The organism is Methylomonas sp. PHL2-19, assembly GCF_059331595.1.
The window spans coordinates 4,554,903-4,670,245 of sequence record NZ_CP196839.1 but is presented as its reverse complement, the minus strand read 5'-3'; the positions used below and the strand labels follow the sequence as shown (position 1 = coordinate 4,670,245).

Genomic DNA, 115,343 nt, shown 5'->3' with positions numbered 1-115,343 from the left:
GCCGAATGGTGGACCTTATGGCGGCGCGTTGCCGGCGGCTTGAGTGCGGATGCCCAGCAACGCATCTTTAACGACATCGCTAAATACATCAACCCGGCTGCCGCGCGCCAGCCCGGCGTCTCTAAGCAACTGGCGACACGCGGTTACGAAGATATGGTGCGTTTGGCGGCGGCGCTGGAAAGACTGACAATTACCGATAAAATTCAACTGGGCGAATGGCTGCTAAAGCGTCTGGAAAAAGCCGGGGAACCCGAGCAAAGTTGGTGGGCGGTCGGCCGTATCGGCGGACGGATTTTATTTCACGGCAGCAATCATCAGGTTATTCCAGCCGCCACGGTAGAGAGTTGGCTGCAACAGCTACTGAAAGCTGACTGGAAAAAGCTAACCCAGGCCGGCTTTGCCGCCACCTTGCTGGCCAGGCGCTGCGACGATCGGGCCAGGGACATCGACGATCAGCTGCGCACGCAGGTGATCGACAAGCTCAAACAAACTAAATCCCCATCTTCCTGGATAGACATGGTCGCCGAATTCAAACAACTGGACGAACAACAGGAAAAACAAGTCTTCGGTGAGGCGTTGCCGCCGGGTTTGAAGCTGATATTTTAGTGTACTTGTATTCATAATAGCTAGCGTAGACGGGCTTGAAAATAGCTTACAGAGCTATTAACGAACAACGAGATAGCTGTTGACCTATACAATACCGCGATTGATCAAGGGTGCCTCGCTACAAACATTTGTCGAATGCTTTGATTTTCTGGCTCGTCTTTTGCTTTGTTAGAAGTTTTAGATCCGTAAGATGATCAGATGTCAAAAATTTGGCTACCCTATTTAGATTCAGAGGGAGTGTGAAGCATGAAAGCGATTGTTTTGGCGGGTGGTATGGGTGCGCGCTTATGCGAAAACCTTTATTAAACCCAAACCGATGGTTGAGATTGGCGGGCGACCTATGCTGTGGCATAGCATGAAAATTTATTCCTACCACGGTATAAACGAATTCATTATCTGCTGTGGTTATAAGGGATACCTGATTAAGGAATATTTCGCCAACTATTTTTTGCACATGTCCAATATTACCTTCGATATGGCCAACAATCGGATGCATGTTCACGAAAACAATGCCGAGCCATGGCGCGCCACCTTTGTAGACACCGGTGACTATACCGCCACGGGCGGGTGTTTGACACGGGTCAGGGGATATATCAAGGATGAAGAGTATTTTTGTTTTACTGATGGTGACGGTGTCAGCAACGTGAATATTGGCGCAATGATCGAGTTTCACAAATGCCAAAAAACCCTGGCAACAGTGACTAAAACTGTTCCGCCGGCCAAGTTCGGGGATTTGGATATTGACAGTGAGCGGGTTAATTCCTTTCAAGAAGAACCGGAGGGTGACAACAATATGGTGAATGCGGGTTCTTTGTACTATTGCCGAAAGTCATTGATTGCATTGACAACGACAAAACTAGCTGGGAAGGGCGGTCGCTGGAAAGCTTGGCTGAACAGAGACAGCTGGCGGTATATCGACATGACGATTTCTGGCAACCGATGGACGCCTTACGTGCGTGACAAGTTGCAGCTGGAAAAACTGTAGGACAGTGGATTGGCACTGTGGAAAGTCTGGTAGTCGATTCCGCGTTCTCGTGGGGTAAATCGGTATTTTTGACCGGACATACCGGCTTTAAAGGCGTGTGGCTGGCGTTATGGTTGCAACGATTGAGTGACAAGGTGTCGGGTTTGGCACTAACGCCGGAACCCCGACCCTACCTATACGGAATAGCACAGGTGGCGGACGGTATGCATGCGCAAATCGGAGATGTCAACGATTTGCCGGCGGTACTCCAGGTCGTTCAACAAGCTCAGCTGGAGATTATGATGCATCTGGCAGCACAGCCCTTGGTCAGGCGATCTTACGCCGATCCGCTTGCTACTTACCAAGCGAATGTCATGGGTACCTTACGCGTGTTGGAGGCTATCCGTTCCTGCTCCAGTGTGAAACCGACGGTGATGGTAACGACCGATAAATGTCACGACAATCGCGAGTGGCTGTGGTCGTATCGGGAAAGTGACGGATTGGGTGGTTATGATCCTTACAGTAGCAGAAAGGCGTGCATGGAGATTTTGGTGGCTGCTTATCGCAATAGTTATTTCTACCAAGGCGTTGTTGCAATTGTTACCGCCCGAGCAGGTAAACTGATTGGCGGTGGTGATTGGGCTCAGGATAGGTTAGTGCCGGATTTGGTGCGAGCTTTGGACGGCAACCGGGCTATTGTACTCAGAAATCCGCTGGCGAGCAGGTCTTGGCCGCATGTGCTGGAGCCGCTGGCTGGTCATCTATTATTGGCTGAATGCCTGTACCGGGAAAGAAAAGGCTATGCCGAGGCGTGGAGTTTTGGCCCAGGGCACTATGCACATCAGAGCGTGGGCTGGATTGTTGATTGCGTAGTGGAGCGTTGGCCGAAGTTGAGCAAGCAAATCGATGCCAATGAGCAACAGCATGAGGCGTATCTGTTGACCCCGGATTCCAGCAAAGCTAGAGCCAGGTTGGGCTGGCATGGTTACTGGAATTTGTATCGGGCCTTGGAAAAAAAACCTGGACAGGTACGAAAATCATCAAGCGGGACGCGATATGAAAAGCCGGTGTTGGACCCAAATCGACTGTTACAACCAATCGGGCGGGTCCGTATGAGCCAGTCGACCGAATTGGATGCTCTACGCGCGGAAATTCCCGGCTTGGTCGGGCGCTATGCCGAACTGGCGTTTGCCGCCCGGGAGTTTTTGCCGGGTGTCACGCCGATAGCGCCGTCGGGTAAGGTGGTTGGCGTGCCAGAGTTGCAACATCTGGTTGAATCATCGTTGGACGGTTGGTTGACAACCGGGCGTTTCAATTGCGACTTCGAATCACAATTGGCCGCCTTTATCGGCGCCAAGCATCTGCTAACCGTCAATTCTGGCTCATCCGCCAACTTGTTGGCGGTAGCCGCACTTACCTCACCGCAATTGGGCGGACGAGCCTTGCAGGCCGGCGACGAAGTGATTACCGTAGCCGCCGGATTTCCGACCGCGGTCAATCCGTTGCTTCACTATGGCTTGGTGCCGGTGTTTGTCGATATTGTGCTTCCGACCTATAACATCGACGTCGATCAAATCGAAGCCGCGATTTCGCCAAAAACCAAGGCCATCATGTTGGCTCATACCTTGGGTAATCCGTTCGATTTGACGGCGATCATAAAATTGGCGCGGCGATATGGCCTGTGGCTGATCGAGGGTTGTTGCGACGCCTTGGGCTCGACTTACACGCCCTTCGAACCGATTGTCGATGCCCAGGGCAAAACCATCCAAGCCGGTGAAACTCACCATGTCGGCACGTTTGGCGACATCGGTACCCTGAGTTTTTATCCGGCCCACCAAATCACCATGGGCGAGGGCGGTGCGGTGTTTACCAGCAACGGCGTGTTGAAGCGAATTCTGGAGTTGTTTCGCGATTGGGGCCGGGATTGCTTTTGCGAGCCGGGGCGCGACAATACTTGCCGCAAACGTTTTGAATATCAGTTAGGCGAACTGCCTTTCGGGTTCGACCATAAATATACGTATTCTCACGCAGGCTATAACATGAAGATTACTGATATGCAGGCGGCGTGCGGTTTGGCCCAATTAAGCGGATTGCCTGGCTTTGTGGCGAGTCGTCAGGAAAACTTCACATTTTTGAAAGCCGGGCTCGCTAACTGCGAAGCGTATTTGCTGTTGCCTGAGCCAGCGTTTTTTGCTTCGCCGGCTTGGTTTGGATTCCCCATTACCATCAAAGACCCATCAGCTGTGCAACGTGCCAACCTAATACGCTATCTGGAACAACACAAAATCGGAACGCGTTTGTTATTCGGCGGCAATTTGACTTGCCAACCTTACATGATGGGACGTCACTTTCGTGTTGTTGGTGAGCTGTTGAACACCAACAAGGTAATGAGAAATACATTTTGGGTGGGGGTGCAACCTTCCTTGAACCGGGAGGTGCTTGCTTATATAGCGGCGACTATCCTGTGCTTCTTGCGGGTGAATCCACAATGACTCAAAAAAATCAACGTGTAGCTGACTATATCGCGTCTCGATGTGTGGAGGCTGGGGCAAAGCATGTATTCCTGGTAACCGGCGGGGGAGCCATGCATTTGAATGACGCATTTGCCAGAAACAAGTTGCTCACACCAATTTGCTTTCACCACGAGCAGGGCGCGGCCATCGCGGCGGAAAGCTACTACCGGGTCAGCAACCGGCTAGCCGTCGTCAACGTTACAACCGGGCCGGGCGGCATCAACGCTTTGAACGGGGTGTTTGGCGCCTATGTTGATTCAATCGGTATGTTAGTAGTATCCGGCCAAGTTAAGCGTGAAACCCTGGCCATGAATTATCCATTGCCATTGCGCCAACTTGGCGACCAGGAAGTCGACATCGTTACCATGGCTAGAACTGTCGTCAAATATGCGACGGTTTTACAAGATCCGCAAAAAACCAAAGAGGTATTGGATAAGGCGATTTTCCTTGCAACCCATGGTAGGCCTGGGCCGGTTTGGATCGATGTGCCGGTTGATGTGCAAAGTACGCTGATTGCTCCAGATGAGCTGGCAGGATGGGACATCAGGGATACCCAAACTTTGCTGGCCGACAATGACGTAAGCGAAAACACCAAAGCGGAATTAGCAGAACTCGGTAAACAAGATATTGGGTCAATAATGAAGCAAATTCTGGGGCAGCTGAAAAATGCACAAAGACCGGTGATTCTGGCGGGTACAGGCGTTCGTTGTGCAGCTATGTCCGATGAATTTTTGGAATTGTTAGAAAAGTTGAAAATACCTGTAGTCACAGGCTGGAATGCCCATGACCTGGTGCCTAACGATAATCCTTTTTTTGCGGGTAGGCCGGGAACTGTCGGTGATCGGGCTGGCAATTTTACAGTACAAAATGCAGATTTTTTATTGGTTTTGGGCTGCCGATTGAATATCAGGCAAATCAGTTATAACTGGTGTAGTTTTGCCTCAAGGGCATGGAAGGCTATGGTTGACGTCGACAGTGCGGAACTGAACAAACCAACCCTGGATATTGATCTGAAAGTGCATGCCGATCTGAAAGACTTTATTCCTGCCTTCAAGGCGGCCTTGGCGGGGCACGGCCCCTCAAGCCAACACACGGCCTATTTGCATTGGTGTTTGGAACGGGTGAAAAAATACCCGACCGTACTGCCCGATTACCGGCAGCAACAAAAAACGCCCATCAATCCCTACTTTTTCATAGAAACCCTATTTGCCGGACTGGCTGCCGACGAGGTGGTGGTGGCCGGTAACGGCTCTGCCTGTGTCATTGGTTTCCAGGCCGCAAATTTGAAGCCGGGCCAACGGCTGTATACCAATTCCGGCGATGCATCGATGGGTTACGATTTGCCGGCCGCACTCGGTGCTAGCATTGCTCTCGACGGCAAGCGTATCGTGTGTTTGGCCGGCGATGGCAGCCTGATGATGAATCTGCAAGAGTTGCAAACCGCGGTGGGGTACGGTTATCCGGTTAAAGTGATTGTGCTTAACAACCGCGGCTACCACTCGATACGGCAAACCCAACAGGCTTACTTTGCCGACAATCTGTTCGGCATCGATGCCGACAATGGCGTTAGCCTGCCTGATTTCGTTGCCGTGGCTAAAGCCTTCAATATCCGAGCCGCTAAAGTCTCATCCATTGGCGATTGGTCTCGGGCAGAGGTGAAAGAATTGATGCAGAGCAATGAGCCGGCATTGATCGAAGTCATGCTGGACCCGGAACAGCCTTTTTCACCCAAGCTTGCGTCCCGAAAGCGGGAAGACGGCAGCATGGTGTCGCCGGCTCTGGAAGACATGGCGCCCTTTCTGGATCGGGACGAGCTGGCCCGGAATATTGTCGGTTAATGCCATGAAGATAAAAACTATCGTCTTCGACCTGGACGGCACGTTGGTGGACAGCGGCAGAATGGTCGCCGCCATTCTGAATGTCATGCGAGCAGAGCTGGGCAAGCCGGCACTGTCCATGGCTGACTTCTTGCCTTGGCTTAGCCAGGGTGGCGAGCAACTGATAATGCATGGGTTGGCAATTGATGGCGCGGATGTGCAAACCAATCTGAACTATTTTCGTCGGCAATATTTCGACCGGCCAACGCCTGTCGATTCGCTGTACCCTGGCGTCGCCGACATGTTGGCGGCACTATCCGGCCGAGATCATCGGCTGAGCATTTGTACCAATAAACCGCGGCGGCTTGCGGAAAAGGTCTTAACTGAAACGGGCATCAGGGATCATTTTTCTTACATCTGTGCCGGCGACGATTTGCCGACTCGTAAACCCCACGCAGATAATTTGAGAGCCTGCCTGGAATGTTTCGGATTGACGCCTGAGAACGGTATCGTGGTGGGCGACAGCACGGTAGATCAAACCATGGCGGCACGTTTGAATATGCCGTTTTATTTTTATCGAAACGGCTACGACGATGGCGTGAGAGCCGGCGACGCTCATTATGCCTTCGATCATTACCACGAGTTATTGACGGAAATAGTGAGCTATGAATAACCGCGAACGACAAATGCTCGACATATTGAAACAGCTGAAAGCAATTGGTTGTGTTGCCGTTAAAGCGGAATTTGAAGCGGAAGGCACCCGTGTCGACGAATTGTTGCGGTTGTTGGAAATTGCCAGGAAGGCAGATCTGGGCGTAGCCCTCAAAATTGGTGGCTGCGAGGCTATCCGCGATCTGATAGAAGCCAAACAGTTCGGGGTGGAATATATCATCGCCCCTATGGTGGAAACGCCCTATGCCCTTGCCAAATTCATCGCCGCCAAAAACAAGGTCTTCAGTCAGGATGAGCAGGAAGACACCAAGTTCTTGTTCAATGTGGAAACCCTGACCACCTATCAGCATCTTGAGCAAATGATCGCGGTGGCCGCTTCTGAGCACGGTGTGGATGGCATCGTCGTCGGCAGAGTCGACTTCGTCGAATCGCACGGCTGGTCCCGAGAGGATGTGAACTCGGCGGCTATGACCAATTACTGCCTGGACGTTGCTGCTGAGTGCAGGCAAAAAAGCTTGGACATCGTAGTTGGCGGCGGCGTATCACTGGATGCGTTGCCTGCTTTGCGGGAAATTAAGCAATTGAAGCTCGACCGATTTGAAACTAGAAAGATTATTTTCAGTTCCCTGGCCTTGGATAATGCTGAGATTGACAAAGCTTTGTTGAGCGCTGTGCACTTTGAGTTATTGTGGCTGCTGAATAAACGGGATTACCACGGATTTATTCAGTCGGAAGACGCTAAAAGAATCGATATGTTAAACAGCAGATGGAACATACTATAACGGACCCGAATTATGAAAGCTAAAATACAACCGAGAATCCATTCTGCGCCCAAATCCAAGCTAGAAGATAAAATTCCGTTAGCGACCCCGTTCTCGGTACATATAGACGTTTCCAGCGTCTGCAATTACAAATGCAGTTTCTGTTTTCAGGCCGATAACAAGGCAATGAAAGAGGCCAGCCTAAAACGCGGCATGATGCCTTATGAGTTATTTGCCAAAATCATCAACGACCTACAGGAGTTTCCGGAGCGTATCAAAAAAATAAAAATCGGCAATCACGGCGAACCCACGCTGCATCCCGATTTGCCGAAAATGATCGATTACGCCAGAAAATCGAACAAGGCGGAAATCGTCGAATTATTTACCAACGGCTCCAAGCTGGAACCGGCACTCAACCGGCAACTCGTAGACGCCGGCTTGCAACGTATCAATATCTCTCTGGAGGGCTTGTCGGATGATCGCTATAAACAGGTGACGGGGGTTAAGCAGGATTTTAATGCCATCATCGAAGGCCTGCGCCACCTCTATTCGATACGGGGCGAATGCCGCATATATGTCAAAGTGGCTGACCAAACCAGCGCGCTTGATGAAAATAGCGACCAAGTATTTGTACTAAGCCAGGAAGAGCGAGACTATTTTTATCGAACCTTCGGCGATATCTGTGACGAAATTTATATAGAAAAAATCGTGCCGCAGTGGGCCGAAGTGCAGCTCGGCAAGCAAAATACCGTGTCCGACACCGGCATGTACAACCAAAACACCAAATTCGACAAAGACGTCTGCCCGTTTATATTCATGTATTTGCACTTTAACTGGGACGGTACCACCAGCCCTTGCACGCTGGACTGGCCAAAAAAAGTCGTCATAGGCAATGTGCAACAGGAATCGGCCTTGGAGATTTGGAACGGCATGCAGTTAAAGTATCTGCGAAATGCCATGCTCTATGGCAAAAGATCCTGCATAAACTTTTGTAACCATTGCTCCGCTCCGGTGGTGTGCGTCGAGGAAGACCTGGATCCTTACAAAGAAAAAATTCTCAAAGCCATAGCCTCCGACGCAAACGATCTTTTGCATAACCCCTGGCTGGTATCCTAAAAAATGAAAGTATTGATATTGGGCTCAACCGGATTTATCGGCAGAAACCTGTCCGAGCAACTGGATGCCGGCAAATACCAGTTGTTAACGCCCAAGCGCCAGCAGCTGAACTTATTGGACTTCGAGAACGTGCAAAACTATCTGAGCGAAACCAAGCCGGATGTGGTCATCAATTGCACGGTTAATATCAATTCGGTTCATGAAAACATGCAGGTTTTCTGTAATTTAGAAGCCAACAACCAATATTACGGAAAAATGCTGCACATCGGTTCCGGTGCAGAATATGACGGCAAGCATTATATTCCCTATATGGCCGAAGATTATTTCGGAAAATACGTGCCATCCGATATCTACGGCTTATCCAAATACTGCATAGGAAAAATAATCGAAACATCGGACAAACCGATTTACAACCTAAGGGTGTTCGCTATATTCGGCAAATACGAAGACCATAGCAGGCGATTTATTTCAAATAATTTGGTCAATGTCATCCGCGGACAGAAAATTACCGTCAATCAAAACTCGGTTTTCGATTATTTGTATGTCAACGATTTCGTAAAAATCATCGATGCCGTTATTGGTCGCGAGTTGAAATTCAAATCGTATAATCTGTGCACCTCGCGACCCGTCGAATTGACTCAACTGGCTGAATACATCAAGAACGTTACGCAAACGTCGGGTGACATCAATGTTGTCAATCCGGCGATCAAGGCTACTTATCTAGGAGATAACGGTCGCCTTGTAAGTGAGCTCGGCGCCATTACGTTCACGGATTTCCCTGCATCGATTGCCAGCCTTTACCACTGGTACCTGGACCAATTCAAAAACGGCCTTATCGATGCTTGAAGCCAAACAGAAATTGCTGACAACCATTGGCCAAAGACGCGTTTACATCTGGGGAGCGCGCATGACGGGCTTGGGATTCAAGCGGTTTTGCGATGGTCATGGCATCTCTGTAGCCGGTTTTGTCGATTCCGATCCGGCATTTGTCGGCAGTACAATTTCAGGCGTGGATGTGCTTACGCTAGAGAATATCGCAACTATCGACAAATCCGGTTGCTGTATTGTCATCGCCGTTTCGATCAAGGAAGCCGAAATCGTCCAATGTGCCAAAGGCATGGGCTTCAGCGACGAAAATCTGCTGTGTTATTCAGACTATTGTTCGGTTTTTTACACGATAGATGTGGTCGGCACCTGCAATTTAAAATGTCCCTCCTGCGCGCACAGCATGGAAGACATTGCGATATCGCGCGGGACCATGCCGTTTGCCGACTTCAAAGCGGTTACCGACAAAATACTGGCCGAAAACGCCATAACGACCCACGTCAGTTTATACAGCTGGGGCGAGCCTTTTCTGCATCCGCAGCTACCGGACATCGTAGAGTACCTTCACGGCAAAAATATAGCCGTTGCCCTTTCCAGCAATCTTTCGCTGCCGGATTCGAACCGGATCAGGGACGTCATCCGGAAGTCGCCGGACTATTTAAAAGTATCGACTTCCGGTTATTACCCCGACGCCTATAACAGTACCCATACCGGCGGCGATACCAATTTGGTTAAATCCAATTTATACAAGCTGCGCTACTACCTGGATAAATACAATGCATCCACCGTGGTGGATGTGAACTACCATCTCTACAACAATAACAACGGCAACAATCTGCAAAAGTACCGTGAGTTGTGCGACGAACTCGGCTTCATTCTGTCGACTACCTACGCTTTGGTGATGCCGCTGGAACGGGTTATAAAGTACTGCCAAGGCAGGCCGGAAAAAGACACGCTGGCCTTGCACGACTATTTATTGGTTGGCATAGATGAAGGCATCCGGGCTTCCAATCAAATCCAATTAATCGGCTGCCCTTTTCGCGATAATCAAACCAACATTTCATGGGACTTATCGGTTCCGGTTTGCTGCACGGTATTTGAACGCGACAACCAATTACTAACAAGCAATTTTCTGGAAACGCCTCGGCAGCAAATCGAAGAGAACAAAAAAAACATAGCGTTGTGCTCGCAATGCATGTCATACGGCTTGCCGGCTTACAATATGGGCTTTAACCGGAAAGGATGGGACGTGATCGCCCAAGGTAAAGAGAGCGATGATAACCGCTGATCAACAATCCGGTCGTAATGCAATAAAGCAACCAAGGCTCAGGCAATGCGATTAAGCAAAGGGTTTAAAAGAGATTAACACTGCTCATGACAGACGACCGTATTTATACCATCATGCCAGTAGCCGAGTTTTTCTGCCGATTGTGCAAATCGGATTTGCTTACCCATCTGGACGATATTGGGCCGTTTCCCAAAGCCGCCCAATATTACCCAGAGCCGGACGAATTCACCGGCGACCATGGTGTGGTATTGCACCTTTACAGATGCCAGGAATGTGGGTTGGTGCAGTTAGCCAATGCGCCTGTAGATTATTACAAAACTGTTATCACAGCCGCCACGTTATCGCCAAACTTGAAACAAAACAGGCTTAGTTATTTCGGAGACATCTTCACCAAATTGTCGTCACCCAAACCCACAGCTATTGAAATTGGCTGCGCCAGCGGTGAAAACCTCGAATTGTTAACCGAAACCGGTTTTGACGGCATCGGCATAGAATACAGGCCGCACCATTTGTTAAAAAACCAGATTAGCCGCCGCAACATTATCGATTGTTATATTGAAGAATTGGATGGCTCGCATGCTAGTAAATATGACTTTGTAGTGAGTTTTAATTATCTAGAGCATCAACCTAACCAACATGAGTTCTTGAAAAAACTTTGGGCAATTACCAAGCCCGACGGTTACGTTTTGATTACCGTGCCTAATTTAGATTACTTACTACAGACTCATTGCCTGTACGAATTCGTTGCCGACCATTTGGTTTATTACACCGCCAATACATTGGTCGGAGCATTTGCCAAATTCGGTTTCTCGATCATCGAATGTCGTTTAATAAACAATGAAAACGATATTTTCCTGCTGGTAAAAAAAGTAGCCCGAACTGATTTAGACATCTCCCGCTTGAAGCTGGCTAAACTGGTCAATGTTTTTAACGACTTACTGACTGATCTGACGAACAAAGGCCATAAAATTGCGGTTTGGGGTGCTGGCCACCGTACTCTGGCACTGCTTTCCTTGGTTAGCTCGGATTTGTTGACCTGCATACTGGACTCGGCTGAATTCAAACAAGGTAAATATGCCCCGGTCACCCACCTGCCAATTTTGTCGCCGAATATTCTAAACTGTCCGGAAAACATAATAGATGTGGTTATCGTGATGCTACCGGGTGTTTTTCCTGCGGAAGCTGTTAAATCGCTTAAGCTGTTAAATAACGGCGTTATCGTATATCAATTTGTCAACAACTGTTTTATGTTGATGAATCATGATTAATACCATATTTATGGCAGGCCAAAGCGCTTAGCGCACATGTATTTGGAGATTAGGTTGTGAGAATTTTGGTTACAGGTGGCGAAGGTTTTGTAGGCAGAAACCTAGTTGAGTATTTTAAGGGTGATAATATCGACGTATTACATCCATCTGTTGCGGAGCTCGATTTGACTTGTGCGGAATCTGTGTCAGCGTATTTAAACGCCAACCCAGTGGAGACCATTATCCATTCTGCTACCACTTTACGGGAAAAAACCGATTATCCCGTTGACGTCTGTGAAAACAATCTGCGTATGTTTTTCAATTTGGCGCGGCGGATGACCCCGCAAATGAAACTTATAAACCTTGGGAGTGGATCAGAATACTGTAGGGAATATTGGCACAAAAAAATGCCGGAAACCTTTTTCGATAGTTATGTTCCGACAGACAGTCACAGCTATTCAAAATACATTATTTCCAAATATATCGAAGATTGCCGTGAGCTGAACATGATAACCCTGAGAATATTCGGGATCTTTGGAAAGTACGAGGACTACCGATATAAGTTTATATCGAATGCAATCGTCAAGAATATTTTAAATATGCCTATTACTATAAACCAGAACGTCAACTACGACTACATTTATATAGGCGATTTTTATACGGTCATAAAACACTTTGTCTTCAATAATGGTAAATACAGGTCCTATAACGTAACGCCGGTTGAACCAATAGATCTGGTGTCTTTGGTGAAGGTAATAAATAAAATAAGCGATTACCAAAGTGATATTCTGGTGCTGAATGATGGTATTGGTGTAGATTATTCCGGCAATAATGATCGCCTGTTAGAAGAAATAAATAATCTGCAAATGCTTGGTTACCCGGACGCTGTCAATGAGCTTTATGTTTACTATAAAGAAAACTTGGATTCTTTAGATGTACAAGCTGTCCGCGACGACGACTATTTGAATTACGCCAAGCAGTTAAAAGCCAAATATTTTGAGTCGGCATGAGAAATAAGATCATCGAATCCGATCTGGAATTTATCGCAAAGGCAAACTTGCCCTGGCATGTGTTACAAGACAAGACCGTTTTGATTTCCGGCGCCGCTGGGTTTTTGCCTTCATATATGGTCGACGCTTTGATGTTTTTGAACGAAACGCTGAACCTCAACATCAAAACGATCGGTTTAGTCAGGGATTTACCGCGGGCTCAAAAACGCTTCGCCCATATTGGCTCGGAATTTTTGCAGTTGGTCGAACAGAATATATGCGAACACTTCGCCATTAACGAAAAAATTGATTTGATCATTCATGCGGCCAGCCAGGCCACGCCGAAAGTATTCGAAAGCGACCCTGTGGGCACACTGTTGCCTAACGTCATCGGTACCAAAAACTTGTTAGAAATTGCGGTACAAAACCATGTTGAGAACTTTCTGTTTTTCAGCACCAGCGGCGTATACGGTCATGTCGATGATGACGAATATCCGATTACGGAAGACTGTTTTGGTCGTCTGGATCCAACTCAATTGTCGGCGTGCTATTTGGAGAGCAAACGCATGGGTGAAAACATGTGTATTGCTTGGCATAGTCAACACGGTGTGCCGGTAAAAATAGTGCGGCCAGCGATTACTTATGGTCCCGGAGTCGGATTAGATGACGGCCGCTCTTTTGCAGACTTTATCGCCTGCATCGTTAAAGGCGAAGACATCAAACTCTATAGCGACGGTAAAGTACTGCGGAATTACTGCTACATAGCGGATGCGGTGCTAGGCTTTTTTACGGTGTGGCTAAAGGGCGAGAACGGCCAAGCTTACAACGTCGCCTCCGATATTGATATTGGGGTGCGGGAATTAGCTGAATATTTGGTTACCGAGGTTTTCTCGGAAAGGAAGCTAAACGTCACCGTAAGTGTCGATCATTCCAAAAATTTTTTAAGAACAAATTTCGCTAGAACTACGGTGGATATCAGCAAGGCAAAATCGCTGGGTTGGCGCCTGTCATTTTCTATAGCGGAAGGGTTTAAGCGGACTGTCCAAAGCTTCGAGGAATAAAAATGGAACCGACAATCGATATGACATTGAGCGAACTGCGCATTCTGTACCGCGCCGGACAGATAGATAAACACAGTTATATTCGCCTTATGCACACCAAACACAAGGCGTTGTTCGATTATGCGGACTACATAAAAGATGCAGATGTGCAATCGATACTAATCGAAAGTGAAAAAATCTATTTAACTACTAAGCAAGCCGGTATCAAATTATATTTGGATAAAACCGATAGTCGCTTTATTCCTATCGAAATATTAAACTTCGGTTTTTTCGATCCGATCGAGAGCAACCTGATTTATTTTCTGGCTAGCAGAAGTCGAGTTATTTTTGATATTGGTGCCAATGTGGGTTGGTATTCACTGAATTTCGACAGACTAGATGCTGTAGAGCGAATTTACGCCTTTGAACCAGTACCTTATACCTACGACTATTTAATCAAAAATATTGATTTCAATAGTTGTTCAAAAATTGCGCCCAATAATTTAGCGTTGACCGATACTGAAGGAGATGTGATTTTTTATTGGTCGGAAACGGAAACAGGTAGTTCGTCGATGAGAAATATACAGGACAGGGAATTGGTACATGAAACCAAGTGTCTAGCAACCACCCTGGATATTTACGCCAAACGAAACGGCATAAAACTGGATATGATTAAGTGTGATGTAGAAGGCTCCGAGTTATTCGTATTCAAAGGCGGTATGGAGGTTATAAGTAGGGATAAACCGTTTATATTTACCGAAATGCTTAGAAAATGGTCGGCCAAATTTGGTTACCATCCCAACGACATTATCGAGTTATTATCATCGGTCGGTTATCGCTGCTTTGCCTACGTGGAAACTGATTTTGTCGAAATCGATACTATTACCGATGCAACCCAGCCCACCAATTATTTCTTTTTACACGGGCAAAAACACCTGGACATGATTGAAGATATTTTGCATGGACGTTTGGTTATGTAAATGCTTATCAGTGATTGTTAACATTATTTTCCTGTAAATTCTGGACTCATTGCCGAGGATATAAGTTATGAACGATCGTATTTTGTTTGTTGTTCCACCTCCTATACGGTATGTTGATTATATAAACCCGGCGTACAATACAAAATCTCATCAAAAAAATGACGGCATATTTGGCAACGTCGTGACCGACATGCCTCTCGGTTGTTTGGCATTAAGCGCCTATGTCAAAGCGCATGTCCCTGTCATTTGTAAATTAATCGATTTTTCCATTGAGCTAAATAAGCTTAATAGTTTCGATTTTGATAGTTTTGACAGTTTTTTTTATCATTTTCTTTCGCAACCCCCGGTATCGAATTTCAATCCTACGGTAATCGCTATCTCGGCTTTGTTTACTCCTTCGTATCAAAACTTGATCGATATCGCCAGGTCATGCCGAAGAATTTTTCCGGATGCCTATTTATTGGCTGGCGGAGGCGTCCCGCAAAATACCTATAAGGAAATATATGCGACTTTTCAGGGTATTGACGGGATCTGTTATGGTGAAGGCGAAAGACCTTTCCTTAATTTTTTACAGGCTGCTTGCAGAAAAACCTACCTTGAACAAAGCAGTTCGTGGATTACTCTCCGCAAAACCCAGGGCGTAGTATTTTCGCATGACTTTATCGAAAATCTCGATGAGATACCCTTTTATGATTACGACCTTTGCGACGTCAAGGAATACTCTAAAAATCCAGCCATTACCTCGTATGCCTCCCTCGGCATCCCTACAGCGAACTTTCATGTAATGACTTCCCGCGGCTGTCCTTTTAAGTGCACATTCTGCGCTTCACATACCGTGCATGGCCGCAAAATGCGCTATTACAGTGTCGAGCGCATTCGTGAGGATTTTTGGCATTTGCGAAATCAATACGGAGCCAAACAGTTCATTTTCCAAGACGACCATCTGATGGGCGATACCGACCGAGTTTTCGAAATATTACAAATACTCGAAGAAATGGGCGACGCCACACCGGTCTTTCAAAATGGTTTGGCGCTTTATGCGCTGGATAAAAAGATGCTTGAGGCTTTGAAACGTTCTGGCGTGGTACAGCTAACTCTGCCCGTAGAATCCGGCAGCCACCACGTGCTGAAAAAGTTAATGAAAAAGCCGCTAAATCTCGACATTGCGGTTAGAGTAGTCAACGACTGCCGTGAACTCAATATCTATACCAACGTCAACATCCTGGTTGGCATGCCTGGAGAAACCCGTGAAGATATCGACGAAGCTAGGAAATTTCTGACAAAACTGAATTGCAACTGGTTTGTCATCGTTTTCGCGACGCCCCTTGTGGGCAGCGAGATGCTGGAAGTTTGCATTGAAAACGATTACCTCCAAGGCAGCTATATCGATACCGACTACAAAAAAGCGATTGTCGCTACCCCGGAATTCTCGACCTCCGAAATATATAAAACTGCTTACTTTATGAATCTGGAGCTAAACTTTATTAATAATCCAGACTATCGTTTAGGCAATTATCAACAAGCGATTATAGGGCTTCACGGAGCAATTAAAGCCAAGAATGATCACGTATTCGCCCACTACTTTTCCGGATTATGTTACGAACAAATGGGCCAAAACGCGATGGCTCGGAATCATTTCGACAAAGCAAAATCCTATCTCGAGGAATCATCAGTATGGCAGGAATATGCTGATATCTTTGGGATAAAAGAGCAGGTTTTTCTTTCTTGAGCAACCACAAATCATCGAAACATATATTTAATCTATGCAAGAATCTATTACTTTTGAAAATAGCTCATTGAAAAGTTCAGCCAACTTAGTATTTACTATTGCGGTCATGTCCTACAACAGAGGGCGGCGAGTGCTAGAAATGGCAAAAATGTTATTGCCTCAATTAGATGAAAACTGGGAGCTAATGATCTTGGATAATGCCTCAGTTGAAGAAACTGATAGTTACGCTGAGCTAAATACACTCGCCAAAGCCGATCATCGATTGAACTATATTCGCCACAAAACTAATACATTTGCTCAGGGTAATTTTCTGAAGGCTCTAGAGTTGTGTAAAACCGATTTTGTGATGATACTAAGCGACGAGGATTACGCGAATCCAGAAATGATTCGGCAAATTCTACCCGCGTTATCTTTACCTAATTTGGGGATTATTCGAGGAAGCATTGAGCCGGTTACAGGGATGAATCCACGAAACTCCCACACAAGACCGGACAAATCATTTTTCTCCGGAGAGGAGGCGTTGACTGGATTTTCATTTGCAAATAACTATTTTTCTGGAACCATCTACAACGTTGGGCTTATCAAAAAATATGGAATATTGGATATTTTCAAAATTGGATTGGAGCGGAACCGAGTATATCCGCATTTGTTTTTGGAGCTATTGGTGTGTGCAAAGTGCGACGTGATTTCTACATCAGAGGTTTCCTGTTTTGAAGGGCATGAGCAACCGATTGAAGATAGTGGCGATCCGATGTTTGGTAAAACAAAAGGACCAAGGGAATATGCTGCGCCATACTCATTTGGCAGTCGGGTTGATCAATTTATTGTGCTAAGAGATGCTGTTCGACAAGCGGTTTTTTTGGTTAATGACTGCTTTGATGATAAGTTGTTTGTAAAAATATATCTGAGACTATGTGAAAAATATTTTTATTTGATAACGAAAGTTAATGCTCCAATGTATATTAACAATTCTATTCATGCCGGTTTATTGGCTCAAGGATTTTTGTATATTGCGGGAGCTGGAATTTCGATGTTTCCAGAGATTCAGGAATATGACACGGAAGTGTACGCACGCATTCAGGAAATTTGTTCTCGCTATAGTTCTGTATAGTTTGGTTTTTTATGGTTTGATTTTTTATATTTCCATTGGAATAAATTGTGAAGTTTATTGTTGGTTAAGGTGCGTTTTTATGCTGGGTGAGATTTAATTAGTGCCCATAGTTCAACTTTTGTTTATCCACCAATAGTCGTGTTTAGTAAGTTTCGGATCTTATCCTACGATGAAGAAGTATTCGGTTGTATATTATTTAGACGGGGCAGCAGCATTATCAGATTCTAAGTTACATGATAGTGGGTTGATAATGAATTACTATGACGGTCCGGTAATATATGATGCGCCTAATAATTGTATAAACGTTAAAGCGGATTGTTTTGTTGATTATTTTTTATCAAATATTGATTTATTGCCGATAAGGGTTGATTTTACAAACAAAGACTTAAGCGAGGTAGTAAAAAACCAGATATCTGGTTCGATAATGAATGTGATTCAACACTTGGAGGCAGAGTTTTTAAAGGTTATACATGAGACCGAATTGAGTGCGGAAACCGTAAATTTCATTTTACGGTTGACATTGACGGTATTGATGAGAAAGTTGTCTGATAACCAAGCAAATGGTTATAGTGAAATCGAAAAACTGATTAATTTGATGCATGGTTTTCTACAAAACAATATGTTTCTGCTTGACGCAAAGTCGAAACAAGTTGCGGCTAATTGTTTGCGTTGCTTTGAGGGAGAAGAGCTTCGAAATGATACGAAGAGTTTGCAAATTTGGTATGCGCTGTCAGTTATCGTTAACCCATTAATAATTGCTGAATTGCAGGATAAATATTTCAATATCTTGGCGGATTCAGATGATTTGATGGATATTTATAATAATTACGGGCTTATTTGCTTGGTTTTCCCAAGCCAATATTTGGGTGTTTATATAAGTCTATACTCAAAGAATTTATTTAGAGAGAATTTTTTCGTTTTGAGTATAGAGGCTCAAAAGAAGTTAATATGTAAGCTGGTTTATTTTACAATATTGTTTTATGAAAGAAGCGTTGTTTTTTTAGATATATATAAAGCTATTTATCCGATATACTTGAAAGCCATTTCGAGCGGGCTAACAGAGTTGGTTCTTTGGTTATATCCTCCCCTGCTTTACTGTCACAACGGGGTGTTACTATCTCAGGATGATTTTAGGCGATTCAACGATGAGGTTGATAAGCCTTTGGAGGCTTATCTTCGAAATGAGGTTATTCCCACTCTAAACATCTTGCCTAACCCTCGGCGGTTGGGAGAGGATGGTGCTATTAGAAAAGTTGTTTTTTTACTCGACAGGCTGGTTGACTATTCTATTTTTAATGTTCTCTATTCATTGTTGATTAACTTAAAAAAAGGCGATGCAAGCTCTTATTATTATTTTTTGATTTATGATCTAAATTCTAGTGAGTTAGGTGGTTCCGATTCAAGTCTAGTTAAAAAAATAACTGGTTTGGGATTTGAGTATATCGATCTTCATGGCGAGTATGTTGGAAGTAATGAACACTTTTATTCTATATTTAAGAAGGTAACTCTTGTTAGAGAGAGGCTGGTTCAAGACAATGTCGATATTCTAATTGCTGTCAATGGTCGTCCGGAAATAAACTTTTTGTTTGCCTCTAGAGTCGCGCCGATTCAGATATTTTGGAGTCATGGAAATTATGTTTTTGACGTGCAGGGTATCGATAAAAGAATACTTCATTATTCTACCGATGACTATAAGCTCTATGGTTATGAGTTTTCAGAATTTAATATATTGACTGACTATTCTGTAACTGATAAACACGATTGCCAGCAGAAAGCCAACTTCATTAGACAAAGATGGTCTGGCAATACAATCGTACTCGGTGCGATTGGTAGACTTGCAAAAATGGAAGATAGAGAATATCTAAATGTGATTGCTAGGTTATTGTTGTCTGGTAAGGATTTAGTTTTCTTGGTTTGTGGAAATGGCGACAATAGCCGAATTCTGGCAGTTATAGAAAGTTTTGGTGTCTCGGATAAAGTTTTCTTTGAAGGGTACATTGATCCTAAAGTTTATGCATTTGTGATAGATATTTATCTTGATCCTTTCCCGAGTGGAGGCGGGGAAAGTCTTGAGGAATTCAGATCGAGGAGTGAGAATAACTTTATTGTATCTATTGGTGGCAATCAAATGATTGAAGGCAAGGAAGGTGCTGATAGATATTTTATGCAGGCTTTGACTTATATCGAATATATTGATTACATGAGAAGTTCTTATAAATCAGTAAATGTATTGCGGTACAATAAGTTTGTTATTTGCTCAGATATGCCATCTAACGTAATAGAAGTAGATTTTATTGTTGGGTTGCTAAGAGAGTATGCGAACGTACTCTATGCTATACCAAAAAACGATAAGGATTTTGAAAGTTTGTTTTTGGATAAACGGGTTGATGAACAGATTTTATGGGTTGATGTGGAGAATATTTTTGAGTACTCTATATTATCGGATTTGTATTTGTTATTTTATAATAATGCTCTCAGAGATGTTTTTCTGATTAAAAATGAAATTCCTTTTGTTAATGTTTGTTCGTATTCACAGGTTGATGTGTGCATAAGAGATCTGTGGGCCGGGTGCGACGAGAATAGTGTTGTTGCCTACGTTGTGGCTGATATATCTGGCTGCGACAAAAGCTTTTTTAATACATCCGATGGGCGATATAAAGCTTTTTCCTTGATGTATGAAAGTCTAGGTTTGAAAAAAGAACAATTTGATGGTTTATGGGGGATTCCAATGAAAAATATTGATATGGCAAAAATTATCTGTGATTTTTCGTTGGAATGCGGTGGTTATATTGAATTATTGAAAAAATCTAACTCCTTATACTACAAGTACAATAAGGAGTTGCAGTTGGGTTTCGGAAAATCAGTGTCGAGGTCGTTTTTTGAATTAATAGATGCTTGGTGTTATAAATAAGCGTTTACGTAGTGTTTTTTAAATTAATTGATAAAGCGGTTTTGAGTCGATATTTTAAGTTTATGCATTTTAGGCTGATATGAATTCATTGAATTTTTGCTCTAGGATGTTCTTGTTTCCTAGAGAAAATATCCGGTTTGATAAGGGGCATGCATTTGTAATCAAAATGCCAAACGAGTCGCCTATTGGTGATACCGAGAGCAGTCCTTATTCATCGAAAATAATTCTGTTTGAAGATGGTGTGGAGTTATGGCCGCCGCATGCCATCCATGATGATATTCGTGCCATAGGATGCGGACTATATTCTCATTACGGAAATTATATTTGGTTTTCATCTAGCGATAACAGTTCGCCGATTGATAATGGTCGTCGATATGAAGCTGTGCTGCCGAGTAGCATGTATGCTGTAAATAGTCCCGACCAGATAATTGGAAACGAAACAGGAGGCTATTCGAATTTGCCACCGTTCTATCGTTTTCGTCTTGCCCGTGAAGCATACAGGCAGATATGGCCGTACAGCAGGCTTCCGGATATTGGGCGGCGTGTTGATATTGATCAGGAGTTTGCGGCTGATTTTGCGCATGTAAGTCCCGATGCCGATTACAGCTATGAAAGGAAATTCAATCTTGAACAACTTTTCAAGCTGGTGGTAAATGTTGAAGGAGATGTTGCGGAATGCGGTACTTACCAAGGAGGGTCCGCGTTTTTCTTGGCTCGTCATATTGTTCGCGGCAATTTGAAAAAGCAGCTTTTTCTTTTCGATTCGTTCGAGGGCTTGTCGTCCCCTGTCGCGATTGACGGTGACTGGTGGAAGGCTGGTGATTTGCATGGCTCCGTAAGTGATGTCTGGGACACTTTGGCCCCTTTCGATGATCCATCCGTAGTAACAATTTATCAGGGCTGGATCCCGCAACGGTTCACGGAAGTTGCAAATCGTCGTTTTTGTTTTTTGCATATTGATGTCGATCTTGCGCAGCCTACATTGGATTCATTAATGTTTTTTTATCCCAGATTAAACAGCGGGGCACTCATTTTGTTTGATGATTATGGTCACGAATCTTGTCCCGGTGTCACCCAGGTGGTGGATGCCTTCATGAATGACAAACCGGAGCCATTGGTCAATTTGGCTTCCGGTGGTGCATTTATAATTAAGCTGTAATGAAGTTTTAGATTGGGCAAAGAGAAATGTTGGATTCAGTATTGAATGCTCCGGTCGTTGGTCGTAATCCTGATTTTGATGACGGTTTGGTGATTTGGGATGATAGCTATTCGGGGCGTTATCAACCTGTGACTTATTCGGAGCAGTTTGACGATCAGTGGCGTTTATTTCTTGAGCGGCAACGCGGGTTTTGCGACCACACTGGCGTCGAAACATCAGATCAGTACATTGATGACCGAATTTATGAGTTGACTGGTGTTTCAGATGTAATTAAGCGGCGGCGTTTTGGCAGAATTTATCCGCTGGTATCGAAGATTCTAAGGCCTAGCGGCAATGACGAACGCCGCGCAGTAGGCGGAAAGCTGTATCTCGAGCCCAAATTCCCTTTGGATTTTTTTCGTGGACAGAGGTGCTTGGATATTGGATGTGGCGCCGGTCGATGGACTAGAACGCTGTTGGCGCTGGAAGGGGATGTTAAGTCGGTCGATGTGTCGGAGCATGCTTTGAATTCGACGAGAAGGTTTAATCCGAATACAGAGCGACTCGATATTTTTGATATTCCTAGTCGACCCGATTTGCATGAAGCCTTCGACTTTGTGCTGTGTTGGGGAGTCGTCATGTGCACACATGATCCTCAAAAAGCTTTTCAGAACGTAGCATCCACAGTGAAACCAGGCGGGAGTTTATACATAATGGTTTATGCGCCAACCTATCATGCATCGGATGGGGTGCGTGAGTTAAGGAAACAGTTTCACCGTGAATGCCAAACCATGCAAGAAAAGCAGGACTTTGTTTTTCGAATTGCCGAAGACCCCGACAATGCCATCAATTACATGGATATGCTGAATACCTTCTATAACTGGACTATTCCGGAAGACATTGTTTACAACTGGTATGGAGACGCGGGATTTGAAGATATTGTCACCTTAAATAGGGGGGAGCCCCATAACTGCGCATGGCATATATTAGGTCGAAAATCGGGATGATATTTTCGTGGCGATGAATAGTAATTTTCTGGCTTATTTGTTAAGACTAAATTCTAAATAATCTCTTAATTATACGGTCTGTAATTATTAAAAGTTACCTAAAGTTGATAATCAAGCTAAAACAAACGTTGCCGCTATGTCTAATTGAAGTCGGCTTTATCGCGCAGACGACTGCGGAATTTTAGGTGTCTTTACCATTCGATGCGCAACGAATCATCGTATGCGAAAAAAAAATGGCGACTAATTGCAAAAGGCCAAGAGCTAACGTAACTAACGGTTTATGTGTGGAATAGCAGGTTTAATCGATTGGGGGGCTGGATTCGGTAAGGAACGGATTGCTTCAATCACTCGCTCGATAAGAGATTCAATGACGCATCGTGGGCCTGATGATGCGGGGATTTGGGTAAATGAATCGGGTAATTGCGCATTGGCTCACAGGCGTTTATCGGTCATCGATCTTAGTGCCGACGGGCGACAACCCATGGGAAACGGTGACGGTTCGGTATGGGTAACTTTTAACGGAGAAATTTACAATTTTCAGCAGTTGCGTAGCCGACTCATCGAAAAAGGGTATTGCTTTCGCTCAAACACTGATAGCGAGGTGTTGCCCTTTCTGTTCGAAAACTTGGAAGTGGAGTCACTGAAGAAATTGGACGGTATGTTTGCATTTGCCGTTTGGAACGAAAGAACAAAACGTCTTCTGCTTGCGAGGGATCCGTTCGGAAAAAAACCACTTTATTACAGTCAAGGTTCAAATTATTTCGCTTTTGCTTCAGAGTTGAAGTCGCTACGTGCTATACCATTGTTTGATGCGTCGATAGATAAGGATGCTTTGTCGCTCTATTTAATGACGCAATACGTTCCCGCTCCCCACACTATTTTCTCCGGAGCTAGAAAATTGCCTCCGGGACACTATCTTGAAGCAGACTTTTCTCGAGGCGGTGTACCAATAATCCGGATAAATCAATATGCGGATTTTTGCCCGACAGAACCAAAGACCGAGCCAGATCAAACAAGTGAAATTGACCAATTAGGCGAGGCTGTCATTCAGGCTGTAGAAAAGCGGCTGGTTTCAGATGTCCCCCTGGGGGCGTTTTTATCGGGTGGGGTCGATTCATCTTTGGTTGCTGCGATTGCAACCAAGGAGCTGGGGCGAAAGCTCAAAACGTTTACGATTGGTTTTGAAGGTTCTGCTGAGAGTGAGCATGGTGCGGCGCGTGAAATTGCCGAGTATTTAGGTACCGACCACTACGAGAGACTTCTTAAGCCCGATGCCATTGCGCTGGTGCACGAGATAGCATCTCGCCTTGATGAGCCGAATGGGGATACCAGCTGCTTACCCACTTTACTGTTGTGCCATCATGCCCGTGAACATGTCACTGTGGCGCTCTCGGGTGATGGTGGTGACGAGATGTTTGGCGGATATGGTCGTTACCGGGACACTCTGAATGAAGAAGAAAACTGGGCCGGGCAATCGTTGAAAGGAACGGTATCTGAAAGTAGCTGGAGTGCGTCATCAGCCTACCTCTCGCCGCGCTGGTTAATATTTCAGCCAGTCCAGGTCAGCAAGCTAATGGGAGGAATTTCGGAGTCGGTAAATAAATTGTTATTAGAATGGGCGGAGATGCTTGATTCTACAAAAATGCCCTTGATGCATCGTATGCGTCATCTGGATGCGCAAACCTATTTACCGGGTGCGGTGCTGGCAAAAGTCGACCGCATGAGTATGCAAGTATCTCTTGAGGTTCGTTGTCCCTTGCTTGATTTGAGTGTGGCACAATTTGCCAGGAAAGTTCGCTCTGATTCGTGCTGGAAGGCGCCGGATGAGACGAAGCGGATATTAAAGCAGTTGGCCTCAAGATACTTGCCGGAAGATTGGATGAATAGGCGTAAACAGGGTTTTGGCTTGCCTGCAAATGCTTGGTCTAAGGATGAGGTATTGTTGTTAGCCAGGGAAATGTTGTTATGTGAAAGTAGCAAATTGAAGGAACATCTCGATCCTAAAGAGATTGAGATGTTGGTGGCAAAACAAGAAAGCGGATATTTTTCTATCTATCAAGTCTGGCCGTTACTTATTCTTGAATCATGGTTAAGAAAAAATTCATGACAATATTCGTTTGCCATCTTGAGAGTTGTGGTTTAACGGCATTCGAAAATTAATGGCGTTAGGGGTGAAACTATATGGATTTTAGAGAAATTAAATAAATATGGTCGATTTTAATGAACTTCCGGATACTCCTGTCGAGATGAGCTATCTGCTGCCATATTATCGCAGTTCGATGCTTTATTCTGAATTTGTGGGGCTGAATAGAAAAATCTCAATGCTCCATTCCGATGCGTTATCGATTCTTTATCATCTTGCAAAATACTCAACGGGCGCCATTATCGAGATTGGTCCATATATTGGTGGTTCGACGATAGCCATCGGTATGGGTATCAAAGACAGCGGGATACCATTAGTGTGGAAATGGGAGGTGCTTATATTGATCATCCCCATTGTCCGACAAAAGATATTATTTCGGACTTGAAGCATAATCTACAAGAATGGCGTTTGGACGGATATGTGCAACTAATTACTGGAATCAGCAGAGATCCTAAGGTAGCCAATATAATCAAAAATGAAATTGGAGAAGGCGAAGCTGGCTTGATTTGTATTGATGCCGATGGACAGATTGATCAGGATTTTGAGGTTTTTGGAAGCCTGCTTAGCAGGCTGGTGAAAAACTCGAAAAGCCAAGTAAGCTAAGGCATAGATGAGCGGCTAACTGTTAAAATAGGCTACCTAAATTTGGAGCCTTTCAATGCGCGGACACGATGCCATTCAAAACAGCTGGTTCAGCTATGTTAGCCTGGAAGACCGTATTCCCAAACAGCATCCGTTGCGTCGTTTACGGCTACTGGTTGATGGCGTATTGGCCTCAATGGATGCCGTCTTTGCCGAGCGTTACTCGCACACAGGCCGTCCCTCGATTGCCCCTGAAAAACTGCTGCGCGCCTTGCTGTTGCAAGTGCTGTACACCGTTCGCAGTGAGCGTCAGTTGATGGAACAACTGGACTACAACCTGTTGTTTCGCTGGTTTGTCGGTCTGGGCATCGACGACGCCGTGTGGGAACGCACAGTGTTCAGTGCCAACCGCGAACGCCTGCTGTCCGAAGCCCTGAGTCGCGAATTTTTTGAGCGGGTACTGGCCATAGCCGAATGGCAAAATCTGGTGTCCGACGAACACTTCAGTGTCGACGGTAGCCTCATTGAAGCCTGGGCCTCGCACAAAAGCTTCGTCAAAAAAGATGGTAGTGGTCCCGATAAACCCGCCGGCCGCAATCCCGAGATCGACTTCAGTGGCGAAAAGCGCAGCAACGCCACCCATCAAAGTACAACCGATCCCGAAGCCCGGCTTTACAAGAAAGGCGAATACACCGAGGCCAAACTGCGTTACATCACCCATGCCTTGTCCGAGAATCGCAACGGCCTGATTGTCGATGTCGAAACCACTCAAGCCACCGGCACCGCCGAAATCGAAGCCGCGCAAAAAATGATCAAACGCCGCGTGCCCCAAGGTGGCAGCGTCAGTGCCGACAAAGGCTATGACCAAGCGGCGTTCGTCAACGGACTCGAGTCCCGTGATATCAAAGCCCATGTGGCCCGCAAAAAGATTGGCAGTGCCGTCGACGGCCGCACCGCGCGCGGCAAAGGTTACGCCCAAAGTCTCAAGCGCCGCAAAATCGTCGAAGAAGCCTTTGGCTGGGTCAAAACGGTCGGCGGCCTGCGCAAAACCCGTCACATCGGCTTAGCCAAAGTCGCGGGTCAGGCCTTGTTTTGCTTTGCCGCCTACAACCTGACGCGCATGCTCAACCTATTGGTGTTCACGCCGAAACCGGCGTGGAGTGCACCCGCCTAGGGTGAAGTTCGCCTGAAAACCGTCCACAGACGGCTTCAGGCGAATAAAAAGCCCTTGAAACCGGGGCAAAACGCTTGAAACTCGATGTCATGACCGATTTCAACTCGAAAAAATCACGAACATCGTGGGTAAGGGGAAATATCGGCGGGTTTTTCACCAGCCTGTTAGGTCGGGTACATATTTGGTTGTGGATGATTACTTCAGTATAGGCAATGAAAAAGCCTTGCCCACAAAGATCGCGCTGGACAGGATGGAGAAGAACCATGAAGTGGAATGTCTAGGCGTATACGGCTGGGGGACATGGGTTGGAATAGTTAGGTAATCAACCTAGTAATTTTTGAAATGTGTTTTTAAATTTTAATAAGGTTGTATCTTAAGAAATGGGACAGTACTCGTCATGGTTTTTTGAAAGGAGACGGAAAAAATCGCCTATTAAATACCAGTTTCGTAAAATCCTGCGCAAATTAAATTTGCTACGTAGCGGTGAGGTTCGGGTGAAATTAACAGCCGAAGAAGAAAATAGGGAATGGCATGCTCGTTCGCTTTTCTTGGAAAACTGGCTTCAATCTGAAGCGTCGAAGCCAGTTGCGTCGATACCCCGCACGCCTAAAGTGACTCATATGATTGGAAGTCTCCAGTCCGGAGGGGCTGAACGACAACTGTGCAATTGCGTTATTGGTATGCGCAGATTGGGTTTTAATGTGTCGGTTATGCTGATATATAAACCAACTGATGAACACGGTCACTATATTGATTTGCTGCATAAAGAGGGGATTTCGGTACGTGTCGCCGGTGAATGCTTTGATCCTAAATTCGAGTCGGCAATAAAATCTCTCCCTGAGGGTGAAGATTATTTAATAAATATCCCGGAAAAGTTCCGCTCTTTTACTATCGATATACTGGGTGAACTGATTTGTGAGCCCCCGGATATCTTTCATTCTTGGCTGGATCATCCAAACATATGGGGAGGTGTCGCAGCGCTGCTCGCAAAAATCCCGCTCATTGTGTTGAGTACCAGAAACGTAAACCCAACACATTTCCCCTATTTGGCAGACCCTTATTTGTATGCGATGTATTCTCAGTTGGCACGTAGTCCCAATATTCGCTTCATTAATAATTCTTATGCCGGCGCCGAAGATTATGCAAAATGGCTTGATATACCAAAAGAACGATTTGCGGTCATCCTTAACGGCGTTGAGCTTGATGGAATATGTCGTGCTTCCAATCAACAAGTATCCCATTTTCGGGACGAATTAGGCATTTCCTCCGATAAGGAAATTATTGCCGGTGTATTTCGTTTGTCGGAAGAGAAACAGCCGCTTATTTTTTTGGAGGTGGTGCGGCGGATTATCAGGCGACGTTCGACTGTGGTTGCCGTGATAGCAGGTATTGGGCCTCTGGAACAGAAAATCCGTGAATATATTTCGGCAAATCAACTGGACAAGCAAGTGTTTCTTTTAGGACGCCGAAATGATGTGGCGACAATTTTTTCGGCGGCAAAAGTAGCGTTATTGTGTTCTCGCCAAGAAGGTACTCCGAATGTTTTGCTTGAAGCTCAGTGGCTTGGCTGCCCCGTGGTGTCTACAAAAGCGGGCGGGGCTGTTGATGCTGTAATCGATGGCGAGACCGGGTTTCTCGTCAATGTTGGTGATGTTGACGGACTTGAGGATGCGGTAATTGATTTGCTTGAAAATGTGAGTCTGAGAAATAATATGGTGGAAGCTGGCGCCAATTTTATAAAACAACATTTCAGGATGGATAGGATGGTCAAGGAGACGATAGCGATTTATAACAACTGAGGCGACTAATAGAAAAACGAAACAAGCCGCTCGTAGTTTGGAAGTGCCCCGAAAATTTGAATAGGCCGCTTAATAATCAGTTGGAGACTTTCAATTAAAACCTTCCAACGCTGGCCAGAAGCTGTGACTTAATATTCGCCACTCAACTCAAACTGACATTTTGCACATTACTAAATGTTGGCTGGAAATTCGTAACCAATCATGAATGGGTATTGAGCGGGACAAGAGATTTGATGATGCATCGACTAATTATTTCATTAGGTTCGGTTGGCACCATGGCCGCCTACAACTTAATATCGAAGAACGACGATATTTTTTTGCCACCATATCCGGAGACGCCTTATTGGCTGAGAAACTATGACAATTTATGGCACATGGCCGCCAACCGCCTTGTGCTCCAGGTACATTCCATTAACGACTTGGATCTTGTCGATAGGATTCTCTCAGAGAAGGAAAATACCGCATGCATCACATTGATTAGAGAGCCGCATGACGGTCTTGTTTCGTGGATAAACGCGAGCCTTTTTCATGAGATGGTCAGGTCCAATTCTCCCCCGGCTGACCTTTGTGCGTTCATTCAAAAATTGATGGATATCGGTCCATATAGACATCTGATAAGGTCTGCACGGATTGCAGACAAGGCCAGCGGGCAATTGGTGTTGGATGTATCAGCCTTCAATATGCCACAGATCGAAAAAACGCAAGCCCTGATCTGCGATTTGTTCGGCATAAGGAATATATATGGCTCAATCATGGAGAAGGAAAATTCCTATTTTTCAAGGTTCTTGTATGAGCAGGTGATACCCGTTGATGTCTTGCACGGAAAATTGGAAGTAAAGTTCTCAGGCTATGGTGATATCGTCGACAATCCGTATATGGTCAGGCTTTTTGAATTTCCGTCGCCAGACTTGTGGGCTGAATTTATGCCTCAAGACAGGCAGATTACTGCCTATCTCCAGTTGACCAGTGACTTCAACAATTATTCCACTCCGATGGGTAAGTTTGGCTTCGTTGTTGATTTGGTCAAGACTTGGATAAAAGAGAGACTGTATGACGAGTGCAGGAAGATATCCGATGACTTCAAGGCGTGTATGACCAGTTACGAAACGGTGAAGATAAATACTCTTGATGACATCCCCGATTTTGGGCACAGGCAACTCCTGGCTGAAATCAGAGCCTTTTATGATGAAAGGTATCCGGAAATCGTCAGTACCTGGGATTCCCTGTGCTCGGGTTAACAGAGCAGGGGCCGGTTTCGGATGTTGAAGCGGAAGATGATGCGAGTGACAAGACGTTGCCGATATTTGCCGGCGAGCCAGCCTCCGGCATCGTTATTGTCCTGGGACGGTGGATACGGCGTGTCAGGTGAACTGAAGCAACTACCATCGGTGTTTTGGGTTACCGGTCTATCCGGCGCTGGAAAGTCTTCGTTTGCGCGCGCGTTGGTCGAGCGGTTGCGAAATCAAGGTGAGTCTGTCGTTCTGCTTGATGGCGATGACCTGCGGGAGGTATTTGGTGCGGTAGACGATAATGAGCTCAACTTCGGTAGGCAAAGACGTTTGGCTCTGGGGATGAAGTATGCCCATCTCTGTCGCATAATTTCTGCTCAGGGTTTAATCGTTGTCATTGCCACTATTTCCTTGTTCCGTGAGTTGCACTCGTGGAATCGGGCAAACCTGCCAGGCTATTTCGAAGTGTACTTGAATGTGCCTTTGGAGGAATTGCGTCGTAGGGACTCAAAGGGCATCTACAAGCGATTCGATGCCGGGATACTGAAAAATGTAGTGGGGCTGGATCTGGAGTTTGATGAACCGGAAGCCGCGGATTGGACGGCAGCTTTTGAAGAAGGAAAGGGTGTCCAAATTTTGGTTGATGATATGTTGAAATACATGTGTGAGAGGGGGCTGTGGTAGAGGTTGGGGAATCGGCCAGCAACTTTACGGGTACGGCTGGTGATTTTACTGGGTTGGCCGAGGATTATTCGAGGTACCGCCCCGGTTACAGCCCGGCTGTCCTGAAAGCGCTACTCGGTCTTTTAGACAAACCCATTGGGGTGGTCGATTTTGTGGATGTTGGCGCGGGTACTGGGATCTGGACTCGCATGGTCACGGAGACGGGGGTCAAATCGGCAATAGCCGTGGAGCCTAATGACAGCATGCGGGCAAACGGTATTTCTGATAGCAAAGGGATGGGCATACGCTGGTTACCTGGCAGCGCTGAACAAACCGGCCTGCAACCATCGTCAGCGGACTGGCTGACGATGGCGTCGAGTTTCCATTGGGCGGACTATGAAGTGGCGACGAGGGAGTTTTGCCGTGTTCTGCGCCCGGGTGGGTATTTCACTGCGCTCTGGAATCCGAGGCTGATCGAAGTCAATCCACTTCTGGTCGAGATTGAAGCCCATATCGAGTCACTATCGCCCAACCTTAAACGAATCTCTTCGGGGCGTTCGGGAATAACCGAAACGCTTGCCGAGAGATTGAACTCCTCTTCGTTCTTTGAGGATGTAGTTTACGTTGAGGGGCAACACGTCATTGCGATGACTCCTGAGCGCTATCTTGGCGCGTGGCGTTCGGTGAGCGATCTGCGTGTTCAGCTGGGTCCGGACAAGTTCGATGCCTTCCTGAGCTTTGTTGAACAGCAAATCGCAGGGGTCGAGTTGATCGAAGCCACCTATCTGACGCGAGCCTGGACGGCGCGACGCAAGAACTAGATGTCGATGCCGCTCAGTTTTTCGACAAAGGCCGGCACTCTCAGGGCATTGCAGGCTGTACTGACGACGGCAAGGATTGCGCCGTTGGTTTCGTTCACTATCGAGACCTGGCGGGCTGAGCAACTCGCATGTCTGAACGGTGTCCAGTCCGCGTTAGGGCAAGGCCCCTGGATTGTGCGTTCAAGCTGCGTCGCCGAAGATGGCGCGGCGATTTCGAACGCAGGAGCTTTCCTCTCCGTATCCGATGTGGAGCAGGAATCCCTGGCGGTGGCGATCGAACAGGTCATCGCCGCCTACGGTGCATGGAACCCAGGTGACGAGGTGCTGATTCAACCGATGCTGAGTAACGTCGTGCGATCTGGCGTGGCCTTCTCGCACGACCCCAACACGTCAAGTCCTTATCGGACAATCAACTGGGCGGATGGCAGCGATACCGCAGCGGTAACAGGTGGTTTGGGCGGGCGCACCTGGCAGTGCGCAGCCCGCGCCGCCGAGGCTTCTGAACCGTTCTTGGCAAGTCTGGTCTCTCTGCTGGAAGAGCTGCTGGCTTTGTTCGGCAATTTGCCTGTGGACTGCGAATTCGCAGTCACTCGCGAACCGGAAGGTGATGTGCTTTGGCTGTTACAGGCGCGTCCGCTGATATTGCCGGCTGCGGCGGAGTCTCCGGAAAAGCAGACCGACCGCTTGATGCGCATTCAGCAGAAGATTTTTCGGGGGATGCAGCCCCACCCTTTCCTGATAGGGAGCCGTACCGTCTATGGCGTCATGCCGGATTGGAACCCGGCTGAAATTGTGGGTATCCGGCCCAAGCCGCTGGCGCTCTCGCTCTACCGTGAACTTATTACCGACTCGATATGGGCCTATCAACGTCACAACTACGGATATCGCAATCTGCGCAGTTTTCCGTTAATGCCGCACTTCTTCGGCTTGCCCTATATCGATGTGCGGGTGTCCTTCAATTCTTTCATCCCCGCCGATTTGGATGAGGGCTTGGCGGGGCGCCTGGTTGATCATTACATTGACCGCTTGTTGCGTGAACCCACCTTGCACGACAAAGTGGAGTTCGAAATCGTGTTTTCCTGTTACACGCTCGACTTGCCACAGCGTTTGGAAAGACTCGCCGAGGCAGGGTTTTCGAAGCATGAACGTGACGTCATCGCACAGAGTCTGCGCAAACTCACCAATCGTATCGTGCATCCCAAAGAAGGGCTATGGAGGGGGGACGCGGCGAGGCTCGACGTGCTGAAGAACCGGCGGGATGCATTGCTGGCTTCTAATGCCGATCCCCTGGAACGAATTTACTGGCTTCTGGAGGATGCGAAGCGCTATGGAACGCTTCCCTTTGCGGGTCTGGCACGCGCGGGTTTCATCGCTGTTCAGATGCTCAAGTCTCTCATGTCGGTGGGGGTGTTGTCGCAAGCGGACTACGATGCCTTTTTGGGATCGGTTTCAACCGTCGGTAGAAACATGGCTCGAGATCGTGCGACTCTCGACAAAACGACGTTTCTATCACGCTACGGTCATCTGCGTCCGGGGACGTACGATATTCTGTCACCGCGCTACGATGAAGCCCCGGAACTCTATTCTGACTGGAGCAAGTGGTCTCCCGACATAGAGCCGGTCAAACCTTTCTCTCTAACTTTGCCGCAGATGCGGGAAATTGTGAAGTTGCTGGAGGCACATGGTCTACAGCCTGATCCGGTTGGATTGTTCGACTTCATTCAGGCCGGGATTGAATTGCGAGAACTGTCGAAATTCCACTTTACTCGCAATCTTTCGGATATCCTGGCTCTAATCGGAGAAATGGGGGAGCGGCTGGGTATTGCCCGGGAGGATATTTCTTACAGCGACATTAACCTATTCAAGGAACTGTATGTGGCCGCAGCCGATCCCAAAGAGGAACTCCTATGCAATATCGAACAGGGCAAGGCTCGGCATGCGGCGGGGCTCCGCATTTCGCTGCCCCCGCTGATTGCCAAGCCTGAGGATGTATGGTCGTTTGAATGGCCCGAGACTCAGCCCAACTTCATCACGCAAAAGCAGGTTACGGCACCTGTCGCCGGTTGCGGACATCTGGAAGAGTTGACTGGAACCATTATCTGCATTCCCAACGCAGATCCAGGTTATGACTGGCTGTTCGCTTACCCCATTGCCGGCTTGATTACAGCTTGGGGAGGCGCGAATTCCCACATGGCCATCCGAGCGGGCGAACTCGGCCTCCCTGCCGTCATCGGCGCAGGCGAGGTGTTGTACCGGCGTTGGTCAACTTCGCAGCGCCTGTTTTTGGATTGCGCCGGTCGTCGGGTAGAGGTATTGGTGTGAAGCGAATTGCGGTAAGTCAGCGGGTTGAGATCTTTCCTGAGCGGGAAGAGGTTCGTGACGCCCTCGATCAACGCCTAGTCAAGTTTATTGAGGCAGCCGGTGGGCTTGCTTTTCCCGTTCCCAATGTCTTGTCGGTATCTGATGGACTGATCATCTGGCTCAATCAGATTCGGCCGGACGCAGTCGTGCTTGGTGGTGGTAACGATATTGGCGAATCGGGGGATCGGGATTTGACGGAACTCGCGCTCCTGACCTACGCGGAGTCGTGGAAGCTTCCGGTATTGGGCATTTGCCGTGGCATGCAGATGATTGGACATTGGTCTGGCGCACTACTCAAACCCGTCAGTGGTCATGTGCGCTGTAGACATCGCTTGAAAGGGGAAATATCGGGCGTGGTCAACAGCTATCACAAATTTGCATTGGCCGAATGTCCCAACGAATTCAAGGTTTTGGCTGAAAGCGAGGATGGCGAACTTGAGGCGATTCGCCACGTTTATTTGCCCTGGGAAGGATGGATGTGGCACCCAGAACGTGAGGATGATTTTGTTACTCGTGACGTGGAACGGTTGAGGAGTCTAGTATATTGAAAGCAATCATACTCGCCGCAGGCCGCGGTCGCCGGATGAATAATCTGACCGATGATCGACCGAAATGCTTGATTCAGTTGAATGGTCGGACATTGTTGGAATGGCAGCTCGAAGCTCTGCGCAGGGCGGGCATTAGCGAAATTGCCATTGTGACGGGCTATAAGCGGGAAATGTTGGCCGACATAGGGCTTACCGAGTTCCACAACCCTCGCTGGTCTGAAACGCAGATGGTCGAATCGCTTTGTTACGCGGGAGAGTGGCTGCTACAGGAGCCATGCATCGTGAGTTATTCGGATATATTTTATGACTACCTGGCTGTGAAGTCGCTAATGGAAAGCAGCGAGGCTCTGGCAGTCTTATACGATCCGAATTGGTTGTTTCAATGGTCGAAGCGCTTCAGTGATCCTCTGATTGATGCTGAATCATTTCGCTTGAATCCGGATGGGTCATTGGCGGAAATTGGCAATAAGCCGAGGTGCGTCGAAGAGATCGAGGGCCAATATATGGGTTTGCTGCGTTTTACTCCGGTAGCATGGAGGCAGGTGTTGCTTGTTATGAATAATTTGCCGGAGCAAATTCGGGATAGTATTCATATGACGACCATGCTGCAGAGGGTTATTGAGTGTGGACAGCTGGCCGTAGCTGCGATTCCATACCAGCAGAATTGGGGCGAAGTGGATACTTCGGAGGATCTCATGCTATACGAGAACAATCTATTCAGGAATTCACAATGATATGATGGAAGAAAGACTTCTTCGCCTGCTAATAATGTCTGTCAGTGCTTGCGCCCCCTATTCATTTGATATTCTCATGGTGTCGTCCGCTTCGCTCAATATCCCGTAGGGGGCTTTTAATGCAGGCCAATCGATGCTAACTAATCCAAATCAGCTTGGATCTTATCGTTGAGCAATTGATTTTTTCAAAGTGTTGAAAGCGGATGCGAAGAATGCAAGCTCGAACCGTATTACGGATGAAAGCGGCTCCCATTTAATAGCTACATACTTTGGCATGGATTGGATACTACAGTAAACGACAGGAATCTGTTAAATATTGAGCGACTATTAGGAACGAAATAAAACTACTCATTGGTATGAATAAAAATTTGAATAAAGAAAACATACGATTTGAATTTGGCGAAAACTGGGCAGATTACATCGAGAAAAACTTTTCAGATGAAAGGGTTGATATTTCTCAGAAACACCTTTTGAAGTTTTTAAAAATAGAGAACCTGCTCGGGAAGATATTTCTTGATATCGGCTGCGGTAGTGGTCTGCATTCGCTAGCGGCCTGGCGCGCGGGTGCCGAACATGTCATAAGTTTTGATATTGATGAAGCTTCGGTTCTGACAACACGAAGATTACATGAATTCTCAGGAAGTCCGGCGAATTGGCAGATACTTTCTGGTTCAGTGCTGGATAAAACCTTCTTGGAAACATTGCCAAAAGTTGATGTTTTATACAGTTGGGGTGTTTTGCATCATACTGGCGATATGTGGCTAGCAATTGCAAATGCTGCGAGTCGTTTAAAGCAAGATGGTGTGTTTTACATTGCTTTGTATTCGAAGGATGTCTATGTTGACCCGCCGGCAGAATATTGGCTGGCTGTAAAGCGCGAATATAACCTCGCGGGTCCGATTAAAAAAAAATGGATGGTCTGGTGCTACGCATGGAGCGAAACAATTAAGCGTTCATTGCGAAAGGGCAAAAATCCATTCAAGTATATCGCCGAATACAAGAAGTCGCGTGGTATGTCTTATTGGCATGATGTGCGCGATTGGTTAGGCGGTTATCCTATGGATTTCGCGGCAAATAAAGAAGTCGAGTCATTCGCACGTGAAATATTAGGCCTTGAATTAATAAATATTAAAGCTGGAGATGGAAATACTGAGTATCTATTGAGGTTCATAAATACGAAAAATTATTGGGACGATGTGTTGAGCGAGCAAGCCTTGTTTGAATTAAATAAGCCTTTCGAAGCGCTTGGGGGAAATTCCTGGCGTGCAAATTTGGAGTCCGATATTGCGTTGGGAGAGCCTGAAAAATTTATGCTTTATGAAAATGGCAGTCCGGTAGGATGGCCGAATGCACCGGATTACGCGATAACCCGCTGGGGCAAAGGTCGTTATAAAGTCGACGGAAATATGTTGATATTTTCTGCAACAGATAACTCTGATCCCAATTCCACTGAAAAAGCATACAGCTTTAGAGTGAACTTTGTTTAAACGCTTGATGTAATTTTGGTGACGCGATGCTAAGCGTGTTGTTTGTTATCGATGCGTTGCCAAAAGGCGGGGCAGAAAATGTACTGCTTCAATTTGCTGATAGCTTGGTAGATCGGTACGATGTTACCGTTATCGCGTTAAAAAAAATAAATGAACATGTATTACCGAATAGTTTTAAGATCCATTTTCTATTGGAAGCCGAACAGAAACTAATAGATAATTTTTTTCTTATTCTGCACTTTTTGTCAGAGCGTGCGAAACAAGTGGATTTGGTGATAGGCTTTAGCGATTTTTTTGTAAATTATGTTGCTATCTTGGCGGCAAAATTAGTAGATAAACCGGTAATTGTCTGCGTTCGTAACCTCCTAAGCCAGGAGCTAAGTCGATTCGAGTTCAAAGAAATAAATCGAGACTTGGTTAGCCTCTCGTACAATCAGGCCGACAAGATTTTGTGTGTTTCGGAAGCCTGTAAAAATGATTTTATTGATACATTTGCTGTTGGTGAAGAGAAAGTCAAAGTATTAAGAAATCCAGTCAATATTCAACGTTTTTCGCTCAAGGTGGCAAAGCCGCGGGGACTAGAAAGTATCTTTTCGGATTCACCAATAATTCTAGCCATCGGCAGATTGGTAGAGCAAAAAAACTATCCTTTCATTTTTAGGGTCTTTGCAAAAATACAGCCGGTAGCAAAATTGTGCATAGTTGGCACCGGGCAGGAATATGAAAAATTACTTGAGTACGCCAGTAATTTAGCTATAGAAAAAAAAGTATTTTTCTTAGGTCAGCGGGATGACATTCCGGCATTGCTTCAGCATTCGTCAATGTTGTTAACGGGCTCTCTTTATGAGGGGCAGCCGAACGTCGTATTAGAAGCCATGGCGGCCGGAACCATCGTTGTGGCGCCGCAGCTGCCGGCGTTTAGCGAGTTGATTACGTCTGGTTATAACGGAGTTCTTTATCAAGCCGATGATGAAAAAGACGCAGCCGAACAAATAGAGTTGATATTTTCGAACAAGGATAAAGTAATGAACATGGTAAATAATGCAAGATATACAGTTCGAGCACATGATATAAGTATTGCGAGTAATGTGCTTGTTGAATGTATTAATAGCACAATTTGTAATTATTTATGAATTTTTGGGAACGAAATAATATTCTTGTAGATGTTATTGGTGCTCGCATAAATGAAGCTGTCGAACTTAGATATAAGTCTTACCTAAAAACCAAGCAATATGGGTATGAAAAAATAAATAAGTTTTTCGATGGGCGTAACGTACTTGAATTGGGCAGTGACGAATCCTCTACCTCGTCTATTTTAGTAAGATGGTCGGAAAAACTGACTATTGTCGATGTACAAAATAAGTTTTCCAGGCAAGTTGAAAAGGATAGGGCGCTGAAATCCGCGTGTTTTATTCAAGCAAAATGGGAGGAATTTGTTCCTAACGAACTATATTCGGATATCTTGTTAACCGACAGTCTCGAGCACGTTGAGGAGCCGCGTCTCCTGCTAAATATTGTATCGCGTTGGTTAGCGGATGATGGGCGACTACATGTTATCGTACCGAATGCACGAAGCGTGCACCGATTATTAGGCGTTGAAATGGGGCTGATCTCTACGCCTTTTGAACTGAATTCCAATGATATAGATTCTGGACACCAACGTGTATACGACACAAACGCTCTTAAACATGATATTAAGCTGGCTGGCCTAGAGCTTCTCACGTTGGAGGGTGTTCAGTTTAAACCAATGACGGATGTGCAATTAAGCACATTTTCCGAGCAGTTCCAAGACGCGCTGAATAAATTGTCGGTTCATTTCAATGAATATTGTGCAGAAATATATGCTTGCTGTTATAGGAAAAATTGAATCAGACGTATATGTCAAATGCAATAGCAAACGCTAACTCTCTTGTCGTAATCACGCATAACCTAGATATCGGTGGTGTGCAAAAGAATGTTGCCATTTTAGCAAATCATCAAGCAAATCATAGAAAAGTCATTGTTGTGCTGCTCGAGGATAATAAAGAAATACGATATGTTATCGATCCAAGAATAGAGATAGTTTTTATATCGACTTTAGTAGTCAATAAATATGATAAGCTTGCCGGAGAAGACATTTTTTATTACAGACTGTCGAAATTGAATGATTTCTTTAGTCGATATCAGGCAGATATAGCTATCGGTTTTGAGGATTACAGCAATATCTTGCTGATGAAGTCAGATTTTAAAGGAAGGCGAGTTCTCTCATGTCGTGTTTCTTTTGATCATTATCGCTTTTTTCCTCGAACTCATCTGCTGCCGCCGGATTTTTATTTTAGGAATATTTCAGAGTTATATAAAAATGCTGATGCAATTGTATGTGTAAGTAATTGGGTCTTAACTGAAGCCCGTAAAATAGTGGATGCAAGCCGAATAAGAGTTATTTACAGTGGGCTGGATTTTTCCATGATAAACTCCTATCAATCTCATGGTATCAATTTCCCTCGATCGTTCATCTTGAATGTAAGTCGGCTGCATGATCAAAAAGGTTTAAAAGTTCTTATACAAGCCTACGCTTTGATCGCAAAGTCGGTAACACAGGATTTGGTTCTTATTGGTGATGGGCCGATCCGAAGCGAATTGGAAAAATTGTCATCTGATTTAACGATAGATAACAGAGTGCATATTCTTGGATTTATCAGAGAGCCTTATGCCTATATGTTCAACGCAGATTTGTTTGTTTTTCCATCTATTAACGAAGGTTTTTCTAATTCCGTTCTTGAAGCTATGTATTGTGGAGCGGGCGTGATAGCTAGCGCTTATTCTGGGTACGATGAGATTCTTAAAGACTACGGAAATATCTGTGATGTCGGTGACAGTGAGCAGCTCGCTAAGTTAATGATGATTTTTTTGCAAAATAAATGCTTATTAAAAAAATTGAAAGATTCTCAAAAATTAGACGCATCGAATTTTGATGTTGATATGACTTGTATGTGGTATCAAAAAGTTTTTGATGAACTATGATATTTAAGGTGATTATTCGGGTAAGCCGGTTAAAACGGCAATTTCAGGAGATTGGTTGTGCATTTCCGGTATTTGGTCAGCGCTCGGGAGGCTTTTGATGTGCGGCATAATCGGCGCCAATTGTCTGCCAACTAAGCGTGTTGAGGACTTACTGAATTTGATTAAGCATCGAGGGCCGGACCATCAAGGCTATTTTATGCAAGAAAATGTTTTTTTAGGACATGCCCGGCTTGCTATTATTGATTCGCGTGATGTTTCCAATCAGCCTATGCGATTAGATGATGTTACTATTGTTTTCAATGGTGAGATTTACAATTATAAACAATTAATCGCGCAAGAAAATTTAGTCACTCAGACCGAGGGTGATACCGAAGTAATACTATTACTCTATTTGAAGTACGGGATTAAGTTTCTGAATTCTTTGAATGGGATGTTTTCATTTTGTATTTATGACGCTCGAAAAAATCTGTTTTTCTGTGCGCGGGACCGCTTCGGAAAAAAGCCGTTTTATTATTATAGAAACTCAGGGAATTTTATTTTTGGTAGTGAGCTAAAAGCGGTTTTGGCTCAGTTGAACTTTTTACCTGATCTTAACGTCATGGCTTTACATCAGTATTTGGCGTTTCAAGCTCCTATTGCTAATCAAACCTTTTTTCAGGGTATCTATAAATTACCACCTGGGCATTCACTAGTCGTCGTCGCCGATTCATTTGAAGTAGCCTGTTATTATGACATTGCCTCAATCCCCTATCTCAGCGATAGTGAGGGTGAAGTGGTAACAAATATTGATAAGTTGCTCAATCAAGCTGTACAGGATCGTCTAGTGGGTGATGAAGAAGTGGCGGTTCTTCTTTCCGGTGGCCTGGATTCGGCAATGGTAGCTAAACTTTACGCATTACATAGCGAACGCAGGATCAACAGTTTTAGTATCGGATATGAAAACTTCGATCGCTATTGCGAACTTTCACCGGCTAGACAAACCGCAATAGAAATATCTACGGATCATCATGAATTACGTGTCGATGTAAATGAGTACATCGGTAGCTTTGAAGAAATTCTCGATTATCTTGATGAGCCTATGGCGGATTCGGCATGTATACCTTTATTTCTGCTTTCCAAATATATTCACCAGAACAATATAAAAGTAGCCATTGGCGGCGAAGGAAGCGATGAAATATTTTTAGGTTATGACAATTATTTTACTATGCTCAATGCCTACTCCGGTATTGGATGCGATCCGGGTGATTTTAATTTAACAAGGGAGTGGGAGATAAAAAATAGAAGAATTCGTGGAAAGGAAGTATTTTTTTCAAGCGGAGAAACATTTACCGCTGATCAGCAAAGGATGCTTTTTAATGGAATTTCTGTTCCTCAAGTATCGAGTTTTAAGTCGCCCTACGATTCAAAGGCGCGCTGGTTGACGTACGTCGATTTTAAGATCTGGATAGCAGAAGTCCTGATGACGAAGCTTGACAGGATGTCTATGGCGCACTCTCTGGAAATAAGGACGCCATTTTTGGATTATCGGTTAGTAGAGTATTTAATGGGAGTCTCTGATGATATTAAGCTGGGAAACACTAACAAATATTTACTGAAAAAAGTTGCTCAAAAATATTTGTCACCCGGTATAGTAAATAGGCGAAAAAAAGGTTTTAGCTCTCCATTCATAGAATGGTTGTATCTTCATTACAAAGATAACATTTTGATGACGATGCTTCGCGTGAATGCGGACTTGGGTATATTTTCAGATGACTTTATTAGGTTTCTCTATGAAGAGGGAAAAGCGCAGGGTTTTAAGCAGCATATTTACTCTCTCTATTTGTTTTGTAGATGGTATCAAAGCTTATACATGTAACGACAATAGTTATTTTTAGTATATTGTCATGATCTGGTTTGATATTGTGACGCCCAAGTCCGTGCTTTTCTTCAGGCCGATGATAGAGGCGATTAAAATGCGAGGACTAGATGTTTTAGTTACGGCACGTTCAAGTGAGGGTTACGAGGAAGTTACAGATCTTTTAGAATTATACGATATTGACTATGTAAATCGCGGATCTTTTGGCGGGAGTCAGTTAAGGGATAAATTAAAAGCGTCTATTGATCGCCAATTGTCATTAATTGAATTTGTCTCTGCTTATAACATCAATCGTCTTGTCTGTTTGTGCAGTGTCGACGCAAATAGGGTTGCGTTTGGTCTTGGAATTCCTATAATTAATTTTTACGATATTCCCTTGTCGGATTTCAGTACCGATTTCATGAAGGCTCTTCCTCAGGCTAGATTGACATTGCCGTTGTCTACTAAGGCTTTTAAGCCATTCGTAGTTCCTGATGAAATATTTACCCGTTTTTCACTTGAGTCGCACCAGGTTAGACAGTATGAGTTTATTGATCCCTATATCTGGTTGAAGGATTTTGTGGCAGATCGTAACTATATTGCATCTGTTTTTGATAAATATGGGTTAGATGTGGATCAGCCTTTTATCGTTGTTAGGGAGGAGGAGTATAAGGCCAGTTATGTCAACGATAGACATCCACTGCTCTATGAGGCGATGCGTGATATATTCGATATTACCGGTGCAAATATTGTAATTGTGCCTCGTTACGAATCGGAATACTTGGAATCCGAATTTCCGTTTGCAACAGTTTTGAAAGAAAAAGTAGTAATTCAACATTTATTAGCTTTTGCGGGATTGTTTATAGGTGGTGGGGGAACGTTGAATACTGAAGCGTGTTTTCTAGGTACCCCAACCATATCTACTAGGAGCTTTATTTGTCACTATGATAAATTTCAAATTGATTCCGATCTGATGGTATGGGTCAGCAATAAAGCGGATCTTCTGTATGCCGTGAAAACCATGTTTTCAAAAAGAATAGACGGCAAATCCGGTCGGATTCTTGCAAATATGAGCCTGGATATAAAAGGCTTGGTTGATGAGATTCTAAGCTAATTTGATGTTTATATTAAAATTGTCAGGTATTAATAGGGAGGCCTGTTGTATGCCACTTAATGCATGTAACATGGTAGTTGGGGTTATCGTTAATCTGGAGAGCTCAGTAGGACAAAAAATTGTCAAGCCATGCCTAGCAAATCCGATCAAGTGGAAAACAATAACGACGTTAAGATACTGGTAATCATCCCGGCGCGTTCCGGTTCCAAGGGTGTCGTCGATAAAAATATCAGGTCTCTTCTTGGTAAACCACTCATTCAGTGGACTGTTGATGCGGTAAATGACGCTAAACTCGTCGATTCGGTAATTCTTCTTTCCACTGATAGCTCGGTTTATGCTGAACTGGGGCGGGATATGGGGCTGGTGGTGCCGTTTTTGCGCCCGGCGGATTGCGCAAGCGATAACGCGTCTGCTTTACAGGTAATCGAACATGCGCTTGGTTGGTTTAAACAACAATACCGCTATTTGCCCGCATTTGTGATGTGGTTGCAGCCGACATCGCCATTTCGACCTGCGTCTACAATTCAAAAAGCTGTATCGCTTGTAAACGATCAGCGCGCGGATGCAGTAATTGGATGTAAGGAAATTTATCGTGATTTAACCACGCTATTTCGATGCGAGGACGGGCTTTTGAGAGCATTGGACAGCGAACGGGTGACGCAAACCAGTCGACAGCAGCAGCCATTGTTGACACCTAACGGTGCAATGTATTTGTGTAAGGCGGATTATTTGTTAGAACACAAGTCTTTTTATCCTCCTAAAACTGTGCCGTTGGTTATGAATGCGATTCAGAGCTTGGACATCGATTCTGAAGAAGATTGGGCTATGGCGGAGGCATTTATCCTGCACGGCTTGGTTTCGTGATCGATTTAATAGCGGCCGGGCGAGTTGGTAATCTTGGCGCCGCATTCAATTTACAGAACATTAATTATGAATAACGTATTGATCACCGGCGCTGACGGTTTCATCGGCTCGCATCTAACCGAAATGGCGGTGGCGCGCGGTTTACAGGTGCGAGCCTTGGCGCAATACAATTCGTTTAACTCGTGGGGCTGGCTGGATGATGTCGCCTGTAAATACGACATTGAAGTGGTCTGCGGCGACTTACGCGATCCGGCTTTTTGCCGCAGTATTTGTAGCGGCGTCGACACCGTATTTCATCTGGCTGCGTTGATAGCGATTCCCTATTCCTATGTCGCGCCGGATAGCTATGTCGATACCAATATCCGCGGCACCTTGAACATCTGCCAGGCGGCCCGCGATGCAGGCGTTAGCCGGGTGATTCATACTTCGACCAGCGAAGTCTACGGCACCGCGCAATATGTGCCGATCGACGAGAAACATCCGTTGCAACCGCAATCGCCCTACAGCGCTTCCAAGATCGCCGCCGATGCGATGGCGATGAGTTTTTTCAATGCCTTTAATCTGCCTGTTACCATCGCCAGGCCGTTTAACACTTACGGCCCCAGGCAATCGGCGCGGGCGGTGATTCCGACCATCATTACCCAGATTGCCGCCGGTAAAAAACAGATCCAACTCGGCGATGTCTCACCGACCCGTGATTTTAATTATGTGGAAGATACCTGCCGGGGCTTTATCGCCTTGGCCGAGTCAGCGCAAACCATAGGCGAAACGGTGAATATCGGCTCCAATTTCGAAATTTCTGTCGGCGAAACGCTGAATCTGATCAAAAGCATCATGGCCAGCGATGTCGAATTTTTGGTGGACGAGCAAAGGTTGCGGCCGGAGAAGTCCGAAGTGAACCGCTTGTGGTGCGACAACAGCAAGATCAAACAACTGACCGGTTTTGCCCCGCAAGTGACTTTGGAGGAGGGTTTGCGCCGCACCGTAGCCTGGTTTACCGAGCCGGATAATCTGAAACGATACAAAGCGGATATTTACAATGTTTGACAGCTTTATCCGCTTGGTCCGGGAGATTTATCAAACCGAACAATTCATCCCTTTGCACGAACCGCGCTTCGCCGGTAACGAAAAACAGTATCTGCTGGATGTGATCGACAGTACCTTCGTGTCTAGTGTCGGCCCGTATGTCACCGAGTTCGAAAGCAAAATCGCTGCATACACCGGTGCCAAGCACGCGATAGCCACCGTCAACGGCACCGCCGCGCTGCACGTTGCCCTGTTGCTGGCCGGCGTTCAGCCCGGCGAAGAAGTGATTACTCAAGCGGTGACTTTTGTCGCCACCTGCAATGCGATTCATTACTGCGGTGCCGAGCCGGTGTTTATTGATATTGATGCGGCGACGCTAGGTTTGTCGCCGCTGGCCTTGGCGGAGTTTTTGGATCGATTCGGCGAACGCTGCGATGATGGCGTTTACAACAAAACCAGCGGCAAGCGCATCGCCGCCTGTTTGCCGATGCATACCTTCGGCCATCCTTGCGATCTGGCTGGGTTGATTCGAGTATGCGACGACTTCGGCATGCCGTTGGTGGAAGATGCCGCGGAAGCGTTGGGTAGCCGACTCAATGGCCAGCATTGCGGCACTTTCGGCAAACTTGGGGTGCTTAGCTTCAACGGTAACAAGATCATCACCACGGGCGGCGGCGGGATGATTTTGACCGACAACGAGGAACTGGCGCGTCGGGCCAAACACCTGACGACCACGGCTAAATTACCGCATGCATGGAAATTCGAACACGACCAAATCGGTTACAACTACCGCATGCCGAATTTGAATGCCGCCCTGGGGTTGGCGCAGCTCGAACAATTGCCTGATTTTGTTCGGCGTAAACGTGCATTGGCGCAACGTTATCTGGATTGGGCGCAAGCCAAAGGTGCGCAAATCGTCGAAGAACCGGCCGGAACTGATGCCAATTACTGGCTCAACGCCTTGTTGCTTGATGACATTACGCAGCGCGACGCCTTTCTGGAATTTAGTAATGCTCGCGGGGTGATGACTCGGCCGCTGTGGGAGCTGATGCCTGATTTGCCGATGTACCAACATTGCCAACGCGATAACCTGCTGCAATCGCGCCGGTTGGCCGAACGGCTGGTCAACGTGCCCAGTAGCGTGGTCGTATGACGACTGGCGCGCCACGTAAAATCTGTGTCGTGACCGGTTCCCGAGCGGAATACGGTTTGCTGTATTGGCTACTGCAGGAAATTCAAGCGGACCCGGACCTAGACTTACAGTTAGTCGTGACCGGCATGCATTTGTCGCCGGAGTTCGGTTTGACCTGGCAGCAAATTGCTGCCGATGGTTTTACGATCAACCGCAAGGTGGAAATGTTGTTGTCGTCGGATACGCCGGTCGGCATCAGCAAGGCCATGGGCTTGGGTTTGATCGGTTTCGCCGATGCCTTGCACGAATTACGACCGGATATCGTTGTGGTGCTCGGCGATCGATTCGAGATATTCGCGGCGGCGCAAGCGGCAATGAATTTACGCATCCCAATTGCCCATATTCATGGCGGTGAACTCACCGAAGGCGCGGTCGACGATGCGATTCGCCATGCGATCAGCAAGATGGCTCATCTGCATTTCACGTCAACCGAGGTCTACCGGCGGCGGGTGATGCAGCTCGGTGAGCAGCCTGATCGCGTGTTCAACGTTGGCGCACCGGGGTTGGATAGCGTTTATAAGTTGCCATTGCTGGACAAAGCTGAGCTGGAACAAGCGCTGGATTTCAAGTTTGGGACACGCAACCTGTTGGTCACCTTTCACCCGGTGACTTTGGAAGCGGCGACGGCGGCCGAGCAGTTTGCCCAGCTGCTGCAGGCTTTGGATGAGTTTGACGATGTGCATATCATATTTACTCATGCCAATGCCGATGCCGACGGCCGGGTGATCGCCAGCATGATAGAGGAGTATCGACGACGCCATTCCCGCCGAGTAAGTAGCTATGTTTCCCTGGGTTCTCTGCGTTATTTGTCGACCCTGAAGTTGGTCGATGCGGTAGTCGGCAATTCGTCCAGCGGTATCATAGAAGCGCCGGCTTTTCGTATCGCTACTGTCAATATCGGTGATCGCCAGCGGGGACGAATTTGTGCGGATAGCGTATTGCATTGCCAGCCGCAGGCTGATGCGATCCGGGCTGCTTTGCACACGGTATTTTCCGGGGCATTTACCGACACCTTGGCGCAGGTTGAAAATCCTTACGGGCGAGGCGGCGCATCGTTGAAGATCAAAGAATTACTGAAGCAGACGCCGGTGAATGGGCTGCTGAAGAAGCGTTTTTTCGATTTAGAGGTGCTTGAATGAGTGTGTTCATTATTGCCGAAGCGGGCGTCAACCATAACGGTAGTTTGCAAACCGCTATGCAACTGGTCGATGCCGCTGTGGCGGCGGGTGCCGATGCCGTGAAGTTCCAGACCTTTAAAGCCGAAAAACTGGTCACCCAGTCCGCGAGCAAGGCGGAATATCAAAAACACACGACAGGCGCGGCCGAGAGCCAGTTGGATATGCTGCGCAAGCTGGAGTTGAAATATGAATTTCATTTTCAGTTGCGTGATTATTGCCAAAGCCAAGGTATTGAGTTTTTGTCGACCGCATTCGATTTCGATAGTTTGGCGTTTTTGGTGGACGAGCTTGGTCTATGCAAACTGAAAATCCCGTCGGGTGAGATTACCAATGGTCCGTTTTTGCTGGCCCACGCCCAAACCGGCAAGGACATCATTGTCTCCACCGGCATGGCTACGCTAGGTGAGGTGGAAACCGCGCTGGGGGTTTTGGCGTTTGGCTTGTTGGGTGGGAAGCAACCGTCTTTGGCGGCATTTCAACAAGCCTACAGTTCGGAAGCTGGGCAAGCGGTTTTACATGAAAAAATCACCTTGCTGCATTGCACCAGCGAATATCCGACACCGATGAAGGATGTAAATTTGCGGGCGATGGACGTGTTGCAGCAGGCTTTTTGTCTGCCGGTCGGCTATTCGGATCACACCGAAGGACTGGTCGTGCCGATTGCCGCCGTGGCGCGGGGCGCGGTATTGATAGAAAAACATTTCACCTTGGACCGAAGTCAAAAAGGCCCTGATCACCAAGTGTCACTGGAACCCGCTGAATTAAAGCAAATGGTGCGCGATATTCGCGCCGTCGAACAGGCACTTGGCCGTCCCGGCAAGATGCCGCAAGCGGTGGAATTGCAAAATCGCACGGTCGCCCGCAAAAGTTTGGTGGCGAATAGTTTGATAGCAGTGGGTGAAACTTTTAGCGCCGAAAATTTGACGACCAAGCGGCCTGGAACCGGCCTGAGTCCGATGGAATATTGGCGATTGCTTGGTCAAACCAGTCATCGTTGTTATGACGTGGATGACTTGATCGAATGAGTAAGCCGGTCATTTTGCTGGGAAGCGGCGGACATGCGCGGGTGCTGCTCGACATGTTACGGCGGTTGGAGATTGAGATACTGGGCATAGCCGATCCTCACCGACTGCCCGGCAGCGAGCACTTCGGAGTCAGGGTATTGGGCGACGACTCGGCAATACGGGCTTATGCAGCGGATGGTATCGCGTTAGTCAACGGCATTGGTTCTCTGCCGGGCGATGGCGGCTTGCGCGCGAACTTGTACCAGCGCTTTCTGGCGCAAGGTTACAGGTTTAAAGCCGTGGTCGACCCTCGCGCGTTTACAGCAAGCGACGTACAACTGGCCAACGGCGTGCAGGTCATGGCGGGCGCCATTATTCAGACAGGCACGCAAATTGCTGAAAACTGCATAATTAATAGCGGAGCGATTGTCGAGCACGATTGCCGTATTGGTCGCGATGCGCATATTGCACCCGGTGCGGTGCTGAGTGGCGGGGTGGAATTGGGCGACAAGGTGCACATCGGCACCGGCGCTACCATCATTCAAGGCCTACGTATCGGTTCCGGCAGCGTAGTGGGCGCGGGCAGCGTGGTGACGCGCGATGTCGGTTGCAAGCAGATCGTCTATCCGCCGCGTTCGCACATACAGAATTTGCAACAGGATTGATAAATGAAACAGCATTGGCAGCAGGTATTGATTCGCCCGGAAGCGACGTTGCGAGCAACCATCGAGGTGATTGATCGCGCGGCCTTGCAGATTGCGTTGGTCGTGGATGAGCAAGAAAAATTGCTGGGTGTGGTCACAGATGGCGATATTCGTCGGGCCTTGATTCGCGGCTTATCTCTGGAACATCCGGTTTTCGAGGTGATGAATAAGCGGCCGAAAGTTGCCGCTTTAAATGACAGCAAGACCCAGTTGATTGCCATGATGGAGGGTCATCATCTCTACCAATTACCGGTTGTCGATGAACAAGGCAGAGTAGTGCGGCTGGAGTCGTTGCAGGCGCTATATAAGCAGCCGGCATTCCCCAATCCGGTGTTTTTGATGGCGGGTGGATTTGGTACCCGTTTGCGGCCCTATACGGACGAATGCCCCAAGCCGCTGTTAGAAATCGGCGGCAAGCCCATTTTGGAAACCATCATCGAGAATTTCGTTAAGTCAGGGTTTAGACAGTTTTATATAGCCGTGCATTACCGAGCGCAGCAAATCAAAGACTACTTTGGTGATGGTGGGCGTTGGGGAATTAAGATCGACTATATCGATGAGACCGAACCCATGGGTACGGCTGGCGCTATCGGCTTGATGCCGGATAATTTGCCGGACGTGCCATTGATTGTGATGAATGGGGATATTCTGACCCAGATCGATTTTTCCAGGTTACTGGCTTATCACAACGAACAGCAAGCGATTGCCACCTTGTGCGTACGCCAATACGAGTACCAAATTCCCTACGGGGTAGTGAGATTGGAGCAGCAAAGAGTGGTGGGGATTGAAGAAAAACCCTTGCAAAGCTGCTTGGCCAACGCGGGAATTTATGTGCTGGATCACAGTTTGATCAACAGCATCGCAGCCCAGCAAAAGCTGGATATGCCGACCTTATTAAACCAGCAAGTGGCTGCAGGCGAGATAGTCTCTATGTTTCCGGTCAATGACTACTGGTTGGATATTGGTCGTGAAGCCGATTTTCTAAGAGCACAGGGCGAATTCGCCCAATATTTCTGAATTAGAGGGTTAAAGTTCTCCAAGCCCGGGCCGATACAACATTCGAGTTTGAAACAAATCCTTTTAATTCAACACAACACAAAATCTTCGAAGCGTTGAATGTTTTCGAAATTTGGAGGGTAACATCATGGCAATGGTAATCAACACAAACGTCGGATCGTTGAATAGTCAACGTTTCCTTAATAAAACTAATGACTCGCTAGCTACCTCAATGGAGCGGTTGTCTTCTGGTTTGCGGATTAATTCTGCAAAAGACGACGCGGCAGGTTTAGCCATCAGCGATAAAATGACATCGCAAATTCGCGGTATGACCGTAGCAGTGAGAAACGCCAACGACGGTATTTCGATGGCGCAAACAGCTGAATCTGGTATGGGGGCAATCACTGATACTTTACAACGGATGCGTGATTTAGCTGTTCAAGCTGCCAACCGGGCGGCAGTGAGTGGCACAGATAGAGACAAACTGCAAACTGAATTTAAACAACTGGGTGCAGAGATCAAAAGGATCATTCAAAACACAGAATTCAACGGTAAGAAGATCCTCAATGGCTCTTTGGCAGGTGCTAACTTTCAGGTCGGCGCGAATACCACAGTCGACAACCAAGTTTCGGTTACTGTATCCAATCTAGAAAAAGTAACCAGTTTGAGTGCGCTGTTCGGTGCGGCTGGCTATTCAATTGGATCTGGTGCAGCATCAACCAAAGTTCGGTCAGCAATATCCGCTATTGATAGTGCCATCAAGAAGATCGATACTTTCAGATCTACTTTGGGTGCGATTCAAAACCGGTTTACGACCACAATTGCTAATCTGCAATCTTCAATTGAAAATCAAAGCGCCGCAAGATCGCGTATCCTTGATACCGATTTTGCAACTGAGACATCCAATTTGAGTAAAACGCAAATTTTGCAACAGGCGGGTACAGCGATGCTGGCGCAGGCTAATCAGTCCGGTCAATCCGTGTTGAGTTTGCTAAGGTAGCTTTGATAGGGAGGTTGCTTATCGTAACCTCCCGTTTAATACGAAAAGCATAAGGTGAATGTCATGAACAGTGAGATTTCAAATGTATTAAAGCTATCTCCCGTGACTGTTGCTAAAGCCGATAAGCAAACGGATGAAAAATCATTTGCGGGCCCCAAGGCCGATGCCGAAAAGCGTAGCCCTGGTATTTCCGCGTTGCAAAATGACTCGACTGTGTCCTCTTTAGTCTCGAATCAGGAACAGGACAAACAGAACGAAGCCAAGCCTTCTTTCGATTCGGTAAAAAAAGCGGCAGATAAAGGAAATTCGCTGCTTCAATCGGTTAACCGTAATCTCCAATTCAAAGTAGATGATTCAACCAAGGAATTAGTGGTGAAAGTCGTTGATAGTGAAACGGGTGATGTCGTGCGGCAAATTCCGTCCGAAGAAATGCTGGCGTTTATCAGAAGAATGCAGGAGTTAGATGGCCAACAAGGCTCTATGATTCAGGATCGTGCTTAGTAAGTTAGTCGGATGAGGAGAGTGTCATGAGCATAGTTTCGTCGACGGGTATTGGTAGCGGTATCGATATTGGCACCCTCGTGTCGCAATTGGTGACAGCTGAAGGTCAGCCGGCACTGAATGCGATACAGCGGCAACAAGACACAACGAATACGCGCTTGAGTGGGTTGGGGACCTTGAAAAGCGCGTTGTCCGATTTCCAGACGGTCGTAAGCAAACTTAAAGATGGGAATCTGTTTAAAACGCATAAAGCCGCGTCTGCCGACGAATCTATCCTAAAAGTCGCGGCGGGTGCAGGATCCGTGGCCGGGTCTTATGCCGTCGAAGTTACTCAGTTGGCGAAGGCGCAAAAATCTATTTCGGGGGAGTTTGCCAACTCGGCTGCCACCGTTGGGACTGGATCTTTGACTATCGCAACCACCGCCGGAGCTTCGTTCAATGTGACGGTTGCTTCGGGCAATAACACGTTGTTGGGAATCAGGGACGCTATCAACAACGCTTCCGGCAATACCTCCGTTACCGCAAGTATCGTTAACGTCGACAACTCGACCGGCACCGGCACGATTTCCAAGTTAGTCCTCACAGCCAAAAATTCAGGACTCGCCAACTCATTTACTGTGACGGGTACCGATGACGATGGTAACAACGCCGATACGTCAGGATTGTCACAAATTTTTTCTTCTAACTTGAGCGCTCAGACAACGGCTACCGACGCTATTATCAAAGTCGATGGTCAAACCGCGACACGAAGCACCAATTCCATAACCGATGTCATCCAAGGTCTGACCTTAGATTTGAAATCTGCTCAAGTGGGTACCAAAGTAAACGTCGATGTTAGTTTGGACAATGAGGCTGTCAATAAAACGCTGACAAGTTTCGTCACTGCGTACAACAAGTTACATACCACTTCCAAAGATTTGGGCAAATATGGTGGAGGTACTGGCGGTAGCAGTTCCGGAAATGGTGCGTTAATCGGCGATGCTACCCTGCGTTACGTGACTTCTCAAGTCAGGCAGGATTCGGCAAATCCGGTTTCTTCAGCAACGGGCAGCTATAACTCGCTAGCCATGATCGGCATAAAAATAGATAAAGATGGCGTGATGTCATTGGATAGCACGCAGCTTAACACCGCATTGAGTGCCAGTTTACAATCTGTAAGTGACGTGTTTTCGTCGTCTGATGGCGTAGCGACCCGGCTTTATTCAAAATTGGATAACGTATTGCAATCGGGTGGGCCGTTGGATAGTCAGCAAACATCGCTGAAAAAACAATTGTCAGCCTTGGATAGTCGTAAAGCCGACGTGCAGGTTAGGCTGGATAATTTGCAAAAGACTTTGCAAAAACAATTCACAGCCATGGACGTCAATGTAGGTAAATTTAAATCAACCGGTTCTTTTCTAAGTAACTGGATCAGCAAATTGTAATGAAGAGGTTTTCCCATGTACGTTGATGCTCATAGAAAAGGCGCTAGACAATACGCAGAGGTCCATACCTCCAGCAATTTTGGCGAGGAATCTCCCCATCGGCTGATTCAAATGTTGATGGAAGGGTTCTTGGCTCGAATCAATTCTGCTAAAGGTGCAATTACTCACGGGGATATGGAAGCGAAAAGTATCTATATATCCAAGGCAATTGGCATAGTTGGTGGTCTGAATGAGGTGCTTGACCTAGAGCAGGGTGGCGAAATTGCCGTCAATCTTCGCCAATTGTACGATTACATCAACTTTCGGCTGTTACAGGCAAGCAGTGAAAACAGCGAGGACATATTAAACGAGGTAACTGTATTGATGAAAGACGTCAAAGAAGCCTGGGATGCGATTGCCTGATGTCTCTTGATTTCCCGGATCCTAATTTCTTGGAGTGGCAGCAACAATTACAAGGTTTTGCTGACAATATCCAAGAGTGCATACTAAAAGCGGAATGGGAGGGGCTGGCTGATATTTTGGATAAAAGGCAAGTTTGTTTAGAACAGTTTTTTGCGGGCGTAGCGTGCTTGCCAGAGCATAAAAAACTACTTGTCAAGCAAGTAGCTCAGTCGATGCTTGAGCAGGATGCGGTTTTTATTTCTTATATCGAAGAGCAAAAGTCGCTCTCGGCTGCTCAGCAATCAGTCTTGGATCGCGGCCGCAAGGCAATGCAGGCTTATAACAGTTACTAAGTTATCTGATTCAGACTTATCCCCGTTTTTCCCCGGGTCATCCCGTTCCAACACGCTGTTCAGCGTATCGATATACCCCTTAATTTCTTGATTGTTGTTCTGGCGGCAATGAAATGCCGCTCCTCTGTGTGTTCTTCTAAGGTTCTCAATTGTTTGCCTGATTTCAGCTTGCAGCACTCTTCGACGTTTTTGTAATCCTTTCGTATATTGAAATAGCGATCCTCAAGTTATGTGATTCTTGTGTATATTGTTGATTTAATTTAATTTTTTTGTTTTTATTGGAGGTATTTGGTATGTGGTTCTTCTAGGTAAGGTATTTCGGAGGGGCGAGTCAAAAAAATGTCGTTCTAATTGGCTTAAGGCTGTTTAATTGGCGAAACCGCCTTTGATCGGGTGTGTTTTAGCCGTTCTTGATGATGCTAATAGCGTATTATTTTTTAATTATTGAATTTAAAAGGGATTTTTATACATTGGCATGAAAAGTGATTGATGTTTAGTGGCGGCAATAATGCCTATTCCATTTAGTATCAACCGGGAGAACGATCATGCCATCATCAATGGTCATCAATACAAACATCGCGTCATTGAATAGTCAGAAGTTTCTGACGCGGACTAACGATAGCCTGCAAATGTCTATGGAGCGCTTATCATCAGGTCTCAGAGTCAACAGTGCTAAAGACGATGCCGCCGGTTTGGCGATTGCCGACCGGATGACATCGCAAATTCGCGGTATGACTGTTGCTATGCGCAATGCCAACGACGGTATCTCCATGGCGCAAACTGCGGAAGCTGGGATGGGCACAATAACTGAGACATTGCAACGGATGCGTGACTTGGCTGTGCAAGCCGCTAACAGGGCTGCTGTAAGTGGTAGTGACAGAGATAAACTACAGACTGAATTCAGGCAATTGGGGTCTGAAGTGAAAAGGATTATTCAAAATACCGAATTCAACGGAAAAAAAATCTTAAACGGCTCGTTAATAGGTGCGAATTTTCAAGTGGGTGCGAATACTGCAGCAGACAACCAAGTTTCTGTTACGGTTTCAGACTTGATAAAAGTCACGAGTCTAAGCGCACTTTTTGGTGCGGCTGGTTACTCTATTGGATCTGGAGCAGCTTCTGCTAAAGTACGGTCAGCAATATCTGCTATTGATACCGCTATAAAGCGCATAGATACGTTCCGCTCGAATTTAGGTGCGATACAAAATCGATTTATGACCACTATCTCTAACTTGCAATCTTCTATTGAAAATCAAAGCTCTGCACGTTCGCGGATCATGGACGCCGATTTCGCTGCCGAAACTGCGAATTTAAGCCGCAGTCAAATTCTGCAGCAGGCCGGTACGGCAATGTTGGCTCAGGCTAATCAAGTAACCCAGGGTGTATTACAGCTATTGAAATAAAAGCACCAGCATTATTTAACCTGAATTCACGGTGCATTTGAATATAGGAATGCTAAGCTGATGCGTAGCTAGTGAGATTCCGTAAACTTTAATCAAGAAGTAGCAAATGGATGATGAACTTGATCAGGTGAGACAATATGACTTAGGGCCAATAGGCGTAAATGATTTTGGTGAAAAATATTTTTTCAACCTGAATAGAAACAGCTTCGATAGAGTGAGTGCTGGAGTGTTGTTTGACGCGAAGTTTGGTAAGGATCTGTTTGCCGAAGATACGCTTAATGTGGTTATCGGCACGGATTCAGGGTTATTGCCAAAATACCTGCAAAGCAAGTTTTTACCAAAGGGTACGCGCTACCTCTTCATTGAGCCGGAAGGTGTTTTGCAGGCTTTAAAACAAAACCAATTGCTTGATGGCTTGGATGAGAAGATTCTGTGTGTTGGTTTGGAGCAATGGCCGGAGGCTATTAAAAATTTCAAAATAAACGACTATTTGTATATCAACGCAGTACGCTCCTACAATGCAATTTGTGCGCAAGACGATTATATAGAGGAGTATGCAGAGCTAAGTTGGCATATCACGGAAGTTCTATCGCAACTGCATTGGCAAATTAGCGTCGAGCTGGGTAGCGAGGCGTTTATTGCTAGACAGATTATTAACCTAGCCGATAACCAACGGCCGGCAAAAGTGCTGGAAAAGGCCTTTGTCGATAAGACGGTATTAATTTTGGCGGGTGGTCCCTCGCTTGATGAGGTTTTACCATGGCTCAGATCGCATCGGAACGACGTTGTGGTTTTTGCGGTTTCCAGAATTTCTCGCCAGTTATTACAAGCCAATATCGAGCCGGATTTTGTGTTTTCGGTGGATCCGACTGATCTGAGCTTTGATATCAGCAAGGAAATGCTCGAGTTCAGCAGCAAACCGATTTTTGTCTATTCCTACCACACTGTCCCCACTTTAGTTAACCAATGGCACGGTCTTGGGTTCTATCTTGGTCCGCGACTACCTTGGCCGTCGCCACTGAATGTAGCGAATATTGGCAGTGCGGGTCCGACGGTGACCAATACTGCGCTGAGCGTGGCGTATCATTTTGGCTTCAAAAGAATAGTGCTCGCCGGCGTAGACTTATGCTTCACCAAAGAAGGCTTCACGCATGCCAGCGGTAGCGACGAGCAACTGGCCGGGCCACGCTTTAATTTGACATCGTTGCAAGTAGAGACAAATGCCGGATTTATGGCACCTACTAGTTGCGACTTTTCACAGGCTATTCTCTCGCTGGGTTTTCAGGCGAAACAGTTGTCTGGCATGGGATGTCGGATTTTCAATATTTCCGGCGGTTCTGCCAAAGTCGAAAATATCGAGTATTTACCCATATCCGAAATTGAATTTGGGGATGGCTCCATTAATGTGGCTGAAATCGTAGCCGAGCGCGTTAGCGAAGCCGCTGAGCATAGTAAATATTACAAACAAGTTCTTGATGAGTTGGGGCGTGCCCAATTTCAGATCAAAGGAATTGCCCGTCTGGCGGAGAATGCGCGCCGTGTCAACGATGAGATGTATAGTGCCGATGGGGTCATTGGAAACTATAAGGATAAAAAAAGACTGGATCAGATCGAGAAGAAGTTTAAGCGAGAACATAGGCATTACAGCAAGTTGGTAAAAAGCTTTGGTATCAGAAGTTTTATCAAGTTGACTAAGGCATTTAACGATGAGGCGTGGAGTGCTGAAGAAGCCAAGCAACTTGGCAATGTTTTCTATGACGCCTATCGGGAAGGTGCAGCGAAATTGATGTGTTTGTTGGATGATGCTGTTGAAAGAGTTAAGGCCAGGCAACAGGAATATGCGGATGTGCCGGATTTTGGTTTGATAATGGAGCAATATCGAAAAGACAGAAGTTTTGGGCGCGCAAGATTGTGGAAAGCTACTGCCGCTGAGGTGCCGGTAGATGTTCGGGCTCAATTTGCCGATTTTGAAAAACGCTTCTTAGATATTGTTCATGATAAACATACTCGGCATTTTGCCAAGGCCAAAAGCCAGGGAAATCTTTCAAGTCTGAAGCAAAGGGCTGGCTTGTTATTCAAGCATAAAAAAATCGAAGAATTGAGTGATTTGCTGATTAGTCTGAGTAAGCATCAGGATCGGCAGGCGGTTGAGCCGTATCGCCATTTGATTACTGGTTACTTGGCCGAATTGCAACACGCATCGGCCCAGGCGCTGGATGCATATCGACAAATTGTTGACGGTGGTGGTGTGTTGGTAGAGCAGGCTCTGATAAGAATTGCGGATATCGGTATCGATGGCGATGACGCTCATACCGCCAATTTAGCGTTACAGTGTTTGTCGCAATTGAATCCCGTCTACTTACCCTTATATGCGGAAATGCAAAGGCTGCATGGCGATGTGATGGTCGCTATAGACGCCTACAATAATTACATCGGCCAATTCCCCAGCGATACGTTGGCGCAAATAAAATTGGCTAACTTGTATACGGAGCAAGGAATCTATGATGCGGCTATCATGATGCTGGATTATATTTTGGCTCAAAAACCTGATCTGGAAGTTGCTCTCACCATGAAGGCTGCGTTGGTTTCCGCTGGATTTTAACTGCGGATGTGGTGCTGCGTGGCCTCGGGCTATTTTTAAAGGGTCAAACTTTTTTCAATATCAATTCCAAAACCAATTTACTGCCGAAATAGGCTAATAGTAATGAAGTAAAGCCTATGAGGGTCCACTGAATTGCGCTTTGCCCACGCCAGCCATAGCGAATCCTGCCGAACAGTAGTGCGGAAAAAATTATCCAGGCCAGTATCGATAGTACGGTTTTATGAACCAAATGCTGCGCAAATAAATCCTCTACGAAAAAGAAGCCGGTGACTAAGGATGCGGTCAAAAACAGTAATCCCGTTGCAATCATTTGAAACAACAGTGATTCCATGGCTTGCAAGGGTGGTAAAGCCAACATAAAGCGTTTGGGGTGGCGATGGCGCAATTGTTGATCCTGAACGGCCAATAAAATGGCTTGTAAGGCGGCGATATTTAATAGGCTGAATGCCAATATCGATGTCAGTATGTGAGTGCTCATCTGCCAATTGTGGTTCACAATTAGGCGTGGCGTAGCTGGGTAATGAATATCTAAAGCCAGCATGGCAGCAGCGACTGGAAAAATCAACACGCCCAGTTTTGCCACAGGTTTGTCCAGCGAGGCAATTAGCAGCAGAAGGCAAATAACCAGGCCTGCCAGCGATGCGGTACTGAAAAAACTGAAGTTGAATCCATCATGGTTTTGTACGTTCAGGACGGTGTAGGCGCTATGTGAGCCTGCGCCAAGCCAAGCCAGTTGCATGGATAGCCGGTGCGGTTTGGCGCCAAAGATTTCTTTAACGATCAATGTTGCGGCAATCGCGTAGCTTAATATCGAAAATAGGCCGACGGGTGTGGTGTACATGGCGATGGCTAGGGAATAATCAAAAGGTGTTGCGATTCGGTTATGTTAAACTAAGCAGACCAATTGTTGTAATCCGTTTGTGTTGGCAGACATCCGCCGGAACCCTAGAAAAATAAAGACGCAGCTATGTTTGATAATTTATCTGATCGCCTCAGTGGCACACTAAAAAAAATTAAAGGCCAAGGTCGTCTGACCGAGAGCAATATCCAGGACACCATGCGCGAAGTAAGAATGGCTTTGCTGGAAGCCGATGTTGCTTTGCCGGTAGTGACCGATTTTATCGATCAAGTTACTCAGCGCGCGTTGGGTCAGGAAGTGCAAACCAGTTTGACGCCAGGACAGGCAATGATCAAAGTGGTGCAGTCCGAGCTGGTCAAGGTGATGGGTTCGGCTAACGAAGAGCTGAATCTACGGATCAACCCGCCGGCAATCGTATTGATGGCAGGTCTTCAGGGTGCGGGTAAAACGACTACAGTGGCGAAGTTGGGTCGTCACCTTAAAGAAAAGAAAAAGAAAAAGGTAGGCGTGGTGAGTGTTGACGTTTATCGTCCTGCCGCGATTAAGCAATTGGAGACGTTGGCCGCCGATGTTGGATTAAAATTTTTCGAAAGCGATGTCAGCGAAAATCCTGTTGATATTGTCAACAGGGCTATAGATGCAGCAAAGCGCCAATTTTTAGATGTGGTAATTGTCGACACCGCCGGACGTTTGCATGTCGATGACGAGATGATGGCAGAGATCAAAGCTTTGCACGCCGCAATCAAGCCGATTGAGACCTTATTTGTGGTTGATAGTATGACCGGTCAAGATGCTGCAAACACTGCCAAGGCTTTTCATGATGCCTTGCCATTGACCGGTGTCATTCTGACCAAGGCCGACGGCGACGCGCGTGGCGGAGCGGCGCTTTCCATTCGGCATATAACAGGCAAGCCGATTAAGTTTATCGGTGTCGGCGAAAAAACCGATGCCTTAGAGCCTTTCTATCCTGATCGGTTGGCTTCGCGTATTCTCGGTATGGGCGATATGTTGTCGCTGATTGAGAATATCGAGCAAAATGTCGACAAAAAAAAGGCCGAGCAATTAGCCAAAAAGCTGCAAAAAGGCAAAAGCTTCGATTTGAACGATCTGAAGGAGCAGCTTGAACAAATGCAGAATATGGGCGGGCTTGGCGCGATGATGGATAAGCTGCCGGGTATGGGTGGAGTGCCCAAAGATATTAAGGATAAAGTCAACGACAAAGATCTGGCGCATCAGATTGCCGTAATCAACTCAATGACCAAACAAGAGCGGCGTTTTCCCGATCTGATTAAAGGCGGTCGGAAACAGCGTATCGCCGATGGTTGCGGCTTGGATTTGCAAGCTGTAAATCGTGTGTTGAAGCAGCATCAAATGATGGAAAAGATGATGAAAAAATTCAGCAAAGGGAATATCGCTAACATGATGCGCGGTTTGAAGAGCAATATGCGCGGCATGAGAATGTGATTGTCGTAATTTGTCCTTCACTTATTGTAAAAATCGCGTAGAATAGTTTGATTAAGTTTTTTGATTCAATGTTATTTAAGGTATCCAAATGGTAAGCATTCGTTTGTCCAGAGGCGGCGCTAAGAATCGTCCTTTCTATCATGTTGTTGTTACCGACAGCAGAAGCAGTCGCGATGGTCGTTATATCGAGCGCGTAGGTTTCTTTAATCCGTTGGCTCGCGGTGGTGAGCAAAGATTGGTTTTGGATAGCGAACGCGTCCAATATTGGAAAGCCAATGGCGCCCAACCAACTGACCGCGTCGCTAGATTGATTAAAGACGCCGATAAAGCAGCCGCTTAATTTTAGCTTTGTCAGAAGGGGATTTTTTGAACGTCGGCCAAGTGTCCGGCGTTTTTGGTGTAAAAGGATGGGTAAAAGTCTATTCCTTCACCGATCCCCGTGAAAACATATTGCAGTATTCCCCATGGATTCTGCGAAAAAATAGCCACTTCCACGAAGTTAAATTGCTTGGAGGTCGGCGGCAAGGCAGTTTGGTCGTCGCAGAGTTGCAAGATATTACTGACAGAGATGTCGCAGCAGGGTTGATGGGCGCGGATATTTTGATTCGCAAGCAACAATTACCCAAAGCGAGCGATGGCGAATATTATTGGGCGGATCTGATTGGGCTGGAAGTACGCAATCTAGAGGGTTGCCAATTAGGCAAAGTTGATCATTTATTGGAAACCGGCGCTAACGATGTTCTGGTCGTAGTTGACGGGGAGTTAGAGCGTCTGATTCCGTTTTTGCAGCAGAGTACTGTTTTAAAAATTGATCTTGACGAAGGCTTGATTCTCGTCGATTGGGATCCGGACTTTTAACTAAAGGCATGCGTTTTGACGTTATCAGTCTCTTCCCTGAGATGGTATCCGATGCTGCTAGTTACGGAGTAACCGGTAGGGCGATTGAACGAGGCTTGGTCGGTTTGTCGGTTTGGAATCCCCGCGATTACACGCTCGATAAACACCGGACCGTCGATGATAGACCTTATGGTGGCGGGCCGGGAATGGTCATGAAATGCCAACCTTTGCTCGACGCAGTGAATGCAGCCAAGCAGCATAATGTCTTGGTTAACCGCAAAGTAATTTGCTTGAGTCCGCAGGGGCGTTTGCTTAGTCAAGAGTTGTTGCTGGATGCGAGTTGCTATGATCAATTGATCCTCGTATCCGGACGCTATGAAGGTATAGACGAGCGTTTTATCCAGCATGCTTGTGACGAAGAATGGTCGCTGGGCGATTATGTCATCAGCGGTGGCGAGCTGGCAGCCTTGATAGTAATCGACGCGGTTACCAGGTTAATTCCTGGCGTACTTGGTGACGATGAATCTGCTAAACAAGATTCGCATTTTGATGGACTGTTGGATTGCCCGCATTACACGCGACCCGAGCATAGCGATATTGGCGACGTCCCTGATGTGTTGCTCGGCGGAAATCACGCCGACATCAAGCGGTGGAGGATGAAACAAGCGTTGGGACGGACTTGGTCGAGGCGGCCGGATATGCTTGAAAAAGTAACATTAAGCGCAGAGCAGGATGCTTTGTTGAAAGAATTTAGAACTGAAGTTGTTTAATAGGGTGTGGTTATGAGTAAAATTATTGAAGAATTGGAAGCTGAACAGCTGAAAAAAGATGTACCGGAATTCGGACCTGGCGACACTGTCGTGGTGCAAGTTAGAGTAACTGAAGGCACGCGGGAAAGGTTACAGGCTTTTGAAGGTATTGTGATTGCAAAACGTAATCGCGGTTTGAATTCAGCATTTACTGTCAGAAAAATTTCGCATGGCGTGGGTGTTGAGCGTGTTTTCCAAACTCACAGTCCATCAGTTGGCAGTATCGAAGTAAAACGTCGCGGTGACGTTCGTCGCGCTAAACTTTATTATCTGCGCGATTTGGCTGGTAAAGCCGCACGTATCAAAGAGAAACTTTCTTAATACGCTGCAATCTGGTTCGTTTGTAGCGAATCAGGTAATGAGAAAAGGCGGCCTGCTCAGCTGCCTTTTTTTTTGCCGATAGCAAAAGAGAGATGTGATGCCTTTACATATCGTTTGGCAAAATGTTGCGGATGGTGAAGAGTCCCTGCTCGCCGTGCCACTACTCAATGCGGAATTGATATTAACCATGGCCGGTGAAATCATTACGGACGCATCTTGGCACGTTGGCGGAGAGTTAACTAAGACTTTGTCGCCCCAGGCTGTTAGTGTGCAAAATTATCTGTTAAACCCGATGCAAACCGAACTGCATGTTACCTTGCTAAGCCAGGGTAGCGTGTATGCTAATACGGTTTGGAGTGCGTTATTGGCTATTCCCGTCGGGCAAGTGGAAACATATTCGGGGTTGGCGGAAACGCTGGGTTCAGGACCTAGAGCAATAGCGGGGGCTTGCCGAAATAACCCTTATGCCGGGATTATCCCGTGTCATCGGGTGGTGGCAAAGCGTGGCATCGGCGGTTTTATGGGGCAGGCCGATGGCGAGTTTGTGGCGCTTAAACACCGTTTACTCGAGTACGAGCGTGGTTTGGGATTGGACAGGGAATGAATTCGGCGCAGACCATAGAGGCATTCTTAAACGCATTGTGGCTGGAATTCGGATTAAGCGACAATACGCTATCGGCTTACGGCAGCGATCTTAAATTGTTTGCGAAGTGGCTGAAGGATAAGGATATAACCGCTGTTGACGACACGACGATCAAAAGTTTTTTGGCTAACCGACAGCAACAAGGTATAACCAGCCGTTCGTCGGCCAGAATTGTCTCTTGTTTGCGGCGCTTTTACGGTTATTTGCTGCGCGAAGGTAAGATTAATATCGATCCTACCCAATTAATAGACTCGCCACAGCTTGGCCGCACGTTGCCGGATTCATTGTCAGAAACCGACGTCGAATTATTGTTAAATGCTCCGGAAGTTGCCGACAAGTTGGGTTTTAGGGATAGAACGATGCTCGAAATGCTTTACGCCACAGGGCTGCGGGTGTCCGAGTTAGTCGAACTCAAGTTTAGCCAAATTAATTTTCGGCAAGGTTGTCTGCGCATCGTCGGCAAAGGCGACAAGGAACGCCTGGTGCCTGTTGGTGAAGAAGCCATGGATTGGGCCGAACGTTATCTGAATACTGCCAGACAAGCAATCCTGGGGAATAGGCAAAGCGACTATTTGTTTGTTACCACCCGGGGCACTTCTATGACCAGACAGGCTTTTTGGCACATTATCAAACGCTATGCTGTGCGGGCAGGTATCGATAAACATTTGTCGCCGCATACGCTGCGTCATGCGTTTGCCACGCATTTATTGAATCATGGCGCTGACCTTAGAGTGGTTCAGCTACTGCTCGGCCACTCGGATTTATCCACTACCCAAATTTATACGCATATTGCCCAACAGCGTTTGAAAGTATTACATACCCAACATCATCCAAGAGGCTAACCATGACTGCATCGATTCATCCCACCGCTTTTATCGAAACCGGCGCCATGCTTGGAGAAAACGTCAGCGTTGGGCCGTTTGCGGTGATAGAGGCGGGTGCGGTAATTGGCGCGAATAGTCGAATAGGTGCGCATGCCGTAGTGCATGCGCATGTCAAAATGGGCGACGGTAATGTGTTACACCCGCACGCTGTGCTAGGCGGCTTACCTCAAGATTTGGGGTTTGATGCGCAAACCGAGTCGTGGCTAGAGATTGGGGACAATAACGTGTTTCGAGAAGGATTTACCGCCCATAGGGCTACAGTAGCTGGCAGCGCTACCAGGATCGGTTCAGGTTGCTATTTCATGAACAACAGCCACGTTGCCCATGATTGCGCGGTTGGTGACAAAACGATTTTTGCCAATAATGTGGCGATTGGTGGTCATGTAGAGGTGGGGCATAACGTGTTTATGGGCGGGGCGGTAGTTGTGCATCAATTTTGCCGGATCGGCGCTTATGCCATTGTGCAAGGCACTACGGGGATTAACATGGACGTGATCCCGTTTATGCTGATAGGTGGCCGGCCCGCGAAACATTATCGGCTCAACATAGTGGGCTTACGGCGAGCCGGTATAGTGGGTGAGAATTACAAAGTGCTTTCCGCCGCGTTCAGATTGTTGAAAAATAAAAAAAGCCTCGAAGAATTGCAATCTACCGAAGAGCTGCAATACTTAAGGCGTTGGCTGGCGGTCGATTCCAAGCGTGGATTACACGGATTTATCGATGTTACCAACTGAATTCAATAGTCAGGGGCAATGCCGTAGGAATTTAACAAATTAGTTCCGGAGGTCAAAGTGGCAAGCCAGTCAGCTAACAGACAGCAAGATTTATCATGAAAATACAAGTAATCGATAACATCGACCAAATCCAGCCACTGATGTTGATGGCGGAAGCGGATGTTGCGTTTTATTCGGATGAGATCCAAGCTCTTAATGCTGCTGAACAGCTCCAACCCAACATCATTTTGCTGAATTTTGCGTTGCGCGGTAGCCAAACGCCCGACTATACCAACTTGTTATTGGCGGCCAGTCCGACCAGTAATATCGTGATCATCGGCGATGACTTGCATGAAGAGCAAATTCTGCACTGCGTGTTGGCCGGCGCCAAGGGCTATCAGAATAGTCAGTCGCTGGCGGCCTATATCAACAGAATGATCCACGCAGTCGCTACCGGCGAGGCTTGGTTGAGCCGTAAGATCGTTGCTTACCTTTTGGATGCCATCCACCGGAATTATTCGCTGCAAGCAAGCAGCTAAAAGTGTAAACCAGCCTCGAAATAAAAAGTTTGTCCGGCGATGGGCAAATTATAAGGATAACTGGATGTAGCCGGTTCTTTGCCGTGGCTATCGAACAGGTTCCTAGCCGATGCCGTCAGATCCAGATATCCCATCAGTTTTTTAGCATTTAAAGTTAGGTCGACCGTTTCATAATCTTTTAAAACTCGCGTATCTTCCGGGCTGCTAAGGCGGTGACCTATCCAGTTAATTTGGGTTTGAATCTGCCATTTCGGCATAAAATTCCAGGCGAGTGCGGTGTAAACATGATGCTCGGGGACATTGCTAACCCGGGTGTGTGTCGCTTCGTTGCGGGCAAATTGCCAAGCGTAGTTACCGCGTAGATTCCAATCTGCGTGAAACTTCCAATCCCATTCAAACTCGCTGCCATAGCCGTCTTGACCTGACGTGTTACGCTCGGTTAGCGTGCCGGCTCCGGAAATCGGGCCGCTAATCAAATCGCGGATCTCATAATGGTACAAATTCAACGCGGTTCTCAGATTTTTCGTTGGACGATAATCGAATGCCAGCTCGGTAGTTGAGATGGTTTCCGGGCTCAAAGACGGGTTGCCAAGGAAAAGCGGACTGTTTTGCTGATATTGTTCTACGAAGCTTGGCGCTCTGTAAGCTTGTCCATAGAGCAATTTAGCAGTCAATTCAGAATTGATGTTCCAGACCAACGCAGCGCGGGGGTTCAATGTGCCGCCAAAGTCGGAATAGTGGTCAAAGCGCAAACCGGTGGTCAGGTGCCAGTCCTTGGCAAATTGCCATTCGTCTTGTATCGCCGCGGACCAGATGTCGCGATGATGGTCGTCAATGAATGTGAGAGGGGTTCCAGTTAAGTCTTGTAAACCGCCAGCAACATTGATGGCGGGAAATGCCGATAGCCCGGACCCGTTAATAACACCTACGCCGTAATTGCGCGCTTCCTGGGTGTTCATCTCCTCATACCGGAAGCCGGCGATCATGCGGATTAAATGATCGGAAAAGCCTTTGTAAATACTGGTTAACTCAAAACTGGGTACAGTATTTTTAAAACCGGCGACAAAGCGCAGCCCCTCCGGAAATAGCACCAAGCCTCGGGTCGCCGCCAGTTGATCGGTGACGTTGCTGTCCGCGCCAATCGGTAAAATTGAGCCGGCCGGAAATCCGTAAATATTGGCGGATACATCGCTATGTAAAAAGCTGGCGTGTGCTTGTAGTTCCCAGTTCTCCAGATCATCCTCAGTGGAATAACGCACATCCGCCAAGTAATTGCTGCCATTGCCCTTGCCCTTGTTATCCAGCGCGCCATAAGCGCCGGAACGAAACCCGTAGTCGCTTTCGTTAAAAGCCCAAAATCCCAAGTCCCAATGTTTGCGCTGTAAACTCAGATGACTGTTCCAGCGTTCGTTTTGGGTTTGCATGGGGCCGGGAGCGAGGGATATATTCGTTCCCAACGCTTGGTCGACTTGGGTTTGCGCGTCGGCAGCGATGATTCGCTCGGGATCGACCCCGTTATGGCTATATTGCAGGCTACCCGCTACATCCCAGCCTTGCCATTTACCGCCGTATTGGCCCCAAGCGCTTTTAGTATCGGCATTGCCGCCGCGTGCGCCGACCGTGACGCCATCAATATCCGCGGCCTTTTTGGTGACAATATTAATCACCCCCGCGAAGGCGTCGGCACCGTAAAGCGCGGAGCCCGGCCCGCGAATCACCTCGACACGTTGAATATTTTCGACGGGAATAATCATTCCCGCCATATGCGTACCCTGATAGGGCACGGAGAAACGTGTGCCGTTGAGCATGAGCAAGACTTCGGCATTGGTTTCATTGCGCATGCCGCGCATCGTGTAACTATAGTCGTTAGTCACCGGTTGGATCGTAACATGCATGCCAGGTACGGTTTCCAGCACCTCGTGCAGATCGGTAGCGCCCATCGTGGCAATTTGCTCAGCGGTGATAACGGTGGTCACTGCTGCCGATTGCGATACCGATTTGGCGGTACCCGAGGCAATACTCACTGAAATATTAGCTAATTCCGCTGGCGATAAATCCAGAAAATCGTTGACGGTTTGGTCGGCATAGGCCTGCTGACCGATGAGGCTGAGGACTAGAGAGTGTTTGAAAAGCCGTTTCTTCACTGTTTTCAGCATAGGATTTCTCATAATTCCCGCAGTGGTGCCGGTTTGGCAATGCCGTAGCCTTGTGCGTAATTCACTCCCAAGGTTTGTAGTAGATCGAAAATACTCTGGTTTTCCACAAATTCGGCGATGGTTTTTTTGCCCATTACATGGGCGACCTCATTGATCGCTTTAACCATAGTCAAATCCACCCGATCATCCAGTATGTCTTTTACAAACAGCCCGTCTATCTTTAAATAATCGACCGGTAGGTTCTTTAGGTAAGCGAAAGACGATAGGCCACTGCCAAAATCATCCAGGGAGAACGAGCAGCCTTTTTGGCGCAGCGAATCGATAAATTGCCGGGCATAGGAAAGATTGCTAATGGCGGCCGTTTCGGTGATTTCGAAACAAATCTTGTGGGTGGGTATCTGCCATTTGCGGAATTGCTCGTCGATAAAGCCCAGCATGGCTTGGTCCGACAGCGACAAACCGGACAGATTGACCGAACACATTTCCAGACGGTCCAGAAAGCCTGGCGTCGTTGCCAAGTGCTCGAACAATCGGGAGATCACCCAACGATCTAAAGGCGAAGCCATATTGTAGCGTTCCGCAGCAGGTAGAAAGGCGCCGGGCGGAATCACCTTATCTTGATCGTCTCGGTAGCGGATTAAGGTCTCGAAATGCAGACCACCACGATTAGCGGCTATGGGTACGATCAATTGACCGAACAACTGGAAGCGGTCTCGCTCGATTCCCAGGCGGATTTTTTCCACCCATTGCATTTCGCCTTGGCGCAGCGTGAGTTCTTCATCGTCCGGGCTGAATATATGCACTCGGTTGCGGCCTTTTTCCTTGGCGGCATAACAGGCGGCATCGGCTTCTTTCAATACATCAACAGCATTGCCGCAAGCGCGATTGATGGGGGCGATACCAATGCTTACGCCGATATTGAAACTGCGATTTTCCCAGGCAAATTGGAAGTCGCATACCGCATTACGTAACTTTTCTCCGGTGATGATGGCTTGTTCCAGAGAACAATACGACATCAGGATGCCAAACTCGTCGCCGCCCAGTCTAGCCAATATGTCCATTCTGCGTACTTGTTGACGCAGTACTTCGCCGAGTTGCCGTAGTAGCTCGTCGCCCGCCAGATGGCCGCAGGTATCGTTGACGATTTTGAATTGATCTAGATCCAAATAACACAAAACGTGATGGCTGTCGTTGGCTTGCGCCTCCAACACCAAGTTTTGAATATGGATGTCGAATTGGCGGCGGTTGACTAGGCCGGTCAATTCGTCGTGGCTGGCCTGATAAGCGATTTTTTCCGAGAGGCGTCGGGTTTCGGTAATGTCTTCGCAAACCAGCAACAGGTGCGAACGATTGTTTTCGTCTTTCACCAGACGCGCGGTTTCCCTGGCCCAGATGATGTTGCCGTTGCGGCAGATGATGCGGCTTTCCAGCTTATGTACTTGTTCGGGATGATTACGGCAGATTTGGAAGAACTGGTTGCAGTTGCCTATATCTTCGGGATGGGCGAAGTTGAAAATAGAGCAGCCTTGCAGTTCTTCAACGCTCAAACCCAGCTGGCGGGCGCCGAAGCGGTTTACCGAGATGATTTGCCCTTGCATATCCAGGTTAAACACCATGGTCGGGTTGTTGTCGTACAAGGCCTGGAAGTTATTTTTGACACTAATCAAGGCTTTGTTTTGAATCTCCACGGTATCCAGCATACCGTTGAACGCATCGACCAAAATGCCCATTTCATCATTGCTGTGCTTGGCTGCGCGCAAGGAATAGTCGTGTTCCTGGCTGACTTTCTGCGCGGTTTTAGCCAGTTGTGCGATGGGTTTCGCCACCCGGTTTAATAAGGGGGCAGTCAGCAAAAAGGTAATCGATAACGCCACAAACAATACAATCAGCACCACACCGATAAATTGCAGTTCTCGCCAGAAGGCCGCACTGAGGTCCGACGACAGAAAGATTCCGCCGACAATTTCGTCGTCCAGGCGCATGGGCTGATAAACATAAAGGTTGAGTTTATCGAAATAATTACGCAAGCCATGCGATACGATCGGGCAGGTGGCGGATTGCTTGTCCAGCGAGGTGAATAACTGACCTCTTTTGGTGTAGACGCAAGCGCTGCGCAAATCGGGGAGATTATTCAAGGACACCAAGTTTTCCTTGGCCAAATTGGCGTCGTCGAACATCACTGCGGCCACACTTCGGTTGGCGATCAGGCTGGCTACGGCTATTAAATCGCTTTGGGCCTTGCGCTTTACTTCGGTGACGTTCACCGTTACCAAAATCACCAAGGCCAACAGCATGGAAAATAGGCTGGAGGTGATGGCGATGCTGAACAATTTGCCTTTGATGGATAGCCGCGAGAAGAATCTACTCATGCTCACCCCCCTCCACCAGCGTGGCAACTTCGATGAGTTTGGCGCTGACGTTAAAACCGCTTTGCTTCAATGCTTTGAGGTTGAGGTGCAGTTTGACTTTGCCGTCGTCGAGTGCAAAGCCGATCATGCCGCCGGATTCGGCAAAAAACGGCTCACTACTGACCGTCAGTGATTTTTTCAGCGATCCGACCAGTAATACACCGGGTAAAGCAAGGTCCGCCCGCTGTTCGGGATTGTCGAAATAGACGATGTCGCAATCTTTCGCCTGTTTGGGCGTATCGAATTTGAACAAGCGAATGGGTTTTTCCTGAACGGTCTTGCTCTCCAGCGGGCTCAGCAGACTGCCGAAAGGGTCGTGGCCGATGATACAGATATTAAAGGTGGGGCTGGCTTTTTCCGGCCAAGTGATGAATTTGGTGAAGTTATAGAGATAGGCAGCCTTGACCTTATATTCCAGGTTCAGTTCGTCTGCCGACGACGGTTGACTGACAACGCAACATAGGATTACCCACTTTACGAGCTCAAAAGCGCGCCGCAACAACAATGCGTCATCAGTGGAAAAGACGGAAACCAAGGTTATTCCCTACCGGATAAAATCATCAGGCAAGGATAGTTGAAAAATTATCGGTTGCTGAAAAATCCCCGCAAGGCCCGAATCATATAGGCATGGTCGAGTACGCCGGCACTCTCGCGAATGCTGTGCATGGCCCACATAGGGGAGCCGACATCGACACTGCGGATGCCTAATTTCGCCGACGCTATCGGGCCTATCGTACTGCCGCAAGGTAGGTCGCCGTGATGTGCGTATTTTTGATAAGGCACGCCGGCTTGCTGGCAAATGCGGATGAAAGTAGCCTCTGAAATGCATTCGGAGGCATAACGATGGTTAACATTTACCTTGATGACCGGCCCGTGGTTGACGATAACTTTGTGGCCGGGTTCGTAGGCGCCGGGAAAGTTGGGTTGATAGGCATGCGCCATATCCGCGCTAACCATAAAACTATTAGCTAGCGAACGCCGGTAGTCGTCCGGGGTACTGCCTACCGCATTGGCGATACGCTCAAGCACATCCGGCAGGAAACTGCCGGCCGCGCCTTTGCAGCTTTCGCTGCCTATTTCCTCGTGATCGAAAAACGCACAGACCAACGTGCTGTCGGTATCTAGTGTCGGCGCATCCAGCAAAGCGGTCAGTCCTGCATGGCAAGACGCCAAATTATCCAATTGGCTATCGGCATAAAACAGTTGCCCGTCACCCCACAGATTGCCTTTCTGGGTGTCGTAGGTATTGAGCTCCCAACTTAAAATTCGCTCGGCGGCAATGTTGCCGGCTTGTTCCAGCAATTGCCGAAACCGGTCGGCAGGTAATTGTTGCTCGACACTGGCCGAGAAAATGAGTGGCAACTCACTTTGTTTTTTTAGCTTCAGGCCGTCTTCGTTGACGCCGCGGTTCATATGAATCGCCAGATTCGGCAGACGCAGCAACGGTTCTTCAAATCGCAGTAGCCGGCTGGCGATGTTGCCGTTTTTATCCAGGTAGGCAATACGGCCTGCCAGACTCAGATCACGGTCAGTAAACGTAGCGAGAATTGGCCCGCCGTATACTTCCACGGCCAGCCGCAACAATTTGTCCGAGTCGATCAGCGGCTGCGGTTTGACGCGCAGCCCCGGCGAATCGGTATGGGCGCCGAGTATTTTGAAGCCGGTTTCTGCCAAGGCTTGTTTGCCGATGACGAATGCGGCGATGGAAGAATCGTCTCTGATCACATAATAGCGACCACCGCTAACCAATGACCATGTGTTGCTTTCTTGGATGCGTTGGAACTGATGCGCCTGCAAGCGTTCTTCTATGCTGGCAACCGCATGCCAAGGGCTGGGGCTGGCGTCGATGAAGTCCAGCAAATCTTGCACTTGTTGCTGAGCGGAGATCATGATTTTTCCAGTGTCAGCGCCACGGAATTAATGCAATAGCGCAGGCCTGTTGGTTGCGGTCCGTCTTCGAATACGTGACCAAGGTGAGCGCCACAGGACTGGCAGGTCACTTCAGTCCGCCGCATGCCGTGGCTGTTATCGGGGTGCTGATCCAGGCTTTCCGAGCTCAGCGGATTCCAAAAACTGGGCCAGCCGCAGCCGGAATGGAATTTATGTTCAGAAGTAAACAGGGCGTGACCGCAGCAGACACAGCGGTACACGCCGGCTTCGTCGCAATCGGTATATTTGCCGGTAAAGGGCGGCTCGGTACCTTTTTCCCGGCAGACATGATATTGCTCGGGAGTTAGCTTCTCGCGCCAGGCTTGTTCAGTATCGTGTTTCTCGGTCATGGTAGTGTTCCGCATGCTGTAATTAGTGGGCATTGTACCCAGTCTACCTCGGCATCAAAAGCAATCAAAAGCTGGGAATATTTCAGTTCATTGCATCAGGAGGTCCTAATGTTCTTGAGCCGTAAGGTTTTGAAGCATATAACACCACTATAAAAATAATTAATACGCAGAGTGTGTTCATCTAAACAGCAGCGAGGAGAAGGTCATGGCAAGAATTGTAGTGTTGGGTGCGGGGATCGGCGGCGTGCCGATGGCTTACGAAATGAAGGAAACAGTGGGGAATGCGCATGAAGTCGTGGTGATTTCCGATTCGCCGACTTTCCACTTTGTGCCGTCCAATCCCTGGGTGCCGCCGAAATGGCGCAAACCGGAGGATTTGAAAATCGAGCTGGCGCCGGTGATGGCGAAAAAAGGCATCAACTTCATTCAAAAGGCCGCGACCAAAGTCGATCCGGCCAACAACAAAATTGATCTGGCGGATGGCTCTTCGGTTGAATACGACTATTTGATTATCGCCACTGGTCCACGCCTGGCCTTCGATGAAGTACCGGGTTTGGGGCCGCACGGTGGGCATACCTCATCGGTCTGCCATGTCGATCATGCTGCATTGGCTGCCGAGGATTGGGACAAATTTATGGCCGATCCCGGTCCAATTGTGGTTGGCGCGGTGCAAGGAGCGTCCTGTTTCGGCCCGGCTTACGAATATCTGATGATTCTGGAAACCGAACTGCGTAAACGCAAAATCCGCGACAAAGTGCCGATGACTTTTGTCACCTCCGAGCCATATATCGGCCACCTGGGCCTCGGCGGGGTCGGCGACACCAAAGGCTTGCTGGAAAGCGCGCTGCGCGACAAGACCATCAAATGGATTACCAACGCCAAAGTGGATCGCATCGAAGCCGGCATGATGTACGTCACCGAAGTGGATGAAGACGGTAACGACAAGAAAAAATATGAAGTGCCGTTCAAGCATTCGATGATGCTGCCGGCGTTTACCGGCGTAGATGCGGTGCGCCATTGCGGCGCGGAAGGTTTGACCAATCCCCGCGGTTTCGTGATTGTCGATCAATATCAACGTAATCCCACCTACAAAAACATTTACTCGGTCGGGGTCTGCATCGCCTTGCCGCCGGTGGAGAAAACCCCAGTGCCGACCGGTACCCCTAAAACCGGTTACATGATCGAATCCATGGTGACGGCTACCGCCCACAACATCCGCGACGAACTGGCCGGCAAACAGCCGTCGGACATGCCGAGTTTAAGCGCTTTGTGTCTCGCGGACTTGGGCGACACCGGCGTGGCGTTCTTGGCCGTGCCGCAAATCCCGCCCCGAAATACCACTTGGTCCAACCATGGCAAATGGGTGCATCTGGCCAAAATCGGTTTTGAGAAATACTTCATGCGCAAGATTAAAAACGGCATCAGCGAACCATTTTATGAACGCATGATATTGAAATTCCTCGGCGTGGTGCGTTTGAAATAGCAGGCTATATGTCTATTTATCGTCTGGTAATGGCGTTTGCCGGCTCGTTCGTTCTGATCAGTCTGGCGCTGGCGCACTGGCATTCGCCGAATGGGCTGTGGTTTACCGCGTTTGTGGGGGCTAATTTAGTGCAAGTGTCGTTCGGCGGTTTTTGTCCGCTGGCGATTATTCTGAAAAAGCTTGGGGTTAAATCGGGTTGCGCGTTTTGATGGATTAAGTCAAAGTGCCGGATCGTTGCCAGACGGCGATTCGGCTGTTTTCTGTTCGGCCTAATCAAGCTTAGTTCTCGCACAGGGCATAGCGGTCTACTTTAAATAGGCCGCCACTGTTCTCGACTCCCAACCCCCTTCCGGCAATTCGCCGGGTGGATTGACCAGCCAATCCCAACAGGCCAATTGATCGGCATTTTGAAGATAGTCACTCAAAACGGGCCGGTAATCCGTTCGATCAAGGAAGCCGGCGCGGCCATGGCGTTGATCCGCAATTTCCGTGATCAGACAAACCGGCGTTTGCCAGCTATCCAACCCATTTAGATGGGCTAGCATCACGGCCCGACCGAAAGCTTCCAATTGTCGTGGCTCGGCGGCGGTATTTGCCAACCAGTCCAGCGGAAGCAGAGGCAATTGTGTCAGGCAATTGACCGACGCGACCCAACGCGGTTTAACCGCTAACTCGGGCGCTATAGGATTCCGCACCAACGCTGCTGGCGGGATTTGCCGATGCTGAGCCAGCCAGTTCACGATGCCGGTGGCGTCATGCGGACGACAAAACACTCGGTTTGGCCAACATTTGGTAAGGCGTCGGCTTGGGTAACTAAAGGCGATGTCCAACAACACTAACTGATCGAAATGCTGCAATAACTCGGCGATGGGTAGATCGTGTGCGCTGCCACCGCCGATAATCAGGGCGGCGCCACCCGTATCGCCTAGCAATTGTGCGGCACTCAGCAAAGCCTGCTGAGTGGCTTGGATATGCGGTCGCCAAGCCTGGCGACAGCGGCGGTGCCTGACTTGCAACGCAGCCATTTCCCGAGCGTAACCCAATAAGCGCGCTTGGCGGCTGGCGGTGCGCACGCCCAAATAATGCCAAAACTCTTCCAGCATTAGCTGTGTTGCGTTACGGGTAGTTTAACGGTTTGCGCAGCCACTATTCGTCCAAGCGATGCCCGCAATACTTGCAATGCGCTGCGTCGAAATCGTGGCTGGCGGCGCCGCAATTTCGGCAAGCGCGGTTATCCAGATTTTGGTTTTTGCGGGTGTTGAGCAATTCGGCGCTATAGATGCCGGTCGGCACGGCGATAATGCCGTAGCCCATGATCATAATGGTAGAAGCGATCATCTGCCCGAACGGTGTTTTCGGCGCGATGTCACCATACCCGACCGTGGTGATGGTGACAATGGCCCAGTACACGGCTTTGGGAATACTGGTAAAGCCAGCGGTCGGACCTTCGACGACATACATCAAGGTGCCGAACACCACGACCAGGGTCAGCACCGCGTATAAGAACACGGTGATTTTTCGTACGCTATTAACCAAAGCCACCACCAGAATGTCGGCTTCTTCCAGATATTCGGAAAGTTTTAGCACCCGGAAAATCCGTAATAGCCGCAAAATCCGCAAAGTCAGCATGTATTCCGCGCCGGGTAGCAGCAAACCCAGATAAGCCGGCAGTATCGACAACAAATCAACAATCCCGAAAAAGCTGCGGGCATACAGCCAAGGGCGACGTACGCATATCAAACGCAGCGCGTATTCCAACGTAAACAAACCGGTAAACAGCCATTCCGCCCAGAACAGCGCCGTCGCGTAACGTTGTTGAAAATCGGCCACGCTGTCCAGCATCACTACCACGATGCTCAGCAAAATCGCCACGATCAAGGCGATATCGAAGCGCCGCCCGGCGGCGGTTTCCGAACCAAACACAATTTGGTTCAGCGCCTCGCGCCACGCGGAAAGTGTCGTGCCTTGATTGTAGCGGTGCTGGCGTTTGGGCTTAGCGGTCATGGTTCTCGATGGTGAACGGTAGGGGAGTGCTGCTTGGCGGGCAAAGTATAAATCCGGTCCCGGCGGTCGGGCTAACTCAGACAATATTTTGTTTGGCGCCAGCGGTCGATTGTCGGGTTTGCTACAAATGAGCTTGGCTCAAAGCATAGAAAATTCAAGCGTTTATAAGTTGGCACAACCGTTGCAAAAGCATTATTAAAAACGTGAGGTTGTGTTATGAAATCGACCAAAGATATTGCGGAACTGCTGGACGAACCGGCTTGCGAGCATAACAAGAAGGAAAAGTCCGGCTGCGCCAAACCCAAACCCGGTTCGGCGGCGGGCGGTTGTGCCTTCGATGGTGCACAGATTGCACTATTACCGATCGCCGACGTCGCCCATATTGTTCACGGTCCTATCGCCTGTGCCGGCAGCTCCTGGGACAACCGCGGTACCCGTTCTTCCGGTTCGGAACTCTACCGAATCGGTATGACTACCGATCTGACCGAGCAAGACGTGGTGATGGGGCGTAGCGAAAAACGCCTGTTTCATGCGATTAAACAAGCCATCGAAACCTACAATCCGCCGGCGGTGTTTATCTACAACACTTGCGTACCGGCTCTGGTGGGCGACGATATCAATGCCACCTGCAAATCCGCCGCCGAACGCTGGGGCGTGCCGGTCGTACCTATTGATTGCGCCGGCTTCTACGGCACCAAAAACCTGGGTAACCGCATCGCCGGCGACGCAATGGTCAATCACGTGATCGGCACCCGCGATCCTGATCCGTTGCCGCCCGGCACCGAGCGCCCCGGTATCAAGGTACATGACGTGAATCTGGTGGGCGAATACAACATCGCCGGCGAGTTTTGGCACGTGCTACCGCTGCTGGACGAAATGGGCTTGCGGGTATTGTGTACCTTGTCCGGCGACGCGCGTTTCCGGGAAGTGCAAACCATGCATAAAGCCGAAGTCAACATGATGGTGTGCTCTAAGGCCATGGTCAACGTCGCTCGCAAGTTGCAACAAAGCTACGGCACGCCCTGGTTCGAAGGCAGCTTTTACGGCATCACCGATACCAGCCAAGCCTTGCGCGATTTCGCCCGAGTCATCAACGATCCTGATTTAATTGAACGTACCGAAGCCATCATTGCCCGCGAGGAAAACCGTATCCGCGAAGCGCTAGCGCCCTGGCGAGAACGGCTAAAAGGCAAACGGGTATTGTTGTTTACCGGCGGCGTGAAAAGCTGGTCGGTGATCTCGGCACTGCAGGATTTGGGTATGGTGGTGGTGGCCACCGGTACCAAGAAATCTACCGAAGAAGACAAAGCGCGGATTCGCGAACTGATGGGCGAAGACACGCTGATGATCGAAGACGGCAGCCCGAAAGCCTTGTTAAAAGTCGTTGCCGACTACAAAGCCGACATTCTGATCGCCGGCGGCCGGAACATGTACACCGCTTTGAAAGCGCGCATTCCATTCTTGGACATCAATCAAGAGCGCGAGTTCGGTTACGAAGGTTATCAAGGCATGCTGGAACTGGTCCGGCAATTGGCTTTGACTTTGGAAAGCCCGGTTTGGGAAGCTGTGCGGGCGACACCGCCCTGGCGCACCGGAGGCCTGAAAAAATCGGCCACTATCGAGGCGCCAGCAGAGCCTTTAGCGGCTCAGGCGGCATAGCATGGCCGACATCGTCAAACGCAATAAAGCCCTGTCGGTCAATCCGCTAAAGGCCAGTCAACCTACCGGCGGTTCCTTGGCCTGCCTGGGTTTTGACCGGGCGATTCCGATGCTGCACGGCTCGCAAGGTTGCACGGCGTTTGCCAAGGTGTTTTTCGTGCGGCATTTCCGAGAGCCGATTCCGCTGCAAACCACTGCCATGGATCAAGCCAGCTCCGTGTTGGGTGCCGACGAAAATGTCATCGAAGGCATCAAAGCGATTGCCGAAAAATCCAACCCGGCTCTGATTGCGGTACTGACCACCGGTTTGGCGGAAACTCAAGGCTGTGACGTGCACCGTAATGTCCGCGAGTTTCGCGACCGTTATCCGGAATATGCCCACGTGGCGGTGGTCGCGGTGAACACGCCCGATTTCACCGGTTGTGTGGAAACCGGCTATGCGACGACGATTTACGAAATTATCAAAGCTCTGGTGCCGGACGCGGAAACCGCAGGGACCAAGCCGGGCAATCGTCAGCGCCAGGTCAATTGTCTGGTCAGCCCCATGTTGACGCCCGGCGATCTGGAAGCTTTGCGCGATTTGATCGAACAATTCAATTTACGCCCGGTGCTGGTGCCGGACTTGTCCGATTCGCTGGACGGCAGCTTGACAGACGACGATTTTTCGCCAGTCACCATCGGCGGTACGCCAGTTTCGGAGTTGGCGACTTTGGGTGAAGCTAAAGCAAGCTTAATTATCGGCGCCTCTCTGCGTAAATCCGGCGAACTGTTGCAGGAAAAAACCGGTGTCCCCAGTTTCTATTTTGACCATCTTTATGGCTTGCAGGCTAACGACGCTTTGATCACGACGCTGGCCGACATCAGCGAAATGCCGGTGCCGCAAAAGATCGAACGGCAGCGCGCGCAATTGCAAGACGCCATGCTCGATACTCACTTCATGCTCGGCCAACTGCGGGTGGCTATCGCTGCTGATCCAGATCAACTCAACGCCTTGATTCATCTGGTACAAGGCATGGGTGCGGAAGTGGTGACCGCGATTTGTGCCGGAAATACACCAGTGCTGGCGACGGCACCGGTGGACAGCATCAAGATCGGCGACCTGGAAGATTTGGAAGTTATGGCTAAAGAACGCAAGGCGCAATTGCTGATCGGTAACTCGCACGCTGTGGCTAGTGCCGAACGGCTGGGCATACCGATTCTGCGTATCGGTTTTCCGTTGTACGACATCATCGGCGGTTATCAGAAAACCTGGATAGGCTATCGCGGCACTCGGCAAACCTTGTTTGATTTAGCCAATTTGGTGATCAACTTTGCCCACGAGGAGATCGAGCCTTACTACTCGCCGTATGCGCAAAAACCCGAATCCGAACGTCAAGCGTGCTCGCCGTCATGTCATTAGCCCGCCGCATGCACGTTTTGCATACCCACGAACAGAGGATGCCTATAGAAACCGCTATTAAAGTCGCATTTGCCACTACCGACATGGTGCATGTGGATCAGCATTTTGGCTCAGCCAAATCGTTTGCTGTCTACGCAGTGGATCCGGAGCAGTCCGAATTCATGGAAGCCGCGCAATTTGGTGAACTCGCACAGGATGGTAACGAAGACAAGTTGTCGGTGAAGATTCAGTTGCTGGAAGGCTGCGCGGCCGTGTATTGCCTGGCCATTGGTGCCTCGGCAGTGAAACAAATCGTCGCGCAAGGCATTCAGCCGGTCAAAGTCCACGAAGGCAGCACCGTCAAGGATCTGATCGCGGATTTGCAAGCCGAAATGAAAGCTGGGCCATCCAGCTGGTTGGCCAAAGCCATCAACCTACACAAAGGCCCCAATCCGGAGCGGTTTAACGCGATGGAAGAGGAGGGGTGGGAGGAGTAGTTTTTTAGTGCCAGCAAGTTGTGTCGCTGGCGCGACGGCTGTTTTGTATGTCGGTTCGCGGACCGACAACCGCGATACTTTTCTTTGCTTGTCCAAAGAAAAGTATCCAAAAGAAACGACACCCGAAATGCCGCTTTGGCCCTGCGCGCCGAAGCGTTTATCGAGGGTCGGCAGAAGGGGCTTCCCAGCCCCTCCGCCGACGTTCGGCATCCTTGCCGCACCCCTTCGGGCAATTCTCGATAAACGCTTCGGTGCTCGGCGCGGCATACGGGGTTTAGCGCCTAGCGCGATTAAAAGTATTCAAATTGATTAAACACTAAATTAGGAGAACCACCATGGCCCAACCCGCATTAGTCGTCGAAGCTGGCGACCCCTATATGACCTCGGAAATCGTCGTCGAAATGGTCAAACAACTGCGCGCTCTCGATACCTACGATACCTATGAGGGCTGGTCGGAGGAAAAGATTATTGATCCCTTGGTAATGACCAAAGAACGCAAGCGCGAGATACCGATTATCGGCGACCCGGATGAAATTACCTTGGCGCGCGTCAAAGCCTATTACAACTCCATTGCGTCGTTGATCGAAAAGAAAGGCGGCTTGATGGCCGTGCCGGTGATCAACATCACCCACGAAGGTTTCGGCCGGGCTTTGGTATTGGTCGGTAAATTGATCGTGGTGGATAAAGTCTTGCGCGATGTGCACCGTTTCGGTTTCCCCAGCCTGGAAGATTTGGCGGCCAAAACCGATGCAACCATTGAGAAAGCGCTGGGTTTGATCACAACCTATAGAGAAGTAGCCGAAGCTTGAGGTGTGCGATGAGCGACGAAGAACTGAAAGTATTGGAAAAAGACGTGAAGAAAGCCAAGCGTATTGCTAGCGAGGCGGCCTCGGTATTGCACGATTTGATCGAAGACAGATTGCCGGATGCCTATGGTGAGCTGATGGGTATTGCGCAAGCCACTTACGACGCCTGCAAAGCCTGGGATGATGCCAACAAGAAGTTCTTGGCTGCCAGCAAAGAAACGGCCTAGGAGACGATCATGAGCGAATTTGTAACCGGCGTGACCTTTGGCGGCACCGTCTGGACACCGTCCTATGTTACCGACATTAATCAGCGTACTTGTATCGGGTGCGGCCGTTGTTTCAAGGTTTGTCCGCGCGACGTATTTGATTTGGTCGAAAAAGACGAAGCCTTATCAGCCGAAGATTTTGGCGACGATTACGGCGACTTTGAGGACGATGACGATAACAGCATGGTGATGAGCCTGAAAAATGCTGCCGACTGCATTGGTTGCGAGGCGTGCTCCAAGGTTTGTCCTAAGGATTGTTTTACGCATCAGCATAAGGCGGCGGCTTAGTTTGTGTCGCTGGCGCGACGGCCTTTTTAATGTCGGTTCTCGGACCGACAACCGAGTGACTTTTCTTTGCTAGGCCAAAGAAAAGTCACCAAAAGAAAGGCCACCCCGATGCCGCTTTGATCCTGCGCGCCGCAGCGTTTATCGAGGGTCGGCAGAAGGGGCTTCCCAGCCCCTCCGCCGACGCACCGCATCCCTGCGGTGCCCCTTCGGGCAATTCTCGATAAACGCTCCGGTGCTCGGCGCGGCATAGGGGGGGAACACCGTCTCTGTGTAGCTGGATTGGATTGCTGTTCTCGAATTGAAAGATTGTTTTCCAGGGGAAGGGTGTGGTCCCGTATTTCGACCCCGAGCATCGCAGTTTTTTGCGGGATTAGCCCGGAGGGGAGCGGCAGGGATGCCGCTCGTTGGCGAAGGGGCAGGAAGCCCCTTTCGCCAACCCCCGTAAAAAAACGAGAAGCACAGGATCAGGGCGAAATCCGGGTGTCTTTTCTTTTGGATACTTTTCTTTGGACAAGCAAAGAAAAGTATCCCGCTTGTCGGTGCGGGAACCGACATTAAATACTTCGTCGCGATAGCGACACCTCTAAAGCGAACTAAATAAGGATACTCATTATGCCTCGTCCCGATAAACACGTATTCGTCTGCACTCAAGCCCGTCCGCAAGGCCATCCGCGCGGCTCCTGTACCGCCAGTGGTTGTGCCGAGGTGATGAACGAGTTCATGAATCAAATTCAGGCTCGCAACCTGTTCGAGAAAATCGGCCTGACCAACACCGGTTGCATGGGCCCTTGCATGCTGGGACCCAGCGTGTTGGTCTATCCGGAAGGTGTGATGTACGGCAAAGTTACCAAAGATGATGTCAAAACCATCATCGATCAGCATCTGTTGGGTGGCGAGCCGGTCGCCGCGTTGGTTGCGCCCGCCGAGGTCTGGTAATCCATGAGTCAGCTCGGCTTTTTTGAAGAACGGGTGTTATTCAGTCCGGATGTGCCGGAAGAGGTGAATAAACTGTTGCAGATGGCGGTAGCGGCCAGTCATGCGGACAAGCCCTTGGCGGAAAAGTATTTCAGACAGGCGCAAGCCTTGGATGCTACTTGTCTGCAAACTTATTTTGCTTTGTATAAATTCTATTTTTATCAAGGCCGTCTGCTGGAAGCCGAGCTTGAAGTGATGGCGGCACTAAACGAAGCGGCTCGGCAGGGCGGTTTTCCAGCCGACTATCGGCAACTGGGCCGGGAATTGGCGCAGTGGGATATGTACGCCAGCGAAGTCGCGCTGTTTTATCTCTACAGTTTAAAAGCGCTAGCCTTTATCAAACTGCGGCGGCAATTGGATGCGGAAGCCCAGTCCATACTGGTGTTGATGCGCGCGCTTGATCCGGAAGACCGTTCCGGCGCCTCGGTGATTATGGATTTGGCCGACGCCGTGCTGGAGGATGCCGCATGACCAGCGAACGGGTTGCCGAGCAGGTCTCGGCGCGGCGGGCTTTCGGCGAGACAGTCTGTCAACGCATTATAGAAAATATCGTCAAGTTGGGCTTTCCGTTACAAACCGAACTCAGTTTGCCGAAATTCGATAGTGCCGAGTTCAGTTTAGTCACCGACCCGTTTACCCAAACCCAGGATCTGGTGGGTTATTGGTACAATGCCGGTAAGCAGCGCATCGGTCAGATTAAATTTCATGGCGACGGCAGTTTTTATGCCGAATACGATGTTGTGCAGCCGCACCCGACCAAAAAACAATGGTTCGTCGAGGCCATTAATGCTTGGGGCCAGCAAGACAACATCAAAACCGAAGCAAAATTGCTAGACATCCCGCAATAAGGGGGGGCAATGGCTAACCCAAAACGTTTGTACGAACTGCTGCTGGACTATTGCAGTAGCGATGCCGTGGTGGACAATCTGATGATCGGTTTGGTCTGGACTGTGTGCCAAAGTCAGGGCCGGGCCACTGCCGGCTTGGCGATGAGTCCGGGGCAGAACACGCGCACCTTGCCGTGGTCGGGCACCTTGGTGGGCAAACCGGTGACGGATTTGGCCGCCTGGATTACCGAATGGGAACCGTATAAAGCCACGGTTGCCATGGCAGCTATCAACAGTTGCATCAACGCTCGGCCTTTACCGGATTCGCTGGTGTTGGACAGTCACGACGAACACGCCAATCTGGCGGTGTTCGAACATTTCTTGCCGCAGCTGAATGGCAAAAACGTGGTGGTGATCGGTCGTTATCCGGGCATCGAACGCTATCAAGACAAAATGCATTTAACCATTTTGGAGCGACAACCGTCTGCCGCCGATCTGCCGGATTCCGCGTGCGAGTTTTTATTGCCGCAAGCCGACTGGGTGTTTTTGACCGCCAGCAGTATTCCGAATAAAACCTTTCCGCGCTTGGTGGAGCTATCCTGTCATGCCAAAACCGTGTTGATGGGCCCCACCGTACCGTGGCTGCCGCAGTTGCATGAGTTTGGTATCGATTATCTGGCCGGGGTGGAAATTGTCGATCAAGCGGCCTTGTATCACACCGCCGCGCAGGGCGGCGGCGTGCGGATCTTTAATAACGGCTTACGCTACCGCGTGGCGGAACTGGCCCCGCAAAGCAGTATCAGCTGGTTGAAGCAGCAAATCGCCGATTGTTTTAACGAAAGAACCCAACTGACCGAAGCGATGGAGCAATGGTATCGCGACGGCAATAAGGCGCGCTTCCCGCATTACTCATTGTTGAACCAAATCAACAGCCGGCTGTCGCGCTTGGATAGCAGCTTTAAATCGCTGTGGGACAATTGTGCGCCTGGCTAAGCAATGAACAACGCAGTGCCGGAGGCGTTCGATAGCCACCGATTGTTATTGATGTACAAAGGCGATATTAGCGCCTTGACCTTGTTTGCCCAGCAGGCCGGCGGCAGCGTGTGCTTTCCGCAATCCTTGCCGCCGCTGTCGGTCGCTTTTGATGAAGATGCGACGGTAAACGACGGAAAAATCACCGTGCACCCGGCAACGCTGGTTAATGCCATCAATCGTCTGCTGGGGTTTGATAACGATTTACTCTATGCCGAAGCGGGTTTTAAAGAGCATGTCGATACCCCAAAAGGTACCGTCACCGTATACATGGCGCGTTTCAAACTGCTGGATCCGCCGCACCGCTTGATGCAGTCCTTGGGTTGCCACATGCGCACCTTGCCGGAGTTGCGCGGTCGGCCGCCAGCTGAAATGGAGTTGTTGCGTCGGGCTTACACCAAAATGATGGAGGGCTAACATGTTCGATATGATGGATTTTGGCATGGGCGAATTTACGGGCGATGACGGCTCGGGGTCGCCTGCGCCCAACGGTCCGTATATCCCGGAAGCCAGCGAATGTATGCGCTGCGGCATGTGTGTCAGCAGCTGCCCGACTTTTCGTTTGTTCGAAGTTGACGCCGAAACGCCCCGGCAACGTATCCGCACCATCAGCAAAATCTTGGTGGAGGATGTACCCATCAGCGCTGAAGAGCGCGCCCATTTGGATAATTGCCTGCAATGCCGCGCTTGCGAAACTGCCTGTCCCAGCCGGATGAGTTACGGCGCCTTGTTCGATCAAGCCCGAGCGAAATTGCAGAAAGCGGCGGTCCGCCCTTGGTTAGCCAAGTTGGCGATGTACTTTATTGAACACAAACGCCGGCGGCGGATGTTATTACCCTTGCTGTCTTTGTATTTACGTTCCGGCCTGCGAAAACCCCTGAGAGCCAGCGGCTTGCTGCGCAAATTAAAATTAGATACCGCCGAAAGTTTGCTGAACGAGCCGGCCTTGGGCAGTTTGGCCGGGATTTATCCGGTCGGCAGGCGGCAGCGGCAGCGCGGGCGGGTGGCCTTGTTTACCGGCTGTCTGGCCGAGCATTTCGACCGCGCCACCCAACGGGCCGCGATCAAATTGCTCAATGCCATAGGCTATGAAGTGGTGGTGCCGGAAGGCCAGGGCTGCTGCGGCGCCATTCATCAGCACAACGGCTGTTCCGCGCAAGCCTTGAAAGAGAAAAATATCGAAGCGTTTTACCAATTGGAAGTGGACGCGGTGATCTACGTGGCCAGTGGCTGCGGCGCGATGTTGAGCGAGTACGAAGGCGATAATAGCGAAACTGCCGGTTGGTTTGCCAAGCGCCTGCAGGACATCAACGAATTTTTATTGGAACATTGGTCGAAGAACTTGGAGCCTGCCGCGTCCAATATGAATGTGGCGGTGCACGAGCCGTGCAGCCAGCGTAATGTGTTGAAAAACGGCCGTGCCGTTCACGATCTGCTGCGGAAAATCCCCGGTTTGAACATCGAAGCCTTGCCGGACAATCAACTCTGTTGCGGTGCCGGCGGCAGTTACATGCTCAGCCACCCGGAAAACGCCCAGCAACTGCGCAACGCCAAGCGCCAGGCCATCGAAGGCTCCGGTGCGGATGTGGTGGTTAGCAGTAATTTCAGCTGCGCGTTTTACCTGAATGCCGAACGCGCCGAGACCGCGCGCAAGCTAGTGCATCCGATACGCTTGTTGGCGGACAGGGTGTAGGTTTACCACTTCATACCTTGGCTTCATAGCCAATCTTGGCACCGTAGAGTAGCCAAGCGCTTAGCCGAGACTACTCAGGTTGCAGTTTGCTAGGCGGGCTGGATCACTGGTAAAGTGGTTGCGCTACCTCTTCAGCGCTCCCTATGACCTGTTTCGATGACCCAAGATGACCGGTAACTATCGATTCCACTTGTACGCGGTGGTTTTGGTCAGCCTTTTTCAGACGTTAGAGGCCTCCGCCGATGTCCTGATTCAGGGCATAGACGGTGAGTTATTAAGGAATGTTGAAATCAGCTTGTCTTTGCGTGAACAGGACTGCAAGGCGCCTGATTGGAAAGTCAATAGTCTGTTCCTCAAGGCCGATCAGGAGATCGACGATGCGTTACGCGCGTTAGGTCACTACCACGTCAGCCTAGAAAAAAATCTGGATATTAAACCCGACTGTTGGCAAGCGCGCTTTGTCATTAAACCTGGCGAGCCGATGCGCGTGACTGCGATTGACCTGCAATTTCTCGGTGAAGCAGTCGATGATCCGGCATTCGCAAGCTTACGGGAAAAGTTATCCGCCAAAGTAGGCAGCCCGCTGCATCACGGGCATTATGAAGCCTTAAAAAAACAAATCGAGGCATTGGCCTTAGAGCGTGGTTACTTGCAAGGGCGCTTTGCCACGAGTCAATTGCGCGTCGATCCTTCTCAAGATCGGGCCGATATTGTGCTGCATTACGATGCGGGACCGCGTCTTTATTTTGGCGAAGTCAAGATTGACAAGGCTGTTCTTGATCCCGCGTTTGTTGCCAAGTTGGTCAAGGTCAAAACCGGCGAGCATTACGATAGTCATAAGCTAGCCGATACGCACAATGCGCTGTCCAACAGCGGCTATTTCAAATCGGTGGATATTCATCCGGATTTAGCCGGCATAGCCGATAGGCAGGTACCCGTCATGCTGAGTCTGTATCCGAACAAGCGCCATCATTACGGGATGGGTTTGGGCTACGACACCGATAAGGGTCCTTTGGTCAGTGGGACCTATCTCAATCGTCTAATCAATCCGCAGGGCCATTATTTCAACGCCGAACTGGATCTATCGCCGGTCTTGGCTACAGCCGGTGCTGAATACACCGTACCGCTGGATGATCCGTTCAACGACTCCTTGAGCTTTGGTGCGGGTGTGAAACGCGAAGACACGACCAGTTATACCTCGTGGGCAGGGAAATTATCGGCGCGCTTGAAGCACGCATTCACCAGTGGCTGGAAGCAGACATTGTTTATCGACTACAGTTACGAGAAGTATACGGCGGCGAATACGACCGACACGACGCTATTGCTGTTACCCGGCGGCAGTTGGTTGCGTTCGGTATCGGACAATCCGCTTCGACCGACACGCGGTTATCGGTTGGAGTTCTCAGTGGATGGCAGCTACAAAAGCCCGCTGTCCAATATCAGTATGCTGCAAGGGTCAGTGGCGGGCGTGTGGATGCACCCCGTTGGCGACGTGGGACGCATTGTGCTGCGTGGCGAGCAAGGCGCCACGTTGGTGGATAATTTCGACAAGCTACCCACTACTTATCGTTATTTTGCCGGCGGTATGAACAGCATACGTGGTTACAGTTACAAAGAACTGGGACCTAAGGACGCTACGGGCGCGGTGGTGGGCGGGCGCTTTTTGAGTGTGGTCAGCGTTGAATATGAACATTCGGTACTCGACAATTGGGGGGCGGCCGCCTTTATCGATGCCGGCAATGCCTATAATTTGGACGGCATTCAAGTGAAGACAGGCGTGGGATTAGGGGTGCGTTGGTACTCGCCGATTGGTTTGGTACGCCTGGATTTTGCGGTGCCCCTGCAACCCGCCGACTCCTCGTTTCAAATCCATTTTGCCGCAGGGACACGTTTGTGAGCCTGTGGCGCTGGTCGATGAGGTGTCTGCGGGGGCTACTCCTGGTACTGCCGTTGCCGTTGCTGCTGTTGGCGGTCGTGCTGGCTATGGCCAACAGCCAGTCGGGAAGTCGCTGGCTGATTCAGCAAGTACTGCCGACCGAGGCCAGCATTACCGACATCGACGGCACCCTGCTGCATCGTTTGCAGTTGGCAGGGGTGCAGTATCATGCCGATGGCACCCAGCTCAAACTCCGCTACCTCTCGCTGGCTTGGTCCCCGCTCGATTTACTGAAAGGCGCGCTGCAGATCGATGAAATCGCCATCCAGGGTCTGGAATTGACCCTGGAATCGGACACTCAGCAGGCGGATGCCAGCAGCCATTTTGACCCGGAAGCCTCGCTACCCGTGCCGCTGGCGCTGCGCTTGGATCGTTTGACGGTTAACGATGCTACATTCATCCAGTCCGGGCAACGTCACGATCTCCCAAATCTCACTTTGTCTGCCAACACCGAAGGCGGCCGCTTGCATTTAACCCATATGGTCGCTGAGGCTGCGGACTATCAGCTTGATCTAAATGGATGGTTGGGCTTAGGTGGCGGCTATCCACTGGCGCTGAACGCGAAGTGTCAGTTGCGTTCGGCCGAATATGGCGACTGGCAGACAGCCAGCAAATTCAGCGGCGATCTGAAGCGCTTGATACTGGACATCAGTGCCTCAGGCCCGTTCGCTGCAACCTTGCACGGCCAGATTGATGAGCTGTTACAAACCCCGGGTTTTGCATTGCAAGGCGATTGGGTCGATGCGCGCTGGCCCTTGGTCGGCAATCTTCCGCAATTGACAAGTCCGCAGGGTTCGCTGACGGTGCAGGGTAGTGCCTCAGCCTTTCAGGCCAAGCTGACCGCCGATGTGCGGCGAGCCGAGTTGCCGGATGCTCACGTGGATCTGGCAATGGAGGGCACGCCGACGTCTGCCAAACTCCAGCGATTCCTGGTGGCATCCAAGGCGGGCAGCTTGGCTGTCGACGGTACGATTGCCTGGCAGGACGCTGTCCAATTTGCTTTGCATGCGCAAGCCAGAGATTTTAACCCGGCGGTATTGCTGCCGGATTTGCCGGGGCGCTTGTCGCTTGATGGGGATGTCGAGGGACGTTTGAACACGGGCGCACCGCAGCTTAAGGCGCAACTGCATAGGCTGGATGGGCAATTGCTCGGCCAGCCGTTGAGCGGTGGGGGAAAATTTGCGCTGGACGGGCAGGTCGTGGCGGTCGATCAGTTACAACTGTCATCAGGTAGCAATCGGTTACACGCTGATGGTCGTTTGGGTCCGGCTGAATCCGCGCTTCGCTTTGATTTGCATACGCCGGCTTTAGCCGGTTTGTGGCCCGGTCTGCGTGGTAAAGCGCATGTTAACGGTCTTCTGCGCGGTGATTGGCATTTGCCGGATATTGAGTTGACGGCGCAGGCGGCGGGGCTTGGCTATGCGCAACAGCAAGTCGGCGCATTTGATCTGACCTTGGATTTTCAGCCAAACGCCCATAGCCGGCTACAAATGCATGCCCAACATGTGCTTAGCGGTCACGACACCATCGACAGCGTGGCGATAGCTGCCAGCGGTACTACAGCAAAACACAGCGTTAGCCTGGATGTCCGGGCGCCGCAGGGGCAATTGGCGCTGGCGCTGGCCGGCCGCCGGCAAGCGCCGCGCTGGCAAGGGGCGTTGCAGGCTTTATCCTTGCAAGTCCCTCAACTAGGTGCCTGGGAATTGCGGCAAGCGGCCGCCTTGACGATAGACCAGCGGCCTGCCGGTGCCGATGTGCGCTTGGCCGATACCTGTCTGACGCAAGCGAATGCGTTAATCTGTTTGCAGGGCGATTATCTGGCAAATGGCGATCTGAGCGGTCAGGGGCGGGTCAGCGACTATCCGTTGGATTTGCTAAGCGCTTATCTGCCGGCGCATTGGCAACTTTTTGGCAGCTTGGCCGCGACTGCCGAGGTTCGCAAACGCGGGAGCGGTTTGCAGGGTGATTATCGATTGGCGCTGGCAGAAGCCGGCGTGTCGCTGCCGGTCGGCCGGAATGGGTTGGTGGTGCCGTTTCGCAAGGCCATTCTGTTCGGCAATCTCGCTGGCGAGCGCTTGACTGCCGATCTTGATTTGGCGACTGACGGTAGCGACTTTATCCGCGCTCAGTTGCAACTGGATCAAGGTGCCGGACAGGGCTTGGCCGGAAACCTGGCGGCAAAAATCAACGATCTTGGTTTGTTTCAGGGGCTGGTGCCTAATATGTCCGGGCTTAAGGGGCGATTCGGCGCCGATCTAAAACTGGGGGGCTCGTTGCCTCAGCCAGTTGCACAGGGGCGTCTGAGTTTGGAGGATGGTCGCTTACAAATTGATGAGCTGGGTATTGTTTTGTCCGATATTCAGCTGCATGCCGATGCTGTGAATGATGATCAGCCGCTTCAAGTACACGGCAGCCTTCGTTCCGGCGGCGGTCGGCTTGCCATTGATGGTTTGTTGGGCCTGGATGGCACTGCCGATCTTGATGTGCTGGGTAATGACTTTGAGGTAGCTAAGTTGCCAGAAGCCGAAGTGACCATCGCGCCGCATCTTAAGCTGGGCCGCTCGGCCCGTGGTGATGCCAAAGTGACCGGGGCGTTGGGAATTGACAAAGCCATGGTTAAAATCAAAGAACTGCCGGCCAGCGCGGTGGCGGTCAGTCGCGATGAGGTGATCGTCGGCAAAACGGACTCGGATCAGGCTATCGAAGCGCCACCGGGTATCGACGCTGACGTGGCGATTCAGTTGGGGCAGCAAGCCAGTTTTTCCGGGCTTGGCTTGGATACAAAACTGACCGGGCAACTGCAATTTCTGAAACTTGATAGACGTCTTGCCTTGCATGGTGCCATCGATATGGCTGACGGCCGTTACCGAAGTTACGGACAAGATCTGAAGTTGCGTAAGGGCCGGTTTTTATTCAACGGCCCGATTGATCGCCCGTGGCTGGACGTCGAAGCCTATCGGGTTTCCAAGGATCAGAAGGTGACGGCCGTGTTGCAGGTGAGCGGTTCGGCCACTGCGCCGCAGACCAAGATTTATACCGAGCCCAGCCTGCCCGAGTCCGATGCGCTGGCGTATTTGATTACCGGGGCTTCGCTGAACCAAGCCGGTAAGGATGAAGGCAATATGATCGCGAGCGCCGCTTTATCCTATGGCGCAGGGCGGCTGTCGTGGCTGACCGAGAAACTGGGTATAGACGAGTTTGAAGTGCAGCAAGGCAAGTCGTTTGCCGATACGCTGGTCACTGCAGGACAGTATCTGACGGCTAATACCTATGTGGGCACCAAACTAGGCCTGTTCAGTAAGCAGGCACTGCTGGTTTTGAAATACAAACTCACCGATAGCATCAATCTGGAAACCCAAACCGGCACATCGCAGCGTGTCAAAGTCAATTATGAGTTTGACACGGATTAAAGCCCGCTACCCAAATGGCCATCATTCATGGTCTAAAAAACGCTCTCATCCAAAGTTAAGCCTTTCCTAATACATTCTTAATTAAACCCTCAGGTTTTCTCTCATCTTGGCTCGGTAATCTAATACTCAAGCGAATAGGGGTTATCAACCCGTTCGCATTAGGTTGGGTTTCCAGGGACGGTGACCCTTAGTCATTGGATCAAGACGATATAGGGGTTAAACCATCATGCCACTCGGTTTGGGAAATATTTTCAACGGGCTTTTTAAACAGTACGGTCACACGGTGATTTTGTTGCTGCGCGTCATCGACGTCGCCATGTTGTTTGCTGCCGCTTGGGTGACTCACTATTTTTGGTTGCGCGAGTACGTTGTCGATCAGGATTACCGGATCGTCATCGCGCTGGGCATCCTGGGTGCCATCATCTTCTTCGAAATCGGCCAGGTCTATCGGCCTTGGCGTAACGATGCGATGCGCGGCGAAATTGCCCGTATCGTCAGAGCTTGGATTTCAGCGTTGGTGGCGGTGGTGTCCATCGTCGCCTTAATCAGATTGCATTTTTGGTTTGGTTCCAGTTATCGCTGGATTGCCTCCTGGGGTGTGCTGGGTTTGGCTTTTGTGTTGGTAGCGCGCGGGGTGTTGTCGCAAGTGCTGCGTTTCTTACGGGCTCGCGGTTGGTCACAGGGCCGCATTGTGATGGTGGGTTTGAATCAAATGGCGGTAGCGGTAGCGCGGCAGTTGAATCATTCGTCCTGGGCCGGGCTGCAAGTGGTCGGTTATGTAGACGATAGAGGCGATGATAGAAATTCGATCAACGATTTTGCACTGCCGCGTCTCGGTAAACTGGAAGACCTGCCGGGCATCATCTCAGCTCAAGCGATTGATGAAGTATGGGTGGCTTATCAGGGTGAATCCTTGACTGAGCGCGCCCAATACCAACTCCGCCATTTGCCGGTCAGCATTCGGTTAGTGATCGACTGTTTTGCCTTCAAACAAAGCAAATTTCTGAGCTTGAACACTGTGGCTGGTATTCCGACCCTGGATTTCTCAGTATCGCCGTTGCATGGCATCAATCGTTATATCAAAGAAATCGAAGATCGACTTTTGGCTTTGATTTTGTTGCTGCTGATTAGCCCGCTGATGTTGGTTTTAGCGGTGGGTGTGAAGCTGAGTTCGCGCGGCCCGGTGTTTTATCGTCAGGAGCGGGTGGGTTGGAATAACCGCTCATTTACGATGTTGAAATTTCGCTCGATGCCGGTGGATGCCGAAGCCAAAACCGGCGCGGTCTGGGCCAAGCCCGGCGAAAATCGCGCCACCCCGTTCGGCGCTTTCCTGCGCAAAATCAGCCTGGACGAACTGCCGCAATTGATCAATGTGTTGCGTGGCGATATGTCGCTGGTCGGTCCACGCCCCGAGCGTCCGGATTTCGTCGAAGTGTTCAAGGACCAAGTCCCCAACTACATGAAAAAACACATGGTCAAGGCCGGCATCACCGGTTGGGCGCAAGTCAACGGCTGGCGCGGCGACACCGACCTCAACCGCCGCATCGAACACGATTTGTATTACATCCAGCATTGGTCGCTGTGGTTTGATCTGGAGATCGCCTTCCGCACCGTGCTGACCGGTTTTATCAATAAAAACGCCTATTAAGGACACGCTTACATGTTTAGATTGATTCCCATCATGCTGATCTTAACCTTGCCCGGTTGTTTCCTGGCGCCGGGCATGGATATGAACACCGATAATGGTTTGACCGAAATCGAGATGCCGATGAAAAAAGACGGGCAATTGGTCAAGGAGAAAGTCCGCATCGTGCCGATTACCGCCGATTTGATTATCGAACGGGAGGCTAACCGTCGCCAGGCTATTAACAATTTGCCGCCGGTGGACCCCAACAAAACCAGCTATCGCATTGGCCCGCAAGATAGATTACAAATCACCGTCTGGGAACATCCGGAACTGAACGATCCCGGCGGCGAGAAAATCATGCCGGAGCTGGCCGGTAAAGTGGTGGATGAGAACGGCGACTTGTATTACCCCTACGTCGGCAGTATCCACGTGGCCGGTAAAACCGTCAGCGAAGCCCGCGCGGATTTGACGCGCGAGCTGTCCAAATATTTCAAAAAGGTCAAACTCGACATTCGCGTGCTGTCCTTCCAGGCGCACCGAGTCGCGGTGGTCGGTGAAGTCGTGCGTCCCGGCGTGCAAACCATGAACGAAACGCCATTGACGGTCGCTGAAGCGATCACCCGCGCCGGCGGCTCGACCAAAGATTCTGATTTTGCCAATGTGGCGTTGGCCCGCGACGGCAAACTCTACAAACTGGATGTGCAATCGATGTACGAAAAAGGCCTGACCACCCAGAACCTGCTGTTGAAAGACGGCGATGTGTTGAATGTCGGCGATCAAAAAGACAGCAAGGTCTTTGTGATGGGCGAGGCCAATCGCCAGCAAGCCATCCAAATCAACAAAGGCCGGATGAGTTTGTCGCAAGCCTTGGCCGAAGCGTCCGGAGTTGATTTCAATACCTCGCGGCCCGGCGACATCTATGTGATTCGTGCCGGTGACATGCAGCCGGAAATATTCCAACTCGATGCCGAATCGCCCGATGCGATGATTCTGGCCGATCAGTTTCCGCTGCAAGCTCACGACACGCTGTTCATCGGTACCGCCGGGGTCACGCAATGGTCTAGGGTGCTGAACCAAATTTTACCCGGCTCATTTACCGCAATCATGTCGCAAGCCGCGATGATGGGGATGTAAGCAATGATTTATTCACAAAACGAAGCCACGCCGGTATTGCAACCGTTGCATCCGTCGCGGATGGTCGAATCCAGTGTCAGCATTCGCGATTACGTCGATCTGCTGATCGAAGGCCGCAAAACCATTTTCATCGCGCTGTGCTCGGTGTTGCTGATTACCAGCGTTTATTTGGTTTTGGCGCCGCGTACTTACAAGGCCGATGCCTTGTTGCGCATCGATAAAAACAAGGCATTGCTGTCCGCGACGCTACGCAGCGAAAACAACCAAGCGCCGGCGGAAGCGGAAAGTCCGCGCGCGCAACGGGAAGTGGAGATTTTGCGCTCGCGTTCGGTGCTGGGCAAAGTCGTGGATAACCTGAATTTGACCATCGAAACCGAGCCGTACTTTTTTCCGTTGATCGGCGAAACGCTGGCGCGCCGGCACGATGCGCACGACGGCATATCAGATGCCTGGTGGGGCTTTAGCCGTTGGGCTTGGGGCGGCGAGAAATTGAAAATCGCCGCCTTTAGCGTACCCGACCGTTATCTGGAAAAAGAATTTACGTTGATCGCGTTGGAAGACGGGCGTTTTCAACTGCTCGACCCGCGCGGCGACGAATTGTTGGCCGGTCAGGTGGGCGAAGTGTTGACTGCCGAGATTGGCGAGAAAACCCCGGTGACGATTAAAGTCGAAACCCTGGAAGCGCATCCGGGTACGCATTTTGAATTAACCCGCCGCACCGCGCTGTCGGCCATCGAAACCCTGCAAAAAGCCTTTGCGGTCAAAGAAGTGTCGAAGGACACCGATATTCTGAGCGTGGAATTGAAAGGCCGCGATCCGGAACAATTGGCCAAGTCGGTGAATGACATCGCCGCTATTTACGTGAATGCCACGGTGAATTGGGAATCGGCGGAAGCCTCGCAAAAACTGGGTTTCCTGGAAAGCCAGTTGCCTATCGTCAAGGAACGGCTGGAAAAAGCCGAGCAAGGTTTGAGCGCCTATCGCCAGCAACACGGCGCGGTGGATATTTCCGCCGAAGCCGAGATTCTGTTGAAACAGGCGTCCGATATGGAAACCCTGGGGATTCAGCTCAAGCAAAAATACGACGAACAAAGCCAGCGTTTGGAAGCCGAGCATCCGGACATGATCTCCACCAATGCCCAGATCAAGCGCGTGAATAACAAATTGGCGGCGCTGGAAAAACGCATCAAGGATTTACCGAAAACCCAGCAAAACATGGTGAGTTTGTCGCGCGACGTGCAGGTTAATACCGAGCTGTATACCTCGCTGTTGAACAGCGCCCAGGAACAACGCATCGCTGCCGCCGGCTCCTTGGGTAATTCGCGCATCGTCGACTTCGCGGTCACGCCGGAAAAACCTTACTGGCCTAAGCCTGGTTTGTTGTTGGCGATAGCCAGCTTGCTGGGTTTGAGCTTGGGCTCGGCCTTGATTTTCCTGAGACATTCCTTGCAACGCCATGACAACTATCCGGCCTTGCTGGAATATCAAGTGGGCTTACCCTTGTTTGCCGCGATTCCGCACAGCAAAAAGCAGCATAAATTAGGACGCTTGCTGGGCAAGGATAAAGACAACGGTATTCTGGTCTCTCAGGATCCGTTGGATATTTCCGTCGAGTCGCTGCGCGGTCTGCGCACGACGCTGGAAGCCACTCTAGCGCAGCACGAAAGCAAGGTGATCATGGTCAGCAGTCCCGCTCCAGGCATGGGCAAGTCTTTTGTTAGCTCTAACTTGGCCGCTTTGCTGGCCAGCATCAAGAAACGGGTGCTGGTGATCGACGCCGACATGCGCAACGGCCGCTTGCACGATACCTTTTCGATCGGCAAGCAACCGGGTTTGTCCGATTTATTGTCAGGCCGCGCTACGCTGGGCGAAGTGATCGTCAGCTTGCCGGATGTGGGTATCGATTTGATCCCGCGCGGTAATATGGTGCTGAATCCGGCGGAATTGTTGGTGCTGGGCGAATTGTCGGAAACCCTGGAACAACTGAAAAGCTTTTACAACCACATCGTCATTGATTCGCCACCAATTCTGGGCGCCACCGACGCGGCGATTCTGGGTAAGCATGCCGATGCTACTTTCCTGGTGGTGAAAGAAGGTCGCTATACCGCGCAGGAATTGGAGGTCAGCGCCCGCCGCTTCCAGCAAGTGGGTATCAAGCCTAACGGTTTCATCATCAACGATATGAAGGAAGGCTCGTCTTACTATCCGTATTACGGCTACGCCTACCAACGTGCCGATCAGGAGCCGAAGGACGAGTCCAGCTGGAGCGATAAGTATCAGGCAGTGGGCGATTGGTTGGGTAAGCAGTTGGATAGGGAGCTGTTGCCGGTTCCCGCCGAAACCGACGAGCGAGTTTAACCAGCAACGATGAGAGTCCGCCTGGAAAAAGATCTGCCCGTATTGTTGATTGCGTTGGTCGGCGCGTCAACGGTGGCCTCGCTGCCGCAAGTCGAATCGGCTTGGGCCGGTATCAAGGAAGTCTACGGCGAACAGGAAATGGGTTTGCGGATTCTGCGCGAGGCTTTGTTGGGTGTGCTAATCGTTTACGCCTGGCTGGAACCGCGTTTGCGCAACGGGATTTTCACCAGCTCGGTGTTGGCGTTTCTGGGGGTGATTTGTAGCTATGTCCTGTTTGAAGTGGGCTACGCCCTTTATCTGGATTTGCCGCTGGTCGTGCCGCTGACCGGCTTGCGGGTGTTCGAATATCTGCCGGTAGCTTTGATCGGTTTCGTCACCAGTCGTTTGGGTGCCGGCGATTACGTGCTTTACAAGTTCGCCAACTATTTGCGCTATTACCTGGTGTTGCAAACCGGTTTGGCTCTAGCCCAGGCTTTGTGGGCGCCGCCGCTGTTTGGTGTATCGATGTTGGGTGGCGGTCGGCCGTTCGGCACCTTCGTCAGTCCTAATTTATTCGGGGCGACGATGGCGACTTGCGCGCTGGTGTTTGCCTTGGTGCCGGGCATGCGCCGTTGGTTAGCGCTGAGCGTATTTTTAGCGTTGTTGAGCGGCTCGCGTACGGCGTTTATCAGTTCCTTGCTGGTGGTGTTTTTTCAAGTTTATGCCGCACTGCGACCACGTGATCGCTGGGCTTTAGTGATGCCCGCGCCGATTTTGGCAGTGGGTGCGTTGATTTTGGCTTCCAGCCCCTTATTGAGCGGCCGCGACGATGCCGATCCCACGCAAGATGGCCGGATTGACTTATGGCAACGGGTGTTTGCCAATCATGTACACGATCCGATGGATGTGCTGTTTGGTTGGGGCTTGGGTTTGAGTTCCAACACCGTCAATCTGCTGTTCGGTGCCGAGTATTTTCCAGGTCAGTTCGATTCCGACAGCCTGTATTTATTCTTGTTGAACGGCTACGGTGTGATTGGCTTGCTGGCTTATCTGACATTTTTATGGATCACGACACGGACGTCTATCCACCCAAACAAAGGCTTGGTGGCGATGTTCATCTTCGCCGCCGGCCTGACTTTTAATATGTGGGAGTATTTTCCGCAGAACGCCTTGTTAATGATGCTGTGGGGCATGGTGCTGGGCTGCACGGCTAAAGCCGGGGCAATGGTTCAGCCCATGCCGGCCAGAACCGATTACTCACCGCGTTTACCTTAGGCAGTCTGTGATGTTCGGTACATTGAAACAGAGCAAATTATTTGGCGATGCCTTTTGGGCCTTGTTCGGCCAGGCGGCCTCGGCCTTAGCCTTACTAGTGGGTACGCGCTTATTAACCGAACTGGTTAGCCCGGCGGTTTACGGCCAAGTGGCCTTATTGAACGGCTTTGTCGCGCTGGGTGTGGCGGTGTTTTCCTATCCGTTTATCTGCGCCGGCATGCGTATCGTGCCGGAATGCGAAACCGCCGGCCAGCGCACTGGTCTGCATGCTGCCGTCGCCCGCTTGACGCTGCAAGCCACCCTGTTGGCCATTGGCTTACTGGTGCTGGGCGGTTTTGCCTACGGCTATTTTGCCGATGCCAGTAACGTGTTGTTTTTGCTGACCGGCGTGTTGTTGGCCATTACGGTACAACGCGAACTGGGCATACAGTTGGCGATAGGTGAGCGCAAACAGCGCCTGGCTAGTCTTTGGCAAACCAGCGACAGCGTGCTCAGGCCCGCTTTGGCGATAGCGCTGGTCTGGTGGTGGGGCGGCAATCCGGAATGGGTGTTGCTGGGGTACATCCTGGCCAGTTTGCTATCCAATCTGGTTTGGATCGTTTTGAAGCGCCGCAATGCCGTTAGGATGCCAGCGACCGACAGCCGCTCTTTTCGCCGCGAGGTTTGGGTCTATGCCTTGCCCCTGATTCCGATGGAATTGATTTTCTGGATCAACGGTCTGGGCGATCGTTATGTGATCGGTTATTTGCTGACTGCTGCCGACGTAGGCTTGTATGCCGCAACGTACATGATCGTCAACGAGGCCTTTAACCGTAGCGCGATGGTGCTGCTCCGTACCTTTCAGCCCGCTTATTTTCAAGCTTTTTCCGCACAGCAATTGCAAAAGGCCTTTTCGATTTTATGGGTCTGGATAACCAGTGTCGCAGCCTTGGGCGCGCTCGGCCTGTTGCTGTTACTGCTAACTAAGGATTGGGTGGCTTCTTTGGTGTTGGCGAAATCCTATCACGCTGCGGTGGATTTAATGCCGGCGATGGCCCTGGGCTGTGCTTTGCATGCCTTGGGTACGGCGCTGGCGCAACCGCTGCTGGCGCACAAACATACCAAAACCTTGTTGAAAGGACGCTTGTGCGGCGCGGTAGCCGCGGCGATTACTATTCCCGTGCTGGTCAGCCAATACGGTTTGCCCGGCGCGGCCTGGGCCAATCCGGTTTATTTCGGCATCGAAGCTGTGGTATTGGCAATCTTGGCAAAGCCTTGGCAAGCCGACCGCCGCGCCAAGTCCGGAACGATTCAAACATTGAGACAACAACCGCTCGCGGCGGATGCTTAAAAGTGACAACGGTGAACACGATGACATACGCAACAATGACAACAGAAATCTATGGCGAAGTGCTGCGCGCCTGCGTAGCTTGCGGCGCGGAAAAAATCGGTTTTTGGCGGGAAAAAGATTATCTGTATACCGATAGCGCCAGCAGAAAAGCCTTCCGGATTTACCGCTGCGCCTGTTGTGGTACCGGATTTTTGAATCAACCGCCGCATCGGCAATGGTTGCAAGCCATCTATCAATACTCCGGGCAGGCGTTGACGCAAGCGATTACGCTGGACGAAGTGATGGGCCGCGAGGCGGCGTTTCCTAACTGCATCGTGGATGCCAAGCGCATGGCGCTGCAAGCCGACCAGTTGAACAAATCCGGCAATCACCGGGCTTTGGACATTGGTTCCGGGTTTGGCTTTTATACCCGCGCCCTGCGCTTGTTGGGTTATCGCACCGTCAGCATCAATCCCGGCCAGTATGAAAACCGGGTGTTCCAGGACTTAAACGGCGACGAACCCTTGCCCATCATGTTCGAGCAGTATCAGCCCGAGCAGGTATTTGGAGTCGTGGTGATGTCGCAAGTGTTGGAACACATACTCGAACCGGACCGCACTATTTCTAAAGTGGCCGATCTGCTGGAGAGCGGCGGCGTGCTGGCCTGTGCGGTGCCTAACTATGCGTCGTTTTTGGTCAAACTGCTGGGTACCAAGGAGAACGCCTGCTTGTGGGTGCCGGAACACGTCAATTACTTTACCGAAAAAGGTCTGAAAAGTTTGTTGGAGCGTCACGGCTTGCGGGTGGTTAAAACCGAGCAAGTCACCCGGATTCAGTACAACGCGCTATCCAGGCGCTTGGGCCTGACCGGCAGCCTGGCCAAGCTGGCCGACACCTTGGTGAAGTATGCGCAGATACCGTTTGCGGCGTTAATGGATACCTTGGGTTTGGGCATTTACCTGAACGTGTACGCGGTGAAGCAATAAGCCATGTTGACCGTCGTTATTCTGACCCAAAACGAGGAAGCCAATCTGCCGCGCTGTTTGGCCGGTATCCCCGAACGCTACCCCATCGCGATTGTCGACTCCGGCAGTACCGATAACACGCTAACAATTGCCCAAGAGCGGGGCTGTGCGATTCATCGTAATCCCTGGCCGGGTTTTGCAGAGCAACGCAATTTCGCGATTCGTCAATGCGGCATAGACACGCCGTGGATTTTGTTCGTCGATGCCGACGAAATTTATCCGCAGGCCTTTTACGACTGGTTTGAGGCCAAATTGTCCGAAACTCACATTATCGACGTGTTGATGGTGCCTTCGGTGTTGTATCTGCGTGGCAAACGCTTGAACCATGCGCCCGGTTATCCCATTTATCACCCCCGACTGGTGCGCCGCGAGACTACCCGGTTTGTACGCAACCACACCGGGCATGGCGAAGCGGTGTTGGATAGCTGCCGGATAGGCTATTCCGATATTCCTTACGAGCATTATTTTTACCACGGCGAAATTATCGAGTGGATGCACAAGCACGTCGGTAAGGCTGCGCAGGAAGTGCAATTGCAACCCACCGCCGGCGCGGTGATGACCACGCGCGGCCGCTTGAGCGTATTGCTGGGACGCTCCTGGCTGCGAATACTGGCGCGGTTTTGTTATCACTACCTGCTGCGTGGCGGTTTTTTGGACGGTGCGGCAGGGTTGGAGTTTGCGCTGATGTTTACTTGGTACGAAGCCACGATTTATTTGCAAGCAAAAGCCGGTAACTGGGCAAGGAGTGCGGTATGAAAATTTCGTTGGTGTTGGCAACTTTGGGCAGGGACGCGGAAGTCTTGGACTTTTTGAAATCGCTGCTGTTTCAGACCTATAAAAACTTCGAGCTGATTGTTATCGATCAAAATCGCGACGGCAAGATTGACGCCATTTTGGACTCTTACCGAGCGTTGATGGACATCAAGCATGTCAAAGTGCAATTCACCGGCAACGCCCGGGCCAGGGATTACGGTATCGGTTTGGCGCAAGGCCGCATCGTCGCCTTTCCCGACGACGATTGTGCCTATGACCAGGATGTGTTGGAAAAAGTGGTCGCGGAATTTAAGCAGCGCGCAGATATGGCCATTCTGGTGGCCGGTTCCTACGACTTTTCCGCGACCCGGTTCAGCATCGGCGTGAATAGCCACAAAGCCGGCTATTTCAATCGCTTTCGGATGATGGGCGTGGAGTTTACTCAGTTTTTTGATCTGCAACGGGTCGATAGGCAGCAGTTTCATCTGGATCACGATTTTGGCATCGGTTCCAAATATTCGGGGGCGGAAGGTTTTGAGCTGCTGTACCGCTTGCTGCGCGCCGGCGGCAATGCGTTTTACACGCCCGAGATCAAGATTTTTCACGCCAACAAGGACCATTACACACTTGGTACGGCCAGGATGTTGATGTATTCCACCGGCATCGGCGCGTATATCCGCAAGTTTACCAATCAGCACGATGCGTTCATTTGGTATTACATCGTGCGCAAGATGATGGTCGCGCCGGTGTTGAAAATGGCCTTGGCGCTGCTCACCTTCAATCCGCAAAAACTGGCGTATTCGTTTTACAACTTGGTCGGGATCTGGCGTGGGTTTTTGACCTACGGCAAATCGGAAAAATGTATTTAAAGACTGTTTCGGGAGAAATGAAATGGATGTAGGTATTGTCACGACCCATGTGCCTCCGGCCAAAGGCTATGGTGGGGTATCGGTGACCAGTGGCGTGTTGACCAAGGCCTGGGTGGAGCGCGGCCACAACATGGCGCTGGTCGCCGCCGACGAGTCGATAGACGGTCGCTTGCGCGCCGAGGATGTCAAGCTGGGCAAGCAAGTCGATGTCAGGCTGTACCGGTGTTACGGCTTTCGACGCTGGGGCTTTGGTTTGGGCGCCGTTGCAAAGATTTTCAAGCTCTGTTGGCAGGCACCCCGGATCTATATCCACGGCATTGCTACGTGGCCTTCCACGCTGGCGGCAATGTTTTGCGTATTGCTGCGCCGGCCGTTTATGGTGGCGGTACACGGCGGCTTGATGCCGGAACATGTGGCGCTGATTCGTCGGCAAAAGCCGCATAAATGGTTGTTTTACAAGTGGTTGACTTTTCCGACCCTGCGCCGGGCCATTGCGGTGCATTGCACCAGTGATACCGAAGCGGCGGGCGTCACCGACGTGTTGGGGCCGGACGCCAAGGTTTTATTGGTGCCGAACGGCATCGACAGTCGCGAGTTTCAAGTCGCCGGCTATCCGCAAGGCGAGGGCACCCAATTGTGTTTTCTGGGGCACGTGCAGCAAGAAAAAGGCATCAATGCGTTTATCCGGGCCTGGTTAAAAACGCGCCGGCCAAATGACCGTTTGGTGGTCGCCGGCCGCAGTGTCGATGGGGCTTATTTTGAAGAATTTCAGGCTTTGCTGGCGAAGGCTGGCGGTGCTATCAGTTATAAAGGCTATTTGCCGGTTGCCGAAGTGAAGCAGTTGTTGGCCGACAGTCATTTCCTGGTGTTGCCGTCCGGTCTGGAGGAAACCGGCGGTATGCGCGAAAATTTTGGCAATGTGGTTGCGGAGGCCATGGCAGCCGGCCGGCCGGTGTTGGTCGCGAAAGGTTTGGCTTGGGATCACTTGGCAATCTATGGCGCAGGTTTGGTGTTCGAGCGCAATGAGGCTTCGGTTTGTGCGGTGCTACGGCAAACGCAAGTGGTGACTCAAGCGACTTGGCAAGACATGGCGCTGCGTAGCCGCGAATATGTCGAACAGCAGCTGGACCCGGTTAAATTAGGCGATAAAGTCTGGAAAGTGATGACAAAAGCCGATCACGTTAAATTGCCGCAGTCCTTAATAGAAGGTTCGTCTTATGAATAAAAAAGTGGGTCTGATCGTGCCGACTCTGAATGCCGGCGAACTTTGGGAATCGTGGTTACAAGCCTTTGCCGCACAAACCGTGAAGCCGGATTATTTGCTGCTGATAGATTCCTCATCCGCCGACCATACGGTGGCTTTGGCTCGCGACGCGGGTTTTGAGGTGCAAGTGATAGCCAAGTCCGAGTTTAATCATGGCGGCACCCGGCAATTTGGCGTGAACCGGCTGGCGGATGCCGATATTCTGGTGTTTTTGACTCAGGATGCCTTGCTGGCGGCCCCCGATGCCATCGAAAACTTACTGGCAGCGTTTACAGACGACAGTGTCGGCGCAGCTTACGGCCGGCAATTGCCCCATTGCAACGCCGCGCCAATCGGCGCGCATGCCCGTTTATTCAATTATCCGCCGCAAAGTCAGTTGCGCAGTTTGCAAGATAAGGCGCAATTCGGCATCAAGACGGCGTTTATTTCCAATTCGTTTGCCGCGTACCGGCGCAGCGCGTTGATGGGCGTTGGCGGGTTTCCGTTGAATACCATCATGAACGAAGATACTTTTGTGGTCGGCAAGATGTTGCTAAACGGCTGGAAGGTGGCTTATTGCGGCGATGCCGCTGTGTTTCATTCCCACGATTACGGATTTGCCGACGAATTTAAGCGCTATTTCGATATTGGCGTTTTTCACGCCCATACGCCTTGGTTGCAGCAGACCTTTGGCGGTGCTTCCGGCGAAGGCCGGCGTTTTGTCGTGTCGGAGTTGAAGTATCTATTGAAAAATGCGCCCTGGCTGCTGCCTTCGGCGTGTTTGCGCACCGGTCTGAAATGGCTGGGCTATAAAATGGGCGGGGGGATGCACGCTAGAATGCCGCAGAGCTTGAACAGACGCTTTAGTTTGCATAAAGCTTATTGGGCGGGCGCTATTTCTGAAAATAGCCTTAACGGCAGATCGTAAATCGATGATTTCCTCATGACGACTAAGCCAGTATTTCCGCGGAATAACGGCAAAACTGGTTCTAAAATTAATCCAATCTTCATCTTATCCTAATCTAAATTACAGTTTTTCTTCATCTTGACTCTGTAGATTCCTAACCAACATTGTGTTTTTCCGGTCAGAACCGGTTTTTTTTGTTAATTGTACGTAGGCGTCGCGCCGGTATGGTTCAGCAAAAATTCGGAAAAAAATACAAGGTTGGATGTGCAAAAGGCCGATAGGGTCTTTCACCGATAGAGCGGGGATAACAGCAACAGTTGTTATCAATTCTTTGAGTTTGAAGAGTAGTGCCCGGATGTTTAGGGAATTTGATTAATTACGTTATGGAGTTTCATCTTGATTTCTGAAAAGCATTCATTTGATAGTTGTTTTGAGGTTTTTTTAGCTGACACGCCTGAAAGCAAACGCATTCATTACAACCTCAGATACCAAGTTTATTGCGACGAAATGGGGTATGAGGACAAAGAAAATTTTCCGGAACAAATGGAGTTTGACGAATGGGACCGCCATTCCGTGCATTTCATGGTTCGGCACCGATACACCGGGCAGTGGCTGGGCGCGTTACGCTTGGTTTATCAGAACCAAGCCGTTTTCCCTTTCGAAGCCAAGTGCGTTCCCGATCAGCCTATAACCGATCAGCAATACCAACAATCCATAGAAATATCCCGCCTCTGCGTATTGAGAGAAGCCAGACGCTTTGCCCCGAGGGCTTTCCCGCAACAGGAGCAAGACGCTGAGCAAGTTGCCAAGGACAGCGGTAACATTCGTTATCTGCATACCATTAAAAATCAGACTCGCAGCATAATGTGGGGTTTGTATCGGGCGGCGGTTGTCTACTCGGCGCGGAACGATATTAAACAGTGGTACATATTGGTAACGCCGTCTTTGGCTTACGCGGTTAAGAAAGAGGGGTTTGAAATGCAACAGGTAGGCGGCGCCTGCGACCATCGCGGTCAGCGTATTCCTTATGCATTGGATGTTGAGCATATTCTTGCCAATCCTTTGTGGCAAAAAGACTATCAGTTGGATTACCGCAAATATTCAGAACTGTTAGAGCAATCGGTGGCTAAGCGGCAAAGAGCTTAAAGTATCTGCGCGCGATCATGCCCAGTTTCAGATACTAAGGAGCGGTTTGCAGGGCAACTTTATCGCATCCAAAAAAAGCCCGGTTTGCGCTGGCGATCTATTAAATCTGGGCGGTGCGGCTGCCGGATTGGAGTAAGCCGCTAGTGTCGGTACTGATGCCAGACCATAGCGTGAAAACAGCCCTAAGTCATGCGGCAGACGCAGTGCGGGCGTGTCGGCATTGTTTAAACCCCCGCGCAGCTCATTCCCGAAAACTTCCTTCTTCTGAAAACCATTACGTCGCGGCTCGTCGTTAAGCCTTTACGCTCTCAGGTCCTAACGCCAGACCGAGCAGGCTTGAGCTGTTTAATTAGCGCCAGCCCAAAAGAACCACGCGCCTCAAACCGAAAGCTTGATGCCTCAGGGCAAGCCGTACCGGGAATCTCCATAACATACAGCCCGCACGTAAACAATCCATTTTGAATTTGCCGAGGCTGCCGGCCACCCGTTGCAGACGGTGTGCAGCCGTTTTTGGGTGGGCGTTTTTCTGTCCTATTCCAGCAGCTTACGGTAAAGTTGCAGAGTCAAACTGATATACTGGCTTTCGCCTGTCTCAGCTTAGCTATCTGCTGTTCCGGGTCGGAAGCCTACGTCATTATTATAAAAACTATATTAGCCAGGATTATTTATGGAAGCTTATTTGCCCATGATTCAAAGCATACTGTCGGATTGGTATCGATTTACGCTGGAAAACCAGGAATATGCCGGCGCTTTAGCGCTTGCCGTGTGGTTGCTGACGGCGATGTTTTACAGCATCAGGATTTATTTTTTAAAAAAAACCAATGCCATCAATTTAAAAGCGCGCCTTGCCTTACAAGCTGATTTGGAGGCGGCGCAACAGCAACAGCAAGCCTTGCAAGAGCAATTGACTGCCAATACCGAGCAGTTGGAAGCTGCCAAAGCCGTTGCTGATAACGAAACGCAACGTGCAGCCGGTCTGGAAGAAAAACTGGTACAGGCAAATCGGCAGGTGATCGACAGCGTCAAAACCTTGGCCACCAGTTTCGAATTGACCGAGCCGGCCTTACCGGCCGCCAACGATCTGCAATCGACTGATCTGTGGTCACGATATTTCGCGCTCACCGCGCAAATTACCGAGCGCTTTAAAGCCGAACAACAAGGCAAAACCGAGCTGCAACTGGCGCTGTGGGCGGAAACTTCCAAAGTTGCTGAAAAAGATGCGCTATTGGGGCCGCTCCAATTACGTTTGGAATCGCAAACCGAACAGTTGAATAAACTGGAATTGGCGGTGGAAGAGCAAAAAATTCTGCGCGAGCGCGAACAAGCCAGCGCGGAAAAACTACTGGCGGAGGCCCAAGCCAAACATCAAGCCGAACTGGCGCGTTACGCCGACTCGGCCAAACATTCGGCGACACCAGCCCCTGCTTACTCGCAGCCGGTATCTCAACCGGAGCCAAAAGTTGTTATCAACGAAGCGCCCGCAGTTATCCAGCCTGCCCCGGCTGTTGTTGCTGAACCTGTCGTGGTTCAGGCACCTGTCGAGCCGCCAAAGCCGGTCGAGCGCGAAGTTGCGCCGGTTGTGGATAAGCCCAAACCAGTGGTTGCCGAGCCGGCACCGGCAAAACAGTCATCCGTCGATAAATTGGCCGAGAAAAGTGGCAGTTTCGGCAAGTTCAAGCAAATGTTGAACAACACGATGCAGCAAATGGCTAAGTTGGATCAGAAACTGGGTACACAAACAGAAGTCGCGGCCGAGGCCATCCAGGAAGAGTTGGAAGAAGTCGCCACACCTGTCGTGGAGGCGGCCGCTGAACTTAAGGAAAATGTGGTGGAAATCGCGGAAAATGCCGCAGAAGCGATCAAAGAACCGGCTGCCGGCGTTGGCGGAAAGCTGAAAGGTTTGTTCGGTAAAAAAGCGGCAGAGCCCGCCGTTGAGCCTGAACCGGTAGCGGAGCCCGAGCCGATTGCCGAAACAGTTGCCGCCGCAGTCGAACCCGCCAAACCTGCCGGGCTAAAAGGGCTGCTTAAAAAGTGGAAATGATAGTTTCCGCTGTTTAAACATCAGCCGGGCGGGCGTTGTTTGTCCGGCTGTTTAATCTGTCTGTGTATTCCAATTAAATCTGCCACCAATTCCTGTTTCTAAACAGCAGGTACTCCAATCGAAACCCACTGTGGGCGGCAACCGGCTAAAAGCAGGCGTAGGGTGTGGTTAGCTGTAGTTTTTAATGGCTTTGTTTTTGAACAGGGTATCTACGTCCATTCGCAAACTACCGAAAATCGGGATGGTTTCCCCCGTATGCCGCGCCGAGCACCGGAGCTTTTGAACGGATCAGCCCGTAGGGGCGATGCATGAATGCATCGCGTTGCCGAAGGGGCAGGAAGCCCCTTTCGGCAACCCCGTTCAAAAGCGAGGAGCGCAGGGAATAAGCGGCATTCGGGTGGCTTTTCTTTTGGTGACTTTTCTTTGGCCAAACAAAGAAAAGTTACTCGGCTGTCGGGCCGAGACCCGACATTGAAATCAGTTGTCGCGTTAGCGACACAAACACAAAAGTCCTTTAACCGCGTGGGCACAAAAACCGTGTCCACCCTACCGGGCTAGGCCTTATTCCACTCTAACAGAAAGTTAGCTTGACCAAATCAAACGATAAAAGAAGCATTGGATCGAGCACAGACGTGCTGTGCCCCTCCAGCGCCAACGAAAACCGATAGTACAAAAGCCCAACTTGCTACAAACTTAAATCTGGCTTTCTTCATAGTTACCTCCTTGGTTTGAAGTGCTATGGGTACATTGTGGTGTTCATTGTTAGTGGGAATTCCACCCAGCATTCGGACGGTCTTTTCAGTCATGTGAATACGTTGATATTCAAGGCTGATCGAACTCTCGGTCTTCTCGCTCCAATGCTTCCTTGGAAAGTTTCACGTTCAAAGTCTACTCTTTCATCCAGGCCATGTAAATTTTGGCATAGGTCCACATTCCTACCGCCAAGCTACCTGTTAAGTTGGAATTAAATGGCCGCTTTCTCCATATTTTCAGCCGTTTGGCAATGATGATTTAATGACGTCTTAGGGTCGATCAGAGACAATTCGCCTCTTTCCAAAGACCTTGTAGTGTTCAGCCGCCGCCCTATCGAATTGGGGCCCCGATACGCCATCGGAACAGATGGCGGTTTTCAATCGGGATAAGCAATCCGCCTAAACTTCCGGCACAAAAAAGAACGGGCTGCCTTCGTGGCCGGCGTGCTGCAAGGGGGCGTATTGCGGCATTTGTTCGAAACCGCCGCGCGCTGCCGACGCACGTACTTGATTGGCCACATCCCGGAAGATGTCGTAGTCTTCGATGATGCGTTTGTTGCCGCGCAGGACTTTCAAAAATGCATTGGCAAACACGGAGTGATCGCCGCCGCCCTGGTCCATAACGGGCTTAACGCCGCCGGATGTCAATACGGTGCGGGCTTTGCGGCTGTTCATGGCTTTTAACCAGCGTTCGCGCTTGGCGTCGTCCATGCCTTCCGGCAGTTTGGCTACTGCCGAGCCGGTCAATGCGCCGGAATAGCAGGAATCGGCTACCACCATAATGTGCTTGGCCGGCATGATGCTCAAAAATTCCGTGATGCTTTGGCTGGAAATCCAGTTGGCGCTATTGCCGGTTTCCGAATCGACCGGGAGCCAATAGGCGGTCTGACTTTTCTTGTCGATCTCGCCGTGGCCGGCGTAATAAACCAGCAAATTATCCTGTTCGGTGAGTTTTTGATTCAGTTCGTTAAACGCCGACATGATCGTGTGGCGATTGGCATTGATCAGCAATTTGGTTTTAAACCCGTAGCGCTCACGTAACAACAGTTCCAGGCTTTTCGCGTCGGCGATGGGTGTTTTTAGTGACGGATAAGCGCCGTACTCGTTATTGCCGATGATGATGGCGTAGAATTTGCCGAATTGAATATCGCCGGAGCGTTTCAATTCGCTGCCGTTGCTGCTCGGAAACACTGCCTCTGCCGCATTGCCGGAAGCCAGCAAGCGCAGGCTTAAATCGCTGCTTTGATTGCGTTTGTCGGTAGCGACGATGCGCACCAAGGTTTCGTCGCCTTTCAAACTCACGTCGGTTTCAAAACGGCCGTTGGCATCGACTTTTATCGCTTTGTCGTTCAACAGCAAGCGGCTCAGGCCGGTCGCCGCGTCGATTTTGCCGACGATGCGTTTGCTGCTCTCGCCCAAGCCAAATTGAATGCTGGGAATACCCCTGGTCACGGTGACGGCGGGTTCCAGTAATTCGATATTCGGACCGTTGCCCGAAGCCACCACGTTGGATGCTTGTTGTTGCAGTTTTTCTTTCAGTGCGGCAATTTCTTTGGCTTGCTGTTGCAAGGCTTGTTTGCGCAAATCTATTTGATTTCTGTCCAGTTTGTCCTGTGAGGTCAGCCAGCCGGTCAGTTCCGCCGATTGTTTTTGATAGGTTTCGATTTTTTCGTTGAGCTTGTTTTCGATGTCGTTGGTTTTGCTTTCAACGGCTTTCGCGCTGGGGCTTTGCTGGCGCGCCGCTTCCAGTTCGCGTTTCATGCGTTGCCTTTCCTGGCTGAGAGATTGTGTCAAACTACCCAATTTGGCTTGTTGGTCTTTTAATTGGCTTTCCTTTTCGCGCAACTGTTTTTCCAGCGATTCGATGTCGCTGGAGCCGCCGGGCGTGGTGGATTTTTGTTGTTGCAGTTTGTTACGCAAGGCTTCCAACTCGTCTTGAGCCTTACGCAAACTCTCTTGCTGATCCAGGGTTTGCTGGCGGGTGCTTTGCAGTTGCTCGCGAAGTTGCTCCGCTTCCCGGCGGGACTCGGCTACTTCGCTGCGCAAGGTGGCCAATTCTTCGCTATTGGCGATGGCTTGGGCATTGACGGCGGGCGCGAACTGGATGCCGGCGTCTTCCAGGCCGGCCGATTTGCGATACCAACGCAGCGCGGTTTCCTTGTCTTCGGTAACGCCCAGACCTTTTTCGTAAAGATGGCCCAAGTTCAATTGTGCTTGCGAGTTACCTTGATTGGCGGCTTTTTCGTACCACTGCGCGGCGGCTTTGTAGTCGGCTGGCGTACCCAGGCCTTTTTCGAAAATCTCGCCGACATACAGTTGGGCGGCGGCATCGCCTTCCTGGGCTTTGGGTAGCCAGATATTTAAGGCGCTGGCGTAGTTGGCGCGGTCGTAAGCGACATATTCGCCGCCGCGGACTTCACAATCGGCGGCGGTGGTGCGGATGGGGCGGCGGGCGCTGAGATAAGTCATCTGCGAGCCTAGCTTGCGTACCTGTCCGGGCAGTAGGCAATCGACGACAAACAGTTTGCTGGTGTCGGCCACGATATAGCCTTCGGTGGCTTTAGCCATTTCTTCCTGGCTGACATCGCGGGCGCAGGCGGACATTAAAATGCCGCCAATTGCCAATGCCAGCGTACGGTTCAATACTCTTTGTGTCGCCATGGTGTGCCGCCTCGAATGATTGATTTTATCCGGCAACCATAGCAGAAATCCGCTACCCCGCAAATGGCTAGGGCGGGTGGTCCAGACGTTTTAGCATCTGCGGCCAAATGGCTTGCCAGCCATGGCCGTGATCGGCATCGACGATTTGTACGTGGCTGTTTGGGCGTTGCTGCAGGGTTTGTTGGAATAATGCCGGGGGAATGTTGTTATCGCGCTGGCCCAGCAGATGCCATTCCGCGATGCCGGGTTTGCCGACGCGCTTAGCGGGGTTTAGAGAGTCATGCAAATGCTGGTAGCGGTGATGATCGGCCCAAATATCGATGTCGTAATTCCCCGCCAGCGTCACCACGGCGACTGCTTGCGGCAAACGCTCGGCTATCAGTAGTGCCAACGTGCCGCCGCCGCTGTGGCCGATCAACATCACTTCGGTGTAACCGTTTAGCGTGCAGAATTCTGTTAGTGCTTGGGTCATAGCCGCTACCACGCGCTCGCTATAGCGGGCGCCGGTCCACAAGCTTTGCGAGCAGCCGGGGTCGCTGGCGTGGCCGTTGTAGCATGGCCGTCCCAGGTATAAAGCCGGCTTCGGGTCGGAAGCCATTAATGACAGAACGGTAGCTGTGCGGGTAGTGGGGTCAGAGGCTGGAAACAGTCCACGTTCCCAAGGGCGGCCGTCACCTTCGAGATAAACATGCAGGCGTTTACCGGCTGATGGCGGCAAATGGGTAAAGGATGTTAGTTTGAATCCTGCGGCTTCCGACTCCAAGGCCTGAAAGCCGAATGCCGTGGCTTGCTCATGTAGGCGCATGGCCGGGGTACTGCAAGCTGCCAGGAAAAGCAGCAGACTCAGTTTAATCAGCAAATGTAGCCGCTTGACAGGCATCAGTTACAGGCGATTTAGAATAGACCACGCTGCATGCGGGGCATGCAGCGTGGTCAGGAGGCTTGGTCGTCCGGCAATCGACCGTTTGCCAGGTTGTTTAAAACGACAGCCGCAAGCCGCTGGAAAAGGCGTGGTTTGACACGTTTGCCCGGTCGATGATGGTATTGTAGGCTACGAAAGCGGATATGCCGTCGGCAAATTGGCCGGCCACGTTAAATCCCAGTTGCATGAAATCGCGGTCCGGATTGTCGGAGCGGATGTTAAAGCCGGCATTGTTTTGCACGAAGCGCACGACGCTGACTTGGGCGTTATAGCTGGATTCATGTACCCATTCAGCATTGACTTGCGGCACGATCACGCCCCAAGGCAGGCTCCACGCATACGAAGCCCTGGCGCCGGCTTTGGTCAGCATGGATTCTATGTTTTGTTTGCCGTAGCTGGTGCCGAAGCTGGAGCCACCTGTTTCGCGGTAGCCGTCCACTTCCGTTTTGGCGTAGTCGAAACCGATATAAGGTCCGACCACTACCTTGTCGATGTGGTAGTTATAACCCGCGCCCAAGCTGGAGGCATACTGCATGCCCGAGGTGCTGCCTTTTGCCGAGGTGTTGAAAAAGCTCATTGCCCGCTCGGATTCGTAATCGATGCCGCCGACACTGGCCAGCGCGTCGATATAGAAATCCTGAATATTCAAAGTGCTGTATAGCGAGCCGGTATAGGCTGCGGTATAAAGCTGGCCGGCGCGATTGCTGAAATCGGCTTTGTTGTGAGCGTTATTAAAGGCCACCCCCACAAAAAAATTATCGGTGAACGCATAATCCGCACCGACTGTGACACCTTGATTGTCGAAGCTGTAACCCTGTTCGTTGGCAGTGCGGTTCCGGCTACCAAAACTGCCGTCGATATTGCCGTATAGGCCCAGGCGTTGAAATATTTCCGGTAGTTCATCGCCGCTGCCGCCGCCGATTTTGGTACCGCCCAGGTTGATGCCGCCCGCATTGCCGGCGCGCAAGGTGGCGATGCGGTCCATCACGCTGCTGAAATTCGCTCGCGAAGTGGCAACCGTGGTGGCTGCAATCGTATTGATCTCTTCAGGGGTGATTTGATCGATAACATCGGCTTTGGCAGCCGCGCCCAGGCCGGCGATTCTGGCGCAGTCGCTGATAACAGCACTGCTGGTGGGCGATGCGCACAAGCTATTAATTGCCAGAGAGGTCGCGCTGGCGTTGGAGGTTGATTCGATAATTTGCGATTGGGAAATGACCGCGCCGCCGCTGCCGGCATAGCTAATCAATCTCGCACTGCCCGAGCCGGTGCCGGTGCCGGGAATGATCAGTCCCGAGTCGCCGACTATCAGTAACACATTGCCCGTGTCGCTGTTTATATTGGAACCCGCGATAGCGTCGGTTGATGCAAACGGGTAGTTTGCCAACGCGACAGTATAGCTGCCGGGGCTCAAGGGGTAGTCGTTAATCAGCGAGTTAAAATTCGGAGAAACGCCCGCCGCGCCGCAGTCTATCTGGTTGCAACCGTCGTCGTTCTGAGTGAGTACGGAGAGGCTGGTAAAATTGCCGGTGCCGCTCAGCAGGAAAATATAGGGGTCCGTTGTGGGGCCGCTGGTGGCAATATCGACCAGTGTGGTTTGTGATAGCGAGAAGGGCAGGTAGCCCACCGATCCGGCCCCGGAGCCGGTTAGATTGAATGTGCCGCTCGCGAATTCCACGCCTGCCGCGAGTGGCGACGCCAGCAGCAACGTCACTAACGAGCCTGCGGTTAGGGATTGCCGTTTGCTTAATCGCGCAACAGCGGTTTTAGAGCAGAATAGTTCAAAAAAAAACAGTGATTTCATGAGCATTTATTCCAAATAATTTTTGCAACTTATTATAGATGCATGTTGATGTTTTCAATAGTAATTAAATTTTTCTGGAGATTGGGTGCCGGCCACTCGCGCTTTTTCTTATTGAATCGTGGTCAGTAAATTTCTGATGACCGTCGGGCTTGGGAGAGCTCAAATGCAGCGGTGGCGAGAATTTGCCGGACCTGGACGGGATTTATCCCGGTCGATTTTGGGGCTTGGCGGTTTTTAGACCATCAAGGGCAATTGCAGCGACACGAACAAGCTCTTCGGCTAAAATCCTTACACTTTCCCTGACTGTCGTTTGCCATGTCCAGATTTGAGCTCGCATTGAAAGCCTTTCAGCAGGCTCAACTAGCCTATGAAGATTTATTGGCCGTAGCGGCCGCGTTAAGCGCGGAACCCGAACCGGTTTTAGATGCGGCTCGGCAATTTTTGGAAAACGAATATCGGAGCGGAAACATTGGCGCGGATGTTTATCGCGGTTTGCAATCGGTCATGCAAGACGAAACCCGGTTTGTCGACGACCAAACCCAAATGGCGCCTTCACGGGTCTCCGCTCCAGACGATGCAACCAGCATAGTTTCGGCGCCGACTACGGCGACGACGATACTGCCGGTTTCACCCGCTACGCAAACACCTACCCTGACCACCGAATCCTTGCTGCAAGGCTTGGATCCCTCGCAGCCGCGCGCCGAGCTGACAGTCGGTAGTACCTTGAAAGGTCGTTTTGTGCTCGAAGAGTTGCTCGGGGTGGGCGGCATGGGTATGGTGTTTAAAGCCACCGACTTGCGCAAAGTAGAAGCCTCGGATAAAGAGCCTTTTGTCGCTTTAAAGGTGTTAAATCAGGATTTTCAATTCAATCCGATGGCGCTGGTGGCTTTGCAGCGGGAGACCAAACGTGCGCAAACCCTGTCTCATCCCAATATTATTAAAGTCTACGATTTTGATCGGGACGGCACGCACGTGTTTATGTCGATGGAATACCTGCAGGGTAGGCCGCTCAGTCATCTGATCCGTGAGCATGTCGACAGCGGATTACCCTTCAAAAAAGCCTGGCCTATCATCAGTGCGATGGCTGAAGCCTTGGCGCATGCGCATAAGAAAAATATCGTGCATTCCGACTTTAAACCGGGGAATGTGTTTGTCGGCGACGACGGCGAAATCAGAGTGCTGGATTTCGGGATTGCTTGCGCCATTGGCCGCAGCGAAACAGACGGCCACGACGCGACGATTTTTAATGCGCGGTCGCTGGGCGCTATGACTCCGGCCTATGCCAGTTTGGAGCAACTGCAAAATAGCGATCCCGATCCGCGCGACGATATTTATGCCTTGGCTTGCATCACTTACGAACTGTTGAGCGGCAAGCATCCGTTTGGCCGGTTATCGGCGGAAAAGGCCACGGAAGTCAATCTACAGCCCAAACCCATTGCCCAGCTTAAACGCCGGCAATGGAAAGGATTGCAAAAGGCCCTGGCTTTTAGACAGGAGGATCGCTGTGCCACTATCGACGAATTTTTAGCGGCTATCGGACCGCATACGTCTGTCTATTACGGACTGTGGTCAACGGGTGTGTTGCTGGCTTGTTTGATCGGGTTGAACGTCTATTGGACTCTCAATGAAAAGCAAACCGCTACCGAAGTGGTAAAGGTCGCCGTTGAGCTCAATCCCGAGCAAAACCAAAAAATTAAGGATTTGCTGGAATTGGCGGATATTCATTTTGATGTCGGTTACCTAACCGCGCCGACCGGCAGCAATGCGTTCTGGGCTTATCAGGAAGTTTTGAAAATTGATCCATACAACAAAGCAGCAATAGACGGTATCAATAAAATTGCCGATACGCTGGAACAGCAGGCGTGGGAGTTTTACGAAAAGAACGACCGCTCGGAGGCTTTGAAAAAAGTACAGGAAGGTTTGGAAGTCAACCCTGTGCACAAGGGCTTACAGAGTTTGCGAGATAAGCTCAGGTTTAATTGATTTAGTTTTCCGATCTTTGCGGAGGGATTTTCAAAGAGCGGTGAATCTGGGGGAAGAGGTGTGTTTACGCAGATTATCAGCAGAAGTAATTCTGATTGGGCTATTTGTCGCGGCTAAGCCTGCTAAAGCCGGTCTGTGACCGAGTTTAGCAGGATGAAAGCCCAGCTTAGTGTTGATTATGCAGCTTTACGGCGGCGAGACATGGCGATGCCAAACAAGCCCAGCCCGGTCAAGGCCAAGCTTGCTGGTTCGGGTACAGTATTATTTGGTTGGGTCACAACGCGAATTTTGTTTTCAATCGCGGCTGCGTAAGCAGTCGCGTTAGCAACGCCAATGTAAAAGCCTTGAGTTGGGAAATTGTAAGGTGAGGTTGTGTCGCAAGGACCCGGGTAGCAAATGCTGTTTTGCAGATAGGCAGTATCCACCCCGCTACCAATGCCTTCGATACTGATGTTATCCACGCCGGCAGCAATCAAATTATTGCGCGCGGTAATTGCGGTTGCTTCGTTGCTTGTGACTCCGTCTGTTGCAAAATTTACGTAAGAAAAATCGATATTCAAAGTAGACGCCGCCAGAGTGGTTCGCATGGTGTCGAATGCCGCTGTAAAGTTTGTGCCGCCACCACTATAACCTAGGTTGGCGATACTCGTGGCCAGTGATGTGCGGCTGGCCGCGTCTGTGACGAGGAAGTTTTGAATGTCCGCGGTCGCAGAGCTGCTAAATGTCACGACAGAGATTTCATAGTTGCTGTTCAGCGGAATCAAATTATTAACAGCGTTGGATAATCCATTTTTGATGATATTCCAGTTAGATGAGCCAATGCTGCCTGATTCGTCGAGAATAAAGCCAAGTTGGATGGTGCCGGCATTGGCTGAGCTGGACGCAAATGCGCTTAGTGCGAAGGTGGCCGCCATTGACGCAGCCAAAGTGAGTTTGCGGATTTTTCTCATGTGATCTCCAAAAAGTGTTCCATTCAAGTTAACTCCCCAGCAGTTCGGAGCGTTTTTACCTGGCAAAGCGTTTTCGTTGGACGAGTCCCGATTGCTAGGTAGTGTCTCTTAGTTGGGGAAAGCAATTCATAAAAAGCAAGTATTGGGCCACCTTATTATTTTCAATAATTTGCACTTGAACGGATTGTTCGACGTATTTTTTTTGTAAAAAAAATCGACACTATTTTAGGCGGCGGACTATCGATTGGTTTTAGATTTCAAGACCGGAAGTTCGATGGTTTTCAATTTGTTGTTTTGAAATAAACAAAAGACTCGCCGTGCCGGTTACAAGGCAAATTGGTAAATTGGCAAACAGGTGGTTTTTTTGATGATCGGTGGCCTCCTGGTGCAGGTGGATATTTAAGGGGTTGGCGCGGATGACATGCTAAAATTCGGCGCATTATGACTTCCTATGCGCCGATTGCCAGTGGCTTCTCAATTATTCCCAGTATCCGATGATGCAACGCCCGCGCGACTGCGGGAAATTCCTTATAACTACACCTCGTTTTCTGATCGTGAAATCGTCATCCGTCTGCTCGGCGAAGACATGTGGTGGGTGCTTGAGTCGTTACGCGGTGAGAGAATTACCGGGCGCTCCGCGCGGATGTTGTATGAAGTATTGGGCGACATTTGGGCGGTACAGCGTAACCCTTATCTCGAAGACGATTTGCTCGATAATGCCAAGCGGCGGCGCGCCTTGCTGCAAGCCTTGCGGCATCGTTTGGGGCAGATGGAGGGTCGGCAAGCCGAACTGGAGAATCAGCATACCGGGCGGGCCGAGCGAGTGGGGCAATTGATTGCTGCTGCCCATCAGGCTGTAAATGAATTCGAAGCCCATTTCGAACGTACCGCGCAATTGCGACGTAGCGTGCTATCCCTGCTGTCGCAATTCACCCGCAAGGACAACATCAGCTTCGACGGTTTCGCCCGCGTCAGCCATGTCACCGATGCCACCGACTGGCGGGTGGAGTATCCGTTTGTGGTGCTGTACCCAACCGCGGAAGATGAAGTCGGGCATTTGGTGCGCGGCTGTATCGAGCTGGGCTTGACTATCATCCCTCGCGGCGGTGGCACGGGTTACACCGGTGGTGCGGTGCCGCTCAATGCTTATTCGGCGGTGATCAATACCGAAAAGCTGTTGGTGATGGGGGCGGTAGAGCGGCATACGCTATTACCGGGCGTGGAGTGTTCGTATGCGACGATTTACACCGGCGCCGGCGTAGTGACTCGACGGGTGATGGAAACCGCCGAACAGGCCGGTTTGGTGTTTGCCTGCGACCCGACTTCTGCGGACGCATCCTGCATCGGCGGCAATATTGCGATGAACGCCGGCGGCAAAAAGGCCGTGCTGTGGGGAACGGCGCTGGACAACTTGGCTTCCTGGCGGATGGTGACGCCCGATGGAAATTGGCTGGAAGTCGAGCGGCTGAATCACAATTTGGGCAAGATCCATGAGCAAGACAAAGCCGCATTTTTGCTGAAACGCTTCGATGCCGGCGGCAAGCAATTGCTGGGTGAAGAAACGCTGGAGATCTCCGGCAGTTTTTTCCGCAAGACCGGGCTGGG

General features: G+C 49.7%; 100 protein-coding genes (2 of these 100 cut by a window edge). 88 read left to right on the top strand and 12 right to left on the bottom strand.

Translation table 11 applies throughout. The features are described from left to right. The 49 genes from ACR02O_RS21480 to ACR02O_RS21240 all read left to right on the top strand — a co-directional run. On the top strand, positions 1 to 606 hold the 3' portion of the coding sequence (locus ACR02O_RS21480) for an Hsp70 family protein (protein ID WP_494522373.1). It extends 2,163 nt beyond the left edge of the window; the window shows 606 of its 2,769 coding nt (coding positions 2,164–2,769); its start codon lies off the left edge, out of view; the stop codon is at positions 604 to 606. 277 nt (positions 607 to 883) lie between these two features. Continuing rightward, on the top strand, positions 884 to 1,591 hold the full coding sequence (locus ACR02O_RS21475; protein WP_494522372.1) for a sugar phosphate nucleotidyltransferase: 708 nt from the start codon (positions 884 to 886) through the stop codon (positions 1,589 to 1,591). A gap of 17 nt (positions 1,592 to 1,608) precedes the next feature. Then, on the top strand, positions 1,609 to 4,062 hold the full coding sequence (gene rfbH / locus ACR02O_RS21470) for a lipopolysaccharide biosynthesis protein RfbH (RefSeq protein WP_494522371.1): 2,454 nt from the start codon (positions 1,609 to 1,611) through the stop codon (positions 4,060 to 4,062). Next, positions 4,059 to 5,921 (top strand): thiamine pyrophosphate-binding protein, encoded by a 1,863-nt coding sequence (locus ACR02O_RS21465; RefSeq protein ID WP_458138287.1) that lies wholly within the window; start codon positions 4,059 to 4,061, stop codon positions 5,919 to 5,921. Before rfbH ends, ACR02O_RS21465 begins: the two co-directional genes overlap by 4 nt. 4 nt (positions 5,922 to 5,925) lie before the next feature. Next, positions 5,926 to 6,573, top strand: a complete 648-nt coding sequence (locus ACR02O_RS21460) for an HAD family hydrolase (RefSeq protein WP_458138286.1) — start codon at positions 5,926 to 5,928, stop codon at positions 6,571 to 6,573. Further along, positions 6,566 to 7,354 carry an aldolase/citrate lyase family protein gene (locus tag ACR02O_RS21455; RefSeq protein WP_458138285.1) on the top strand — a complete coding sequence of 263 codons (789 nt, stop codon included), beginning with the start codon at positions 6,566 to 6,568 and terminating at the stop codon, positions 7,352 to 7,354. Before ACR02O_RS21460 ends, ACR02O_RS21455 begins: the two co-directional genes overlap by 8 nt. Before the next feature lie 12 nt (positions 7,355 to 7,366). Continuing rightward, positions 7,367 to 8,449 (top strand): radical SAM/SPASM domain-containing protein, encoded by a 1,083-nt coding sequence (locus ACR02O_RS21450; protein ID WP_458138284.1) that lies wholly within the window; start codon positions 7,367 to 7,369, stop codon positions 8,447 to 8,449. 3 nt (positions 8,450 to 8,452) lie between these two features. Further along, the gene (locus ACR02O_RS21445) at positions 8,453 to 9,295 is read left to right on the top strand and encodes an NAD-dependent epimerase/dehydratase family protein (protein WP_458138283.1); all 843 of its coding nucleotides are present in this window, start codon (positions 8,453 to 8,455) and stop codon (positions 9,293 to 9,295) included. Next, positions 9,288 to 10,562, top strand: a complete 1,275-nt coding sequence (locus ACR02O_RS21440) for a radical SAM protein (RefSeq protein ID WP_458138282.1) — start codon at positions 9,288 to 9,290, stop codon at positions 10,560 to 10,562. The genes ACR02O_RS21445 and ACR02O_RS21440 overlap by 8 nt, the downstream gene beginning before the upstream one ends. A 281-nt stretch (positions 10,563 to 10,843) precedes the next feature. Next, complete coding sequence (locus tag ACR02O_RS21435; protein WP_458139191.1) at positions 10,844 to 11,830, top strand: class I SAM-dependent methyltransferase; 987 nt, start codon at positions 10,844 to 10,846, stop codon at positions 11,828 to 11,830. Between the two features lie 56 nt (positions 11,831 to 11,886). Next, positions 11,887 to 12,819, top strand: a complete 933-nt coding sequence (locus ACR02O_RS21430; protein ID WP_458138281.1) for an NAD-dependent epimerase/dehydratase family protein — start codon at positions 11,887 to 11,889, stop codon at positions 12,817 to 12,819. After that, positions 12,816 to 13,859, top strand: a complete 1,044-nt coding sequence (locus ACR02O_RS21425) for an NAD-dependent epimerase/dehydratase family protein (RefSeq protein WP_458138280.1) — start codon at positions 12,816 to 12,818, stop codon at positions 13,857 to 13,859. The genes ACR02O_RS21430 and ACR02O_RS21425 overlap by 4 nt, the downstream gene beginning before the upstream one ends. A 2-nt stretch (positions 13,860 to 13,861) precedes the next feature. Beyond that, positions 13,862 to 14,818 (top strand): FkbM family methyltransferase, encoded by a 957-nt coding sequence (locus ACR02O_RS21420; protein ID WP_458138279.1) that lies wholly within the window; start codon positions 13,862 to 13,864, stop codon positions 14,816 to 14,818. 67 nt (positions 14,819 to 14,885) lie between these two features. Further along, positions 14,886 to 16,547, top strand: coding sequence for a radical SAM protein (locus ACR02O_RS21415; protein WP_458138278.1), 1,662 nt, complete (start codon positions 14,886 to 14,888; stop codon positions 16,545 to 16,547). A gap of 34 nt (positions 16,548 to 16,581) precedes the next feature. After that, positions 16,582 to 17,658 (top strand): glycosyltransferase family 2 protein, encoded by a 1,077-nt coding sequence (locus ACR02O_RS21410; protein WP_458138277.1) that lies wholly within the window; start codon positions 16,582 to 16,584, stop codon positions 17,656 to 17,658. Between the two features lie 169 nt (positions 17,659 to 17,827). Then, complete coding sequence (locus ACR02O_RS21405) at positions 17,828 to 20,569, top strand: hypothetical protein (RefSeq protein WP_494522370.1); 2,742 nt, start codon at positions 17,828 to 17,830, stop codon at positions 20,567 to 20,569. A gap of 79 nt (positions 20,570 to 20,648) precedes the next feature. Then, positions 20,649 to 21,728, top strand: coding sequence for a TylF/MycF/NovP-related O-methyltransferase (locus tag ACR02O_RS21400; RefSeq protein WP_458138275.1), 1,080 nt, complete (start codon positions 20,649 to 20,651; stop codon positions 21,726 to 21,728). A gap of 26 nt (positions 21,729 to 21,754) precedes the next feature. Continuing rightward, positions 21,755 to 22,714, top strand: a complete 960-nt coding sequence (locus ACR02O_RS21395; RefSeq protein WP_494522369.1) for a class I SAM-dependent methyltransferase — start codon at positions 21,755 to 21,757, stop codon at positions 22,712 to 22,714. A gap of 280 nt (positions 22,715 to 22,994) precedes the next feature. After that, positions 22,995 to 24,821, top strand: coding sequence for an asparagine synthase (glutamine-hydrolyzing) (asnB, locus tag ACR02O_RS21390; RefSeq protein WP_458138273.1), 1,827 nt, complete (start codon positions 22,995 to 22,997; stop codon positions 24,819 to 24,821). Positions 24,822 to 24,921: 100 nt separating this feature from the next. Further along, entirely contained in the window at positions 24,922 to 25,242 is a 321-nt protein-coding gene (locus ACR02O_RS21385) for a hypothetical protein (protein WP_458138272.1), read from the top strand. After that, on the top strand, positions 25,239 to 25,460 hold the full coding sequence (locus ACR02O_RS21380) for a hypothetical protein (RefSeq protein ID WP_458138271.1): 222 nt from the start codon (positions 25,239 to 25,241) through the stop codon (positions 25,458 to 25,460). The genes ACR02O_RS21385 and ACR02O_RS21380 overlap by 4 nt, the downstream gene beginning before the upstream one ends. 55 nt (positions 25,461 to 25,515) lie before the next feature. Then, a complete protein-coding gene (locus ACR02O_RS21375; protein WP_458138937.1) occupies positions 25,516 to 26,613 on the top strand; it encodes an IS5 family transposase in 1,098 nt (365 codons plus the stop codon). Positions 26,614 to 27,107: 494 nt separating this feature from the next. Next, complete coding sequence (locus ACR02O_RS21370) at positions 27,108 to 28,412, top strand: glycosyltransferase (protein ID WP_494522368.1); 1,305 nt, start codon at positions 27,108 to 27,110, stop codon at positions 28,410 to 28,412. A 275-nt stretch (positions 28,413 to 28,687) separates the two neighbouring features. After that, positions 28,688 to 29,650 (top strand): hypothetical protein, encoded by a 963-nt coding sequence (locus ACR02O_RS21365; RefSeq protein ID WP_494522367.1) that lies wholly within the window; start codon positions 28,688 to 28,690, stop codon positions 29,648 to 29,650. Positions 29,651 to 29,770: 120 nt separating this feature from the next. Continuing rightward, positions 29,771 to 30,325, top strand: coding sequence for an adenylyl-sulfate kinase (locus tag ACR02O_RS21360; RefSeq protein ID WP_494522366.1), 555 nt, complete (start codon positions 29,771 to 29,773; stop codon positions 30,323 to 30,325). 53 nt (positions 30,326 to 30,378) lie between these two features. After that, positions 30,379 to 31,125: a class I SAM-dependent methyltransferase gene (locus ACR02O_RS21355; protein ID WP_458138267.1), complete on the top strand. Its 747-nt coding sequence runs from the start codon at positions 30,379 to 30,381 to the stop codon at positions 31,123 to 31,125. Continuing rightward, on the top strand, positions 31,126 to 33,447 hold the full coding sequence (locus ACR02O_RS21350; RefSeq protein WP_458138266.1) for a PEP-utilizing enzyme: 2,322 nt from the start codon (positions 31,126 to 31,128) through the stop codon (positions 33,445 to 33,447). Further along, complete coding sequence (locus ACR02O_RS21345; protein WP_458138265.1) at positions 33,444 to 34,034, top strand: gamma-glutamyl-gamma-aminobutyrate hydrolase family protein; 591 nt, start codon at positions 33,444 to 33,446, stop codon at positions 34,032 to 34,034. The genes ACR02O_RS21350 and ACR02O_RS21345 overlap by 4 nt, the downstream gene beginning before the upstream one ends. Beyond that, positions 34,031 to 34,768: a phosphocholine cytidylyltransferase family protein gene (locus tag ACR02O_RS21340; protein ID WP_458138264.1), complete on the top strand. Its 738-nt coding sequence runs from the start codon at positions 34,031 to 34,033 to the stop codon at positions 34,766 to 34,768. The genes ACR02O_RS21345 and ACR02O_RS21340 overlap by 4 nt, the downstream gene beginning before the upstream one ends. A 356-nt stretch (positions 34,769 to 35,124) precedes the next feature. Next, a complete protein-coding gene (locus ACR02O_RS21335) occupies positions 35,125 to 36,255 on the top strand; it encodes a class I SAM-dependent methyltransferase (RefSeq protein ID WP_458138263.1) in 1,131 nt (376 codons plus the stop codon). Between the two features lie 26 nt (positions 36,256 to 36,281). After that, positions 36,282 to 37,388, top strand: a complete 1,107-nt coding sequence (locus ACR02O_RS21330) for a glycosyltransferase (RefSeq protein ID WP_458138262.1) — start codon at positions 36,282 to 36,284, stop codon at positions 37,386 to 37,388. Continuing rightward, positions 37,385 to 38,122, top strand: a complete 738-nt coding sequence (locus ACR02O_RS21325) for a methyltransferase domain-containing protein (protein ID WP_458138261.1) — start codon at positions 37,385 to 37,387, stop codon at positions 38,120 to 38,122. Before ACR02O_RS21330 ends, ACR02O_RS21325 begins: the two co-directional genes overlap by 4 nt. 11 nt (positions 38,123 to 38,133) lie before the next feature. Next, a complete protein-coding gene (locus tag ACR02O_RS21320) occupies positions 38,134 to 39,258 on the top strand; it encodes a glycosyltransferase (RefSeq protein ID WP_458138260.1) in 1,125 nt (374 codons plus the stop codon). Positions 39,259 to 39,355: 97 nt separating this feature from the next. Further along, positions 39,356 to 41,113, top strand: coding sequence for an asparagine synthase (glutamine-hydrolyzing) (gene asnB, locus ACR02O_RS21315; protein WP_458138259.1), 1,758 nt, complete (start codon positions 39,356 to 39,358; stop codon positions 41,111 to 41,113). A 28-nt stretch (positions 41,114 to 41,141) separates the two neighbouring features. Then, on the top strand, positions 41,142 to 42,206 hold the full coding sequence (locus ACR02O_RS21310; RefSeq protein ID WP_494522365.1) for a DUF354 domain-containing protein: 1,065 nt from the start codon (positions 41,142 to 41,144) through the stop codon (positions 42,204 to 42,206). A 129-nt stretch (positions 42,207 to 42,335) separates the two neighbouring features. Further along, positions 42,336 to 43,070 (top strand): acylneuraminate cytidylyltransferase family protein, encoded by a 735-nt coding sequence (locus ACR02O_RS21305; protein WP_458138257.1) that lies wholly within the window; start codon positions 42,336 to 42,338, stop codon positions 43,068 to 43,070. Positions 43,071 to 43,136: 66 nt separating this feature from the next. Continuing rightward, entirely contained in the window at positions 43,137 to 44,117 is a 981-nt protein-coding gene (locus ACR02O_RS21300; RefSeq protein WP_458138256.1) for an NAD-dependent 4,6-dehydratase LegB, read from the top strand. After that, positions 44,110 to 45,249 carry a LegC family aminotransferase gene (locus tag ACR02O_RS21295; protein ID WP_458138255.1) on the top strand — a complete coding sequence of 380 codons (1,140 nt, stop codon included), beginning with the start codon at positions 44,110 to 44,112 and terminating at the stop codon, positions 45,247 to 45,249. The genes ACR02O_RS21300 and ACR02O_RS21295 overlap by 8 nt, the downstream gene beginning before the upstream one ends. Beyond that, complete coding sequence (neuC, locus tag ACR02O_RS21290) at positions 45,246 to 46,427, top strand: UDP-N-acetylglucosamine 2-epimerase (protein ID WP_458138254.1); 1,182 nt, start codon at positions 45,246 to 45,248, stop codon at positions 46,425 to 46,427. Before ACR02O_RS21295 ends, neuC begins: the two co-directional genes overlap by 4 nt. Continuing rightward, entirely contained in the window at positions 46,424 to 47,491 is a 1,068-nt protein-coding gene (gene neuB, locus ACR02O_RS21285; RefSeq protein WP_458138253.1) for an N-acetylneuraminate synthase, read from the top strand. The genes neuC and neuB overlap by 4 nt, the downstream gene beginning before the upstream one ends. Continuing rightward, on the top strand, positions 47,488 to 48,135 hold the full coding sequence (locus tag ACR02O_RS21280; protein ID WP_458138252.1) for an acetyltransferase: 648 nt from the start codon (positions 47,488 to 47,490) through the stop codon (positions 48,133 to 48,135). Before neuB ends, ACR02O_RS21280 begins: the two co-directional genes overlap by 4 nt. Before the next feature lie 3 nt (positions 48,136 to 48,138). After that, on the top strand, positions 48,139 to 49,191 hold the full coding sequence (locus tag ACR02O_RS21275; RefSeq protein WP_458138251.1) for a nucleotidyltransferase family protein: 1,053 nt from the start codon (positions 48,139 to 48,141) through the stop codon (positions 49,189 to 49,191). Between the two features lie 127 nt (positions 49,192 to 49,318). Further along, the gene (locus ACR02O_RS21270) at positions 49,319 to 50,170 is read left to right on the top strand and encodes a flagellin domain-containing protein (protein WP_458138250.1); all 852 of its coding nucleotides are present in this window, start codon (positions 49,319 to 49,321) and stop codon (positions 50,168 to 50,170) included. Positions 50,171 to 50,233: 63 nt separating this feature from the next. Continuing rightward, positions 50,234 to 50,671, top strand: a complete 438-nt coding sequence (locus tag ACR02O_RS21265) for a flagellar protein FlaG (RefSeq protein ID WP_458138249.1) — start codon at positions 50,234 to 50,236, stop codon at positions 50,669 to 50,671. Between the two features lie 26 nt (positions 50,672 to 50,697). Then, a complete protein-coding gene (fliD, locus tag ACR02O_RS21260; RefSeq protein ID WP_458138248.1) occupies positions 50,698 to 52,095 on the top strand; it encodes a flagellar filament capping protein FliD in 1,398 nt (465 codons plus the stop codon). Positions 52,096 to 52,110: 15 nt separating this feature from the next. After that, positions 52,111 to 52,497 (top strand): flagellar export chaperone FliS, encoded by a 387-nt coding sequence (gene fliS / locus ACR02O_RS21255; RefSeq protein ID WP_026602079.1) that lies wholly within the window; start codon positions 52,111 to 52,113, stop codon positions 52,495 to 52,497. Then, positions 52,497 to 52,829 carry a hypothetical protein gene (locus ACR02O_RS21250; RefSeq protein WP_319960454.1) on the top strand — a complete coding sequence of 111 codons (333 nt, stop codon included), beginning with the start codon at positions 52,497 to 52,499 and terminating at the stop codon, positions 52,827 to 52,829. The genes fliS and ACR02O_RS21250 overlap by 1 nt, the downstream gene beginning before the upstream one ends. A 545-nt stretch (positions 52,830 to 53,374) precedes the next feature. Next, a complete protein-coding gene (locus ACR02O_RS21245; RefSeq protein ID WP_192394772.1) occupies positions 53,375 to 54,232 on the top strand; it encodes a flagellin N-terminal helical domain-containing protein in 858 nt (285 codons plus the stop codon). A 106-nt stretch (positions 54,233 to 54,338) separates the two neighbouring features. Beyond that, a complete protein-coding gene (locus tag ACR02O_RS21240) occupies positions 54,339 to 56,834 on the top strand; it encodes a 6-hydroxymethylpterin diphosphokinase MptE-like protein (RefSeq protein WP_458138247.1) in 2,496 nt (831 codons plus the stop codon). A 43-nt stretch (positions 56,835 to 56,877) separates the two neighbouring features. Here the strand turns inward: ACR02O_RS21240 and ACR02O_RS21235 are convergent, their stop codons facing one another. Continuing rightward, entirely contained in the window at positions 56,878 to 57,675 is a 798-nt protein-coding gene (locus tag ACR02O_RS21235; protein WP_458138246.1) for a cytochrome C assembly family protein, read from the bottom strand. Between the two features lie 126 nt (positions 57,676 to 57,801). Between ACR02O_RS21235 and ffh the strand changes: the two genes are divergently transcribed. From ffh to ACR02O_RS21190, 9 genes are all read left to right on the top strand, one after another. Then, positions 57,802 to 59,157 (top strand): signal recognition particle protein, encoded by a 1,356-nt coding sequence (gene ffh / locus ACR02O_RS21230; RefSeq protein ID WP_033157174.1) that lies wholly within the window; start codon positions 57,802 to 57,804, stop codon positions 59,155 to 59,157. 88 nt (positions 59,158 to 59,245) lie between these two features. After that, positions 59,246 to 59,497 (top strand): 30S ribosomal protein S16, encoded by a 252-nt coding sequence (rpsP, locus tag ACR02O_RS21225; RefSeq protein WP_033157173.1) that lies wholly within the window; start codon positions 59,246 to 59,248, stop codon positions 59,495 to 59,497. 26 nt (positions 59,498 to 59,523) lie between these two features. Further along, complete coding sequence (gene rimM / locus ACR02O_RS21220; protein ID WP_253734497.1) at positions 59,524 to 60,015, top strand: ribosome maturation factor RimM; 492 nt, start codon at positions 59,524 to 59,526, stop codon at positions 60,013 to 60,015. An 8-nt stretch (positions 60,016 to 60,023) separates the two neighbouring features. After that, positions 60,024 to 60,764, top strand: coding sequence for a tRNA (guanosine(37)-N1)-methyltransferase TrmD (gene trmD / locus ACR02O_RS21215; protein ID WP_494522364.1), 741 nt, complete (start codon positions 60,024 to 60,026; stop codon positions 60,762 to 60,764). 12 nt (positions 60,765 to 60,776) lie between these two features. Continuing rightward, on the top strand, positions 60,777 to 61,124 hold the full coding sequence (gene rplS, locus ACR02O_RS21210) for a 50S ribosomal protein L19 (protein WP_020484866.1): 348 nt from the start codon (positions 60,777 to 60,779) through the stop codon (positions 61,122 to 61,124). 97 nt (positions 61,125 to 61,221) lie between these two features. After that, positions 61,222 to 61,728 carry a methylated-DNA--[protein]-cysteine S-methyltransferase gene (locus tag ACR02O_RS21205; RefSeq protein WP_494522363.1) on the top strand — a complete coding sequence of 169 codons (507 nt, stop codon included), beginning with the start codon at positions 61,222 to 61,224 and terminating at the stop codon, positions 61,726 to 61,728. Beyond that, entirely contained in the window at positions 61,725 to 62,609 is an 885-nt protein-coding gene (xerD, locus tag ACR02O_RS21200) for a site-specific tyrosine recombinase XerD (protein WP_494522362.1), read from the top strand. Before ACR02O_RS21205 ends, xerD begins: the two co-directional genes overlap by 4 nt. Positions 62,610 to 62,611: 2 nt before the next feature. Continuing rightward, a complete protein-coding gene (gene lpxA / locus ACR02O_RS21195) occupies positions 62,612 to 63,385 on the top strand; it encodes an acyl-ACP--UDP-N-acetylglucosamine O-acyltransferase (protein ID WP_205453397.1) in 774 nt (257 codons plus the stop codon). Positions 63,386 to 63,480: 95 nt separating this feature from the next. Then, a complete protein-coding gene (locus tag ACR02O_RS21190) occupies positions 63,481 to 63,903 on the top strand; it encodes a transcriptional regulator (RefSeq protein ID WP_205453398.1) in 423 nt (140 codons plus the stop codon). On the opposite strand, the gene ACR02O_RS21185 is transcribed toward ACR02O_RS21190, so the two are convergent. From ACR02O_RS21185 to msrB, 5 genes are read right to left on the bottom strand one after another with little or no spacing between them, the layout of a single operon-like run. Further along, entirely contained in the window at positions 63,900 to 66,059 is a 2,160-nt protein-coding gene (locus tag ACR02O_RS21185) for a TonB-dependent receptor plug domain-containing protein (protein WP_458138244.1), read from the bottom strand. The two genes, ACR02O_RS21190 and ACR02O_RS21185, sit on opposite strands and share 4 nt — an antisense overlap. A gap of 8 nt (positions 66,060 to 66,067) precedes the next feature. Beyond that, positions 66,068 to 68,428, bottom strand: coding sequence for an EAL domain-containing protein (locus ACR02O_RS21180; RefSeq protein WP_101051785.1), 2,361 nt, complete (start codon positions 68,426 to 68,428; stop codon positions 66,068 to 66,070). Next, positions 68,421 to 69,002 (bottom strand): YfiR family protein, encoded by a 582-nt coding sequence (locus ACR02O_RS21175; RefSeq protein ID WP_458138243.1) that lies wholly within the window; start codon positions 69,000 to 69,002, stop codon positions 68,421 to 68,423. The genes ACR02O_RS21180 and ACR02O_RS21175 overlap by 8 nt, the downstream gene beginning before the upstream one ends. Before the next feature lie 47 nt (positions 69,003 to 69,049). Continuing rightward, positions 69,050 to 70,357: a M18 family aminopeptidase gene (locus tag ACR02O_RS21170; protein ID WP_458138242.1), complete on the bottom strand. Its 1,308-nt coding sequence runs from the start codon at positions 70,355 to 70,357 to the stop codon at positions 69,050 to 69,052. Further along, positions 70,354 to 70,746, bottom strand: a complete 393-nt coding sequence (msrB, locus tag ACR02O_RS21165; protein WP_171696461.1) for a peptide-methionine (R)-S-oxide reductase MsrB — start codon at positions 70,744 to 70,746, stop codon at positions 70,354 to 70,356. Before msrB ends, ACR02O_RS21170 begins: the two co-directional genes overlap by 4 nt. 205 nt (positions 70,747 to 70,951) lie before the next feature. Here msrB and ACR02O_RS21160 point away from each other — a divergent pair, with 205 nt between their 5' ends. Together ACR02O_RS21160 and ACR02O_RS21155 are read left to right on the top strand one after the other, a co-directional pair. Beyond that, positions 70,952 to 72,229: an NAD(P)/FAD-dependent oxidoreductase gene (locus ACR02O_RS21160; RefSeq protein WP_458138241.1), complete on the top strand. Its 1,278-nt coding sequence runs from the start codon at positions 70,952 to 70,954 to the stop codon at positions 72,227 to 72,229. 8 nt (positions 72,230 to 72,237) lie between these two features. Beyond that, entirely contained in the window at positions 72,238 to 72,438 is a 201-nt protein-coding gene (locus ACR02O_RS21155) for a YgaP family membrane protein (protein ID WP_458138240.1), read from the top strand. Positions 72,439 to 72,534: 96 nt separating this feature from the next. Here ACR02O_RS21155 and ACR02O_RS21150 read toward each other — a convergent pair whose 3' ends face one another. Both ACR02O_RS21150 and ACR02O_RS21145 read right to left on the bottom strand, forming a co-directional pair. Beyond that, on the bottom strand, positions 72,535 to 73,332 hold the full coding sequence (locus ACR02O_RS21150; protein ID WP_458138239.1) for a hypothetical protein: 798 nt from the start codon (positions 73,330 to 73,332) through the stop codon (positions 72,535 to 72,537). 43 nt (positions 73,333 to 73,375) lie between these two features. Further along, on the bottom strand, positions 73,376 to 74,233 hold the full coding sequence (locus tag ACR02O_RS21145) for an ion transporter (RefSeq protein WP_205453405.1): 858 nt from the start codon (positions 74,231 to 74,233) through the stop codon (positions 73,376 to 73,378). A 216-nt stretch (positions 74,234 to 74,449) separates the two neighbouring features. Here ACR02O_RS21145 and nifE point away from each other — a divergent pair, with 216 nt between their 5' ends. From nifE to ACR02O_RS21015, 26 genes are all read left to right on the top strand, one after another. After that, positions 74,450 to 75,892, top strand: coding sequence for a nitrogenase iron-molybdenum cofactor biosynthesis protein NifE (gene nifE / locus ACR02O_RS21140; RefSeq protein WP_033157159.1), 1,443 nt, complete (start codon positions 74,450 to 74,452; stop codon positions 75,890 to 75,892). 1 nt (position 75,893) lies between these two features. Further along, on the top strand, positions 75,894 to 77,291 hold the full coding sequence (nifN, locus tag ACR02O_RS21135; protein WP_494522361.1) for a nitrogenase iron-molybdenum cofactor biosynthesis protein NifN: 1,398 nt from the start codon (positions 75,894 to 75,896) through the stop codon (positions 77,289 to 77,291). Continuing rightward, the gene (nifX, locus tag ACR02O_RS21130) at positions 77,282 to 77,767 is read left to right on the top strand and encodes a nitrogen fixation protein NifX (protein ID WP_494522360.1); all 486 of its coding nucleotides are present in this window, start codon (positions 77,282 to 77,284) and stop codon (positions 77,765 to 77,767) included. The genes nifN and nifX overlap by 10 nt, the downstream gene beginning before the upstream one ends. A 335-nt stretch (positions 77,768 to 78,102) precedes the next feature. After that, entirely contained in the window at positions 78,103 to 78,576 is a 474-nt protein-coding gene (locus ACR02O_RS21125) for a NifX-associated nitrogen fixation protein (protein ID WP_205453406.1), read from the top strand. 8 nt (positions 78,577 to 78,584) lie between these two features. Further along, entirely contained in the window at positions 78,585 to 78,800 is a 216-nt protein-coding gene (locus ACR02O_RS21120; RefSeq protein WP_020484884.1) for a CCE_0567 family metalloprotein, read from the top strand. A gap of 9 nt (positions 78,801 to 78,809) precedes the next feature. Then, positions 78,810 to 79,127: a ferredoxin III, nif-specific gene (gene fdxB / locus ACR02O_RS21115; protein ID WP_171696455.1), complete on the top strand. Its 318-nt coding sequence runs from the start codon at positions 78,810 to 78,812 to the stop codon at positions 79,125 to 79,127. Between the two features lie 612 nt (positions 79,128 to 79,739). Further along, complete coding sequence (locus ACR02O_RS21110; RefSeq protein WP_020484886.1) at positions 79,740 to 80,063, top strand: (2Fe-2S) ferredoxin domain-containing protein; 324 nt, start codon at positions 79,740 to 79,742, stop codon at positions 80,061 to 80,063. A gap of 3 nt (positions 80,064 to 80,066) precedes the next feature. Then, positions 80,067 to 80,573: a hypothetical protein gene (locus ACR02O_RS21105; protein ID WP_205453407.1), complete on the top strand. Its 507-nt coding sequence runs from the start codon at positions 80,067 to 80,069 to the stop codon at positions 80,571 to 80,573. Further along, on the top strand, positions 80,570 to 80,950 hold the full coding sequence (locus ACR02O_RS21100) for a hypothetical protein (RefSeq protein ID WP_205453408.1): 381 nt from the start codon (positions 80,570 to 80,572) through the stop codon (positions 80,948 to 80,950). The genes ACR02O_RS21105 and ACR02O_RS21100 overlap by 4 nt, the downstream gene beginning before the upstream one ends. A gap of 9 nt (positions 80,951 to 80,959) precedes the next feature. Beyond that, entirely contained in the window at positions 80,960 to 81,922 is a 963-nt protein-coding gene (locus tag ACR02O_RS21095; RefSeq protein WP_458138237.1) for a Rossmann-like domain-containing protein, read from the top strand. Positions 81,923 to 81,925: 3 nt separating this feature from the next. Then, positions 81,926 to 82,378, top strand: coding sequence for a hypothetical protein (locus tag ACR02O_RS21090; protein WP_445366921.1), 453 nt, complete (start codon positions 81,926 to 81,928; stop codon positions 82,376 to 82,378). A gap of 1 nt (position 82,379) precedes the next feature. Beyond that, positions 82,380 to 83,654 carry a (Fe-S)-binding protein gene (locus ACR02O_RS21085; RefSeq protein ID WP_458138236.1) on the top strand — a complete coding sequence of 425 codons (1,275 nt, stop codon included), beginning with the start codon at positions 82,380 to 82,382 and terminating at the stop codon, positions 83,652 to 83,654. Positions 83,655 to 83,820: 166 nt separating this feature from the next. Continuing rightward, positions 83,821 to 85,551 carry an autotransporter assembly complex protein TamA gene (locus ACR02O_RS21080; protein WP_458138235.1) on the top strand — a complete coding sequence of 577 codons (1,731 nt, stop codon included), beginning with the start codon at positions 83,821 to 83,823 and terminating at the stop codon, positions 85,549 to 85,551. After that, positions 85,548 to 89,000, top strand: coding sequence for a translocation/assembly module TamB domain-containing protein (locus tag ACR02O_RS21075; RefSeq protein WP_458138234.1), 3,453 nt, complete (start codon positions 85,548 to 85,550; stop codon positions 88,998 to 89,000). The genes ACR02O_RS21080 and ACR02O_RS21075 overlap by 4 nt, the downstream gene beginning before the upstream one ends. 226 nt (positions 89,001 to 89,226) lie before the next feature. Then, complete coding sequence (locus ACR02O_RS21070; protein ID WP_494522359.1) at positions 89,227 to 90,648, top strand: undecaprenyl-phosphate glucose phosphotransferase; 1,422 nt, start codon at positions 89,227 to 89,229, stop codon at positions 90,646 to 90,648. Between the two features lie 12 nt (positions 90,649 to 90,660). Beyond that, on the top strand, positions 90,661 to 91,761 hold the full coding sequence (locus ACR02O_RS21065; RefSeq protein WP_101051772.1) for a polysaccharide biosynthesis/export family protein: 1,101 nt from the start codon (positions 90,661 to 90,663) through the stop codon (positions 91,759 to 91,761). Between the two features lie 3 nt (positions 91,762 to 91,764). Beyond that, entirely contained in the window at positions 91,765 to 94,119 is a 2,355-nt protein-coding gene (locus ACR02O_RS21060) for a polysaccharide biosynthesis tyrosine autokinase (protein WP_458138232.1), read from the top strand. Between the two features lie 9 nt (positions 94,120 to 94,128). After that, the gene (locus tag ACR02O_RS21055; protein ID WP_458138231.1) at positions 94,129 to 95,373 is read left to right on the top strand and encodes an O-antigen ligase family protein; all 1,245 of its coding nucleotides are present in this window, start codon (positions 94,129 to 94,131) and stop codon (positions 95,371 to 95,373) included. Between the two features lie 10 nt (positions 95,374 to 95,383). Then, the gene (locus ACR02O_RS21050; RefSeq protein WP_494522358.1) at positions 95,384 to 96,703 is read left to right on the top strand and encodes a lipopolysaccharide biosynthesis protein; all 1,320 of its coding nucleotides are present in this window, start codon (positions 95,384 to 95,386) and stop codon (positions 96,701 to 96,703) included. A 20-nt stretch (positions 96,704 to 96,723) separates the two neighbouring features. Then, on the top strand, positions 96,724 to 97,668 hold the full coding sequence (locus ACR02O_RS21045; protein ID WP_494522357.1) for a class I SAM-dependent methyltransferase: 945 nt from the start codon (positions 96,724 to 96,726) through the stop codon (positions 97,666 to 97,668). A 3-nt stretch (positions 97,669 to 97,671) separates the two neighbouring features. After that, a complete protein-coding gene (locus ACR02O_RS21040) occupies positions 97,672 to 98,463 on the top strand; it encodes a glycosyltransferase family 2 protein (RefSeq protein ID WP_458138228.1) in 792 nt (263 codons plus the stop codon). After that, positions 98,460 to 99,329 carry a glycosyltransferase family 2 protein gene (locus tag ACR02O_RS21035; RefSeq protein ID WP_458138227.1) on the top strand — a complete coding sequence of 290 codons (870 nt, stop codon included), beginning with the start codon at positions 98,460 to 98,462 and terminating at the stop codon, positions 99,327 to 99,329. Before ACR02O_RS21040 ends, ACR02O_RS21035 begins: the two co-directional genes overlap by 4 nt. A gap of 22 nt (positions 99,330 to 99,351) precedes the next feature. Next, positions 99,352 to 100,554: a glycosyltransferase family 4 protein gene (locus ACR02O_RS21030; protein WP_494522356.1), complete on the top strand. Its 1,203-nt coding sequence runs from the start codon at positions 99,352 to 99,354 to the stop codon at positions 100,552 to 100,554. After that, a complete protein-coding gene (locus ACR02O_RS21025; RefSeq protein WP_458138225.1) occupies positions 100,547 to 101,500 on the top strand; it encodes a glycosyltransferase family 2 protein in 954 nt (317 codons plus the stop codon). The genes ACR02O_RS21030 and ACR02O_RS21025 overlap by 8 nt, the downstream gene beginning before the upstream one ends. A gap of 375 nt (positions 101,501 to 101,875) precedes the next feature. Further along, a complete protein-coding gene (locus ACR02O_RS21020) occupies positions 101,876 to 102,625 on the top strand; it encodes a PEP-CTERM/exosortase system-associated acyltransferase (RefSeq protein ID WP_458138224.1) in 750 nt (249 codons plus the stop codon). Positions 102,626 to 103,292: 667 nt separating this feature from the next. Then, entirely contained in the window at positions 103,293 to 104,666 is a 1,374-nt protein-coding gene (locus tag ACR02O_RS21015) for a hypothetical protein (protein ID WP_494522355.1), read from the top strand. Positions 104,667 to 105,817: 1,151 nt separating this feature from the next. On the opposite strand, the gene ACR02O_RS21010 is transcribed toward ACR02O_RS21015, so the two are convergent. The 3 genes from ACR02O_RS21010 to ACR02O_RS21000 form a co-directional block, all read right to left on the bottom strand. After that, positions 105,818 to 108,079: a caspase family protein gene (locus ACR02O_RS21010; RefSeq protein ID WP_101051765.1), complete on the bottom strand. Its 2,262-nt coding sequence runs from the start codon at positions 108,077 to 108,079 to the stop codon at positions 105,818 to 105,820. A gap of 67 nt (positions 108,080 to 108,146) precedes the next feature. Further along, positions 108,147 to 108,959, bottom strand: coding sequence for an alpha/beta fold hydrolase (locus ACR02O_RS21005; RefSeq protein ID WP_494522354.1), 813 nt, complete (start codon positions 108,957 to 108,959; stop codon positions 108,147 to 108,149). A gap of 97 nt (positions 108,960 to 109,056) precedes the next feature. After that, positions 109,057 to 110,805, bottom strand: coding sequence for a DVUA0089 family protein (locus ACR02O_RS21000; RefSeq protein ID WP_494522353.1), 1,749 nt, complete (start codon positions 110,803 to 110,805; stop codon positions 109,057 to 109,059). Between the two features lie 315 nt (positions 110,806 to 111,120). Between ACR02O_RS21000 and ACR02O_RS20995 the strand changes: the two genes are divergently transcribed. Continuing rightward, a complete protein-coding gene (locus ACR02O_RS20995; protein ID WP_101051763.1) occupies positions 111,121 to 112,788 on the top strand; it encodes a serine/threonine-protein kinase in 1,668 nt (555 codons plus the stop codon). A gap of 176 nt (positions 112,789 to 112,964) precedes the next feature. Here ACR02O_RS20995 and ACR02O_RS20990 read toward each other — a convergent pair whose 3' ends face one another. Next, positions 112,965 to 113,738, bottom strand: a complete 774-nt coding sequence (locus tag ACR02O_RS20990; protein ID WP_101051762.1) for a VWA domain-containing protein — start codon at positions 113,736 to 113,738, stop codon at positions 112,965 to 112,967. A gap of 466 nt (positions 113,739 to 114,204) precedes the next feature. Here ACR02O_RS20990 and ACR02O_RS20985 point away from each other — a divergent pair, with 466 nt between their 5' ends. Continuing rightward, a protein-coding gene (locus ACR02O_RS20985) for a DUF3683 domain-containing protein (RefSeq protein WP_494522352.1) crosses the window boundary here: on the top strand, positions 114,205 to 115,343 show its start. It continues 2,773 nt past the right edge of the window; the window shows 1,139 of its 3,912 coding nt (coding positions 1–1,139); the start codon lies at positions 114,205 to 114,207; its stop codon lies beyond the right edge, outside the window.

Bases quoted from the DNA above. Each gene is read 5' to 3' on its own strand.
- ACR02O_RS21170 (WP_458138242.1), bottom strand. From the start codon at position 70,357: ATGATCTCCGCTCAGCAACAAGTGCAAGATTTGCTGGACTTCATCGAC.
- ACR02O_RS21410 (WP_458138277.1), top strand. From the start codon at position 16,582: ATGCAAGAATCTATTACTTTTGAAAATAGCTCATTGAAAAGTTCAGCC.
- ACR02O_RS21065 (WP_101051772.1), top strand. From the start codon at position 90,661: ATGTTTAGATTGATTCCCATCATGCTGATCTTAACCTTGCCCGGTTGT.
- nifN (WP_494522361.1), top strand. From the start codon at position 75,894: ATGGCCGACATCGTCAAACGCAATAAAGCCCTGTCGGTCAATCCGCTA.
- ACR02O_RS21050 (WP_494522358.1), top strand. From the start codon at position 95,384: ATGTTCGGTACATTGAAACAGAGCAAATTATTTGGCGATGCCTTTTGG.
- ACR02O_RS21150 (WP_458138239.1), bottom strand. From the start codon at position 73,332: ATGCTGGAAGAGTTTTGGCATTATTTGGGCGTGCGCACCGCCAGCCGC.
- ACR02O_RS21070 (WP_494522359.1), top strand. From the start codon at position 89,227: ATGCCACTCGGTTTGGGAAATATTTTCAACGGGCTTTTTAAACAGTAC.
- xerD (WP_494522362.1), top strand. From the start codon at position 61,725: ATGAATTCGGCGCAGACCATAGAGGCATTCTTAAACGCATTGTGGCTG.
- ACR02O_RS21055 (WP_458138231.1), top strand. From the start codon at position 94,129: ATGAGAGTCCGCCTGGAAAAAGATCTGCCCGTATTGTTGATTGCGTTG.
- ACR02O_RS21035 (WP_458138227.1), top strand. From the start codon at position 98,460: ATGAAAATTTCGTTGGTGTTGGCAACTTTGGGCAGGGACGCGGAAGTC.
- ACR02O_RS21105 (WP_205453407.1), top strand. From the start codon at position 80,067: ATGAGTCAGCTCGGCTTTTTTGAAGAACGGGTGTTATTCAGTCCGGAT.
- ACR02O_RS21120 (WP_020484884.1), top strand. From the start codon at position 78,585: ATGAGCGACGAAGAACTGAAAGTATTGGAAAAAGACGTGAAGAAAGCC.
- ACR02O_RS21265 (WP_458138249.1), top strand. From the start codon at position 50,234: ATGAACAGTGAGATTTCAAATGTATTAAAGCTATCTCCCGTGACTGTT.
- fliS (WP_026602079.1), top strand. From the start codon at position 52,111: ATGTACGTTGATGCTCATAGAAAAGGCGCTAGACAATACGCAGAGGTC.
- ACR02O_RS21440 (WP_458138282.1), top strand. From the start codon at position 9,288: ATGCTTGAAGCCAAACAGAAATTGCTGACAACCATTGGCCAAAGACGC.
- lpxA (WP_205453397.1), top strand. From the start codon at position 62,612: ATGACTGCATCGATTCATCCCACCGCTTTTATCGAAACCGGCGCCATG.
- ACR02O_RS21180 (WP_101051785.1), bottom strand. From the start codon at position 68,428: ATGAGTAGATTCTTCTCGCGGCTATCCATCAAAGGCAAATTGTTCAGC.
- ACR02O_RS21400 (WP_458138275.1), top strand. From the start codon at position 20,649: ATGAATTCATTGAATTTTTGCTCTAGGATGTTCTTGTTTCCTAGAGAA.
- ACR02O_RS21365 (WP_494522367.1), top strand. From the start codon at position 28,688: ATGGCCGCCTACAACTTAATATCGAAGAACGACGATATTTTTTTGCCA.
- ACR02O_RS21080 (WP_458138235.1), top strand. From the start codon at position 83,821: ATGACCGGTAACTATCGATTCCACTTGTACGCGGTGGTTTTGGTCAGC.
- asnB (WP_458138259.1), top strand. From the start codon at position 39,356: ATGTGCGGCATAATCGGCGCCAATTGTCTGCCAACTAAGCGTGTTGAG.
- msrB (WP_171696461.1), bottom strand. From the start codon at position 70,746: ATGACCGAGAAACACGATACTGAACAAGCCTGGCGCGAGAAGCTAACT.
- nifX (WP_494522360.1), top strand. From the start codon at position 77,282: ATGTCATTAGCCCGCCGCATGCACGTTTTGCATACCCACGAACAGAGG.
- ACR02O_RS21425 (WP_458138280.1), top strand. From the start codon at position 12,816: ATGAGAAATAAGATCATCGAATCCGATCTGGAATTTATCGCAAAGGCA.
- ACR02O_RS21350 (WP_458138266.1), top strand. From the start codon at position 31,126: ATGTCGATGCCGCTCAGTTTTTCGACAAAGGCCGGCACTCTCAGGGCA.
- rpsP (WP_033157173.1), top strand. From the start codon at position 59,246: ATGGTAAGCATTCGTTTGTCCAGAGGCGGCGCTAAGAATCGTCCTTTC.
- ACR02O_RS21375 (WP_458138937.1), top strand. From the start codon at position 25,516: ATGCGCGGACACGATGCCATTCAAAACAGCTGGTTCAGCTATGTTAGC.
- ACR02O_RS21420 (WP_458138279.1), top strand. From the start codon at position 13,862: ATGGAACCGACAATCGATATGACATTGAGCGAACTGCGCATTCTGTAC.
- ACR02O_RS21235 (WP_458138246.1), bottom strand. From the start codon at position 57,675: ATGTACACCACACCCGTCGGCCTATTTTCGATATTAAGCTACGCGATT.
- ACR02O_RS21335 (WP_458138263.1), top strand. From the start codon at position 35,125: ATGAATAAAAATTTGAATAAAGAAAACATACGATTTGAATTTGGCGAA.
- ACR02O_RS21250 (WP_319960454.1), top strand. From the start codon at position 52,497: ATGTCTCTTGATTTCCCGGATCCTAATTTCTTGGAGTGGCAGCAACAA.
- ACR02O_RS21060 (WP_458138232.1), top strand. From the start codon at position 91,765: ATGATTTATTCACAAAACGAAGCCACGCCGGTATTGCAACCGTTGCAT.
- rplS (WP_020484866.1), top strand. From the start codon at position 60,777: ATGAGTAAAATTATTGAAGAATTGGAAGCTGAACAGCTGAAAAAAGAT.
- ACR02O_RS21005 (WP_494522354.1), bottom strand. From the start codon at position 108,959: ATGCCTGTCAAGCGGCTACATTTGCTGATTAAACTGAGTCTGCTGCTT.
- fliD (WP_458138248.1), top strand. From the start codon at position 50,698: ATGAGCATAGTTTCGTCGACGGGTATTGGTAGCGGTATCGATATTGGC.
- nifE (WP_033157159.1), top strand. From the start codon at position 74,450: ATGAAATCGACCAAAGATATTGCGGAACTGCTGGACGAACCGGCTTGC.
- ACR02O_RS21295 (WP_458138255.1), top strand. From the start codon at position 44,110: ATGTTTGACAGCTTTATCCGCTTGGTCCGGGAGATTTATCAAACCGAA.
- neuC (WP_458138254.1), top strand. From the start codon at position 45,246: ATGACGACTGGCGCGCCACGTAAAATCTGTGTCGTGACCGGTTCCCGA.
- ACR02O_RS21100 (WP_205453408.1), top strand. From the start codon at position 80,570: ATGACCAGCGAACGGGTTGCCGAGCAGGTCTCGGCGCGGCGGGCTTTC.
- ACR02O_RS21305 (WP_458138257.1), top strand. From the start codon at position 42,336: ATGCCTAGCAAATCCGATCAAGTGGAAAACAATAACGACGTTAAGATA.
- ACR02O_RS21270 (WP_458138250.1), top strand. From the start codon at position 49,319: ATGGCAATGGTAATCAACACAAACGTCGGATCGTTGAATAGTCAACGT.
- ACR02O_RS21450 (WP_458138284.1), top strand. From the start codon at position 7,367: ATGAAAGCTAAAATACAACCGAGAATCCATTCTGCGCCCAAATCCAAG.
- ACR02O_RS21015 (WP_494522355.1), top strand. From the start codon at position 103,293: ATGGAAGCTTATTTGCCCATGATTCAAAGCATACTGTCGGATTGGTAT.
- asnB (WP_458138273.1), top strand. From the start codon at position 22,995: ATGTGTGGAATAGCAGGTTTAATCGATTGGGGGGCTGGATTCGGTAAG.
- ACR02O_RS21025 (WP_458138225.1), top strand. From the start codon at position 100,547: ATGAATAAAAAAGTGGGTCTGATCGTGCCGACTCTGAATGCCGGCGAA.
- ACR02O_RS21395 (WP_494522369.1), top strand. From the start codon at position 21,755: ATGTTGGATTCAGTATTGAATGCTCCGGTCGTTGGTCGTAATCCTGAT.
- ACR02O_RS21300 (WP_458138256.1), top strand. From the start codon at position 43,137: ATGAATAACGTATTGATCACCGGCGCTGACGGTTTCATCGGCTCGCAT.
- ACR02O_RS21110 (WP_020484886.1), top strand. From the start codon at position 79,740: ATGCCTCGTCCCGATAAACACGTATTCGTCTGCACTCAAGCCCGTCCG.
- neuB (WP_458138253.1), top strand. From the start codon at position 46,424: ATGAGTGTGTTCATTATTGCCGAAGCGGGCGTCAACCATAACGGTAGT.
- ACR02O_RS21415 (WP_458138278.1), top strand. From the start codon at position 14,886: ATGAACGATCGTATTTTGTTTGTTGTTCCACCTCCTATACGGTATGTT.
- ACR02O_RS21245 (WP_192394772.1), top strand. From the start codon at position 53,375: ATGCCATCATCAATGGTCATCAATACAAACATCGCGTCATTGAATAGT.
- ACR02O_RS21095 (WP_458138237.1), top strand. From the start codon at position 80,960: ATGGCTAACCCAAAACGTTTGTACGAACTGCTGCTGGACTATTGCAGT.
- ACR02O_RS21330 (WP_458138262.1), top strand. From the start codon at position 36,282: ATGCTAAGCGTGTTGTTTGTTATCGATGCGTTGCCAAAAGGCGGGGCA.
- ACR02O_RS21205 (WP_494522363.1), top strand. From the start codon at position 61,222: ATGCCTTTACATATCGTTTGGCAAAATGTTGCGGATGGTGAAGAGTCC.
- ACR02O_RS21325 (WP_458138261.1), top strand. From the start codon at position 37,385: ATGAATTTTTGGGAACGAAATAATATTCTTGTAGATGTTATTGGTGCT.
- ACR02O_RS21455 (WP_458138285.1), top strand. From the start codon at position 6,566: ATGAATAACCGCGAACGACAAATGCTCGACATATTGAAACAGCTGAAA.
- ACR02O_RS21010 (WP_101051765.1), bottom strand. From the start codon at position 108,079: ATGGCGACACAAAGAGTATTGAACCGTACGCTGGCATTGGCAATTGGC.
- ACR02O_RS21030 (WP_494522356.1), top strand. From the start codon at position 99,352: ATGGATGTAGGTATTGTCACGACCCATGTGCCTCCGGCCAAAGGCTAT.
- ACR02O_RS20990 (WP_101051762.1), bottom strand. From the start codon at position 113,738: ATGAGAAAAATCCGCAAACTCACTTTGGCTGCGTCAATGGCGGCCACC.
- ACR02O_RS20995 (WP_101051763.1), top strand. From the start codon at position 111,121: ATGTCCAGATTTGAGCTCGCATTGAAAGCCTTTCAGCAGGCTCAACTA.
- ACR02O_RS21155 (WP_458138240.1), top strand. From the start codon at position 72,238: ATGTCTATTTATCGTCTGGTAATGGCGTTTGCCGGCTCGTTCGTTCTG.
- ACR02O_RS21125 (WP_205453406.1), top strand. From the start codon at position 78,103: ATGGCCCAACCCGCATTAGTCGTCGAAGCTGGCGACCCCTATATGACC.
- ACR02O_RS21385 (WP_458138272.1), top strand. From the start codon at position 24,922: ATGGTCGATTTTAATGAACTTCCGGATACTCCTGTCGAGATGAGCTAT.
- ACR02O_RS21310 (WP_494522365.1), top strand. From the start codon at position 41,142: ATGATCTGGTTTGATATTGTGACGCCCAAGTCCGTGCTTTTCTTCAGG.
- ACR02O_RS21445 (WP_458138283.1), top strand. From the start codon at position 8,453: ATGAAAGTATTGATATTGGGCTCAACCGGATTTATCGGCAGAAACCTG.
- ACR02O_RS21040 (WP_458138228.1), top strand. From the start codon at position 97,672: ATGTTGACCGTCGTTATTCTGACCCAAAACGAGGAAGCCAATCTGCCG.
- trmD (WP_494522364.1), top strand. From the start codon at position 60,024: ATGCGTTTTGACGTTATCAGTCTCTTCCCTGAGATGGTATCCGATGCT.
- fdxB (WP_171696455.1), top strand. From the start codon at position 78,810: ATGAGCGAATTTGTAACCGGCGTGACCTTTGGCGGCACCGTCTGGACA.
- ACR02O_RS21405 (WP_494522370.1), top strand. From the start codon at position 17,828: ATGAAGAAGTATTCGGTTGTATATTATTTAGACGGGGCAGCAGCATTA.
- ACR02O_RS21185 (WP_458138244.1), bottom strand. From the start codon at position 66,059: ATGCTGAAAACAGTGAAGAAACGGCTTTTCAAACACTCTCTAGTCCTC.
- ffh (WP_033157174.1), top strand. From the start codon at position 57,802: ATGTTTGATAATTTATCTGATCGCCTCAGTGGCACACTAAAAAAAATT.
- ACR02O_RS21240 (WP_458138247.1), top strand. From the start codon at position 54,339: ATGGATGATGAACTTGATCAGGTGAGACAATATGACTTAGGGCCAATA.
- ACR02O_RS21160 (WP_458138241.1), top strand. From the start codon at position 70,952: ATGGCAAGAATTGTAGTGTTGGGTGCGGGGATCGGCGGCGTGCCGATG.
- ACR02O_RS21000 (WP_494522353.1), bottom strand. From the start codon at position 110,805: ATGAAATCACTGTTTTTTTTTGAACTATTCTGCTCTAAAACCGCTGTT.
- ACR02O_RS21090 (WP_445366921.1), top strand. From the start codon at position 81,926: ATGAACAACGCAGTGCCGGAGGCGTTCGATAGCCACCGATTGTTATTG.
- ACR02O_RS21465 (WP_458138287.1), top strand. From the start codon at position 4,059: ATGACTCAAAAAAATCAACGTGTAGCTGACTATATCGCGTCTCGATGT.
- ACR02O_RS21320 (WP_458138260.1), top strand. From the start codon at position 38,134: ATGTCAAATGCAATAGCAAACGCTAACTCTCTTGTCGTAATCACGCAT.
- ACR02O_RS21280 (WP_458138252.1), top strand. From the start codon at position 47,488: ATGAGTAAGCCGGTCATTTTGCTGGGAAGCGGCGGACATGCGCGGGTG.
- ACR02O_RS21045 (WP_494522357.1), top strand. From the start codon at position 96,724: ATGACATACGCAACAATGACAACAGAAATCTATGGCGAAGTGCTGCGC.
- ACR02O_RS21460 (WP_458138286.1), top strand. From the start codon at position 5,926: ATGAAGATAAAAACTATCGTCTTCGACCTGGACGGCACGTTGGTGGAC.
- ACR02O_RS21085 (WP_458138236.1), top strand. From the start codon at position 82,380: ATGTTCGATATGATGGATTTTGGCATGGGCGAATTTACGGGCGATGAC.
- ACR02O_RS21275 (WP_458138251.1), top strand. From the start codon at position 48,139: ATGAAACAGCATTGGCAGCAGGTATTGATTCGCCCGGAAGCGACGTTG.
- ACR02O_RS21145 (WP_205453405.1), bottom strand. From the start codon at position 74,233: ATGACCGCTAAGCCCAAACGCCAGCACCGCTACAATCAAGGCACGACA.
- ACR02O_RS21190 (WP_205453398.1), top strand. From the start codon at position 63,481: ATGAAAATACAAGTAATCGATAACATCGACCAAATCCAGCCACTGATG.